Here is a 115,343-nt window from a genome sequence, read left to right on the forward strand (position 1 = left end):
GATCGGGACTGCAGTTTTTCGGCCTTGGCAGTTTGCGAGGACAAGGCAGTGGCAATCGGCGACGCCCGGGCCGGACGGTTCCAGCCCTGGCGTGTTTTCAACCTGACCCCGTAAGGGGCGACAAAGAGTTTTAGGAGAACACGATGTCGGTTACGCAAGAGCGCAAATCCGCGCTGATCAAAGACAATGCTCGTGGCAAGTCCGATACGGGCTCGCCGGAAGTCCAGGTGGCCATCCTGTCCGAACGGATTGCCAACCTCACCGAGCACTTCAAGACCCACAAGAAGGACAACCACTCCCGTCGCGGCCTTCTTAAAATGGTTTCCCAGCGCCGCCGCCTTCTCGACTACCTCAAGAAGAAAGACGAGAGCCGTTACCAGGCTCTGATCGAGAAGCTTGGTCTGCGCCGCTAATCCGCGACGCTATCCGTACGAAAGACGATATGTTCGATATTCAAAAAGAAACGATCGAGTGGGCGGGTCGCCCGCTCACGATCGAAACCGGGCGGGTCGCCCGGCAAGCAGACGGCGCGGTCATGGTGACCTATGGCGAGACCACGGTTCTCGCCACCGCCGTTGGCGTCAAGCAGGTCAAAGAGGGGGCTGACTTCTTCCCCCTGACCGTCAACTACCAGGAAAAGACCTTTGCCGCAGGCAAGATCCCCGGTGGTTACTTCAAGCGCGAAGGCCGTCCGACGGAAAAGGAGACGCTGACCTCGCGTCTCATCGACCGTCCGATCCGTCCGCTGTTCGCGCCGGGCTTCAAGAATGAAGTCCAGGTGATGATCACCGTCCTGTCCCATGACATGGAAAATGACCCGGATGTGGTCGGCATGGTTGGCGCGTCCGCCGCGCTGGTCCTGTCCGGTCTGCCCTTCATGGGTCCGATCGGTGCCGCTCGCGTTGGCTATATCGATGGCGAATACGTCATCAACCCGGCCGTCGACGAGATGGAAGACAGTGCCCTCGACCTCGTCGTCGCCGGCACGACCGATGCCGTGATGATGGTGGAATCGGAAGCCAAGGAGCTTTCCGAGGAAGTCATGCTGGGTGCTGTCGTGGCAGGCCATGAAGCCTTCCAGCCGGTCATCGAGATGATCATCAAGCTGGCCGAACGCGCCGCCAAGGAGCCGTGGGACTACACCCCGGCTGATTACTCGGCGGAAGAAGCCAAGGTTCGTGAACTGGTCGAAGCCGACCTAGCCGCGGCCTACACCATCACGGACAAGACCGAGCGCTACGCCGCTGTCGGCGCTGCCAAGACCAAGGCTGTTGAAGCCCTGGCCCTGACGGAAGAGCGTCCGGACGGTATCCCGGGTACGGTGCTGAAGGATGTCCTCAAATCGGTGGAAAGCTCCATCGTTCGTGGCGGCATCATCAAGACCGGCAAGCGTATCGATGGCCGTTCGCTCGATCAGGTTCGCCCGATCGTGTCGGAAGCCGGCATCCTGCCGCGTACGCACGGTTCGGCGCTGTTCACGCGCGGTGAAACCCAGGGCCTCGTTGTGGCCACGCTGGGCACCGGCGAAGACGAGCAGTTCATCGACGACCTGACCGGTACGTACAAAGAGAAATTCCTCCTGCATTATAATTTCCCGCCGTATTCGGTTGGTGAGACGTCTTTCCGTCTCGCTCCGGGGCGCCGGGAAATCGGACACGGCAAGCTGGCCTGGCGGGCCGTGCGCGCTGTGCTGCCGAAGCATGAGGATTTCCCCTACACGATCCGTCTCGTCTCCGAGATCACCGAGTCCAACGGCTCGTCCTCGATGGCGACGGTCTGTGGTTCCTCGCTGGCCCTGATGGATGCCGGTGTGCCGATCACCCGTCCGGTGTCCGGTATCGCCATGGGTCTGATCAAGGATCCGGAAGGCGTGGCTGTCCTGTCCGACATCCTGGGTGATGAAGATCACCTCGGTGACATGGACTTCAAAGTGGCCGGTACGTCTGAAGGCGTCACCTCGCTGCAGATGGACATCAAGATCGCCGGCATCACCAAGGACATCATGCAGACGGCCCTGGAACAAGCCAAGGGCGGCCGCATGCACATCCTGGAAGAGATGGGCAAGGCGCTGGGCGAAGCCCGCACCGAGCTGGGCGAGTTCGCTCCGCGCATCGAAACCATCCAGATCCCGACGGACAAGATCCGTGACGTGATCGGCTCTGGCGGCAAGGTGATCCGTGAGATCGTTGAAACCACCGGTGCCAAGGTCGACGTCAATGATGACGGCGTGATCAAGGTGTCCTCGTCGGACGCTGCCTCGATCAAGGCCGCCCTCGACTGGATCCACGGTCTGACGGCTGAGCCGGAAGAAGGCCAGATCTACAAGGGCAAGGTCGTCAAGGTCATGGACTTTGGTGCCTTCGTGAACTTCTTCGGCCCGAAGGACGGTCTCGTCCACGTGTCGCAGATGAAGAATGAGCGCGTGAAGCATCCGTCTGACGTCGTGGCCGAAGGCCAGGAAGTCTTCGTGAAGCTGCTCGGCTTTGATGATCGCGGCAAGGTCCGCCTGTCGATGAAAGTCGTCGACCAGGAGACCGGTGAAGAGATCACCAAGGAAGAGGCGGCTGAACAGGCTGAATAAGCCGGTTCACACGCTGAGAAATGAAGACCCCCGCGGACCTGGTCCGCGGGGGTTTTTCGTGCGCGGGCCGGGTGCTGTGTGGGTGTATCCGGGGATATTGTTCTGTCAGCATCTTGGCAGCAGACCCATGCAAAACGGTACTGTGTCATGGACTTTCGGATTAGATGATTGCTTAACCCTCACTGTGTAGCGACACATACAGACACACTCCTGACTCAGGTCTCCCCCCAAATGTCTGACCATAATCGATCCCCCGAAAACCAGTCCTTCCTGGATACGTCCTTCCTTCAGGGCGCCAATGCCGTCTATCTCGAGCAGATGGCCGCCGCCTATGCCAAGGACCCATCCTCGGTTCCCGCGAGCTGGAAATCCTTCTTCGACGCCATGGGCGATGCTGCTGGTGATGTCAGCCATGCCGCTCGCGGCCCGGCCTGGAAACGCGCCGACTGGCCGCGTCCGGCTAATGGCGAACTGGTTTCCGCGCTCGGCGATATCGGCCCGGATGAGGCCGCGATGGTCGACAAGGTGGCTGAGCATGCCGGTGCCCAGGCCGATCCGGCCGAAGTGCGCCGCGCGACCCAGAATTCGATCCGCGCCATCATGATGATCCGTGCCTACCGCATGCGGGGCCATCTGGCCGCAGACCTCGACCCGCTCGGTCTCACGGATTTCGGCTATCAGGCCGAGCTCGATCCGGCGACTTATGGCTTCACGGGGGCCGCGCTCGACGAAGAGATCTTCATCGACGGCTATCTGGGGCTGGAAACAGCCACGCCGCGGCAGATGCTCGATATTCTCAAGCGCACCTATTGTGGCCCGGTCGGTGTGGAATTCATGCACATCTCCAACCCGGAAGAAAAAGCCTGGCTGCAGGCGCGCTTTGAAGGGCCGGACAAGGACATTTCCTTCACGCCCGAGGGCAAGAAAGCGATCCTGTCCAAGCTGATCGAGTGCGAGCGCTTCGAGCAATTCCTGCACAAGCGCTATCCGGGCACGAAGCGTTTTGGTGCCGATGGCGGTGAAGCCATGGTTCCGGCGCTGGAGCAGATCATCAAGCGTGGCGGTGCGATGGGTGTCGAGGACATCATCATCGGCATGCCGCACCGCGGACGCCTGAACATTCTGGCGGCGGTGATGGGCAAGCCCTACCACCAGATTTTCCACGAATTCCAGGGCGGCAATACCCAGGGTGAGGACGAGTTCGGCTCCGGCGATGTGAAATACCATCTTGGTGCGTCGTCCGACCGTGAATTCGATGGCAACAAGGTTCACCTCTCCTTGACGGCCAACCCGTCCCACCTGGAAGCGGTTGACCCGGTCGTTCTGGGCAAGGCGCGCGCCAAGCAGGAAGACAATTGCCGCAAGCAGCCCGGTACGCCGCGTTCATCGGTTCTTCCGCTCTTGCTGCATGGTGATGCGGCTTTCGCTGGCCAGGGCATGGTGTCGGAATGTTTTGGCCTGTCGGGCCTGCGCGGTCACCGTACGGGCGGCGCCATCCACTTCATCGTGAACAATCAGATCGGCTTTACCACCGACCCGAAGGACAGCCGTTCCAGCCCGTATCCGTCCGATGTGGCCTTGATGGTGCAGGCACCGATCTTCCACGTGAATGGCGATGATCCGGAAGCGGTGACCCACGCCACGAAGATTGCGACGGAATACCGCCAGCTGTTCGGCAAGGACGTGGTGATCGACATGATCTGCTACCGCCGCTACGGCCACAATGAAGGCGATGACCCGACCTTCACCCAGCCGATCATGTACCGCATCATCAATGACATGCCGCCGGTCCGTAAGAAGTACCAGGAGCGTCTGATTGCTGAAGGCGTTCTGACGGCTGCCGAGGCGGAAGCGATCGAGAATGATTTCGACGTCTTCCTGGAAAACGAGTTCGAGGCCGGCAAGGCATTCGAACCGAAAAAGGCAGACTGGTTGGATGGCCGCTGGTCGGGTCTGGGTCTGCCGGAAGATGATGAGCGCCGCGGCGACACGTCGGCACCGATGGAAAGCCTGCGTGAAGTCGGTCTGGCGATGACGCAGATTCCCAATGATGTGAACATCCACCGGACGCTCAAGCGTGTGCTCAATGGGCGCCGGGACGCGATCGAAAAGGGTGAGGGCATTGATTGGGCGACGGCCGAGCACCTGGCATTTGGCACGCTGCTGACCGAGGGTTTCCCGGTCCGTCTTTCCGGTCAGGACTGCGGTCGCGGCACCTTCTCCCAGCGCCATTCCCACATTATCGACCAGGAAACGGCCGAACGGTACACGCCGCTGAATAATCTGTCGGCAGACCAGAAGAAGTATGAAGTCATCGACTCCATGCTGTCGGAAGAAGCGGTTCTGGGCTTTGAGTATGGCTATTCGCTGTCAGCGCCGAACACGCTGGTCATGTGGGAAGCCCAGTTCGGCGATTTCGTGAACGGCGCCCAGGTGATCATCGACCAGTTCATCTCCTCCGGTGAGCGCAAATGGCTGCGCATGTCGGGCCTGGTGATGCTGCTGCCGCATGGCTATGAAGGCCAGGGTCCGGAACACTCCTCCGCCCGCCCGGAGCGCTTCCTGCAATTGTGCGCCGAGGACAATATGCAGGTCGCCAACTGCTCCACGCCGGCGAGCTATTTCCATATCCTGCGCCGCCAGATCCACCGTAATTTCCGGTCGCCTCTGGTGATCATGACGCCGAAGAGCCTGCTGCGTCACAAGCGTTGCGTGTCCACGCTGGCCGCAATGGGGCCGGGATCCTCCTTCCACCGTCTGTTGTGGGATGATGCGGATGCCAAATTCCGTCCGGAAGGCGAAATCCAGCAGACCTCCATCTCGCTGCAGCCGGATGAGAAAATCCGCCGCGTCGTGCTGTGCACGGGCAAGGTCTATTACGACCTGCTGGAAACGCGGGAAGAGCGCGGGATTGATGATGTCTACCTGATGCGGGTCGAGCAGCTTTATCCCTTCCCGTACAAGGCGATGATGGCGGAACTGGCGCGATTCCCGAATGCGGAAATCGTCTGGTGCCAGGAAGAGCCGCGCAATATGGGCTATTGGACATTCGTCGAGCCCAATATCGAGTATGTTCTTGGAAAGATTGAAGGTATCGCTGAGCGGCCGCGTTATGTGGGCCGGGTGCCGACGGCATCGACGGCGACGGGTATTCTTTCCAAACACAAGCAGCAACAGGAAGCGCTGGTCGACGAAGCGTTGGCCTGACGCATCGCTCCAGTTCGAAGGACGAGAGCTAAATGACTGATATCATTGTTCCTCAGCTCGGTGAGAGTGTGACCGAAGCGACCGTTGGCAGCTGGCAGGTGAAGGCCGGTGATGCTGTTTCCAAGGATGATGTCCTGGTTGAGCTGGAAACGGACAAGGTGGCCGTTGAAGTTCGCGCGGAAGCCGATGGAACCATTGGCGATATCTTCGCCCAGGAAGGCGATACGGTGGAAATCGGCGCGAAACTGGCGACGCTTGAATCGGGGGGTGCAGCCCCGGTCAAGGCCAGCGAAGACACCGCGCAAATTAATGAAACACCGGCGAAGTCCGATAGCGCCCCGGCCGCCGGTGGCGCTGCCGTCGAGGCAACTGTCCCGCAAATGGGTGAGAGCGTGACGGAAGGCCAGATCGGTTCCTGGCTGGTCGCGGTGGGCGACACGGTGGAGATCGACCAGGCGCTGGTCGAGATCGAGACCGACAAGGTCGCCGTTGAAGTCCCCTCTCCGGTCGCCGGCGTTGTTGCCGAGCTGCTGGTGAGTGAGGGTGATACGGTCGCGCCGGGCGATGCCGTGGCGAAAATCACCGAGGGTGCCTCGGCTCCGGCTTCGGCACCCGCTGCAGCGCCAGCGTCTGCGCCGTCGGGCGACGCGAAGACCATGCCGTCCGCCCAGCGCGTGATCGAGGAAAACAAGCTGGATGCCGCATCGATTGCCGGCACGGGCAAGGATGGCCGAATCACCAAGGGCGACGCCCTGAAAGCCGCTGCCGCTCCGGCTCCGGCTCCGGCGTCTGCACCGGCACCGGCGGCTGCGCCGTCTGCTCCGGCTCCAGCCGCACCGTCCGCGCCGCGTGAAACCGGTCCGCGTGAAGAGCGGGTCCGCATGACGCGTCTGCGCCAGACGATCGCAAAACGCCTGAAGGATGCCCAGAACTCGGCCGCGATCCTGACGACCTATAATGAAGCGGACATGTCGGCGATCATGGCGGCCCGCAAGGCGCACCAGGAAAGCTTTGTCGCCAAGCACGGCGTGAAGCTGGGCTTCATGAGCTTTTTCATCAAGGCCTGCGTCAACGCCCTCAAGGACATCCCGGCCGTGAATGCCGAGATCGATGGCACGGATATCATCTACAAGAATTATTACGACATGGGCGTGGCTGTCGGCACGGACCGGGGTCTGGTGGTTCCGGTGGTGCGCGATGCCGACCAGATGTCGCTGGCCGAAATCGAGAAAGACATCATCCGCCTCGGCAAGAAGGCCCGTGATGGCAAGCTGTCCATAGAGGACATGCAGGGCGCGACCTTCACCATCTCGAATGGCGGTGTTTACGGATCCCTGATGTCCATGCCGATCCTGAATGCCCCGCAGTCGGGTATTCTGGGCATGCACAAGATCCAGGAGCGTCCGATGGCGGAAAACGGCCAGGTCGTTATCAAGCCGATGATGTATCTTGCCCTGTCCTATGATCACCGCATCGTGGACGGCAAGGAGGCCGTGACCTTCCTCGTGCGGGTGAAGGAAAACCTGGAAGACCCGCAGCGCATGCTGTTCGACCTCTAGTCTCGGCCTTGCCATGACACACAAAGGGCCGTCCCGACGGGGCGGCCCTTTTGCGTGCCAGCTGACGCGTCCCGGCAAATCTCTTTATGCGTCCCTTGTCTCGCGGACTGGGTTATCCCGATCCGTGGGGAGTGCGGTATGCGTGTGAGTGGAATAGCGTTGCGGGCGTTTCAGGGCCTGGTGGTATTGCGGGCTGCCTATGCCATCCTGTTGTGCACAGGCACGCTGATCTTCCGTTTCGGTCATGGAAATTATATCGCGATCGAGGAAACGCTCGGGCATGTCCTGATGGGGCTACCGCTCTGGTATTATCAGGTCTGGGCCGGCTTTGTTGGGCTCTACACCCTGTCAGCCCTGCTTCTTGTCCTGCGCATGCGATTGGCCCTGGCCTGCTATGTTGTCGCCTTTGCCACGGATTTCATCCTGTCGCTCCTCTGGTTCCAGCAGCCGGGCATGGACCGGGCCTATTACGGCAATGCCAATCTGGTCGAATGGACCCTGAACGCCATTGATCTGGGCGTGATCAGTCTGATGTTGCTGGCCGGCAGCTGGGTGTTTGCACGCCCGAAAAAGACGCATCACTAGGCCCAACGCGCCTGCACGGGTTGCTTCGCATCGCTGTCCGGATCGCGTTAGTCTTTTGACCCAGGAGAGGGAGGTTGGAAGAGTGCTGGATCGATGGGCGCGCTGGATCATTTTCGCCGGGGTTTCGATCTGGGCCGTAATCCAGCTCCGATACTTCTTTGATGCGGTTCTGATATTCGCGGGATACTCAGACCTGCGCGACCTGGACCGCAGCTATGTGGAAGTGATCGTCGGGCTCAACCCTCTGGAACTGACCCTGTCACTGCTCAATCCTCCACTCTACATGGCCGCCAGCATTTTGATTGGCCTGCGCCACCGGTTTTGCCTCCCGGTTTTCGGGGCCGCGCTACTGTGCGACTTGGGCGGTTGGCTGAGCTATTCGATGAGTTCGGCCTATGACCAGATTGAGCAATCGAATTTTGACTGGGTGATCAATACGGGTTTGCTGATCGCCCTGATGGGGCTGATCACCTTGCGTCAACGCGGCTATTTCGCCCCAAAACAGTCCTGATACACAACCGGATTGCGCCGGGTCCGTTCCGGTCTATGATCCGGGTCTTGGGCGAGTGTATCGGAAGGGCTGCCGTGGGCTGGCAGAATATCGTGCGCTGGATGGTTTTCGCCGGCGTGGCACTTTGGGCAGTCAATCAATTACGCATGGTCCTGCGCGTGTTTCTGGTGCTCACCGGACAAGCGGACGCCTATGGCATCGACCCCGATCATGTGATCGTCATCTCCCAGCTCAACCCGGTCGAGCTGACCGCGACGCTGGCCAGCCCCTTGGCTTACGCCCTGTCTGTGGTGCTCATTGCCTTTCGCCACCCCTTGTGTGTCATCGTTTATGTTATTGGTTTCGTTCTCGATATCGGGAGCTGGCTGAGCTATTCCATGCACGCCAATTATGACCAGCTCGCCCATGCTTCGGTGGACTGGCTGATCAATGCCGGACTGCTCATCGCGCTGCTGGGCTTGCTCGTCCTGCGCCAGACCGGGTATTTCGATCCCCGGCATGCGGTGTGATCCCGAAGCGTTTCCCTGCACTGAAATGAGCGCTAACACCCCCTTACTTTCAGGCCAATTCATAGGCATATAGGCCCTTGAAGCGTTCATCGGCGAAATGAGAGGCGACCCATGTCCGAGACCTATGATGTCGTGATCATCGGCGGCGGCCCTGGCGGCTATAATTGTGCAATCCGGGCCGGACAGCTGGGTCTCAAGGTCGCCTGCGTTGAAATGCGCGGCACGCTGGGCGGTACCTGCCTCAATGTGGGCTGTATTCCGTCCAAGGCGCTGCTGCACGCCTCGGAGCTTTATGAAGCTGCAGGAACGGAATTCGAGGCGCTGGGGATCCAGACCGGTGGTCTCTCCCTGGATCTCGACAAAATGCTCGCCCAGAAGGATGAAGCCGTTGACGGGCTGACCAAGGGGATCGAGTTCCTCTTCAAGAAGAACAAGGTCGATTACATCATCGGCAAGGGCCGGATTGCCGGCCAGGGTCAGGTGAAGGTCGAAACCAAGGACGGCCAGCAAACCCTGAACACCAAGCATATCGTGATCGCGACCGGGTCAGAGGTGACGCCTCTGCCGGGTGTCGAGATCGACGAAAAGCGCGTTGTGTCCTCCACGGGTGCTCTCTCTTTGGAAAAGGTCCCGGGCAAGCTGGTCCTCATCGGAGCCGGTGTCATCGGGCTGGAGCTCGGCTCCGTCTGGCGCCGACTGGGCGCAGAGGTCACCGTGGTCGAATATCTCGACCGTATCCTGCCGGGCATGGACAGTGAGCTGGCCAAGACGGCCCAGCGCACCTTTGCCAAACAGGGCATGGACTTCCATCTGTCGACCAAGGTCACGGGTGTGGACACGTCCGGCGATGTGCTCAAGCTTTCCATCGAGCCGGCCGCCGGTGGCGAAGCGCAAACGCTCGAGGCCGATACGGTCCTGGTCTGCATCGGCCGCCGCCCCTATACGGTCGGCCTGGGCCTGGAAACGGTCGGCATTGAAACCGATCAGCGCGGCTTCATTGCCAATGATCACTTCCGCACCTCGGCCGAGAATGTCTGGGTGATCGGTGACTGTACGCACGGTCCGATGCTGGCCCACAAGGCCGAGGATGAGGGCGTGGCTTGTGCCGAGCGCATTGCCGGCAAGGCCGGGCATGTGAATTACGGCGTCATTCCGGGCGTGGTCTACACCGCGCCGGAGATCGCCTCGGTCGGCAAGACGGAAGACGAGCTGAAAGCGGAAGGCCGCAAATACAAGAAGGGCAAATTCCCCTTCCAGGCCAATTCCCGCGCCCGCACCAATCACGCGACAGACGGGTTTGTGAAAATCCTGGCCGATGCGGAAACCGATGAAATTCTCGGGGCCCATCTGATCGGTGCCAATGTCGGCGAGATGATCAGCGAACTTTGCCTGGCCATGGAATTCCAGGCTGCTTCGGAAGATGTCGCGCGCACCTGCCATCCCCACCCGACGCTGACGGAAGCCATCCGCCAGGCGGCGATGGGTGTGGAAGGCTGGACCATGCAATCCTGACCCAGACTGGGTGTGATTGTCGTATTTCCGACGTCAAACCAGACTAACAGGGGCTTGATCCCATGGGGGTCAGGGCCCGGATTTTCGGGTTTTGAGATCAGTACGAACACTAGAAATTGAGGTCTTCCGGCCCGAATGGGGGCGGACAAGCCGGTGGGTTTGGGGCATAAAAGCCTGAACCGGGCATGTCTGTTGCGGGCCGGGTCACTCTAGGGGACATGGATCGTTCGAAGATGACCAAGCCGATCGAACTCGTGTCGTCGCGATTGCGACTGATCGCGCTGACGCCGGAACTCGCGGCGCTTCAGCTGACGGATCGTATGGCCTTTTTTGAGGCGCTGGGCGTGGAGCCGGAACCCTCCTGGCCGCCAGAATTGTTCGACCCGCAAACCATGGCCGACGAACTCGCGGCCCATCCCGATGATGCCGGCTGGTACAGCTGGGTCTACATCTCTCCCGTCATGCACCGCCTGCTTGGCTGCGGGGGCTTCAAGGGTGCGCCCGACGCCGACGGAAAGGTGGAGATCGGCTATTCGATGCTGACCTCCTACCGCGAACAGGGTCTGGCGACGGAAGGGGTGAACACCCTGACCAGTTGGGCCCATACCGATGAGCGTGTGAAACAGGTGGTTGCCCACACGCCCGTCGACCGTGCGGCCTCACACCGTGTCCTCGAAAAGGCGGGTTATGTTCAGACCGGAACCTTCCGGGATGACGCTGAAGGCACGGACATGATCGCCTGGTCTTACCGGCCCAGCCAGGCTGCGGCCTGATTCTTCACTTTTTGCCCGCGCGGGGATGGGCCTGGTCATAGACGGCCATCAGCCTCTGGGTCTCCACATCGGCATAGACTTGCGTGGTCGACAGGCTGGCATGGCCCAGCAATTCCTGGATGGCGCGCAAATCACCGCCATTGGCGAGAAGATGGGTGGCAAAGGCGTGCCGCAGGGCATGGGGAGTGGCATTGCGCGACAGGCCCAGCCGCGTTCTCAGATCCTGCATCAACGCCTGGACGCTGCGTGCCGCCAAAGCGCCGCCCCGAACGCTCCGGAACAGGGCATCATCGGGCTCAAATGCAAAAGGACAGAGGCGGAGATAGGCGTCGCAGGCTTCCCTGACCGCTGGCAGTACCGGGACCAGCCGGGTCTTGCCGCCCTTGCCCGTGATGCGAAGGCTGTCAGCCATGGGGTGATCGGACCGCGTCAGGCTCAAGGCTTCCGAGATCCGAAGGCCGCAGCCATAGAGCAGGATGAGGAGTGCGGCATCCCGCGCCTTGATCCAATCGGGGACGTCCCGTGCGCCGGTTTCCGCGATCAGGGCGCGAGCCGCGTCTTCACTGACTGGTTTGGGTTTGGACGGCGCATGTTTGGGGCTTTCCACCAGGGACAGGGCCGGAATTTCGATCTGCCAGCGGCGCTGGAGATAGCCGAACAGGGTGCGTACGGCCGACAATTCTCGGGCGAGAGAGCGTGGTGACAGGCCGTCACGGCGGCGATCGGCCATCCAGGCCCGGAAATCGCTGGCCTTCAGGCCGGGCAGGTCTGCCAGGGTGATAGTCTGTCCAAGATGGGCCGTCAGGAAAGCGGCGAACCCGTTCAGGTCACGGCGATAGGCGTCCAGCGTGCGATCTGCCAGACGGCGCTCGCCAGCCAGGTGTGCGTAGAAGGCGCCGAGGGCCTCGGAGAGGGCGGTCGTCAGTTCGCGTGCAGCCATTGGATGATCATGCGCTCGATCGCGCGGGCCAGGAAATTGAGCAATTCCGTGCCCTGCCCGGTCTGGAAGAGTTGGGCATCCCGCGCTGCCAGGGCCATCAGCCCGTCATGGCCCGCGAAATCGAGACGGACAATGGCTTCGCTTTTCACGCGCGCGCCCTGTTGTCCGTAAAGGGCATGGGCTGTTTCCGGGTCCACCGGGCCCAGCCGCTCCACCTTGTCGCCGAGGATTTCCGAGACGAAGCCCTCCGAGGCGCCCAGAATGCTTTCGCTCTTGCGCAGCGGGGCATGCCCCTCGATCAGCAGCCGGCAGACATCCACGCCCAGCGTGCCTGTGAGGCGGCTGGAAATTTTCCGGTCGAGCGCCGCCAGGCTGTCCACTTCCAGCAAGGCCAGCACCGCCATGTGAATCTGGGACTGGGTCGCCAGATTGGCCCGCGCTGTTTCTACAATGCCGGAGTTCAGCGCCTTGAGCTGGCGGACTTCTTCAAGAAGCTTGTCGCGGGCAGCCGTGCCGAGATCAACAACACCCTCATCCCCGCCGGTGCGGGCGAGCAGGGCCAGAAGTTCGGCATCCTCGCGGACGAAGTCCGGATGCGCGATCAGGAATGCGCGGACGTCGTCTGGATTGGGTGCGCTCATGCCTGTCTCTCCCGGTGTCGAATCACCCCTTTTGTCGCGCATTCGCGGCGCGCTTGGCAAATCCACAGGGCGGTTCTGCGCGCAGGCTTGGCGCATGGGGGCGGCGCTGGCTAAGTTTCGCCCCTGACCAGGACACCACCCGCCCATGACAGAGGCCGTGCGCCCCATCGCTGCCATCCTGTTTCCGCTGCCTCTGCCGGAAGCCTTCGACTATGTGATCCCGGAAGGTGTCGAGCTGGCGCCGGGCGATCATGTTCTGGCACCGCTGGGCAAGCGGTCGGCGCGTGGCGTGGTCTGGGCGATCAAGCCGGGCGACCCCGACCGCAAAAAACTCAAACCGGTTGAAGCGGCAACCGGTGGTCCGCCGCTGCCTGAGGGCACGCGGCGTTTCGTGGATTGGCTGGCGCGCTATCTGGTGCAGCCGCCGGGTATCATCCTGCGCTCTGTTCTGCGGTCCAATGATGCGCTCAAACCTTCGCCGGTCGAAACCGTTTACCGGATCGGTACGGGTGCGCCGGACCGGATGACGGAAGCCCGCCAACGGGTTCTCGATGCCGTCCAGGCGCTGGGGGAAGCGTCAGCTGCGGATATTGCACGCGAGGCCGGGGTGACGGCCTCTGTGGTGAAGGGGCTCGCCAAGTCCGGTGCCCTGACGGCGATCACACGGGATGTGGACCCGCCCTATGACCGGCCGGACCCGGAAATGGAGGGGGTGGAGCTGACCGCCATGCAGGCGGAGGCCTCCGGCGTGTTGCGGCGCCTGGTACGGGCCGGCGGTTTCCAGGCTGCCCTGCTGGACGGGGTGACGGGGTCGGGCAAGACCGAGGTCTATTTCGAGGCGGTCGCCGAGGTGCTGCGCCAGGACAAGGATGCGCAGCTCCTGATCATGCTGCCGGAAATCGCCCTGACCGAGGCGGTGCTGTCGCGCTTCAAGAAACGCTTCGGCTGTGAACCGGCGCTATGGCATTCCGCGGCCGGCCCGAAGAACCGCCGCCGGGCCTGGCGCGAAGTGGCCGAGGGGCGGGCGCGGATCGTGGTGGGTGCGCGCTCGGCGCTCTTCCTGCCTTTCCGTTCGCTGCGCATGATCGTGGTCGATGAGGAGCATGATCCCACCTACAAGCAGGATGAGGGGCTGGCCTATCAGGCGCGCGATCTGGCCCTGGTGCGGGCCAAGCTGGACGGGGCGGTCGTGGTGCTGGCTTCGGCAACCCCCTCTTTGGAGAGCCTCGCGAATGCGCAGGCGGGACGTTATGTCCATGTGCGACTGGCGGCGCGGCCCGGTACGGCCATCCTGCCGGAGATCGAGACGATTGATCTGCGTGAAAACCCGGCGGAGGCCGGCCACTGGATGTCGCCGCCCCTGGTGAGGGCGGTGGCGGAGACCTATGCGCGGGGCGAGCAGAGCCTGCTCTATCTCAACCGGCGCGGCTATGCGCCTCTGGTCCTGTGCCGGGCCTGCGGGCATCGCATGGTGTCGCCGGACACGCAGTCCTATCTCGTCGAGCACAAATATACCGGCCGGCTGGTTTGCCATGTGACGGGCTTTTCCATGCCCAAGCCGAAAACCTGTCCAGCGTGCGGGGCGGAGGACAGTCTGACCAGTGTCGGTCCGGGTGTGGAGCGTGTGGCCGAAGAGGCCAAGCGGCGCTTTCCGGATGCGCGGGTGGAGATCTATTCCTCCGACAGCCAGCGCGGGGCGGAGATCGTGGCGGCGATGGAAAAGGGCGAGATCGACATTCTGGTCGGCACGCAGATCGCCGCGAAGGGCCACAACTTCCCCAATCTGACCCTGGTGGGCGTGATCGATGCGGATCTGGGCCTGGCCGGTGGCGATCCGCGGGCCGGGGAGCGGACCTATCAGACCCTGGTCCAGGTGGCGGGCCGCGCTGGGCGGGCGGAGCGGCCGGGCCGGGCCCTGCTGCAGACCCACCAGCCGGAACATGACGCGATCCAGGCCCTGGTGGCGGGGGATCGCGATGCCTTCCTCGACATGGAATTCGCCGCCCGGGAAATGCTGGGCCTGCCGCCCTTCGGACGTCTTGCCGCGATCGGGCTGATGTCCCAGGACCCGGCCAATGTGGAAGCGGCGGCCAACGCCTGGGCTGCGGCGGCACCGGTGACGGATGGGGTGGAGATCTGGGGGCCGGCCGAACCGCCGCGTGCCATGGTCCGCGGCTGGCACCGCCGCCGCCTCCTCGTCCGAGCCGACAAGACGATCGACATCTCTGCCTATCTTCGAAGTTGGGCCAGCCGGGTGAAGACACCCAGCTCGGTTCGTGTTTCCATTGATGTCGAGCCCTATTCCTTCATCTGATCCGGACCGGACTGCTCATGCTTGAATTCCTGACCTCGCCGGAAGTGCTGATGTCGCTTCTGACCCTCACCTTCCTGGAGATCGTGCTGGGGATCGACAATGTGATCTTCGTGGCGCTGATGGCCGGGCGTCTGCCCGAGGATCAGCAGGCCAGGGCGCGGGCATTAGGGCTGGGTCTGGCGCTGGTATTCCGGGTGATCATGCTGTTCGGCCTGGTCTGGATTGCGCATCTGGAAGCGCCGGTCTTCACCGTGCTGGCGCATGATGTGTCCTGGCGCGACCTGATCCTAATGGGGGGCGGCCTTTTCCTGCTGGGCAAGGGCACGCTGGAAATCCACCACTCGGTTGAGGGCGAGGAGGATCATCAGGAGGGGCGCGTGGCGGCGACCTTCGGCATGGTCGTGGCCCAGATCGTGGCCATCGATATCGTCTTCTCGCTGGACAGCGTGATCACGGCGGTCGGGATGACGGACCATTTGCCGGTGATGATCGCGGCCGTGAGCATCGCCATGGCCATCATGTTGTGGGCCTCGTCCAGCGTGGCCGATTTCATCGCCCGGCACCCGACCACGAAAATGCTGGCCCTGTCCTTCCTGCTCCTGATCGGTGTGGCGCTGGTGGCTGACGGGATCGGCTTCCATATCCCGCGCGGATATCTCTACTTTGCCATCGCCTTCTCGCTTTTCGTGGAAGTGCTGAACATTTTGGCGAAGAAGGCGCGGCGTTCGGGGAAGGCGGGCTAGCCCCCGCTCCTTGCCCGTTCATAGAGTTCCGCAGGACGGAAGGCCTTGCCGCGTTCGCGTTTGCCAGTGGGGCGGACGAGACCGCGGTCGCGCATTTTCTTGCGGAAAGCGGGCTTTGAAAGGGTTTCCGCGAGAATGGTTTCGTGGATGTCTTGCAGGTCGCGCAGGGTGAACTGGGCGGGCAGGAGCTCAAAACCCACCCCGGAATAATCCAGCTTGCCGCGCAGGCGCTGGACTGTGGCGGCGATGATGCGGCCATGGTCGAAGGCCATGCGGAGCGGACTGTCCTTGAGGGTACGGATGGCAGCGGCGGGGCCTTCATCGTCCAGGCCGAGATACTGGACGACGCCCGCTTCCAGTGAATGGTGGGACTTCACGGCGCGCTGGAAGATTTCATGCGGTACCAGAGCGAAGTAGGCGACGGAGACGACGCGGCCGCGCGGATCGCGTTCCAGGGCGCTGAACGTCCTCAATTGCTCGAAAAAGGCGTCATCAATGCCGGTCTTGGTTCGCAGGATGCGATGGGCGCATTGGTCCAGAGTCTCATCGATGCGGAGAATGCTGCCAGGCAGGCCATGGGTCCCGCCAACCTTGCCGGTATCTTCGCGCTTCTGGAGCAGGGTCAGGATGAGGCCTTTCTCGATGGTCATGATGACGAGATCGACGGCGAGGGCGGGCTGGTCGTGGCGACGGATGTCGCGGGCGGTGGCGGGCATGGCGCTCTCCTTATGATACATTTGTTATTATCTAAAGTGTTATAAGTCAAATGTGCTTTAGTGGTTGGGGCGCCGGGACCGGGCGCTCCGGGATTGGTCCGTGCGCTGAATCCGTCCGCCTATCTGGCTTGCTGCCCGCTCCCCCCTGTGCTATCGCAGCGCCGAACCTTGAGGGGCGTGCGCCGCAGCACAAAATTCGGGTTTAACAAAGTCGTTGAATAACAAGCACTTGCATCGTCCCGATGAGCCCAGGTGCCGATCCAACTAGAGAGTGACGTCACGGTGAACACCGGTGCAGACGCCATGACAGCCCACGCAGCCGGTCGCTATGCGACCGCCCTGTTCGAGCTGGCCAAATCTTCGGGTGCCGCAGATGCGGTGGAGGCTGACCTTACGGCCTTCCGCGCGATGCTCGATTCCTCCCCCGAACTGGCCGGGGCGCTGGCTTCGCCGCTTCATGCCGCCGAGGACAAGATTTCTGTCCTGATGGCGCTGGCGGAGAAAGCCAAGTTCAATGAATTGACCACCAACACTTTCGGTGTTGCCGCGCGCAATGGTCGCGCCGGTGATCTGGGCAAGGTCGCGAGCGTCTTCGCTGCGCTGGCCGCTGCCGACCGCGGTGTGGTGACGGCGGATGTGCAGACAGCTGCCCCGCTGACCAAGAAACAGACCGAGGCCCTGGCGGCTTCGCTGAAGGGTGCCTTCGGGCGCGAAATCGAGGTCCGCACGGATGTGCGGCCTGAATTGATGGGCGGGCTGATCGTGAAGGTCGGCTCCCGCATGTTCGACTCCTCCCTCCGCACCAAGCTGGATGGGATGAAGACCGCGATGAAAGAGGCCTAGGTCCATGGACATCCGTGCCGCAGAAATCTCTGCGATCCTCAAGGATCAAATCAAGAATTACGGCTCCGAAGCGAAAGTTTCGGACGTTGGTAGCGTGCTGTCCGTCGGTGACGGTATCGCCCGTGTCTATGGCCTCGATGAGGTGAAGGCCGGTGAGCTCGTCGAGTTCCCGGGCGGCATCAAGGGCATGGCCCTGAACCTCGAGCGCGACAATGTCGGCTGCGTGATCTTCGGCGATGACCGGGGCATCAAGGAAGGCGACACCGTCAAGCGTCTGGGTTCCATCGTGGACACCTCCGTCGGCAAGGGCCTGCTGGGCCGCGTTGTTGACGGTCTGGGTGAGCCGATCGACGGCAAGGGTCCGCTGACCGACGTCGCCGAGCGCCGCCGCGTCGACGTGAAGGCCCCGGGCATCATCCCGCGGAAATCCGTGCACGAGCCGATGGCAACGGGCATCAAGGCGATCGACGCCATGATCCCGGTTGGCCGTGGCCAGCGCGAACTGATCATTGGTGACCGCCAGACCGGCAAGACCGCGATTGCGCTGGACACCATCCTGAACCAGAAGGCCATCAACGAAGGCGATGATGAGAGCGCCAAGCTCTACTGCATCTATGTCGCTGTCGGCCAGAAGCGCTCCACGGTCGCCCAGATCGTGAAGGTGCTGGAAGAAAACGGTGCCCTGGACTACACGATCGTCGTTGCGGCGACCGCGTCCGATCCGGCCCCGATGCAGTTCCTGGCGCCGTTCACCGCCTGCGCCATGGGCGAATACTTCCGCGATAACGGCATGCACGCCCTGATCGTGTATGATGATCTGTCCAAGCAGGCCGTCGCCTATCGCCAGATGTCCCTGCTGCTGCGTCGCCCGCCGGGCCGCGAAGCTTATCCGGGTGACGTGTTCTACCTGCACTCCCGTCTGCTGGAGCGCGCCGCCAAGCTGAACGACGACAATGGCAATGGTTCCCTGACGGCTCTGCCGGTCATCGAAACCCAGGCCAATGACGTGTCGGCCTACATCCCGACCAACGTGATCTCGATTACCGACGGTCAGATCTTCCTGGAAACCGACCTGTTCTACCAGGGCATCCGCCCGGCCGTGAACGTCGGCCTGTCCGTGTCGCGCGTGGGCTCTGCCGCCCAGACGAAAGCGATGAAGCAGGTTGCCGGCAAGATGAAGGGTGAACTGGCCCAGTACCGCGAAATGGCGGCCTTTGCCCAGTTCGGTTCCGACCTCGACGCCGCGACGCAAAAACTGCTGAGCCGTGGCCAGCGCCTGACCGAGCTTCTGAAGCAGCCGCAATTCTCGCCGCTGTCGATGGAAGAACAGGTCTGCGTGATCTATGCCGGTACGCGTGGTTATCTCGATGGCGTTCCGACCGCTGATGTCGGCCGTTTCGAAGCTGACCTGCTGCGTCACCTGCACGCCGAGCACGCCGCGCTTCTGACCTCGATCCGCGACGAAAAGAAACTGACCGACGACTCCGAAGGCAAGCTGAAGGCGGCCCTCGAAAAGTTCACCGAACACTTCGCGTGAACCTGATCGGGACCAACCGCCAAGGAGAGCCGAATGGCCAGCCTTAAGGATCTCAAAAACCGGATCGAAAGCGTCAAGTCGACGCAGAAGATCACCAAGGCGATGCAGATGGTTGCTGCCGCTAAACTGCGCCGTGCGCAGGAAGCGGCAGAGGCTGCCCGTCCCTATGCCCAGCGCATGGCGGCGGTGATGGCCAACCTCTCCACCGCCATGGCCGGCACCCCCGGAGCCTCGCCGCTCCTGGTGGGCACCGGCAAGACGGACACCTATCTGCTCGTCGTCATGACGGCAGACCGGGGCCTGTGCGGCGGCTTCAACACGAATATCGTGAAGAAGGCCCGCGAACGGATCACCACGCTCCAGGCCGAAGGCAAGGACGTGAAACTGATCTGTGTCGGCAAGAAGGGCGGCGACCAGCTCAAGCGCCAGTTCGCCAAACTGATTGTCGAGCGCATGGACCTGTCCGGCGAAAAGACGATTACCGGTGCCACCTCCGGCAAGGTCGGCGAGAAAATCCGCTTCATGTTCGAGAACGGCGAATTCGACGTTTGCGAACTGGTGTCTGCGGAATTCGAATCCGTGATCTCGCAGAAGCCGCGCGCTAAAGTCCTGATCCCGGCCAAGGATGCCATCGACGAAGGTGTCGAGCGTCCGGACCTGGCCGGTGCTGTCTATGAAGCGGAGCCGGATGAGGAAGTCATCCTGAACACGCTTCTGCCGCGTTATGCCGACACCGTCATTCTTTCAGCCCTGCTGGAAAATGTCGCTGGCGAGATGGGCGCGAAAATGGCTGCGATGGACAACGCCACGCGCAATGCCGGCGAACTCATCGACAAACTGAACCTTGTTTATAACCGCACGCGTCAGGCGCAGATCACCACGGAGTTGACTGAAATCATCTCCGGCGCCGAGGCCCTCTAGGCGAGAGGAAAGACCCGCTATGAGCACTCTTAAAGGCCGCATTGCCCAAGTCACGGGCGCTGTTGTGGACGTTGAATTCGAAGGCGGTCTGCCGGACATCCTCAACGCCCTGGAAACCACCAATGACGGCAAGACGCTCGTCCTCGAGGTTGCCCAGCACCTCGGCGAGAACACTGTCCGTACGATCGCCATGGACGCCACCGAAGGCCTCCAGCGCGGCACCGCGGTGACCGATACCGGTTCGCCGATCACGGTTCCGGTTGGCCCGGGCACGCTCGGCCGCATCATGTCGGTCACGGGTGAAGCCATCGACGAAGCCGGCGACGTGTCCTACACGCAGCGCGCTCCGATCCACCGTCCGGCCCCGTCCTTCGACGAGCAGGCCACGGCGGCTGAAATCCTGCCGACGGGTATCAAGGTCGTTGACCTGCTCTGCCCGTACGCCAAGGGCGGCAAGATCGGCCTGTTCGGCGGCGCCGGCGTCGGCAAGACGGTTCTGATCCAGGAGCTGATCAACAATATCGCCAAGATGTTCGGCGGCTACTCGGTCTTCGCCGGTGTGGGTGAGCGGACCCGTGAGGGTAACGACCTGTACTGGGAAATGATCGAATCCGGCGTGAACAAGGATCCGAAGGAAAACGACGGTTCCACCGAAGGTTCGCGTTGCGCCCTCGTCTTCGGCCAGATGAACGAGCCGCCGGGCGCGCGTGCCCGCGTCGCCCTGTCCGGTCTCGCCCAGGCGGAATATTTCCGCGACGAGGAAGGCAAGGACGTCCTGTTCTTCGTGGATAACATCTTCCGCTTCACGCAGGCCGGCGCCGAAGTGTCCGCCCTGCTGGGCCGTATCCCGTCCGCCGTGGGTTACCAGCCGACCCTGGCCACCGACATGGGTGCGCTGCAGGAACGCATCACCTCCACGACCAAGGGTTCGATCACCTCGGTGCAGGCCGTTTACGTGCCGGCCGATGACCTGACCGACCCGGCCCCGGCGACCACCTTCGCCCACCTGGATGCGACCACGGTTCTGAACCGTGCCATCTCGGAAAAGGGTATCTACCCGGCCGTGGACCCGCTGGACTCCACCTCGCGTATCCTGGAACCGCGCATCGTTGGCGAAGAGCACTACGCCACCGCCCGCCGCGTTCAGGAAATCCTTCAGCGCTACAAGGCCCTGCAGGACATCATCGCGATCCTGGGCATGGACGAGCTGTCTGAAGAAGACAAGCTGGTCGTGGCCCGCGCCCGTAAGGTCGAGCGCTTCCTGTCCCAGCCGTTCGACGTGGCTGAAATCTTCACCGGCTTCCCGGGCATCCAGGTGCCGGTCGCGGAAACCGTGAAGGGCTTCAAGGCGATCTGCGACGGTGAATACGACCACCTGCCGGAAGCGGCATTCTACATGGTCGGCACGATCGAAGATGCTGTGAAGAAGGCCGAGAAACTGGCCGCGGAAGCTGCGTAAGCAGCTTCCGGTCTAACCGGAGCACTGCCTGATGGCTGACAAACTCCATTTCGATCTCGTCTCTCCGGAGCGCCGCCTGTTCGCGGGCGATGTCGACCAGGTGGTCGTGCCGGGTGAAGAGGGTGATTTCGGCGTCCTGCCGAACCATGCCCCCTTCATGTCCGTCATCCGCCCGGGCGCGATTGCGGTCCTGAATGACGGTTCGACCGAGCGCACCTTCATCCATGGCGGTTTCGCCGAGGTGACGCCCGCCGGTCTGACCATCCTCGCCGAAGAAGCCATCGCGGTGGCGGATATCGACGCTGACAAGCTGGCCCAGGACCTGTCCGACGCCCGCGAAGATGTGGCGACGGCCAAGGACGAAGAAGAGCGCGAGCATGCTGAAGCCCTGGTCGCCAAGTATGAGGCGATGCAGGCGGTTCTCGCGAACTAGTCTTTTCGCGATAAATGACACAGAAGAGGCCGCTCCTTCGGGGGCGGCCTTTTTGTTTTCGGGTCAGGCTTTGGCGACGTGTTTGAACGCGTCCACCACCTGCTCATAGACCGCCCGTTTCCAGGGGATGATCAGGCCGGGGATTTCGGCCAGCTCGCCCCAGCGCCAGGCATCGAATTCGACCTCGGCATGGCTGGCGAGATCGATATCACACTCGCTGCCGTGAAAACGCAGGGCGAACCAGCGTTGTTTCTGGCCCAGATGACGCTTTTTGTGGAAGCGCGGGTCCTCGCGGACATCCGGTGGGTAGTCATAGGCGATCCAGCCGGGAATCTCGCCGATGATGTCGACGGCTTTGGCCGGGATGCCGGTTTCCTCTTCCAGCTCTCGAAGAGCGGCGGTACGGGCGTCCTCGCCGGCATCGATTCCGCCCTGTGGCAATTGCCAATTCCAGGGTCCAGGCGTGCCTTCGCGGCGTCCCAGCCAGACCTGGCCGTCCTGATTGAAGAGGGCGATGCCGACATTCGGCCGGTGGTGCGGATACGGGTCTTCACCCGTCATCAGTGGCCACTCGAGGCTGGGGCCGCATGATCATCATCGGCCGACCCAGCGCCATGCTGCGGGCCGACATTGGTGCGGACCGGCGCGCGATTGGGTTCGGCCTGGCGCGGTTCATGAGCACGGGCTTCTTCGGCCAGGCGCGCTTCAAGACGGCGACGGGCCATGACGGCGGAGGGCGGTGCCAATTGATAGCCGCGCAGGTCCAGACCGGCCGTCCAGTCGCGGACCTGGTCGACCGTGGCGGGATAGGCAAAGCCGGAACCGAGGGCTGCGCCGTTTTGGAGCGCGAGGGCCTCCAGGGCGAGCAGGCGCTCATCGATGGCGTCGGGGCTGAGATCCTCGTCCAGGATGCGGTCGGCAATGGCGTATTCCAGATCCGCGGACCGGGCAGCGCCCTCAATGGTCGAGCGGCGGCCGGCGCCATCATGCAGGAAGGCGACGCCGCGTTGTTCGAGCTGGCCAAACACGTCGCCCAGCGCACCCGGCGAAGCCGAGAAACGGGCGCCGAGATAATTGGTGACACCGAAATATCCGGTGGCACGGCTGAGCACCCAGGCCAGGCGGCGGGCATTTTCTTCAGCCGATCCGTCGGCCAGCAGGGTGTGCGGACCCGGATCATTATTGGGATAGTCGAAGGGCTCCATTGGCGCTTCGATCAGGACTTCGTGGCCAGCCGCGCGCGCACGGTTGATCCAGTCCTGCAGGTCGCGTGTGTAGGGCGCAAAGGAGAGCGCGACTTCCGGCGGCAGCTCATCAATGGCGGCTTGCGTCACGGCGGCGTTCAGACCCATTCCGCCGATCACGACGGCGATGGTCGGAGCGCCCGGATCGCCATGGAAGGGTCGGGCATAGGCGCGGGACGGACGGGTTCCGTCCGGCGCGATGCGCGGCAGGGGACCGCCGGGCCCGGGCTCGGTCAAACCGGCCATGGGCGCGCGGGCCAGCGCGTTTGGATTGGCGGCCGGAACGGGCGGTGTCGTTGCGGCGTGGCGCGCTTCGGCATCCGCCGGATCAGAGCCTTGGGCCGGTGCCGGGGCTTCAAACCCGTCATGGACGCCGTCCAGGGTGATTTCCTCTTCGGCTTCCGGCTCCAGGAAGCGGATGGGCGCGCCCGCGGTTTCATGGCCCGCCGTTTCGCCGTGACCGGCCTCGGCGGTGATTACCGGGGCCGGATCGAACCGGCCGCTCGCGGTTGGAAGCTGTGTATTGGGCTCGCCAAACAGGGCAATTCCACCGATGGCCAGAGCAAGCAGGCCCGCAGTGGCGATCCCGGCAATCAGCGGGGCGCGCACAGTCAGCAGGGGCTGGGCGTGTCGAAGAACGGCGGTCGGCATCGCGGCAAAGCCTGAACGGGTTGGCGTGTTGGTGTGTCCGAAGCGGACACACCCTCTCACCCCCCAGCATGCCGGAGTGCCTGAAAGAAACGGTTAACGCCGTTTGGTGATTTGTCGCCTTACTGCAGGGCGGCCTGCTGGCTTTCCATCATCGAGCGGAGGATCTCCTTGGCGCGGCTGAGCTGGTAGTCCTCATCCTCGGCCCAGTCGGCCGGCGGCTGTTCCACAGCGGCAATATCGGTTTCCTCACGATGGGCGCCGTTTTCATTCTCAAGGGCGCCGGGAAGATCGGCCTCCGACGAGATTTGCGGAGCGCTGTGTTCCGGATCTTCATCCTCCAGAGCCCAGGAGGAAATCTGGATGTCCGGAATGATGCCGGTTGCCTGGATGGAGCGGCCTGCCGGCGTGTAGTACCGGCCCGTTGTCAGGCGCAGGGCGCCGTCACGGCCGCCACGCAGCGGGATGATGGTCTGGACCGAACCCTTGCCGAAGCTCGTCATGCCGATCAGCTCGGCACGTTCGCGGTCCTGCAGGGCACCGGCGACAATCTCGGCCGCGCTCGCGGACCCTTCATTGATCAGCACCACGATCGGGGCGCCATTCAGGCGGTCACCCGGGCGCGCATTATAGCGTTGGGTTTCGCGCGGATCGCGGGTGCGGGTGGAAACCACTTCGCCACCGTCCAGGAAGACATCGGTGACGCCAATGGCCTGGTCCAGCAGACCGCCCGGATTATAGCGCATGTCGATGATCAGGCCCGGCAGTTCCGCGCCGTATTCGTTTTGCAGCTCGGTCAGGCCCTCATGCACCATTTCCGTCGTGCGTTCATTGAAGCCGGCAATGCGCATGTAAGGCACGCCGTCCTCGATGCGCGTGGCCACCGTGCGCAGCGGGATCGTGTCGCGCACCAGGGTGACGTCGAACGGATCATCGCCTTCGCGGGAAATCGTGATGGTGACCGGTTCTCCGACGGCACCGCGCATCATTTCGACGGCTTCATCCACCGAGACGCCGATAATGCTGTCGCCATCAACGGCAATGATGCGGTCATTGGTTCGCAGGCCGGCGCGTTCGGCCGGGGTTTCGCTGATCGGCGAGACCACGGTGATGAAATCATCGCGGCGGGTCACTTCCATGCCCAGACCGCCATACTCGCCGCGCGTCGAGACGCGCAGGTCTTCGTAACTGTCCGGACTGTGATAGGTCGAGTGCGGATCAAGCGAGGTCAGCATGCCTTCGATTGCGGCTTCGATCAGCTCGGCCTGGTCGGTATCGGACACATAGTCCGCCTCGATCCGGCTGAGGACATCCCCGAAGAGTTCCAGCTGGCGGAAGGTTTCCGTCCGGTCTTCCTGGCTACCCTCGGCAGACACCGCAATGGCCACGGCGCCGACAGCAAAGGCAACCATGGAAGCGAAGACATTGATACGCATGCGTACTCGCGTCCTTTGAGCGCGATAATCCTTAACCGGCCTCTGCGCCTGTCCGGATCCAAGGGGCCGGATCGATCGCATCACCGTCTCGTCGCAGTTCCAGATACAAATCTGGTGCCGGTTGAGACTGATCCGGCATGGCACCGACAGGTTCCCCTGCCAAAACGCTCTGGCCGACGGAGGCGTAGGTCACCGCCATGCCTGCCAGCACGATATAGTAGTCATCCCCGACATTCAGTATCAAGAGACCGCCGTACGTGTTGAACGGTCCCGCAAACTCCACGCGGGCATCGAAAGGTGAGACTACCTGCGCTCTAGGCCGTGTCCGAATGAAAATTCCGTCAGACCGTGTGCCATCTTCGGCCACATGCCCGAAACGCCGCGTGATCTCACCGCTGGCCGGTGATTGAAGTCGGCCCCGCGCATCAGCAAAGCGCAGTGTCTGCAAGGGTGCCGAGGGCGCCCGGGCCGCCACCATTTCCCGCGGGGGCCGCATACGCGGTGCCGGAATGGCGTCGGAGATTTCCAGCCGTCGCGGATTCAGATTGGGCTGGACCTCGGCCATGCGGGACAATTCCCCGATCAGGCTGCGAATGGACCGGGCCCGTTGACCTGCTGACCAGGCGACCTCGAGCAATTCCACCGCTTCATTGCGGCGGCGCGCCTCCAGCGCCCGGCGTTCTGCAATCAGGACTTCCAGCTCCAGGCGCTGGGCGGCAAGTGTGTCTTCCGTGGCGGCCAGGCGGGTCTGTTCCGATTCAATGTCGGCGCGGACAGCGCGCAAATGCTCCAGCTCGATCGCCAGCGCGTCGGCGCGTTCACGCAGGGCCGGGGCGACATCCGCCATCAGGCTGGCGGCGCGGGCCGCATCGGCGGCATCGCCGGGAGCGGCGAGAATGGCCGGCGGGGCCTGGCTTTCGATCCGCTGGATGGCGGCCAGAAGCGCAATTAGCGCTTCGCGGTCCTCGCTGAGGCGCGCCACGAGCACGCTTTCCTCGGCTTCCAGCTCGGACAGGCGCTGTTCGGTTTGCAGGGCGGCGTTTTCGCTGTCACCGACCCGCTGACCCAGATCGACGAGCTGGCGCTGCATGAGAGCAATCTCACGGGCCATGTCCTCGGCCTGGCGGCGAATGGCGGCGGCGCGTTCCTCAGCCTGTTGTTCTTCCTGTTCCAGTCGCGCGGCCTCTTCCGGATCCGGGGGCGGAGTCGGCTGGGTCTGGACCAGCAGGAGGGCAGCGAACAGGCTGAGCATGAAATCAGGCTAGTGCGGGGCCGGTTAACGCTCAATCACGATGATAGGGCGCGCCTGCCAAAATCGAGACGCCGCGATAGAGCTGTTCGGCCAGCATGACGCGGACGAGTTTGTGCGGCCATACGGCCGGCCCGAAGGCGAGCATGAGATCGGGTTGAGGCAGGACGCTGCGATCATGGCCGTCAGCCCCACCAATGCAGAAAACCGCCTCGCGGGCACCCTCATCGCGCCAGCGTTCCAGCTGGCTGGCGAGCTGGCGCGAGGACAGGGCCTTACCGCGTTCATCGAGCAGGACCAGCTTGGCACCCGGCTCCAGGGTCTGAGCGAGGGCGCGGCTTTCATCGCTGGATGTCTTGAGGGCGCGATTGTCGATCTCGGTCTCGCTGAGCGGGCCCAGGCCGATGGGACGGCCCGTGGCGGTACAGCGATCCATATAAGTGTCGACCAGCTCACGCTCGGGGCCGGACTTGATCCGGCTGAGCGCGGCGATACGCAGTTTCACAGGTCCGGTCCGGAAGCGGGCGTCAGGACGCCGTGGCTTCCGGTTCGACCGACCACATCTTTTCCAGATTGTAGAAAGTGCGGACTTCCGGGCGGAACAGGTGGACGATGACGTCACCGGCATCGATCAATACCCAGTCACAGGTCTGCATGCCTTCCACACGGGCCTTGCCGGACCCGTTTTCCTTGAGCTTGCGCACAAGATGATCGGCCAGCGCGTTGACGTGCCGGGCCGACCGCCCGGAGGCGACGATCATGATATCGGTGACGGATGATTTGCCGCGAAGATCAATCGCGACGATGTCTTCGGCCTTGTCGTCTTCCAGTGAATCGAGAACCAGGGCTTCCAGTTCTTCGACATGTGTATCATCACCGGTGACGCGAACGGCGGCGGCCGACTCCTGCTCCTTGCGGGGCGATAATTCCGTAGACAGGGCTGGTGTCCTCTCTGACATCCAAAACAATAAACAAGCTATAGCACGCTTTGCCGCATCCGACGAGACGTGTTCAGCGGCTTTGCCGCTGGGTGCGCCGAATATCGGATGAGGCGTGCGGATGAAGCCGTGCTGTCAGATAGGTCCAGGCCGGAGCCTCGAGCTCGGGCAGGATGGCGGCTTCGCTCTCGGGAATGCGGGAATGGGCGAAATAGCGGGCAGCCGGAGAGAGGCGGGCTCGTACGGCATCGGTGGGCCGTGCAATAACGGCGACCGGATAGGCGGCAAACACCCCTTGCCAATGGGCCCAGCGATGAATGCTGGCCAGATTGTCCGCTCCCATCAGCCAGACGAATTTCACGCCTGGCTTGTGCGTTTTAAAATGGTGAAGCAGATCGATGGTCCGTGTCGTCCCGATGCGGGCTTCGATATCCGAGACGACCATGCCCGGCTCTCGAGCCAGATCGGCCACCAGGCTCATCCGGCGTTCCAGATCACTGGCTCGGCGCGGCTTGAGCGGGTTCTGCGGCGAGACCAGCCACCAGACCCGGTCCAATTGCAGCCGGCGCATCGCGGTCCGGGCGGCGTGCAAATGCCCGGCATGGGGCGGGTCGAATGTCCCGCCGAGAAGGCCGACCCGCAGACCGGCCGACAGGGATTCCGAACGCAGGGCTGATGATACGAACTCAGTCATCCAGCACCAGATCGTCGACATGGATCAGGGCGCTGGCCCGGCGGTATCCCAACAGGGCCTCGATGTCCTCCGTGCGCGCACCCAGAATGCGGTGCGCGTCCTCGGCAGCATAGGCTGTGACGCCACGGCCGATGGTCTGCCCGGCAGCATCCAGAATGCGGATTGTGTCGCCTCGTTCGAACCGGCCTTCGACGGCGGTCATGCCGACGGGCAGCAGGGATTTCCCCGCGCGCAGGGCGCGGACCGCCCCGTCATCAATGCGCACGGCGGCATCCGCACTGACCGATCCGCAAATCCAGGCCTTGCGGGCGCTGGCTGCCGAGCGGGCCGGGTGGAACCAGGACCCGTGCGCGAAGTCTTCCAGGCTGAGGACGGGATTGGGTGCCAGGCCCAGGGCAATGGCGGTCGCACAGCCGGAGCGGCCGGCCAGTTCCGCGGCCAGGATCTTGGTGCGCATCCCGCCCGTGCCGACCGCCGCTTGGGCATTTTCACTGCCGGCCATGGCGTGGATGGCGGCATCAATGCGCGGAATATCGGCAATAAAGCGTGCGTCTGGATGGGTGCGCGGATCCTGCTCGTAGAGACCGTCGATATCGGACAGGAGAACCAGCAGGTCCGCGCCGATCAACTGGGCGACCCGGGCAGCCAGCCGGTCATTATCGCCATAGCGGATCTCGTCCGTGGCGATCGTGTCATTCTCGTTGACGATCGGGATGGCGCCCAGTTCCATCAAGGTTTGGAGCGTCGCCCGGGCGTTGAGCCAGGAGCGCCGGTTTTCGGTGACATCGAGGGTGAGCAAGGCCTGAGCCGTCGCCAGTCCATGGGGTAAGAAGGCCGTCTCCCAGGCTGCGGCCAGACGGGGTTGGCCCGCGGCGGCGGCGGCCTGTTTCTGTTCCAGACTCAGAACCGGCTGGTCCAGGCCCAGCCGCTGGCGGCCCAGCGCGACCGCGCCTGATGACACGAGGACAATATTCACGCCCTTCGCCCGCAAACCCGCAATATCCGCCGCAATCGCTGCCAGCACGTCCGGGCCGGCCTGCACCAGCGCCGAACCCGCCTTGATCACAATGGAGGTCAGCGAGGCGAGGGCGGGACGGGTCACGAGGGTGTCCAGCCGCCGTTTTCCTCGACCTCGGCGGCCGCTTTCTCTGCCGCCCGGTCTTCCAGCACGACATCCCAGGCTTCGCGGCACAAATCCTTGATCCCGTCACCGGACACGCCGGAAAGCAGGCGCACGGGCTTGCCGGATGCGGCTTCAAGGGCGGCTTTCTTTTCCGCGATGTCTTCCTCGGTCATCGCATCGGTCTTGTTGAGCGCAAGGATTTCGGTCTTCTCGTCCAAGCCTGCGCCATAGGCTTCAAGTTCGGTGCGCACCGTGCGGTAGGCGTCGGCCACATCTTCCTGCGTGCCATCGACCAGATGGATCAGCGAGGCGCAGCGTTCGACATGACCCAGGAAACGGTCACCGATTCCGGCGCCTTCATGGGCACCTTCGATCAGGCCGGGAATGTCGGCGACGATAAAGCGTGAGCCGGGACCCAGATCCACGACACCCAGATTGGGATAGAGCGTGGTGAAGGGATAGGCGGCGATCTTGGGATGGGCGCGCGACACGACCGAGAGGAAGGTCGACTTGCCCGCATTGGGCAGGCCAACCAGGCCGACATCGGCGATCAGTTTCAGGCGCAGCCAGATCCAGCGCTCCTCGCCGGGGAAGCCGGGTGTGGACTTGCGCGGAGCCTGGTTGGTGGAGGATTTGTAGCGGGAATTGCCCTTGCCGCCATCGCCGCCGCGCGCCAGCAGGACGCGCTGTCCGATCTCGGTCAGGTCAGCGAGGACTTCGCCCTTGTCCTCATCGAGGATTTGCGTGCCGGCCGGAACCAGCAGCACGACATCCTCACCGCCGGCTCCGGTGCGGTTCTTGCCCATGCCGTGATGACCGGTCTGGGCTTTGAAGTGCTGCTTGTAGCGATAGTCGATCAGCGTGTTCAGGCCTTCCACGGCCTCCACCCAGACATCACCGCCCTTGCCGCCATCGCCGCCATCGGGACCGCCATGTTCCACATAGGCCTCGCGCCGGAAGGAGACGCAGCCGCCTCCCCCGTTTCCGGAGCGAACATAGACTTTGGCCTGGTCGAGAAATTTCATAGTCGCGGTCTTTTCAAGTACGGGCGGTTGGGCCCTATTTCAGAGCCGACTGTCTATATAGACAAATATCGCGAATTTCAGCGGATTTCTGCGGTAATTCCGCAAGTCTGCCAGCGAATTTTGCGTGTCCATACACGCTTGAACTTGCGCGACCCGCCGGGCCGCCGTCAAATTTGCCGGTCCGGACACGAAAGCGGCGCGGTATGAACGCGAAACTGCTGGAATATGAAAATCGATCAGGCTCGGCTGAGCTTCGAGTGATGGATGCAGATCAATGACCAAACGGCCTTCCAAGAAAACAGGCATGCTGGAAGTGCGGGTGTCTCCGGAGGAGAAGACCGCCTTTCTGGACGCGTGCCGGAGGGCCGGGCGGTCGGCGAGCGCCGTCATTCGTGATGCGATGCGCGCCTATTCCCAGTTCGGGCCGATGGCGCGCCTGCCAGGGAGTCCGATCATGATTGCATCTGCTTTTTCCGGCGCCGCTCTTGGTGCCTGGGCCTTGATGGCCCTTGTTCAACCCGTTTCCACGACCGACACGCAGCCCCTTTTCGGGATGCAGGATTTTGTCCGCTTTGACGGCAATGCGGACCGGAGGCTGACCCGGTCTGAATACTTTGCCGCAGACGGATCTGCCCGATCCGTCCTGATGGCTGAAGGTTTCGGCGCGTCCTGGGGGGCGCTTTCAACCTCGGTGTTCCATGGCACCGGGCTGGACATCTACCGCTTCCGTCAGGCGCCCGAGACGATTTCCCAGGCTTGCTGGGATGCGGTTGAAGCGACCCGCCGGGCTATTCAGGTTCATACGTTTGACGGCTGGGACGAAAATGGTGACGGCTTGGTCAGCGCCCGGGAGTTCAGCGAAGTCCGCCGTGCCGGGCATGTCGCTATGTTTGAAACCATGGACCGTGACCAGGATGGCGTCGTGACGCGTGCGGATTATACGGTGCCGCAGACCCCGGCGATGACGGCCCGCATGATGGCTGTCTCCGAAGCTGCTGGCACCCGTCCCGTCCTGTCCGATACGGCCTGCCAGGCGGAACGCGCACTTGCGCCCGTCGAGCGCGTTTCGGATCCGGTGCGGGATACTGGGTCTGTTCTGGCGCAGCGCGCCCGGTCCGCCTCGCCGCAGGAACGGACATTCGTCCTCTTCGATCTGGACCTGAATGGCGCGATTACCTCGGAAGAGTTTCTTGGGGTCGTGGCCGGCTGGTAGGCATCAAACGGCTGACTTTTCAGTGCCCGGACACGATTTCTCTAGGCCCGGGCACGCTTTTTCTGGTGCAATCACGGGGTGTGGACACTCTAGGGGCACGCATGAGCCAGACCGATCCGAAACCCAAGCGTCCGTCAAAGAAGACGGAAGCCCTGGAAATCCGCCTGTCTCCGGAGGAGAAGTCGGCCTTTCTGGAGGCCTGCAAACGGGCGGGGCGGACGGCGAGTGCGGTTCTTCGCGATGCGATGCGCGCCTATTCCCAGTTCGGGCCGATGGCGCGCCTGCCAGGGAGTCCCATCATGATTGCATCCGCCTTTATCGGCGCTACAGCCGGCGCCTTCCTTCTGGTTCAACTGATCCAGCCCGCCGAAGCCGAGCCGGAAGACCGGCTTTACGGCATGCGCACCTTCAATGCCTATGCAGTGTCGGGTCTGTATGATCGCGAAATGCTCTGGGAAGAGTATTGGGAGCGGTCTGGTACGCTGCGGGATGTCCTCTACCAGCTTTCAGTGCGGGACAGTGGCGATCTGCCCTATCATGTCCGGGAAACGCTGGCCGGACGATCCGGGTCGATGTTCGGCGGGGTTTTCATCCCGGCAGACCTCGATTCAACCCGCTTCATGGAAGAGCCGGATCGCGTGAACGCGGAATGTTGGGATGTGCTGGAGGCGCATTGGCTGACGCAGCGGCGTTTCCAATTCAATGAATGGGATGCCGATGAAGACGGTATCGTGACCGCGTTGGAGTTCAGCCGGGCTCAGCTGGAAAGACACCAATTCGTCTTTGGCATGCAGGACAAGGATGGTGACGGGTTTATCACCCGCACCGACTTCGATCCGGACGTGATCGAGGCCTGGGCGCAAGCGCGGCAGGCTGCCCTGGAGGCCGCCCCGCCAGCCCCGCCCTCGCGGCGGCCCCGGCTGGATCAGGACCTGGTCGCCCAGGCGTGTGCGGCAGAGCGGGAGTGGGCCCAGCCCACTCCGCCACCATCACGGGAAGACTTTCTTCGAGAGCCTGAAGCCGGTGCAAGCCCGCCGCTCAATTCGGCAGCTGGGCATATCGCCGCCCACGATATCGACGGGAATGGTCGCGTCAGCTTTGACGAATACGTCGCCGCAGCTGGTGGCTAGGCCGCTCCGGCCCACTCCATCGCCAGGCAGCGTGTCTGGCCCATGCGGGCCATGGAGAAGTGTTCACCGGTTTCGCCGGTATAGGCGAAGCCGAGCTTCTCCAGCACGCGGCCGGAGGCGGGGTTGTCGTCGGCATGGGCGGCGGTGAGCCGGGTGGCGCCGAGGGTTTTCGTGCCCAGATCGACCAGGGCCTGGCCGATCTCGGTCGCGAACCCCTTGCCCCACCAGGGCTTGCCGATCCAATAACCGATCTCCCATTGCGAGGACGGGGTGCGTTTGAACACGCCACCGCCGCCAATCACCTCGCCGGCATGTTCCACGGTGAGCGACTGATTGCCCTGCGGCTTCCAGCTGGCGCGCGTCATCAGCACCCACATCTCCGCGCCCAGCGCGGGATAGGGGTGGGGAATGCGGGCCGTATTCTTGGCCACATCATAATCGCCGCAATACAGGGACACGGCCGGAGCATCTGCCATTTCCGGCAAGCGCAGCAGGCAACGTTCAGTCTCGATCCGGGGACCCATGGTCCGCTCCTTCGGGGAGAAGGCAAACAAAAAGGGGAGGCGGTGGTCCGTCTCCCCTTTTGCGCGTCTTGCGCTTCCGGACCCCGCTAGGCGGACAGTCCGGCTATGTCATGGACTGCCCTATTCGGCTGCGTCGGCAATCGGTTCAACCGATACGAATGCCTTGCCGCCAGATTTCTTGGCAAACTTCACGCGGCCTTCGGTAAGGGCGAAAAGGGTGTGATCCTTGCCCATGCCGACATTGGCGCCCGGGTTCACCTTGGTGCCGCGCTGACGCACGATGATATTGCCCGGAATGACTTCCTGGCCACCGAACTTCTTCACGCCAAGGCGGCGACCTGCGGAGTCGCGACCGTTACGGGATGAACCGCCTGCTTTTTTGTGAGCCATGAGTTAAGCCCTCCGATTACGACGCCAGCGCTTTCGCGGCGTTGATCCAGTCACCCTTCTCGGCCTTGGCCTTGAGACCGGTCACGGTCTCGGAGAGGGTCTCCATGTCAGCATCCGTCCACGCCGCGATCTGGGCGAAGGAGGTGATGCCGGCTTCGTTCAGCTTCGTCGCCAACGCCGGGCCAACGCCCGTCAGCTGGGTCAGGTCGTCATTGGCAGCGGCCTTCGGGGCGGCAGCCTTCTTCGGTGCAGCCGCCTTGGCTTCAGCCTTCGGAGCGGCAGCCTTCTTGGCCGGAGCCTTGGCAGCCGGCTTCGGGGCGTCTTCCGTCTTCGGCGCAGCCGTCGTCGACTTCAGCTTCGTCTTGGCCTTCTCGCCCGGCGCCACGATTTCCGCGATGCGCACGAGGGAGCCCCACTGACGGTGGCCCTTGGTGCGGCGGTAGTTCTGGCGGCGGCGCTTCTTGAAGACGATAACCTTCTTGGCGCGGTTTGTGTCGACCAGCTCACCGATCACCTGGGCGCCATCAACGACCGGAGCACCGACCGTGACGCCGGCGTCGGAGCCGAGCATGAGGACATCGCCGAGCGCCAGCGTATCGCCGGGTGCGCCGTCGAGCTTTTCAATCCGAATTTCGTCGCCAGCGGCTACGCGGTACTGCTTGCCGCCGGTCTTGATCACTGCAAACATGATCGTCCGATCCTTTTTTTCGATCCCGTCCAGCCCTTGTTTTACGGGTCTGGCGAGGTCCTTTTTCTTCACCCCGTATGCCCGGAGCGTTGTTCATCATTTATGGGCCCGCTACGGCTGGCCGAGCGAGCAGGAGCGGGCGTTATACGCATGCCCGCTCCAGAGTCAATCATTGTGATGCGTCAGACCGCCAGGCCTGACAGGCGATCAGCGGCCAGGGCCAGCGAATTCGCCCGGACGCACCGGGCCGCGATTGCCGGCACCGACGGCGTCGACACCTTCCTGGGTGCGACGGGCCTGCTCTTCCCAGTCCGCATTGGAGGCGCAGACGCGCTCGGACAGGCGCGAGCCCGTCACGCGGATCCGGCGGCAGGTATATTCCGTGCCTTCGGCGGTCACGCCCTCATCCGGCATGCCCGCATACTCATCATCGGTCGTGGCACAGGCCGATAGCAGGACAAGGCCTGCCAGGCTGATTGCAGCGGTCAAAAAAGTCGTCTTCATGGAATACTCCCACCTTGTCCGGACGGGACCATTTCGGTTTCTCCGCCGGATACCCCGTTTCATCTGCGATTGGTCCCGCAGGACGCAACCAAAGGCGGCGACCCTGCCCGACCGGCTCAATGTTGGCAATCTGCAATCGGGTCCGTGGGTGTACAGTGTTCAGCTCTTGATTTTGTCCGCTCGCTCAGTCAAAACCCCGCTTCCCGTGCGGAGAGGTGCCGGAGTGGTCGCCCGCACTGCCCCAGGCAGTGCTCCTCTCTTGAACTAGTTCGACCGCTAGTCCATCACGGGTCCCCGTGCGGAGAGGTGCCGGAGTGGTCGAACGGGGCGGTCTCGAAAACCGTTGTACCTTTACGGGTACCGAGGGTTCGAATCCCTCTCTCTCCGCCATTCAGACCTGCGGGTCTCGTCTCAATCCATGAACTGGAAAAATCAGCCCCAAGTGCCGGGGCTTGCTGAGCCGTGCGCGGAACCGAGACCTGACGGACTTAACCTCACACCCCCGAAATCATCGAAAGTCTCAACCCACCAAGTTCGGTGGTCCGGGTACTCGAATTCGCTTTCCCTGATCCGGGCGGATCAACAAGGATTTAACTTGCGATTCCGCTTCACCTGCCCGGAGTAGCGCCAAATGTTCACCGTTTCGGCGAGATGGAACTGGCCCCGCAACTGGCTCCCGCAATCGCCGATTGGGTGCTCGACGCGGTGGCTTCTATGGAGGGCTGAGCAAGTTTCGGGCACGTGAACCATTCTTCCCAATTGCCCCTCACAAGGTCCCGGCCAACCATCCGATTGAACTCAACGACTGTTTTGGCTTAGGCTTGACGTCGTCGTTGTGGTGGGGGAGGCCGCATGTCTGGCGCTCCGCTCGTCGAGACCTCGTATTTTGATACATCGGCTTTGAGCGTCGAGGACCGGTTTCGGACCTGGCGCGAGGCCATGGATGTCGTGTTCGAGGTCAATCCCTATGATGACCGGACGCGGGATCATTATTTTGCGCGGGTTGAAAGCTTCCTGCTGGACGATATCGCCATCAATCACTGCGCCCTGGGCGCCCAGACTTTCAAGCGCGACATCACCAGAATCGCACGGGATGGCGTCGACCATTACCAGCTGCATGTCTTCTTGAAGGGCTCGGTCGAAATGGTTTGCGGCGGCCGGGAGGTCTCGGCCGGGGTCGGCGATTTCGTCAATCTCGATCATTCCGAGACTTTCGCGTCGTCCACGACGGACTATGAAATCATCAATGTTTTCATTCCGCGCCGCCGCTTGGCCCCCCTACTTCGGGCGCCGGATTGCACCCATGGTCTCGTCTTTGATTCCCGAACTGGTTCGGGGCGACTGCTGCGCGACTATGTGCTGGCCTTGAACAAGGCGGTGGCGGAGATTTCGCTCGCCCAAGCGCCGCAAGCCGCAGAGGCCCTCGTGCAGCTCGCCGCGATGGCGCTGAACGGCGTCGCGCTCGACACGGCTGACCCGCCGGCGGTGGCGGACCATGCCCTGTTGCTGAATGCGCAGGTCTTCATCAAGAACAATCTTTCCCGGCCCGATCTCGGGCCGGAGAGTCTTGCTCTGGCGCTGGGCTTGTCCAGGGCACGCCTCTATCGCGTTTTCGCAGCCTGCGGAGGGGTGATGGAGTTTATCCGGGAAATGAGGTTGCGACGGGCCTTCACCGACCTCATCTCGCCCCGCCATTTGCACCGGCATATCGCGCAGATTGCGTATGACTGGGGTTTCAAGGATCCGGCGCATTTCTCGCGCCTGTTCAAGGCCCGGTTCGGTGTGTCGCCCCGTGATGCACGCGAGCAAGGCGCACGGGTCATGCGCGACTTTTCCCACCCGCAGGTACTGCCTGAAGGGGATACCAAATACGCCTACTGGATCGCCAATATCAGTTGATCGTCGGCGGTGGCCCGGGACACTTGTGTCCGGCGCATTGCGCGAATTGAGACGCACCTCCAAGAGCGCGAGACACTTGTCCAACTGGGTCGGCGTGCCCGAAAATCCTTGTTTAATCATACTCCTGCCCTAGAAATCTTACGTGATCTGGCGATGCTGAAGCACTCGCAAGGCCAGGCGCGACGCCCCCGAGCGGACCGATCAGATCCGCTGACGGGGTGGGGCTTTGCCCACAAAAGCGGGGGGTGAAATGGCGTGCAATCCGGGTAGACGGGCCAGGAGCGGGGGTTCCGGGGCAACAATTTTTCGTCGTGTTCGCGCCGCCTGGCCGTCGATGGCTTGCGCCGGCGTCGCCGCATCTCTTGCGTGGGGTGGTGATGCACAGGCGCAGGAAATGTCGGTGACGATCGGAGATATTTCGCTGTCGCGCGATGGTGCTTGTACGGCAAGTTCAAGCTCAGAGGTTGTTGTTAGCCACGCGTTCGATGCCGGCGAGTATTTGTCTGATGACACCGTTTATCTGGTGAGGATATACACGCGCGACTCCGGTGGAAGTGAACTGTCCAACGAAATCGTCTTTTTCTTCGTTTCCGATGGTGCTGTTTACGATGTCGACCACGCAGATGAATATGACCTCGCGGCCGCCACTTTTGTGAAGTCGACTGATATCGACTTCCCGAATGGTGATGGCGACTATGTCCAGGACATATATTTCAGCTATATCGTGTACGACTATAATGCTCGTCGCACTGTGACGGCAGAAACCGCGTTCGGGTCTCGTCTGATCGACCCCTCGCATTATGACAGCGATTGCCCGGGAACGCTGTCCAATCCGCCAACGCTGCTTAGTCTGGAGCAACAAACAGCAGCCGATCCATCGACCGATGCCGACAGCTTGGTCTGGCGCATCAGTTTTGATGAGGGGGTGAATTATTTCGGCGGTAGCGACCTGGTGGTGACCGGAACGACCGCCGCGGTCACGGAGATCACGCCGGTCTCCGGCGCTGGTGATGGTGTTTACGACATCACGGTTTCCGGCGGCGATCTGGCGGATCTGGAAGGATCGGTGACGATCGCCCTGTCCGACAGCACCGATATCGAGGATCTTGTCGGAAATCCGCTCGAAAACGACACGCCAACAGGGCTCCACGAGCCGACCTATACGGTGCGCAATGATTTCACCGCGCCGGAGGTCGTTGGCATCGAACGTCAAGATCCCGCGAGTGAAACGACCGACGCCGACAGTCTGACCTGGCGGGTCACCTTCAGCGAAGTGGTCACCTATCTGGGCGGCAGCGATTTTACGGTTAGTGGCACCAGCGCGGGTGTGACGGAGATCAATGCCCAGGGCGGCGGTGTTTATGATGTGACGGTGGCTGGCGGCAATCTGGCCTCTATCAACGCCACTGTTTCACTCGGCTTCGCGCCCGATCAGGATATCGAGGACCTTGTCGGCCTGGCTCTGACCGACACGACGCCCAGCGGCGCCAATGAGAACAGTTATACCGTCGCGAATGACACCACGGCGCCGACACTGATCTCCATCGCCCGTCAAGTGCCGGCAACGGAAACCACGGATGCAGACAGCCTGACCTGGCGGATCAGCTTCTCAGAAGCGGTGGAGTATCTGGGCGGCAGTGATTTCACGGTCAGTGGCACGACGGCGGGTGTCAGCGACGTCCAGGAAGTCAGCGACGGGGTCTATGATGTCACCGTTTCCGGCGGCGATCTGGCGGGCCTTGAAGGCGTCGTCACACTGTCGTTCGCGGGCGGTCAGGATATCGCCGACTTTTCCGGAAATGCCTTCGTCGACACCACCCCGTCCGGGGCGAATGAGAACAGCTATACGCTCGCCCAGGCCGCGACGCCGCCGAGAATTGCCAGGATTGATCTGGCATCGGGCACGGTCTCGCCAACGGATGCCGATACGGTCGCCTGGACCGTGACCTTCAGCGCGGACATGAACAGCGCCACGGTTGCCAACGCAGATTTCGTTGTTTCCGGCACCTCGGCGACCCATACGGTCAGCTCCGTGAGCGATAGCGTCTATGAGGTTTCGCTCGCGGGAGGTGACCTCGCGGATCTGAATGCCACCGTGACGCTCAGCCTCGCGCCCGGCGCGGATTTCGAAGATGCCGATGGTCTGGCGCTGGTGAACACCAGCGTGACCGGCACGAACAACAACACGATCGAGATCGCGAATGATGTGACAGCGCCCACCCTCGCGCAGATCACCGCCGTGAGCTCGCCGACTTCGGACAGTTCGCCAGATTATGTGTTCTCCACCGATGAGGTCGGCACCCTGTCAGTGGGAGGGAGTTGCGGGACCAGCAGTTCGACATCGATCGCCTCGACTGGAAACCAGACCATCACGCTGACCCAGACCGACAACAGTTCGCCCTTGTCGGACGGGACCTATTCAGACTGCACCGTCACCGTAACCGACGCCGCCGGCAACGCCTCCGATGCGCTGTCGTTGACGAGCTTCCGGGTCGATACGCTCGCTCCGACCGCCTCGGAAGTAACGGCGGTCTCCACCCCGACCAGCGACTCCACTCCGGATTATGTCTTCACCACCAACGAGACCGGCACGTTCTCAATGGGTGGCAGCTGCGGCACCAGCTCGTCCACGACGATCTCCGCGACAGGCAACCAGACCATCACACTGACCGATACCGACAACGGCTCGGCTCTTTCCGACGGCAACTACGCCGATTGTACCGTCACGGTCTCGGATGATGCCGGCAATGCGGCTTCGGCCTTCGCGGTGACAAGCTTCACCGTTGGCGGAGGCGCGCCTGGGGCGCCTGAAATCGCCATTTCGTCTTCCGAAGGCGGCGCTGTCGCCGATGACAATATTGATCTGCATGGAGCTGAGCCGGTTGGAACGGCGAAAACGGTCACCTACACCATCAGCAATTCGGGAACGGACACGCTGAACCTGATCAGTGCGTCGGCATCAAACACCTCGAATATCAGCGGCTCGGTGACGGTCGGTTCCTTCAGTTCTTCCACGGTCGCGCCCGGGGGCGGCACGGCCACCTTTACCGTCACCTATACGCCGGCCAGTGCCGGCGGGTTCTCTTTCGACCTCGACATTGTCAGCGATGATGCAGATGAGGCCAATTACGACATCCGGATCAGTGGTTCCGCGACCGAGGCTCCGGGCTTCTCGGCCGCCTTCTCGCCGGACTCCATCGCCGAGGGCGGCACGTCAACGCTGACTTTCACCATCGACAATGTGGGCAACAGTTTTGATGCCACTACGCTCGACTTCACAAACAGCCTGCCGTCCGGTGTATTTATCGCGACCCCGCCGAGCGCGGCGACCACCTGTACCGGCGGAACGCTGACGGCGACGGCCGGAAGCGGCACGATCAGCTATACCGGGGGCCGGGTGATGGCCGATTCCAGCTGTACGGTCAGTGCGGATGTGACAGCCCTTGCCAGCGGCAGTTATGCCAATACGAGTGGCGACCTCACATCATCACTGGGCAATAGCGGTTCGGCGTCTGACACGCTGACGGTTACAGATGCCACGGCCCCGACCTTGACGGCCTTTGCCCGCAATACGCCTGCAGGCGAAAACACCAATGCCGACACGCTGATCTTTGACATCACTTTTGATGAGAGCGTGAACGATGTCTCGGCCGATGATTTCGAAATCACGGGCACAACCGCGACCGGCGTGATTGCCGGGTCGGGCAGTAGCTACACCCTGACCGTATCCGGCGGGAATTTGGCCTCGCTGACCGGGACTGTGGGGCTCAACCTGGCATCGGGGCAGAACATCACGGACGCGACCGGCAATGCTCTGGGGTCCGGCGAACCGGCGACGGATGAGACGTATACCCTCTCCAGTCAGGCACCGGTCCTGGCCGTTTTGACGCGCCAATCCCCGATCGATGAAATCACCAATGCCGATACGCTGACCTGGGATTTTGCGTTCAGCTCAATCTCTGGCGGCTTCGATCTGGAGGCATCCAATTTCGTGCTGACCGGGACCACGGCGACACTGTCGGTGTCCCGCTACTCCACGGGCTTCACCGTGACCGCCAGTGGCGGTGATCTGGCCGATCTGGACGGCGAAGTCTTGATCAATTTGGTCGGCGGCGTCGAGGACGAGTACGGCAATGCGCTGGCCACGGGTACGCCGACCGGCGCGAATGAGCGCAGCTATACGGTGGACAATACGGCCCCGACCGTGTCGAGCATCGCTCTGTTTCCGGGAACGACAACGCCGACCAGTGCGGATGTCGTGTCCTGGGCTGTCACATTCAGCGAAAATCTCGACACGACCACCATTTCCGGCGCGGACTTTTCGGTGACCGGCACCACGGCGACACCGTCCGCCAGCCATGTCTCAGACGACAGTTACGAGATCTCACTGGCCAGTGGCGACATGGCGGATCTTAATGCGACAGTCGAACTGTCCCTCGCCAGTGGTGTCACCATCACCGACAAGGCCGGCAATGCGCTGGTCAACACCACGCCGACCGGAACGAACAACAACGCCATCCTCGTGCAGAACGATGTAGCCAATCCGGGCGTCACGATTTCCAGCGGGGCGTCGGACCCGGTGACAGGGGCTTTTTCCGTGACCTTCACCTTCACGGAGGATGTCACCGGTTTCGTGCTTGGCGATATCGTTGTGGGCAATGGTTCTGCGTCCAATTTCGCCGGATCAGGCGACGTTTATACGGCCGACATCTCGCCGGACGACGAAGGCACGGTCACCGTCGATGTTGCGGCTGATCTTGCAGAAGACGGGTCCGGGAATGGCAATACGGCCGCGACCCAATTCACCATCGAGGCGGATTTCTACGCGCCGGGCGTCACGCTGAGCACGTCGGACAGTGCAAGAACACCGGGTGACCCGTCTTCACCGGACTATGTCACGGCACCGTTCACCGTCGATGTCGAGTTCACCGAGGCCGTAACGGGCCTGACGGCCGGCAATTTTACGGTCTCCAACGGAACGGCCAGCAATCTGACCGGTTCCGGTGCGACCTATACGGTCAGCATCACGCCGGTGGCGGATGGCGATATCGACATTTCGCTCGCCTCGGGCGTCGCCCAGGATGCGGCCGGCTTCGACAATCTGGACAGCAATACGCTGTCCGTGACGTTTGACGGAACAGTGCCGACGGTCAGCCTGGATGCGCCGGATACGCCAACCAGTGGCATTACCACTGTCTCGCTGGTCTTCTCCGAGGAGGTTGTCGATCTGACAGCAGGCGACATCTCTGTCACCAATGGCACAGCCAGCAATCTGAGCCAGATCACGGGCACGTTCTACACGTTCCAGATCACACCCGATGCGGACGGCACGGTGATCGTGAACTTCCCGGCCGATGGCGTGCAGGACTCTGCCGGAAACGGGAATACGGCGGCCCCGCAAGTCAGCTATGAAAGCGATTCCGCTGGCCCGACTGTGATGATCTCGAACGGTGGCCTGTCGGCCATCTCCGGCAATTTCACGGCGACCTTCACCTTCTCCGAAGATGTGACGGGGTTCGACCAGTCCGACATCAGCGTCAGCGGTGGTGGTGTGTCCACTTTCTCCACGGTGAGCACGTCGGTCTACACGGCTCTGATCGTGCCCACCACGGACGGCACGGTGACGATTGATGTGCCGGCCGCGGCGGCACAGGACACGGCAGGCAATGACAGCCTGGCGGCATCGCAATTCTCGGTCGAGACTGACTATGATGTCCCCAACGTCAGGCTGAGCACGAGTGATGGCACCTCGCAGACAGTCAATTTGGTGACCAATGACTATGTCAGCGGCAGCTTCACGGTGGATGTAGTGTTCAGTGAGGCTGTGACCGGGCTGGAACTCTCGGATTTCGATCTTCTCGACGCGACCGCGAGTAATCTGAGCGGGTCCGGAACAACATATTCCGTCACGATCACGCCTGACGCGGATGGCGATGTCTATGTTTACCTTGCCGATGATGCGGCCGAAGATGCCGCCGGCAATGGCTCCGATAACAGCAACTCCCTTTATGTGATCAATGATGAAACCGGGCCGGCACCGGCGCTGAGCTATCCGCCTACCGGATTTGTGAGCGGACACAGTTTCGAACTCCAAATCCTGTGGGGGGAAGCCCCCCTCGGTTTCGAATTTTCCGACCTGATCTTGACCAATGCCATTCTGACCGATCTGCAAATGATCGAAGACAATGGTTCGGTTGTCGGCGCTCTGGCCACGCTGATACCCGACGGCCCTGGTACGCTGACGCTGATCCTGCCCGCCGGCAGCTTTACCGACGCGCTTGGCAATGCCAATACGGCGATGGACGAATATACGGTAGAGGTCGACACAGCCGCGCCGGAGGTCACGATCACCAGCTCGGCCGTGGAACCGGTGACCGGAGCTTTCTCCGTCACCTTCACCTTCACCGAAGATGTGACCGGTTTTGCCGTGGACGAGATCACGGTCGGCAATGGCACCGCCTCCAATCTCGAGGGCTCGGGTGATACTTTTACGGCTGACATCACGCCGTCTGCAGACGGCGCAGTCACCGTTGATCTGGACGACCGTGCCGTCGAGGATGCCGCAGGCAATGGAAATTCCGCGGCCACACAATTCTCGATCCAGAGTGATGTCAGCCTGCCTTCAGTGGTGATCTCGACGTCTGCGAGCGACCCGGTCTCGGGGGCTTTCACGGCAAGCTTTACTTTCTCGGAATCGGTCACGGGCTTTGATCTCTCCGACATATCGGTCGGCAATGGTTCTGCGTCCGGCCTGGCAGGCTCGAGTGACAGCTATACGGCCGATATCACGCCGACAGCCGAGGGTGTGGTGACGGTGGATGTCGCCGCTGATGTGGTTGTTGATGATGCCGGTAACAGCAATACCGCCGCGGCCCAATTCTCGATCGAAATTGACCAGACCGCGCCGACCGTGGCGCTGTCGACCGCGTCCAGTGAACCTGTTTCGGGCCGTTTTGAGTTGACCGTGACCTTCTCTGAAAATGTCACGGGACTGGATCTGGCGGACATCAGCGTGGGCAATGGTGCAGCTTCCAATCTCTCTGGATCGGGCGACAGTTACACCGTTGATATCACGCCGTCTTCCGATGGCGCGGTGACCGTGGATATTGCCGCAGATGCGGTCGAGGATGATGCCGGGAACGGCAATGCGGCGGCGAGCCAATTCTCCATCGAAACCGATGGGACGGCGCCCTCTGTGACCATTTCAACGGCGTCCAGTGATCCGGTTTCCGGCGCATTCGAGGTGGATTTTACCTTCTCGGAAAGTGTCACCGGATTTGATCTGGCGGACATCAGTGTCAGCAATGGTTCGGCCTCGAACCTGACAGGTTCGGGTGACACCTACACGGCGAGCATCACGCCCGACGCGGATGGAGCCGTGACCGTGGATGTGGCCGCTGATATGGCTGAAGACAATGCCGGAAATAGCAATGTCGCGGCGAGCCAGTTCTCCATCGAGAACGATCAGACCGCGCCAATGGTGACAATCTCGACGAGCTCGTCCGATCCGGTTTCCGGCGCGTTCTCGATCACCGTGGAATTCTCCGAAAGTGTCACTGGATTTGCGATCGCGGATATCAATGTCGGCAATGGGGCCGCGTCCAACCTAGCAGGAAGCGGCGATACCTATACGGCCGATATCACGCCCTCAGCGGATGGCGCGGTTACTGTGGATATTGCGGCAGACGTGGTTGAAGACGATGCTGGAAACGGCAATGCCGCGGCGACACAGTTCGCGATCGAGAGTGATGCGACGGCTCCGTCGGTCAGCCTCTTGACGGAGTCGAGTGATCCGGTCGCAGGCGCTTTTGTCGTCACCGTCACCTTCTCCGAGGAAGTCACCGGATTTGACCTGGCGGACATCACGGTCGGCAATGGGAGCGCGTCGGATCTGTCGGGGTCGGGCGACACCTATACCGCCACGATTACACCTGAAGCCGATGGAATCGTGACGGTGGATGTGGCGGCTGACGTGGCGGCAGACAGTGCCGGCAATGGCAATAGCGCGGCCGATACCCTGTCCATTGAGTCCGACGGCGCAGCTCCGGGCGTGACCCTGGCGGTTTCCGAGGCCGGCATCCTGGCGGGGCCCTTTACCGTGACCCTCACCTTCAGTGAGAGCGTTTCCGGTTTTGCGCTGGAGGACCTCGTCATCGACAATGGCGCGGCGTCGGACCTGGAGGGTGCGGGGGCTGTCTACACTGTGCTCATAACGCCTGAGGCGGATGGCGATGTGAGCATCGGCCTGGCGGCCGATCAGGCCGTCGATAGTGCCGGCAATGGCAATACCATCGCGGAGACCCTGGTCGTTGGGACCGATGCCACGGCCCCGGAACTGGAAATCACCGTGCCGGGCGCGGAGACCGAAGGCGCATTCGTGGCGCAATTCGTCTTCTCCGAGAGTGTGTCGGGCTTTGATGTGGCGGATATCCAGGTGACCAATGCGTCCGTTTCTGGTTTCGAAATCGTCGACGAGAGCCTCTACACCGCGACCATTACACCGGACACGCTGGGTGAGGTTTCGATCGTTGTGGCGGCGGATGTTGCCCAGGACGTGGCCGGCAATGGCAATAATGCGACCGAGGCTTCGATCGAGGCTGTTTCGCGGCCGATCGAGGTCTCCGTCGTTGTTTCCGAAGACGTTGTCGATGTCACGGATATCAGTGCTGACGCGACCATCACCAATCCGGGCAGCCAGGACATCCAGTTCCGGGTTGAGGTGGATGTGCCCTGGATCGCAGTCGATCCGGAATCCGGCACTATTCCCGCTTTGGGGGACCTCGAACTGACCATATCGGTCCTTGAATCTGCCAATGATCTGGCGCCAGGCGATTACACGGGCACCGTCACCGTGATCAACGAGACCAACGGCCAGGCCGCAGCCAAGGGGCCCAATGCTCGGTCCCGGGCGGAAGGTGACAGTATCGTGGTGGAGATCCCGCTGGCGGTCACGATCGAGGAGCGTTTCGGCACGATCCAGCTGGTGTCGACAACACCAGGCGGGGTTCAGCGCGACGAGACCTTTGTCTTCGCCTCTTCCCTGGCGGCGTTTGACGGGCTCGAACTGACGACCAGCCAAGGCTATGCGGCTTCGGCCATCGTCGAGACCCGGTTTGGCGCCTATGACGTCACGCAGACCCTGCCGGCGGGTTGGCGCCTGGACGATATTTCCTGCTCCGGCGACCTGGATGGCGGATCAAATATCGATCTGAGTACGGGGCGTGTGGACATCGATCTCGATCCAAACGAGTCCATCGTTTGTACCTTCAACAATACGCGCGATGAGGAAGCGGTCCGGCTGGCGACCATGCGGACCATCAACAACTTCATGGTTCGTCGCGCCGATCGCATCCTGTCTGGCGCGCCGGACCTCACCCAGCGCTTGCGCGACCGGACGGCATCATCGCCCGGCGGCTTCAGCGCGGACATCCAGGGCGGGCGCAGTGTCATGTCCATGCAGACCAATCTGGCCGGCATTCGCAATCACGTGAAGCAAAGCCTTCCGCAAATGCCGGGCGTGACACTGGACTCGGACGCTGCGGGCACGTCGTTTGATGTCTGGATGCGTGCGGACTTCAGCGCGCTGTCGGACACGCGTGACGGTGCGGACGTGTCGAGCGACTTCGGTCTGTTGCAGTTTGGCGTCGACTGGCAGCTGAATGAGGCATCCCTGGTCGGTCTCATCTTCCAGCGCGACTGGATGGATGAAGTGACAGCCGACATTGCCGAAGAGGCCGGAGCGATCCGGGGCGCGCGTATTGACGGCGCGGGCTGGATGGCAGGTCCCTACGCTGTCTGGGAAGTCGCCGATGGAACCTTTGTCGACGTGATGGCTCTTTGGGGGCAGTCCGACAACACGGTTGATCCGCTGGGTCTGTACGAAGACGAATTCGAGACGACCCGGATGATGTTGCGCGCCAACATCACGGGCGAGTGGCGCTCGGATAACTGGCGGATCCGGCCTTCAGCGTCTCTGGCGCATTTCGAGGAGACCCAGGATGCCTATGTCGACAGCCTGGGCATCGATATCCCCGAGCAGACTATTTCTGTCGGTCGCTTTGAGGCCGGACCGGAATTCGTCTACCGGTTCGAGCGGCACGACGGTACTTGGTGGGAGCCGGGTGTCAGTCTGAGCGGCGTCTGGGACTATGACCCGGCGGATCTGATGGATGAGCAGGGCAATTCGGTCTCGACGGGCGCCTTGCGGGCCCATGCCGGAATCACCCTGCGCGGGCGCTTGCCCGGCGGCGTGTTCCTGTCCGGCGAAGCCAGTTTCGACGGTCTCGGCGAGGGTGACTTCTCGGCCCGCAGCGGGCGTCTGCAAGTTAGCCTTCCCTTTTAGGGGCGGTAGACTCGCAAGGGTGCGAGGCAGCGGCTGCTGTCGACCAATGCGGATTGGTTTCGAATGACCAAACAGGGTCCTGGCGCAGGTAACAGGTTGGCGCCATTCCTGAGTACGAACCGACGTCGAGGAAAGCCGTTCAAGCGCCTTGCGCGAATGGCGTCAATTCGGGCCTGATGCAGGTTCAAATCCGGTGTTTCGAGACCGCTCCGTTTTTGTCGAACACCACCGCCATTTTCCTTCCAGTGTGATTGAAGCGGCGATCTGACACCGGGTCATAAAACCGCTTGCCCCGAATTGTCCTGTGTGGGACAAATGTCCGGACAGGACAAGACAATTGGTGTCCTGGCTTTACGGGGGATGTCATGGGCAAGATTTCCGATATTGCGGCTCGGGCCGGGGTTTCATCGAAAACCGTATCAAGGATCTTGAACGGGCATCCCAATATCAGTGAGAAAACCCGCCGCAAGGTAGAGGATGCGATCGCCGCGCTGGGCTATGAGCCGCGCGCTTCGGTCACGGCCCTCTCCGGTGCCGGAAATCGCGGGATCGGTGTTCTCTTCGGTGATCCGGATGCCGGGTACCAGGTGAGTGTATATCAGGCGTTGCTCGATGCCTGCCGGGATGCGGGCTATTTCCTGGCTGTTGAGGCCTTTGACGAGACCGACAAGGATTGGGGCGGACAGGTCAAGGCCTTCATCGAACGATCCGGTGTGCGACGCGTCATTCTGGTTCCGCCGCTCTGCGACTCCTTCGAAATCCAGAGCCTCCTCAAGGAGATGGGGGTCCATTTCGCCCTGATTTCTCCCTCCCGCCCGGTGTCTGGCGCTTACTCCATCGCCATGGATGACCGGTTGGCGGCCATGGAGATGACCCAGCATCTCATCGGCTTGGGTCATCGCCGAATTGGCTTTCTGAGCGGGCGTCCCGGTCACGTGGCCACGCTGCTGCGCCGGCAAGGGTTCGAAGAGGCGTTTGGTCTGGCCGGTTTGCCCCTGCCCGATGAAAGCCTGGTGCGTTCAGCCGATTTCACCTTTCATCCGGCCATGGAAGCCGCCCGGTCGCTGCTGACCTTGCCGGAGCCGCCGACTGCCATATTTGCGTCCAATGACGAAATGGCGGCCGCGGTCATCATGGTGGCGAACGACATGGGTCTGTCGATCCCGGGCGATCTCTCGGTGGCCGGTTTCGACGGGTCACAGATTTCGCAGACGATCTGGCCGGAACTGACGACGGTGAAACAGCCCTTCGAGGCGATGGCGAAACTGGCGCTCGATCTGGTCTCGCGATCGGACTCTGTGGCCGGACAAGCTGCTGGAATCCAGGTTTTGCCCCATGCATTGGTGGTCCGGGGCTCCACGGCGGCAAAAGACTGACCAGCCCAGTTATGGCAAGCAGATGCGGCGCAAGTCCGAAATCCAATTGTCCTAGAATTGTCCCAATAAACTTGGATAAACAAGACAAAAGTTGACACAACGGGACAATTTGTAGAGCATAAACGGACAAACCCGGTCAAAACCGGGATGTTCAGGGGAGAGAAAATGTCTACGAAACTACGCTCGCGCGTGCTCATGCTTGGCGCGTCGATCCTGGCCCTGTCCGCCGGGACAAGCGCGACTTTCGCGCAGGACGGCACAGACGACAGCGATGTCGATGTGATCACCGTCAGCGGTATCCGCCAGAGTCTGGCCGCATCCATGGACATCAAGCGTGATGGCCAGGGTGTGGTGGATGCCATTTCCGCCGTTGATATCGGCAATTTCCCGGATACGAACCTCGCGGAATCGCTCCAGCGCATCACCGGTGTCTCGATCGAGCGCAATAATGGTGAGGGCGCAACGGTCACGGTTCGCGGCTTTGGTCCGGAATTCAACCTGGTCACGCTCAACGGGCGGCAAATGCCGACCTCTTCGCTCGGCGATGGCGCCAGCCCGCCTTCCTCCCGCTCTTTCGATTTCGGCAATCTCGCCTCTGAAGGCATTGCGGGTGTCGAGGTGTACAAAACCTCCCGTGCCTCCGTGCCGACGGGCGGGATCGGCTCGGTTATCAATATCCGCACGACGCGCCCGCTTGAGGCGCCCGGCATGCGTTTCGTTGTCGGCGCCAAGGGCGTGATCGACTCGACCGAGCTTTACAGCGACAGCATCTCGCCGGAACTGTCCGGTATCTACTCCAACACGTTTGCCGATGACCGCGTGGGCATCGCCCTGTCGGGCAGTTATCAGGACCGTCAGTTCGGTCATGCCCAGGCCAATGTCGGTTGGCGTGATGGCTATCTGGGTTCGGAGAATAATTGGGGCTCGCTCGCCCAACCGGGTGATCCGCGCTATGCCAACATCACGAACCGTCCGGGTGACACGGATGTCTATGCCGTGCCCCAGAACGCTGAATACGCCCTGTCGGAAATCCAGCGGGAGCGTATCAATGGTCAGCTGACCCTGCAGTTCCGCCCGGTCGACACTGTCACCGCGACGATGGACTACACCTATTCGCGCAATGAATCCTCGGTGCGGACCGGCATGGTGGGCATCTGGTTCAACCATGGTGACACGTCCAGTGCCTGGACGGATGGACCGGTCGCCGGGCCGCTCTTCTATTCGGAAGACTTCGGTACTGCCTATTCCGACCTGTCCTATTCCGGAGCCCTGACCGAGAATGCCTCGATCAATCGCAGCCTGGGCTTCAATGTTGTCTGGGATGTGTCGGACCGCTTGTCCCTGGAGCTCGACTATCACGACTCCTCAGCGGAATCGAAGCCGACCAATCCTTACGGCACCAACATGTCTGTGGGCACGGCGGTTTTTGGTGTGGCCATGCAGGGGCTCGACTTCACCGAAGAGCTTCCGGTTCTCTACTATGATGCCGCACCCGGCATGGATCCCGCCGACGCATCGAACATTTTCGCCACGGGCAATGCCTTCCGGAATGCCTATCAGCGCAGCGATATCGAGCAGTTCCAGCTGCGCGGCAGCTATCAGCCGGATATCGACTTTGTCGAAAGTCTCGACTTCGGTGTGAGTGCGACCGAGAACCAGGTCCGCTCGGCCTATGGCTTCCTTCAGAATGACTGGTGGGGCGGTATTGGCCCGGCTTCCGACATTCCGGATGACATCTTTGTCCAGCGCTCCCTGCCGCAGCACTTTGACACGCTGTCGGGCAGTTCCAACCCCAACATGATCCAGAACTTCTACACCTTCGACTTCGAGCGCATGGTGGGTCTGATTGACGGGTTGTACGGCGCCTGTGGTGGTGCGGGCGATTGCCTGGCCGATTACACGACGGACCGCCGGATCAATGAGGAAAGCCTCGCGGCCTACATCCAGGCCGACATGGCCTTTGATGTCTTCCAGCGTCCGGCCCAGCTTGTGATGGGTCTGCGCTATGAAGAGACCAGCATCGACTCTTCTGCCCTCGTGCCGATCCCGATTGGCACACAATGGGTGTCGGACAATGAGTATGGCCTGATCTTTGACGGATCCCAGGACTTCACGACCCTGACCGGTGAGTATGATCATCTTCTGCCGGCCGTCGACTTCCGGGTCGATGTCCGAGACGATGTTGTCCTGCGGGCCTCCTACAGCCAGTCCATCACGCGTCCGTCCTATAATCTCATGCAGGGCGGCCAGACGGTGGATCAGCTCTTCCGTGTCGGTGGTGGTACCGGCAGCCAGGGTGACCCGGGTCTCCTGCCGTTCGAATCCGAGAATTTCGATCTCTCGGCCGAATGGTATTATGCGGACGACAGCTATTTCTCGATTGGCTATTTCCGCAAGAACGTCGAGAACTTCATCAGCTCCGATGTGGTCGATGTGACCGCCTTCAGCCTGCCTCACCCAGGTCAGGGTGATCGGGTCGCCGCCGCGATCGCTGCGCTGGGGCCGAACGCGTCCAGCACGGATATCCGCCAGTGGATCTTCGACAATGCGGACCCGTCCACATTCATGGTCACCGGCACCAACAGCCTCGGCTACACAACCGGCAGCATTTACGGTGTCGATGGGGCCGATCCCTTCGTGAATTTTGAAGTCACCGTTCCGGTGAACAGCGACGACACTGCCGAGCTGTATGGCTGGGAGATTGCACTTCAACACACGTTCGGGGATAGCGGTTTTGGCGTGATCGCCAACTACACGATCGTCGATGGCGATGTGGAGTATGACAACGCTCTGCCCTACAATGTCACACAGTTCACCCTGACGGGGCTGAGTGACAGTGCCAACCTGATCGGCTTCTACGACAAGGACGGTATCCAGGCCCGGATCGCCTATAACTGGCGTGATGAATACCTGGCCGGTAACGGGCCCAACCCGTTCTACCGCGAGGCCTATGGCCAGATCGACATGAATGCGAGCTATGAGGTTCGCGACGGTCTGACCCTCTTCGTGGAAGGCATCAATGTGACCGATGAATCCACGCGCGGTCATCGCCGCCATCCGAACACCGCCTTCTTCGCGGCCCAGGGTGGTGCACGCTACATGTTCGGTGCGCGTTTCACCTACTAGCACCGAAATCCGTGTCGTCTCCGGTGGTCCGGGGGTTTTGAGAAATCCCCGGACCATCTTCCGGACGACACAACCCGGTCTGTCTGCCCTGCCAATCTGCCCAATCCGACTGGTTCGGTGTGAAAAGACAGCCACAGGAGTTTGCAAGATGAGCCGGCACAGCCCCCTTTCCAGCGACAGCCACAAGACTTTGCGCGTCAGCCGCGCCCGCAGGGCCGAGCTCGGAGATGCCGAAATGTGTTGCTTGGCAGTCCCGGCGGAGTTCCGGGATGCGCAGGCTCACTACCCCATCGTGTTCCAGAAAGATCCGTCGAGGGACGGCATGAATGCCGTTGCCCTGTTCGGATTCACCCGGGGCGAGAACCTGTTTCTCAATGCCCGGGGTTGGGATGCGCGCTATGTCCCGCTGGCGATGGAGACCAAGCCCTTCCTCGTCGGGTTGGACCGTGAGGGCGGGGATTCCGCGCACGTTCACATCGACCTGGATCACCCCCGAGTGGATGCCGCGCAGGGAGAGCGCGTCTTTGATGATCAGGGTCAGCCAACGCCCTTCCTTCAGGCGATGACCGGCAAGCTGGGCCGTCTCCATGAAGGCTATCAGGCCAGCCGGGGCTTCTTTGAGGCCCTCGAGCGCCATGAACTGCTCGAGCCTTTTTCGCTGGAGATCACGCTGGAGGACGGCAGCCATAACCAGCTCGTCGGTTTCCAGACGATTGGCGAGGCGCGGCTGCAAGCCCTGGACGCCGCGGTCGTGGCCGAACTCCATGCGGCAGGACACCTGATGCCGATCTTCATGGTTGTGGCATCGCTGTCGAATTTCGCGGACCTCGTCCGCCGCAAGAATGAGAGCCTGGTCCATGCTTGATCAGGCGGCTGGCATCTTTGCTGACATGGAGCCCATCGTTTTGCGCGATGCCGGCGATCTGTCAGCGCTGGAGGCCGGCCTGGCCACGCGCGAACCCTTCGTGGTGCGCGGGCTGGCTGAACACTGGCCGCTGACCCAAGCCGCCAAGACGTCTTCCGCCGCCGCCCGGTCCTTCCTCTCGGAGCGGCAAATACAACGTCCCTTCGTTGTAACACTTGGGCCGGCCGAAATGGCCGGCCACATTTTCTACGACGAGAACATGGTGATGAATATCACCACGGAACGTATGCCCCTGGATGCCTGTCTCGACCGGATGGCCGAAGCCGAGGCGCAGTCGCCTTCGCCCACTGTCTATCTGGGCTCCATCGACATGCACACGCATTTCCAAGGACTGGCGGAAGAGCACAGTCTGGATCTGGGCCCGCGCAATCCGCTTGCCAGCATCTGGATCGGCACGCGGACGCGTGTCAGCGCGCACAATGATTTCCCGGACAATATCGCCTGTGTGGTTGGTGGCCGTCGCCGCTTTGTCCTCTTCCCGCCGGACCAGTTCCGCAATCTCTATCTCGGTCCGATCGACAATACGCCGGCTGGCCGTCCGGTCAGCCTGGTCGATTTCCACAATCCGGACTTTGAGCGGTTTCCGCGGTTTCGGGATGCGCTGCAAACTGCCCGGATCGCCGAGCTGGAGCCGGGGGATGCAATCTTCATCCCCTCCATGTGGTGGCACCATGTCGAGGCGCTGGATGCCTTCAACATCCTGGTGAATTTCTGGTGGCGCGACACACCCGCCCATCTGGGGCTTCCCCAGGACGCACTCAATCACGCCATAATGTCGATTCGGGACCTGCCGGCCGAGGATCGTGCGCTGTGGCGGGAGATGTTCGACCATTATGTCTTCGATGCGGATGACAGTGTCACGGCCCATATCCCGGAGCGTGGCCGCGGCATTCTCGGACCGATGACGCAGGAAATGGCGAGCCGGATCCGCACCTATATCCTGAGGATTTTCAGCCAATGACCCAAGCGAGCCAGAGCGCTGTACGGCGCGTTGTCATTGCCGGGGGTGGAACGGCGGGCTGGATGACGGCCGCCGCGATCGCCAAGACGATGGGGCCGACCGTCGACCTGACCCTGGTGGAGTCCGAGATGATCGGGACGGTTGGTGTGGGCGAAGCCACCATCCCGCCATTGCGGACTTTCAATCGCCTGCTGGACATTCCTGAAGACGAATTCATGCGGGAGACCAAGGCCACTTTCAAACTGGGCATCCAGTTCGAGGGCTGGACGGATGGTGCGGACAGCTACATCCACTCCTTCGGCACGACGGGGCGTGACCACTGGACCAGCGGTTTCCAGCATTTCTGGAAGCGGGGACAGATGGAAGGCCTGGCCGGCCCGTTGAGCGATTACTGCCTGGAATACAAGGCAGCGCTGGAGGGCAAGTTCGCCCGTCTCCCCAATGACGGGATGAATTACGCCTATCACCTGGATTCCTCGCTCTACGCCAAATATCTGCGGGCCTTTGCCGAGCGGCATGGCGCAGTCCGGGTCGAAGGGAAAATCCGGGAGGTCGTGCTGGATCCGCAAAGCGGCGACATCACGTCTCTGGCTCTGGACAATGGGCAAAGTCTCGAAGGCGACCTCTTTATCGATTGCACGGGATTCCGGGCTCTCCTGATCGAGGGGGCTTTGCATGCCGGCTATGATGACTGGACCCATCTCCTGCCCTGCGACCGGGCCATCGCCGTCCAGACACAATCGGTAAGACCCGCCGCTCCCTATACGCGATCCATCGCGCATGATTCCGGCTGGCAATGGCGGATCCCGCTGCAGCACCGGATGGGCAATGGCATCGTCTATTGCAGCCAACATCTGTCGGATGACGAAGCGCGGGAGCGCCTCCTGTCGACGGTGGAAGGCAAAACCCTGACCGAGCCCAACCAGCTGCGCTTCCGCACGGGCATGCGGCGTGAGCACTGGAAACGCAATTGTATCGCCGTCGGTCTGGCCAGCGGTTTCATGGAGCCGTTGGAGTCCACCAGCATCCACCTGATCCAGCGCTCCATCCTGCGTCTCTTGCGGATGTTCCCGGTTGCCGGTGTGATGGAATGCGACCGCCAGGCCTTCAACGAGCAGACGGTCGAGGACTTCATCACGATCCGCGACTTCCTTGTCCTGCACTACAATGTCACGGAACGCACCGACAGCGCCTTCTGGCGGCAATGCCAGCGTCTGCCCATTCCGGACAGTCTCGCCCATCGGATCGAGCTGTTTTCGCGGACCGGACGGATCCATTGCGCAGGTGACGAATTATTCCGGGAAAATTCCTGGCTCCAGGTCATGCTCGGCCAGGGATTGCTGCCGGAATTCTACCATCCGATCGTCGACAAAATGCCGCGCGACGAGCTGCAGCGTTTCCTGGACCAGATCCGCCAATCCGTCAGCCAGACCGTCGCCGGACTGCCCCTGCACGAGGATTATGTCAGCCAATATTGCGGTGCCGGGGAGACAGTCTGACGATGATCTCCTTCGCTGCCATTCTGGCCGGAGCCGTACAGGCTTCGCAGGGCGAACTTGGCCCGGAGTCCGGCTGGGAACTGGTCTGGCAGGACGAGTTCGAGGGCGAAAGCATCGACCCTGCGCGCTGGGGATATGACGTGGATTGCTGGGGTGGCGGCAATGCGGAACGCCAGTGCTACACGCCCTGGCCGGAGAATTCCGCGGTCCGGAACGGTCATCTAGAGATCACGGCGCGGCGGGAAATGGTCGAAGGGCCGGATCGTCCGGCGGACCAGCTGGCACCGGGTGAGGCGCCGGACATTGTCCGCCGCGACTACACCTCTGCCCGCCTCGTGACACGCGGCCGCGCCGCCTGGCGTTATGGCCGGATCGCCGTGCGCGCCGAACTGCCGCGCGGGCAGGGTGTCTGGCCGGCGATCTGGATGCTGCCGGAGGACAATGTCTATGGCGGCTGGGCCCTGTCCGGTGAAATCGACATCATGGAAGCCGTCAATCTGGGTACGCCCTGCGAGGCGTGCGAAAGCGGTGTCGAGGATCGGGTCCTGGGCACGCTGCACTATGGCGGGGCCTGGCCGGAGAATGTCCATTCGGGAAGCGCGGTCTCGGTGCCTGACGCGGCCCGCGGATTTCACGTCTACGAGATTGAATGGTCGCCGGCGGGGATCACCTGGCTGGTGGATGGTGAGGCCTATGCCCGCCAGACGCCGGCTGACTGGCATACGGACGCGCAGGTGGGCAGTGCCACGCCGGCCGCTCCCTTCGACCAGGCCTTTCATCTCGTTTTCAACATCGCCATCGGCGGTCACCTGGCCGAGGACAATAATCTCGGCGGCGTCTCCATTGACGGTTTTCCCAAGGTGATGCGGGTGGATTGGGTGCGGGTCTATGCCTGCCCCGACGGATTTACAGCAGAGGGAGCCTGCCCCGCGGCCGACTCCCGTGACAGTCAGTGAGGGCAGACCGGACCATGAAGATCTTGCACGCTTTTTCCCTTGTCGGCCTGGTGTCGGTTCTGGTGTCCGCTTGTGGAACCGAGACAGACAATGCTTCTGCGCCGGTTACGCCGGATGCGGGCGAAACGGTTTCAGCGGTCAATCCGGAAGTCTGGCCGGCCATCACATCGCCCTTCGCCGAAGACGCAGATCTGGAGGCGCGGGTAGCGGATCTGCTGTCGCGCATGACGCTGGAGGAGAAGGTCGGCCAGGTCATCCAGGCGGATATTGCCTCGGTAACGCCGGAAGAGGTGCGGGAATACAATCTGGGCTCGGTCCTCAATGGCGGCAATTCCGCTCCGGGCAATGACAATTACGGACCGCCCTCCGGCTGGGTCGAACTGGCTGATGCCTTCTGGGAGGCCTCGACGGACAGGTCGGATGGTGGTGTCGGTATCCCCGTCATGTGGGGCACGGACGCGGTCCACGGCCACAATAATATCGGCACGGCGACCATTTTTCCGCACAATATCGGCCTGGGTGCCGCCAATAATCCCGACCTGATCCGGCAGATTGGCGAGGTCACGGCACGGGAGATCCGCGTCACCGGTCAGGAATGGACATTCGCGCCGACCCTGGCCGTGGTCCGTGATGACCGCTGGGGCCGGACCTATGAGAGCTATTCGGAAGACCCGGCCATCGTGGCCGCCTATGCGACGGCGATGATGGAAGGCCTGCAGGGCGAGGTCGGGGATGCGGACTTTCTTCAGGGATCACATGTTCTGGCGACCGCGAAGCATTTCATCGGGGATGGCGGTACGCATCGTGGCGTTGACCAAGGTGATAACCGTTCCAGCGAAGAAGATCTGGCGCGCATCCATGGTGGTGGATATCCGCCGGCAATCGAGGCCGGTGCCCTCTCCGTGATGGCCAGCTTCAATTCCTGGCACGGAGAGAAGCTGCACGGTCATGAGGGCCTGCTGACGGATGTCCTGGTGGATCGCCTGGGCTTCACGGGTTTCGTCGTGGGTGACTGGAATGGTCATGGCCAGATTGAGGGTTGTACCGCGACCTCTTGTGCCCAGGCCTTCAATGCTGGTGTCGACATGTATATGGCGCCGGACAGCTGGCGTGACCTCTATGCTTCGCTTTTGGAACAGGTTCAGACCGGTGAGGTCTCCATGGAGCGCCTGGATGAGGCGGTCTCCCGGATTTTGCGGGTGAAAATCCGCATGGGCCTGCTGGACGAGGTCCGTCCGTCCGAGCGCCCGCTGACCGGCCAATTTGATCTGCTGGGCTCGCCGGAGCACCGGGCCGTGGCCCGTCAGGCCGTCCGGGAATCCCTGGTCCTGCTGCAGAACCGCAATGCCGTCCTGCCAATCGCCTCCAGCGCCCGTGTGCTCGTGGCTGGCGAGGCCGCTGACAGTATCGGCCAGCAATCCGGTGGCTGGACGATCAACTGGCAGGGCGAAGGCAATGAGAATTCCGATTTTGGCGACGGATCCAGCATTCTCGACGGTATCCGAGACGCTGTGGAAGCCGGCGGGGGTGAGGTGGTTTACCAGCCGGATGGAGCCGTGGACGGCGCGTTCGATGTGGCGGTCATTGTGTTTGGCGAGGCGCCCTATGCGGAATTCCAGGGTGATGTCCCGCATCTCGATTTTGCCGATGAAACCGGCCTGGACCTGCTGCGCAGTCTGTCGGCGCGTGGCATTCCGACTGTCGCAGTCTTTCTTTCCGGTCGCCCGATGTGGATGAATCCGGAACTCAACGCGGCGGATGCCTTCGTGGCGGCCTGGCTGCCCGGTTCCGAAGGCAGCGGTGTGGCCGATGTCCTTGTCGGTGATCAGTCGGGTGAGCCCCGCCATGACTTCACCGGCCGCTTGTCCTTTTCCTGGCCGGCGCGTCCGGACCAGTCGCCGCTCAATATCGGCGATGCGGACTACCAGCCGCTTTTCGCCATGGGATATGGCGGCAGCTACGCCAATCCGCCGGCTGATCTGGCAATGTTGGACGAGAGCCTGGCTGTGGGTGTCTCCATGTCGGGCGGCAGCACTTTGATCAATTCCGGCCGGGCGGCCACGGGCTATGCGCTGGTGTTGACCACGCCAGGTGCGGGCCCGGTGGATGTGTCGGGCCCGCGCACGCAGACCCGTGACGGGGTGCTGGCGGCCATCGCTGAGGACCGGTTCGCCCAGGAAGACACCAAACGTTTCGAGTGGAACGGTGGCGGAGCGGTCCGTCTTGAGCTGGCGAGCGAAGGTGTTCGGGATCTCAGTGCCCCGGGGCTGGCGTTCAACATCGTCTACGCTGTGCCTGTGGCTCCTGAAGGCGATGTCGCCTTTGTCATGGAGTGCGGTGAGACCTGCGAGGGCCGGCTGGATGTAACGGCGCCCTTGCGCGTTGCGGAAGGAAAAGGCTGGCGTGAAGCTGCGATCCCGCTCCACTGCTTTGCAGAGGCGGGTGCGGACCTCACCCAGATCACCCTGCCATTCCTGATCGAGACCGATGGACCGGCCTCGCTCTCCCTGTCGGATGTGCGTATCGTGGATGCGCCGCCTGGCGCCGGTTGCGACTTCTAGCAAGGCAGCGGGGCGATCGGGATGGACCTTGCGGTGGGAGGCGCGCGCTTGATCGGAACCGAAAGCAATGCGGTGTTCCGGCTGGCTGCGCTGGTTTCCCTGGGCGGGTTCGTCTTTGGCTATGACGCGGTGGTCATTTCCGGTGCAGCCCCCGCCGTGGTCGCCCAATTTGGCCTGAGCGACTGGCAAATGGGTTGGATCGTCAGCGCCCCCACGCTGACGGCCATGTTTGCCAGCCTCGCCGCCGGCTATCTGAGTGACCGGTTTGGACGCCGGACTATGCTGCGTCTGGCGGCCGCGCTTTATATTATCTCCTCCTGCCTGTCGGCGCTGGCCAGTGGCTTTCTGTCCCTGTCGATCGCCCGGGCCATTGGCGGGATCGCCTTTTCCTCGTTGGTGATTGCTCCAGTCTATCTGGCCGAAATTTCGCCGGCAGCGGCGCGTGGACGGGTCGTTTCCATGCACCAGCTGGCCATCGTCTTGGGCCTTTCGGCGGCCTATTTTGCCAATGTCTCTCTTCAGGGGCTCAGCGAGTCCGGGCAGGCCTGGGTGGCCTGGGCCGGGATCGACCGTGAAGCCTGGCGCTGGATGCTCGGAATCGAGCTGGTTCCGGCGATCACTTGGTTGCTCGCCCTGTCTTTGCTGGTTCCTGAAAGTCCGCGCTGGCTGGTCCAGAAAGGGCGCTCGGATGCGGCCCGCCGTGTCCTGTCGCGGCTCTATCCGGCCGATCGTGCCGATGAGATCATCAGCCGGGTCAGCGATGTGGCGACATCGACTGGAACGCGGCTCCGCAACAGCCTGGCCTGGTTGTCGTCCCCGCTTATGCGCAAGGCATTGCTGATGGGCCTGATTGTCGGGATCGCGCAGCAGATCACCGGCGTGAACGCCATCTATTTCTACGCACCGGTCGTGTTCGAGCAGACCGGGATCGGCGCCAATGCGGCCCTGTTCCAGGCTGCGCTGATCGGCTTGACCAATGTCGTGTTCACCATCGTGGCCATGAGCCTGGTCGACCGGATCGGCCGGAAGCCGCTCCTGCTTCTCGGCCTTGCCGGTGTCGGGCTGAGTACAACACTCGTTGCCCTGTCCTTCAGCTCGGCGACCTATCACCTGGATGCGGGCATTCTGGCCGGGGCCAGCGAGAGCCTTCGCGCGATCGATCTTTCGGCTCTGGATGACGTCTATTTCCAGTCCGATGTCGCGTTCAAGAACGCGCTGATCGGTGAGATGGGTGCCGAGCTTTACCGCACCCATCAGTCCGAATTGCTGCGTATCGGCATCGAGATGAATGCGGGCCTGATCCTGACGGGCATCCTGGTCTTCGTGGCCAGTTTTGCGGTTTCGCTGGGGCCCGTGACCTGGGTTTTCCTGTCCGAAATTTTCCCGAATGCCATTCGCGGCACGGCCATCGCACTGGTCGCTTTCGTCAATGGGCTTGTCAGTTTTTCCGTCCAGCTCGTCTTTCCGGCAGAGCTGGCCACGTTTGGCGCCTCCGTCACATTCCTGATGTACGGGGCCGCTGCGCTCTTCTTCTTTGTCCTTGTCGCCTTGCTCGTTCCGGAGACACGGGGCAAGAATCTCGAATCCATCAATGAGGGGTAACGCGCGAGCGCTCGAAGAAGGCCGCGCACCATAGGGGTAGGACCATGAACTTGACGACGATCGATCTTGTTATCGTTATCAGCTACGCGATTCTTCTGATCGTGGTTGCCAATCTGGTGAGCCGCGAGAAGGAGGGTCACAAGAAGGATGCCGAGGATTATTTCCTGGCCGGCAAGGCCCTGCCCTGGTGGGCGGTTGGCGCTTCACTGATTGCGGCGAACATCTCCGCAGAGCAGATCATCGGGCAATCCGCCCAGGGCTATGTCGTGGGCCTGGCCATTGCCGCCTATGAATGGCAGGCGGCCATCGTCCTGCTGATCGTGGCGAAGTATTTCCTGCCGATCTTCCTGAAGGCGGGTGTCTATACGATGCCGCAATTCCTCGATCTGCGTTTTGGCAGCGGGGTCAAGACGATCATGGCCGTGTTCTGGATCGCCCTGTACACCACGGTGAACCTGACCGCAGTCCTCTGGCTCGGTGGTCTGGCCATTTCGGCGGTGACCGGGCTGGCCGTCTGGCCGGCCATGGCCCTGTTGGCCGTGTTTGCCATCCTGTACTCGCTCTATGGCGGCCTCAAAGCCGTAGCGCTGACAGACATTATCCAGGTCGTGATCCTGATCGCGGGTGGTCTCCTGATCACGTATGTGGCCTTGAGCCTGGTCGGCCAGGGCGCCGGACCGATTGCCGGATTCGGCACGCTCATGGGCGAGATTCCGGGGCATTTCGACATGATCCTGCCCTCTGACCATCCCAGCTATGGCGATCTGCCGGGGATCTGGACCCTGCTCGGTGGTCTGTGGGTGCTCCACTTCTCCTATTGGGGCTTCAACCAGTACATCATCCAGCGCGCGCTGGGATCCAAGGACCTGGCCGAGGCCCAGAAGGGTCTCGCCTTCGCCGCCGGTCTGAAACTCCTGATCCCGGTGATCGTGGTCGTGCCGGGCATTGCCGCGCTCTATCTGGCGCAGAATGGCATTCTGGATGGGTCCTCGCTGGCTGACCGGGCTGACAGCACATATGGCGTGCTGATGACGCTGGTGCCGTCCGGTGCACGGGGCCTGGTATTCGCGGCCCTGGTTGCCGCCATCGTGTCCTCGCTGGCCTCGATGGTGAACTCGATTTCGACCATTTTCACGATGGATATCTACCGGGCCTTCATCAAGAAGGACGGTCAGACGGGCCATTATGTGACGGTCGGCCGGATCACGGCACTGACGGCCATGATTGCAGCGCTGCTGCTGGCCCAGCCCTTCCTGGGCGGGTTCGAAAGCGCCTTCCAGACGATCCAGGAATACACCGGCTTCATCGCGCCGGGTGTTGTGGCCATCTTCCTGTTGGGCTTCTTCTGGAAACGGGCCAATACGCAGGGGGCTTTCGCCCTGCTCATTTCCTCGGTCGGCCTGTCTTTCTTCTTCTGGCTGCTGGCCAACCCGTCTGCTCTGGGTGGGGCCGGCGGCGGGCTTCTGTCCGCCATCGGGCTGGAAGCGCTCGACATGCCGTTCGTGGTGCGGATCTGGATCGTCTTCCTGGCCTGTCTCGTGGTGGGCGTCGCGGTGTCCCTGATGACACCGGCTCCGGCGGAAGGACGGCCCGTGGAACTTTCCGGTCTGCGCTTCGCGACCAAGACCAGTTTCAACATTTCGGCCCTGGTGATCATCACCATTCTGGTCGGGATATATCTGGCCTTCTGGTAAAACTTCTGGTGCCAGGCGCGGAGTTCCCGTGCCTGGCACGTCATGCCTGACCCGGGCCGGCCTATGGCCAGGCCCTCGTCAGCCTTCCATCGTCTTCCAAATGGCCTTGGCGATCTTTGTGAAAGCCTCTTCCTGACCGGTCGGGATCACGTCATGGATGGCTTTTTCGTGCGCCTCGATCTCTGATTTTATTTGCGCCACCAGGGTTTCTCCGGCTGGGCTGAGGCGCAGGCCGTGGGACCGACCGTCAACCGGTTCGCGCTCGATCAGCTGACGGTCATCCAGCCGGGCGACCAGCGGCGCCATGTTGGCGCTGCGTATGGCCAGCATGCGTCCGACCTCGCTCTGGCGAATCCTCGGATTGGCTTCGATCACCAACAAGACCGATGCTTCGGTCGGCCGAAGTTCGAGCGTGGCAAATTGTTCGGCAAGCCGTGCCATGGACGCCGTTGAGGCGCGCCGGAGCATGTAGCCGAGATTGTTCTTGAACGGGTCCGCTTTCAAGCCTTGCGCTCCCACAGTGAGATATGGCATTAGAATAGAAAAAGCTATACGACATAGCAATTGGTCCGGAAGGGACTGGGAGGAAATAGGCAATGAAATTTCAACGCGTCAATCCAATTACGGGTGAAATTGCGAGTTCGGCCAAGGCGATGACGGTGGCGGAAGCCAACGAAGCCGTTGATCGGGCCGCCGCCGCTTTCCCCGCCTGGTCTGCAATGGGACCGAATGCGCGCCGCGCCATTCTCAACAAGGCAGCCGCTGCTCTGGAAGCCCGGGGCGATGATTTCGTCGCCGCCATGATGGGCGAAATCGGGGCCACTGAAGGCTGGGCCCGCTTCAATCTGATGCTGGCCGCCGGCATGGTCCGTGAGGCTGCAGCACTGACGACCCAGATCGAAGGTCAGGTCATTCCTTCGGACAAGCCGGGCAGCATGGCCATGGCCCTGCGTGAACCCGTTGGTGTTCTGCTGGGTATCGCGCCCTGGAACGCGCCGATCATTCTTGGCGTGCGTGCCGTCGCCGTACCACTGGCTTGCGGCAATGCCGTGGTGCTGAAAGCCTCGGAAACCTGCCCGCGAACCCATGAGCTGATCGTCGAGGCCTTTGCGGAATCCGGCATGCCGGAGGGTACTCTGAGTGTCGTGACCAATGCGCCGGACGACGCGGCCGAGATTGTCGGCGCCCTGATCGACCATCCGGCTATCCGCCGCATCAATTTCACCGGTTCGACCGCTGTGGGCCGCATCATCGCCAAGCGGGCCGCCGAACACCTCAAGCCGGTTCTCCTGGAATTGGGTGGCAAGGCCCCTTTCATCGTGTTGGAGGATGCTGACCTCGACGAGGCCGTGAAGGCTGCGGCTTTCGGTGCTTTCATGAACCAGGGCCAGATCTGCATGTCGACGGAGCGGATCATTGTCGTCGATTCAATCGCCGATGCGTTCTGTGAAAAGTTCGCGGCCAAGGCCAAGTCCATGCCGGCCGGTGATCCGCGGGAAGGCAATACGCCGCTGGGTGCGGTCGTGGATGCCAAGACCGTTGCCAAGGTGAATGCGCTCGTCAATGACGCCACCAGCAAGGGGGCACGCGTTATCGCCGGCAGTTCCGCGGACAGCGTGGTCATGCCCGCCACCGTGGTCGATGGTGTCACGGATGCCATGAATCTCTACCGGGATGAGAGCTTCGGTCCTGTCGTGGCTGTCATCCGTGCGAAAGATGAAGCGGACGCGATCCGTATTGCCAATGACAGCGAGTATGGCCTGTCTTCCGCTGTCTTTACGCGGGATGCGTCGCGCGGCCTGCTGGTCGCCCGTCAGATTCACTCCGGTATTTGCCATGTGAACGGACCAACCGTGCATGACGAACCGCAAATGCCCTTCGGGGGTGTGGGCGCTTCCGGTTATGGCCGGTTTGGCGGCAAGGCCGGCATTGATGCCTTCACCGAATTGCGTTGGGTCACGCTGCAGACCACGCCGGGTCATTTCCCGATCTGATTTCAAAGGACAAGAAGATGAGCAATCAAACCGCTGCTGCGCCGAACGGCGCCACCGAACGCGCCGAAGAAGACACGGTCGCCTACGAAGTCCGTGACGGAATCGCCTGGGTCAAATTCAACCGCCCCGAAAAGCGCAACTGCATGAGCCCCAAACTCAACCGCCAGATGATGCGGGTATTGGAGGCTCTGGAATTCCGCGACGATGTGGGCGTGCTCGTGCTCACCGGTGAGGGTTCAGCCTGGTCTGCGGGCATGGATCTCAAGGAATACTTCCGCGAGAACGAGGCCAAGGGCCTTGGTGCCGTGCGCCAGTCCCAGCGCGAATCCTATGGCTGGTGGCGCGCCCTTCGCTGGTATCAGAAACCGACCATTGCGATGATCAATGGCTGGTGCTTCGGCGGTGGCTATGGCCCGCTTTTCGCCTGCGACCTCGCCGTTGCCGATGAAACGGCACAATTCGGTCTGTCCGAAATCAATTGGGGTATTCTGCCCGGCGGTGGCGCGACCAAGATCGCCTCCGAACTCCTGCCCTTCCGCAAGGCCATGTATCACGCGATGATGGGTGAGAATATCGACGGCAAGACCGCCGCCGAATGGGGCCTCGTTAACGAAGCCGTCCCGGCCGACCAGCTGGAAGCCCGTGTCACCGAGATTGCCAAAGTGCTGCTGGAAAAGAACCCGGTTGCCCTGAAAGCCACCAAGGATGCGGTCCGCCGTGTTCGCGAAATGACCTATGACAATGCCGAGGATTTCCTCGTCCGGGCCCAGGAGGCCGCCAATTCCTTCGACAATGATGGTCGCAAGGAAGGCATCCGCCAGTTCATCGACGAAAAGTCCTACAAGCCCGGTCTGGGTGCCTACGACAAGTCACGTCAATAGCCGTCATGGGCGCCGCCGGAGACTTCATCGCGCTGCAGGCCCTGCGGCGGCCGGACAAGCTGGCCGCCGTCGACCTCGCTTCGGGTGCACGCTGGACCTATGCGGAACTGGATGATCTGACGGCGCGGCTGGCGGCCGGTCTGGCAGTCCGCGGCCTGAATTTGGGTGATCGCCTCGCCGTGCTGGCGAAAAACCGGGCCGAGTTGATCGCGCTCCAGCATGCCTGCGCCCGACTGGGAGCCGCCTATGTGCCGTTGAATTGGCGCCTGTCGCCAGCCGAGCTCGCGGCCCTTGTTGAGGACTGTGATCCCGCCCTGCTTCTGGGCGATGATCAGCTGGACAGTGCCGGTCTGTCAGGTGAAGCCCTTGAGGCCTTCCTGGTTGAGGCGCGCGGTCTTGCGCCTCATGCACACAGCAAAACGGATCCGGAGCGGATCTCGTTGATCCTCTACACGTCCGGCACATCCGGCATGCCCAAGGGCGCGATGCTGTCGGAAGCCAATCTGACGGAAACCGCGATCAATTTCTCCATTCTGGGGGAAGTGACGGATCGCAGCGTCTTCCTGTGTGATGCCCCCATGTTCCACATCATCGGGCTCGTCACGAATGTGCGCCCGACCCTGATGCGCGGCGGGACCTGCCTGGTGTCCGACGCTTTTGTTCCGGACCGGACGCTGGACCGGATGGCGGACCCCGAGCTCGGCGTGACCCATTATTTCTGTGTTCCGCAAATGGCCGCCGCCCTGCGCGAGCAGTCGAACTTTGACCCCGCTCACCTGCAAGGGCTGACGGGTGTGTTCACGGGTGGAGCGCCGCACCCGGCGCCCAATATCAATGCCTGGCTGGATGACGGGATCTGTATCGTGGACGGGTTCGGCATGAGCGAGACCGGCACAGTGTTCGGCATGCCGGTCGACAGGGAGCTGATCCGCAAGCGTGCCGGGTCCGCCGGGCAGGGTACGCCCCGTCTTCAAAGCCGGATTGTTGATGCAAACGGGCAGGATTGCCCGATCGGTGAGGCCGGAGAGCTTTGGTTGCGTGGCCCGGGTGTTTTCAAGGGCTATTGGCGCAGGCCGGAAGCCAATGAGGGCGCTTTCAGCGATGGCTGGTTCAAGACCGGTGACATCGCGATTTCCGATGCCGAAGGCTATCACTGGCTGGTTGATCGCAAGAAGGATATGTTCATCTCCGGTGGTGAGAACGTCTATCCCGCCGAGATCGAGGCTGCCTTGTGCGGCCATCCGGACGTTGCCGAGTGCGCAATTGTCGGCGTCGCGGACGAGCGTTGGGGTGAAGTGGGGCATGCTTTCATCGTGACCCGGTCGGGACATGATGCAACGGCCGAAGCGTTCATGGGCTGGCTTGACGGGCGACTCGCCCGTTACAAGCTGCCGCGACATGTCAGCTTTATCGACGCCTTGCCCCGCAATGGAGCCGGCAAGGTTTTGAAGCGTGAATTGCGGGACTATCCACTGCCGGAAATGGCCCGCCAGCGTTAGTTTGGTGTCGTGCTGCAGTGCAGCACAAGTTTTTCCAAAAGGCTATATACGATAGCAATCAATGGCTATACGTTATAGTGGTTACGACCAATTCAGTCGCATGGTCCGATAGAAGACTGGCGGCGCTAGGGAGGAAATAATGGTCCGACTCTTTGCACCGGTCCCGCGCGTCCTGCGGGCACCGGCCTTCAAGGCCGCGCTTCTTGCGACAGCCACTGTTTTCACTGCACCCGTTTATGCCCAACAAGCCCAATCCGGTGATGCCGGTGCCAGCGACGATGTGATTGTCGTGACGGCCCGCCGCCGCGAGGAAAGCCTTCAGGATGTGCCGGTGTCTGTCAGCGTTTCGACCGCTGCGGATCTGGAACGCCAGGGCATCACGGCGACAACCGAACTTACGAACATTGTCCCGAACCTGCAGTTTGCCACCTATGGCACGCTGACCGGTAACAACTCGGCCGCTCAGGTCTTCATCCGCGGCATTGGCCAGACGGACGCCACGCCGGGCGTGGATCCGGGTGTCGGTGTCTATATCGACGAGGTCTATATGGGCCGTTCTGTCGGTGGTGCCATGGATTTCCGCGACATCGCGTCCACGCAGGTCATTCGTGGTCCGCAAGGCACGCTGTTTGGCCGGAACACGATCGGTGGCGCCGTCCTGCTGACGACCAATCGTCCGGGCGCCGGCAATACGCTGCGCATTGGCGTCGGCGAGGACAGCCTGTTTGAAGGCTTTGTCGCTGTCGACCTGGTCGAGACCGACACGGTCGGCATCCGGGCTTCAGCTGGCGTGCGGTCCCGCGACGGTTATGTCATTCGCGAAGTGGATGGCGCTGATCTCGGTGATGACCGCTCCATGACCGGCCAGATTTCTCTGGAATGGGAGCCGAGCCCGGATGTGAACATCCTGGTCCGTCTTGACCATTCAGAAGAAGATGAAAACGGTTCGCCCTTCGTTTTCCTGGACATCAATGAGACTTCTGCCTTCCCGATGATCGCCAGCGCCTTCGCCGGCTGCCCGGGTTCGTCCTTCCCGCCGCCGGTTCCGGTTCCGAATGTGGATGATCCGCGCTGCGCCAATGACTTCCAGTATCGCGGCGAGTTCGTGAATGGCGGTGTTGGTGAGGTCTATTCCACCACTGAGAATGATGGCCTGGCCGTGGTCGCCAGCTGGGATGTCAGCGACTCCATCACGCTGAAATCCATCACGTCGGCCCGCAGCCTGGAATGGTCCGGTGCCCGCGATGCCGACAACACCCCGCTTCTGATCCTCTATACGAACTACGCGTCGGAAAGTGATCAGTTCTCGCAGGAGTTCCAGTTGCAGTATTCCGGCGAGCGCTGGAATGGCGTGGTGGGTGCCTATTATTTTGACGAGACCAGCAATGACCGTGTGATCGTCGAGCTGGGAACGCCGGGCACGTCCTACGACACCAACCGCGTTGAGCTCACCACGGAAGCCGTGGCCCTGTTTACCGAGTGGAGCTACGACATTTCCGATGCGTTCAGCGTGTCCGGTGGTCTTCGCTATACGGAAGAGGAAAAGGGCATCCAGGGTTCCTGGTTCAACGTGCCGGTTGCCGGCAGCACGGAACCGCCGATCCCGACCGCCCTGTGCCCGGTCGTGGGTGCACCGACCCCTGGCTGCCTCTTTGTGACCCGCGATCAGTACACCGAGTCCTTCGACTCCCTGACGGCGTCGGCCAATATTTCCTACCGCTTCAATGATGCGGTCATGGTCTATGGCAGCTTCGCCCAGGGCTTCAAGTCCGGCGGCTTCAACCAGCGCTATAATGCCCTGCTCCAAGCCGATGGCAGCCCGCTGGCCTTCGACGAAGAGACAGCTCAGTCGATCGAGATCGGTCTGAAGTATAATCCGAGCCGCTCGGTCCGACTGAACGCTGCGATCTTCTCCAACTCCTATGACGACATCCAGCTGACCTACCGGGTCGGTCCGGCACCGCTTCTGTTCAATGCCGGTGAGGCTACGATTAATGGTGCCGAGCTGGAACTCTTCTACACGCCGAATGACTCGCTCATCATTGATGCGAGCCTGGGCTATCTGGATGCTGAAATCGACACGGTCCGCAGTGTCCCGAACCTGGGATCCCAGACGCCCACGGCGACGACGGCACCGGGCGACCAACTGCCGCGTGCGCCTGAACTGGAAGCCCATTTCGGTGTTTCCTACATCGCGGATGTGGGTGAGAACTTCCAGCTGATCCCGCGGATCGATGTGACCTGGCGCGACTCCATCTTCTTCGATGCCGGCAATGATATCGGTGAAGATGCCGTTACGATCGTGAATGGCTCCCTCACCCTTGATCATCTGGGTCAGAACTGGCGTCTCAGCCTGCGTGGCGACAATCTGACGGACGAGACCTATCTGGTGTCTGGCACCACTTCGGCGTCGACAGCGACCGGCTATTCGGAAGGGATTTTCGCCCGTCCGCGCAGCTTCAGCCTCGTCTTTACCCAGGATTTCTAGTTACTCCCGACCCGTAAAGGTCGAATCTAAAGGCCCTCCGGATCAGGCAGTCCGGAGGGCCTCTTTTATGACCGGAACGAGCGGGGGAGGGGCGCGCCCGATCAGTCCGTGAACACAACCGTCTTGTTCTCGTTCAGTAGGATCCGGTCTTCCAGGTGATAGTGAACCGCCTGGGCGAGAACGCGGCGTTCGATGTCGCGACCCTTGCGAACCAGATCATCCGGCCTGTCGCTGTGGCTGATAGCCTCGACGTCCTGGACAATGATCGGGCCTTCATCGAGATCTTGCGTCACATAATGGGCCGTGGCTCCGATCATCTTGACGCCCCGGCGAAAGGCCTGGTGATAGGGTTTGGCGCCTTTGAAGCCCGGCAGGAAGCTGTGGTGGATATTGATGCACCGCCCTTCCAGATAGGCTGACATCTCGTCTGACAAAATCTGCATATAGCGCGCCAGCACGACCAGATCGGTTCCGGTCTCTTCGATCAGTTTGCGGATCGCGGCTTCCTGCTCAGCCTTGGTCTCGGGCGTGATCGGCAAGTGATGGTAAGGCGTATCGCCCAGCAGGGTGAGGTTCAGGGCCTCGGCCGGGTGATTGGATACAATTCCGACCACATCCATGTTCAGCTCACCAATGCGATGCCGGTAGAGCAGGTCGCCGAGACAATGGTCAAACTTGGAGACCATGAGCAGGACTTTCTTGCGGTCCGCCTTGCGGCGCAGGCGCAAGTCGACGTCTCCGATATCGGCCGTGGCTGACAGCGCGGTCTCGATCTGTCTGACCGGGTTCAGCTCATCGACTGTCTGGAACTCCAAGCGCATGAAAAAACGACCCGTTTCCGAGTCCTCGAACTGCCGGGCCGACATGATGTTGGCGCCGGATTCGTACAGGGCGGTACTCACGCAGGCGACAATGCCCGGCTTGTCATTGCAGGTCAGCGTCAGGACGAAAGTGTCGGACATGGGCCCGGTGCCTCCTTGAACATCGGAATGGAGCGAGCCGGCTGACCGGCTGCCCTAGCCTAGAGCTTTCTGTTCCTGTTTCTACATTGACTTTTCCCCGATTGTATACAAAAAATGGCCTCAACGATTGGATTGAGGCAAATTCGGCCTCTGAATGCATACAATGTCGGGAGGAGACTGACATGACGATGAAGTCGCTCGAGGATGTTCTCGCCAATGCCGGGAATACGGTGTCGCACCTGCGCAATTCCCAGATCGGTGCCTATGTCTATCCGGTGGTTCCCACCGAATTTTCCAATTGGCGGGATGAGCAGCGCGCCTGGCGCGAAACGGCCGTGCTGTTTGACCAGTCTCACCACATGGTGGACCTCTTCATCGAAGGTCCCGATGCGCTGAAACTCCTGTCAGATACGGCCATCAACTCGTTCAAGAATTTCCGCGTCAACACGGCCAAGCAATACGTGCCCTGTTCCTATGACGGCCACGTCATCGGCGATGGCATTCTTTTCTATCTGGCCGAGAACAGCTTCGTCTTTGTCGGCCGGGCGCCGTCGGCCAACTGGCTGATGTTCCACGCTGAGACCGGTGGCTATGACGTCCAGGTGCGCAAGGATGACCGGTCTCCGGGCGCCCCTATGGGCAAGGCCGTGACGCGCGAGCATTACCGCTATCAGATCCAGGGTCCGAACGCCCAGCAGGTGATCGAAAAGCTCACCGGCGAACCCATGCCGGACATCAAGTTCTTCAATATGGGCTATATCAATATCAAGGGCCGCCAGGTCCGCGCCTTGCGCCATGGCATGGCCGGCGCACCAGGTCTGGAAATCTGGGGCCCTTATGAAGAGGGTCCGGAAATCCGCGAAGCCATCCTCGAGGCGGGCCGTGATTTCGGTATCGTGGCGGTCGGGTCACGGACCTATGCGACCAACACGCTGGAATCGGGATGGATCCCGTCCCCGCTGCCGGCCGTCTATACCGGCGACAAGATGAAGGCCTATCGCGAATGGCTTCCGGCCAATGGCTATGAGGCAACCGGCTCGATCGGTGGCAGCTTCGTTTCCGCCAATATCGAGGACTATTACGTCACGCCGTTCGAACTGGGCTATGGGCCCTTCATCAAGTTCGACCATGATTTCATCGGCCGTGATGCGCTCGCCGCCATGGACCCGGCCACCCAACGCCGCAAGGTCACCCTGGCCTGGAATGGTGAGGACATGGCCAAGCTCTTCGCCTCCTATTTCACGGGTGAGGAGAACGGCAAATTCTTCGACCTTCCGCTGGCGAACTATGCCTCGTCCAATTATGACGCCGTCTCGTATGACGGGGAGCAGGTCGGTTTCTCGATGTTCACCGGCTACAGCTCGAATGAACGCTGTGCGCTCTCCCTGGCCACCGTCGATCCGCGCGTCGAGATCGGCCAGGAAGTCACCGTGATGTGGGGCGAGCCGGATGGCGGCACCCGTAAGACCACGGTCGAGCCGCACAAGCAGATGGCCATCCGCGCCATTGTCAGCCCGGCACCCTTCTCCCGCGTCGCGCGTGAGGAATACGCTCAGGGCTGGCGCACCGAGCTCGCCTGATCCTTGAAGGCCGGGCTTTCGGGCCCGGCCCTCCCTGCTGACTGACTGGCGGAGATCCGTACATGTTAGACCCTGTAATGAACCGGGGTCCGGCCGGCCCTTGCTTGGACGGACTGCTCAAGGACTTCACGGTTGAGGTGACCTCACGGGACACGGCCTCGCTGAAGGATATCGGTTCCCTGCTCGCACCGGGAAGCCGTGTTTTCATTGCCTCTCTGCCCAAGGAAAACCCCCAGCGGCAGACTGAAGCGGCCGTCCATCTGGCGCGCCAGGGTCTGGAGCCCGTGCCGCACATCGTGGCGCGGAACATCCCCGATCTGGGCGCCTTGGACCGCCATGTCGGACAGCTGGCACGTGAGGCCGGCGTAAAGCGCGTCCTGGTCCTGGCCGGAGACCGCGACGATCCGGAGGGGCAGTTCCTCTCGGCACTCGATCTCCTCAAAACCGGGTGTTTGCAGAATCATGGCGTAAAATTCGTCCACCTGTCAGCTTATCCCGAGGGGCATCCGCGCATTTCTGACGCCGATTTGGTTGCGGCGCGCCGCGACAAGCTGGATGTTGCGCTCAAGGCCGGATTTGACGTGGAACTCGTCAGCCAGTTTTGCTTCGACGCCAAGCCGATTGTGGACTATGCCGCCGGGATGCGCGCTGAAGGCTTGGACGTACCCTTGCGTGTGGGACTGGCGGGTCCCGCCAAGCGGTCCACCTTGATCAAATACGCCATGATCTGCGGCGTCGGTCCGTCCCTGCGCGCCCTGAAGGAGCGTGAGGATCTGGCCCGTAACGTCATGGCGGGCGAAACCCCGTCTGCGCTCGTTGATGCGCTTGAAGCGGCTGTCGCCGCCAGGCCCGAATTGGGCATTAGTGGCGTCCATTTCTTCACCTTCAGCTCGCTGAAGGAGACGGTGAAATGGCTCAACGAGGCGCGCGGCTAGCCGTCAGCTCCGGTTTCATCGGGGGCCGCCCCGGCTTCGAACAGGAAAGAGCCCGGGACCTTCTCGTACAGATCCATGCGCTTTTGCGCGGTGGCTAGATTGCGCCGCGCGAGACGCGCGTGCTCCCGGGCGAGGGCCTCGGCCCGGCCGCCTTCACCCTGAGCGATGGCTTCGACAATATCGGCATGCTGGTGCTGGCCGAATTTGAGGATGTCGGATTGTTCCGACTGGGCAAATCCGACAAAGACGAATGCATTCGGCGAGGCAAAGGGCAGCGCTTCCACATGCGCCAGGGAGCGCGACAGCATGGGGCTTTTGCTCAGTGCCAGAAGCTGGGAATGGAAGCGGCCGTTCAGCTCGGAATACTGTTCCAGAACCTCTTCCGACATGGGCTTGATGACAATGCTGTCCATCGCGGCGCACGTCGCCTGCAGCTCGGCGAGTTCCTCGGCGCTCGGCCGTCTTTCTGCAGCGAGCCGGGCTGCCGCACCTTCCAGCACACCCCGGATTTCAATCGCATCCAGGACGTCTTGCAGGGAAAACTCGCGTACGCGATAGCCGCCACCAGGCAGGCCCTGCAGGAAACCTTCGTGTTGAAGAATGGTCAGGGCCAGGCGGACCGGCGTACGGGAGATACCCAATCGTTCCACCACAGCCAGTTCGGACACGCGCTCGCCCGGCGCAAACTCTCCCGCCAGGATCATCTCGCGCAATTTGTAGAGGGCCTGGATTTGTTGTTTGGAACGCGGTGCGGGGCTCAAACGGACTACTCCTGATGTCGGCGAACACGCCAAACGGCAGGGAAAGCCCCCACCGTCCCAACAGGATAATTTCCTATCTGTCGATTGTATACAATCTCGCTCCGGCCGGAGCGCCTAGGCCGGTTCGAACTCTTCGGTGTCGATGGTTTTTTGCATGGCCGCGCCATAACGCGGGCCTGACACCGTCTTTTCATTGATCAGCGCATCCAGCCGCGCAATCACATCCTCTGTCAGGCTGATATCGCGGGCCGCAAAATTCTCGGCCAAGTGCGCCTGTGACGTTGTGCCCGGAATGGCGTGGACATGATTGCCGCGCGACAGCACCCAGGCCAAGGAGAGCTGGGCTGGTGCCATGCCCAACTCAGCCGCGACGGCATTGAACTGGTCCACAAGCGCCAGATTGGCCGGCCAGTGCTCCGCGTTGAAGCGTAGCTGGCCGCGGCGCAGATCGCCGGGGGCAAGGGTTTCCGGATCGCGAATCCCGTCTGCCAGAACACCGCGGGCAACCGGCGAGAAGGCGATGAAGGCCACACCCAGTTCGCGGCAGGCTTCCAGCACGGCGATCTCCGGATTCCGGGTCCACAGCGAGTATTCGGTCTGCATGGCCGCGATCGGGTGTTCGGCATGGGCGCGGCGCAGGGTTTTGGCTGACATTTCGGACAGGCCGATCGCGCCGATCTTGCCTTCCTTGATCAGCTCGGCCATCGCGCCGACCGACTCCTCGATCGGCGTCTCGAAATCCCGGCGATGCATGTAGTAGAGCTCGATATGGTCGGTCTGCAGCGCGCGCAATGAGGTGTCCACCGCCTCCCGGATCGTGTCCGGCTTGCAGTCGATCCGGCGCTTGTCGCCATCAATGATGATGCCGCATTTGGACGCGAGGAAGAATTCCTTCCGGCGATGCTTCAACGCCTTGCCGATCAGGACTTCATTCTTGCCCAGCCCATAAAGCCGGGCGGTATCGAGATGGTCATAGCCCAGGTCCAGCGCCTTGTTCAGCACGGCCGTGGCATCCGCCTCATTGGGCGGCGTGCCATAGGCGTGGGACAGGTTCATGCAGCCCAGGCCGATGGCTTGCAGGCTGCGTCCGGCGATGGATCTCGTCGTCATAGCGGCAATCCGATGTAGTTCTCTGCGATGCTTTCCCGCGCCGCGCGTGAATTCGCGATGTAGTCGAGTTCCGCGCGTTGCATCTCGCGTTCAAAGCTGGAGTGTTCCGGAAACTGATGCATCAGGCTGGTAAGATACCAGCTGAAGCGCTCGGACTTCCAGATGCGGGCCAGGGCGCGAGCGGAATATTTGTCCAGTGCGTCCTTGTCGCCCGACTTGAAGAAGGCGATCAGGGCGTCCGACAGGTAGATCACATCCGACGCGGCCAGGTTCAGCCCCTTGGCACCGGTTGGCGGCACGATATGGGCCGCATCACCCGCGAGGAAGAGCGATCCGTATTTCATCGGTTCGAACACGAAGGAGCGCAGCGGTGCGATGGATTTCTCGATCGAGGGGCCACGCGTGATCTTGCTGCCGGCATCCGGGCCAAGGCGAATGGCGAGCTCATCCCAGATCCGGTCATCGGACCAATCGTCCAGATTGGTGTCGAGCGGCGCCTGGATGTAATAGCGGCTGCGTGTCTGCGAGCGCATGGAAGCCAGGGCAAACCCGTTGGCGTGGTTGGCGTAGATCAGTTCGTCATCGCAGGGCGGCACATCGGCGAGAATGCCGAGCCAGCCGAACGGATAGACGCGCTCATGGCCGGTACCGGCCGAGGCCGGAATAGCCTTGCGGCTGGGGCCGTGGAAGCCGTCGCATCCGGCAATGAAGCGGGGGTTGAGCGTATGGCTTTCGCCGCCGCTGGAATAGGTGACGCTGGGCGAATCGCTGTCGACATTGTGCAAGGTGACGTCTTCGGCTTCCCAGACGATATTCAGTCCGCGCTGGGGAATGGCATCGATCAGGTCCTGCTGGACCTCGCTCTGGCCATAGACCATCACGCTGCTGCCGGTCAGTTCCGCCAGGTCGATGCGGATCAGGTTTTCGCCATCTGCCAGGTGGAAACCGTCATGGATCAGGCCCTCTGCCTTCATGCGGGCATCCAGGCCAAGCCTTTCGAGAAGCTCTGTCGTGGTCTTTTCCAGTACGCCGGCGCGGATACGTCCGAGGACGTAGTCCATTGAGCGTCGCTCCAGCACAACCGGTTCCAGTCCAGCCTGTTGCAGCAAATGGGCAAGCAGGAGGCCGGACGGACCGGCCCCGATGATGGCGACGTCACATTTCATCAGCGCATGCCTTCTTCCAACTGCCCGAGCACTTCGTAACAGGGCAGGACCTTGGCGACGGAGGAATTGGGTTCACGGCCTTCGCGGATCGCGGCAATGAATTCGCGGTCCTGCAGCTCGATGCCATTCATTGAGACATCGACTTTGGACACATCGATCGGCTCTTCCTTGCCTGTGACGAGATCGTCATAGCGGGCGATATACGTGCCGTTATCGCAGATATAGCGGAAGAAGGTGCCCAGCGGACCGTCATTGTTGAAGCTCAGCGAGAGCGTGCAAATTTTCCCGGTCTCGGTCTTCAGCTGGATCGACATGTCCATGGCGATCCCCAGTTCGGGGTGCTGCGGGCCCTCGACAGCCTGGGCGACCACGACTTTCTCGCCAGTCTGGTACTGGAACAGGTCGACCGTGTGCGCCGCATGGTGCCACAGCAGATGGTCGGTCCAGGACCGCGGCTCACCCTTGGCGTTGATATTCTTGCGGCGGAAAAAATAGGTCTGCACATCCATCTGCTGGATGGACAGTTCACCGGCCTTGATCTTGTTGTGCACGTATTGGTGGGACGGGTTGAAGCGGCGTGTGTGTCCGACCATGCAGACCAGGCCGGTTTCCTTCTGCTTGGCCATGACAGCCTGGGCGTCGGCCCAGCTGTCGGCCAGCGGAATCTCGACCTGGACATGCTTGCCGGCATCCATGCAGGCGATGGATTGTTCCGCGTGCATCTGGGTCGGCGTACACAGGATGGCAGCGTCGACCTCAGGGTCGGCCAGAGCCTCTTTCAGATCCGTGCCGACATTCTTGACGCCATGCTTTTCGGCCGTGGCCTTGGTGCGGTCATACTCTCGGCCGATCACCCAAGTGACTTCGACGTCATCGATTTTGGCTAGGCCATCCAGGTGTTTCTCACCGAAGGCGCCGGCGCCGACGAGTGCGATTTTCATGCTTCTTTCTCCAGGACAATGTGTCCGACAGCGGTATTTGAGGCGGGAACGTGGAAGTGGCGGTGAAGCTCCTTGATATTGGGGCCCAGGGCACCGCGCATGATCAGCCACATCACCATTTCAATGCCTTCCGACCCGGTTTCCCGCAGGTATTCGATGTGCGGGATGTGCCGCAGGCGTTCCGGGTCGGCGGTCAGGTCGTCGAGGAATTTCTGGTCCCATTCCGCGTTGATCAGGCCGGCCCGCGGGCCCTGCAGCTGGTGGCTCATGCCACCCGTGCCCCAGATCTGGACGTTGAGGTCTTCCTCGAAGCTCTCCACGGCGCGGGCGATGGCCTCGCCCAGCATCCAGCAACGGTTGCCGGAGGGGGGCGGATAGGTCACGACATTGACCGCCAGCGGGATCACCTTCACCGGCCAGGCTTCCGGTTGCCCATAGAGCAGGGACAATGGAACCGTCAGGCCGTGATCGACATCCATCTGATTGATGATGGTCATGTCGAACTCGTCGAGGATCAGGCTCTGGGCGATATGCCAGGCCATGTCGGCATGGTTCTTGACCGGCGGTACCGGCCGCGGTCCCCAGCCTTCATCAGCCGGCTGGAATTCGTCCGCACAGCCGATCGCGAAGGTCGGGATCAGGTTCATGTCGAAGGCCGAGGCGTGGTCGTTATAGACCAGGATGATCACGTCGGGCTTTTCCTCGGCGATCCACTTCTTCGACCATTCATAGCCTTCATAGATCGGCTTGAAATACGGGTCGTCCATCTTGCCCTGGTCGATTCCGACGCCGAGCAGCGGGACGTGGCTGGTGGCGACGCCTGCGGTAATTCTGGCCATCAGCGGCCCTCCTTGATCGAACGCAAACCTTCGGGAGACCGGCCGCCGGCCATCATCATGGCCTTGTAGTCCTCTTCGCTCATCCCGCTCATGGTCGAAACAGCCTGAACGAAGGAGAGACCATCGGTGGAGAAGATTTTCGCGAGGAAATAGATATTGCCGCCCAGATCCAGCAAGCGGTTGTAGTCGCGATCCAGGACAGCCTGTTTCTGCTCGTCCGTCATCGGCCAGTCTTCAAGATAGGCCGCTTCATCCGCGAGCCATTTCTTGCGGTTTTCCGCCTTCATCAGGCTCATGGCGAACTGGTTCAGCCAATAGCCCGCACGGGCCCGCTTGGTCGTGTAGACCCGGGTGCCGGGGATGTCGTCGAATTCGGCGAGGTATTCGTGGATATCCTGACTCACAGGCCGCGCTCCTTCAGTTGTGCATCCAGACGCGGATAGACGCGCCGGGCATTGCCTTCGAAAATGGCGTGCCGGGTCTCGGCCGACAGGCCAAGCGCTTCGACATAGCGTTTCGTGTCATCAAAATACTGGCCCGTGGTCGGGTCGATCCCGCGTACGGCGCCGACCATTTCCGATCCGAACAGGATGTTCTTGTGATCGATCACGTCGAACAGGAGGTCGATGCCGGGCTGGTGGTAGACGCAGGTGTCGAAATAGACATTGCGCATCACGTGTTCATCGAGCGGCGGTTTGGACAACATGTCCGCCAGACCGCGATACCGGCCCCAGTGATAGGGCACGCCGCCACCGCCGTGCGGGATGATCAGGCGCAAATCCGGGAAGTCCTTGAACAAATCGCCTTGCAGGAACTGCATGAAGGCGATCGTGTCAGCGGCAATGTAGAAGGCCCCGGTCGCATGCAGGCCCGGATTACAGGAGCCGGAGACATGGATCATGGCCGGTACGTCGAGTTCGCACATTTTCTCGAACATCGGGTACCAGTACTTGTCCGTCAGGGGCGGGTGCTTGAAATGACCGCCGCCGGGATCCGGATTGAGATTGCAGCCGACGAAGCCCAGCTCATTGACGCAACGCTCCAGTTCGGCAACCGATGCCTTGAGATCGGCTTCCGGGGATTGCGGCAATTGGCAAACCCCGATGAAGGTCTCAGGAAACAGATCGATCACGCGTTTGATCAGGTCATTGCAGCGGCGCGACCATTCCAGTGACACGGCCTGGTCGCCGACATGGTGGGCCATCGCCGAGGCGCGCGGCGAAAAAATCGTCATGTCAGCGCCACGCTCGCGAACCAGGCGCAGCTGGTTGGCCTCGACGCTTTCGCGGATCAGGTCATCCGGAATATCCGGATAGGGGGGCGGGGTCTCGCCCTTGGCAAAGGCCGATTTTTGGGCTTCGCGCCAGTCATTGTGGGGCGCCGGAGCCGTTGTGTAGTGGCCGTGGCAATCAATAATCAGGGTCATTCAGCGGCCGCCTTGTTTGAGGGGGCGATAAGATCGAGCTTGTCTTTCAGAGTGTCCGGCAGCTTGTCCGGACGCTGGTCGCCGAGCTGGCGTTGCCAATGTGCCGTTGCGGCAGCCAGTTGCGGGTCAATGGACATGGCAGTGAGCATTGAAGCGACCTGGTCCATTTCTGCCGCGCGCCGCTTGCCGTGAGTCAGCATGCGGTCAAGATTGTAATTGGCTTGGTCGGCCCATTCTTCTCCGAGCGAAGCGCGGATCTCGTCCAGAACACCGGCCTGCTGGGCGGCCAGGGCGCAGCAGGCGCTGATCGCCTCGCGGCCCTTGACCATGATCGAGCGGATCATCTTGATGGCGGAAGCCCGGCCGACTTCCGTGCCGACGCTACGAACGTCGGTGAAGCCGGCCGAGCGGAGGAGGGATACGGCGGGGTCAGCCTGTGGCCCACTGACAAGGAGTGGCGTTGAAAGGCGTTTGGGCAGGACGGGCGACATAACGGCGACGTCCACATAGTGTGCGCCGGTCTGTTCAATGCTGCGCGCGGCTGCCCGCTTAGTGTCGGGTGCAACCGAGTTGAAATCCAGATAGAGAGTGCCCTTGGCAAGGTTCTGGGCGGCATTGACCGCGGCAATCAGGGCCTGGTCTGCCGTGACCACGCTGATCACCGCTTGCTGGTCGGCAACCGCCTCGGCCAGGGTCTCACAACCCGCCACCTTGTGTGTCTCATAAGCAGCCTGCATGACGGAACGGGATGTCTCGTCCTCCGTCAGCCGGTCAAAGGCGCGGCTCTGTGCGGACCAGTCCGGCGCGCCGGTGAAAGCCCGTGCCGCCTCGCCAAATCCGATGAAGGCAATCTGTGCAGTCATGAATGTCTCGCTAGTGGGTTTGGTGAAGGGCCGCTAATCGGAAACGCGGCACATCCATAAGCCAATTCGAACTATCGTGTTTTCCAGCGGCCCGGTGCGACCTGTTTCAACGTGTCGATGAACCGGGATTCCAGGGCTGTCGGACGCCAGTCCTTGCGATGGGTGAGGCCGATGGTCCGGCTCATCCAATCCGGTCCGCTGCAGACCACGCGCAATCGGTTGGTCTCCAGTTCGACGCTGACCTGGTCGGGTGAAAGCAGGCTCAGATAGTCCGTCGACAACAGCATGTTGCGGATCGTGATCACGGAGCCGCATTCCACGGGGACGCGTGGCGGCGGCAGGCTGGCTTCCTGGAAATACCGTTCCAATTGCTCGCGCAGCGGCACGCCCAGGCCCGGCGCGGCCCAGGGATAAGGCGACAGGTCGGCAACGGAAATGGTGCGCGAGGTATGAAACACAGGGTGTGTGCTGCGTGCCATCACGACCGGCCTGTCCTCGAACAGGGGAAGCTGGGTGACGTCCGGTCCGGGCTCGGGTTCGCGAAGGGCGCCGAGCAGCATGTCCAGATCGCCGTCGCGCAGCGGTTCGATCAGTTCGGCATGGGAACCGTCCGTGATGGAAATTTCGACATCCGGGTCCCGGGCGTGGAAGGCGACTGCGGCATCCGGCAGGATGCGGGCCCGCGACAGGGGCATTGAACCCACGCGGATCTTGCCGCGGCTGAGGCCGCGCCGTGCTGCAAGGTCGATAAGGGCGGCCTCGATCTCGATCTGTGCGAGGCGCAGGGAGCGGGCGAGCAGGCGGCCCCTGCGGGTGATCTCAAGCCCCCGCCCGCGGCGCGCCACCAGAGAATGACCCAGCGAAAGTTCCAGATCGCTGACGGCACGATGCAGTGACGCCTTGGAGACCCCCAGCAGCGCCGCCGCCGGGCCATAGCCGCCGGCACTGGCCAGAGCGATGAAGGCCCGGGCCCGGGCATTGGTCAGATGGGGAGATTGCAGGCGCTCCAGTGCGGCGGCAACCCGTGGATAGATCAGGTCGGCAGCAGGGGTTGGCCGCATGCCAGTGGATTGCCGCTCGAAGAGGACTTCATCGAGCTGATTCTCCAGCCGGTTGATGGCTTGTGTCACGGCAGGCTGCGACAAATTAATGGCTGCGGCGGCGGCCGCGACCGTGCCAAGTTCACACGTGCGACCAAATGCACGCAGATGGCGAATGTTGAGGTCCCAGGGTTCCATTGTTCTCTGTCAGCTTGAACTTATAGCGTCCCCCCAGTTTGAATTTTGCTATGGCGAAGGCAAGCCCTACCGCTCTAACTCCGAGATTCAGGATCGAATTAATGACCGGTGTTGTCGTTCAGAATATCCAGCGTGCTGACCCCGAATTGGTGGATGCGCTCGGTGCATGTGGCGTCGCCACGGTGCATGAAGCGCAGGGCCGCAAAGGTTTGCTGGCCTCCTATATGCGTCCGATCTATTCCGGTGCGCGTGTCGGGGGATCGGCTGTGACCATTTCGTCGCCGCCGGGCGATAACTGGATGCTGCATGTGGCGATCGAGCAGCTGAAGGCCGGCGACATTCTCGTCCTCGCTCCGACGTCACCCTGCACGGACGGGTATTTCGGCGACCTTTTGGCCACGTCTGCCCAAGCGCGCGGCTGCCGGGGCTTGGTGATTGATGCGGGTGTCCGCGACGTTGCTGATCTCAAAGAGATGAATTTCCCTGTCTGGTCGCGCGCGATCTGCGCCCAGGGCACGGTCAAGAACACGTTGGGCTCCGTGAATGTGCCGGTGGTCTGCGCCGGCGCGGCCGTCAATCCGGGCGACATCATCGTGGCCGATGATGATGGTGTGTGCGTCGTTGCTCGCGAGGAAGCCGAAAACGTTCTTGAGAAGGCTAAGGCCCGCGAGGCCGCGGAGACCGAAAAGCGCGAACGGCTCGCCTCCGGGGAGCTGGGGCTCGACATCTACAAAATGCGGGACCGTCTCAAGGAGATGGGGCTGCGCTATGTCTGACGGAACGGCCTGCATGTGGATGCGCGGAGGCACCTCGAAAGGGGCGTTCTTCCTGCGCGGTGATCTGCCTGCCGAGGCCGAGGCGCGGAATGATTTTCTGTTGCGTATCATGGGGTCACCGGATGACCGCCAGATCGACGGGATGGGTGGGGCGGATCCGCTGACCAGCAAGGTAGCGGTCGTGTCTCCGTCGGAGCGTCCGGGCGTGGATGTCGACTATCTCTTCCTGCAGGTCTTCGTGGACCAGGCCCTCGTCTCTGACTCCCAGAATTGCGGAAACATGCTGGCAGGCGTGGGGCCGTTCGCGATTGAACGCGGACTGGTCCAGGCTGAAGACGGCGAAACCCGGGTCACCATCTACATGGAAAACAGCGGTCAGACGGCCGTGGTGAGGATCCAGACCCCGGACGGCCAGGTCAGTTATGCGGGCGATGCCCGGATCGATGGCGTTCCCGGCACCCATGCGCCGATCCCGATCGAATTTCGCGATACGGTCGGCTCGAGCTGCGGTGCCTTGCTGCCGACGCAACGGGCGCTGGACGAGATTGATGGTGTTGCTGTCACCCTGATCGATAATGGCATGCCCTGCGTCGTGATCGCTGCGGAGGATGTTGGCGTGACCGGTTATGAGGACCGCGAGACGTTGGATGCTGACACCGTCCTCAAGGCAAAGCTTGAATCCATCCGCCTGCAGGCTGGGCCGCTGATGAATCTCGGTGATGTCCGGGAAAAATCCGTTCCCAAGATGATGCTGGTCGCGGCACCTCGCGAGCATGGCGCGATCTGCGTGCGCAGCTTCATTCCCCACCGTGCCCATGCCTCGGTCGGCGTGCTGGGCGCTGTCACGGTGGCGACCGCTGCCCTGCTCGAGGATTCGGTGGCGCACCGCTTTGCAAACCTGCCCGCCGGGTCGCGCAAGCGGCTGGATATCGAACATCCGACCGGTGCGATCAGCTGTGATGTGGAGCTCGATGAATCCGGCGCTGTCGCCAGCGCGGCCCTCATCCGGACCGCCCGCAAACTCATGGATGGCGAGGTGTTCGCATGAGCCGGATCAAGAGCTGGACCGACACGCCGAGCAAGCCGCACTTTGTGCCGCCTGAAGGCGCCGTGGATTCACACTGCCACGTCTTCGGCCCGCAAGCGCTCTACCCGTTCAGCCCCAAGGCAAAATACATTCCCGAGGATGCGGGCGCCGAAGATCTCATCGTGCTGCGGGACCATCTGGGCCTGTCGCGCAATGTGATCGTCCAGGCCAGCTGTCATGGCTTTGACAATGCGGCCACGCTCGCCGCGATTGCGAGCTGTGGCCAGGACCGCGCCCGCGGCGTTGCTGTGGTCGATCCGGATATTTCCGATGCCGAACTCCAGGCCCTGCACGATGGCGGGATACGCGGTGTGCGATTCAATTTCCTCAAGCGCCTCGTGGACCATGCGCCCAAGGACAAATTCCTCGAAATTGCCAAACGCATCGCGCCGATGGGTTGGCATGTCGTGGTGTATTTCGAGGCGGATCTGCTGGAAGAGCTGACCCCCTTCCTGGAGGCCATCCCGACGACAGTGGTGATCGACCATCTGGGGCGGCCGGATATCGGCCAGGGACCTGACGGCGCTGACATCACGGCTTTCAAGGCGCTGATGGATGCGCACCCGACTTTCTGGACCAAGGTGTCAGGCGCCGAACGTCTCTCCCTTCAGGGTCCGCCTTTTGACGATTTCGTCGAAGTGATTGCTCCGATCGTGGCGCGCTATCCCGACCGGGTCCTTTGGGGCACGGACTGGCCGCACCCGAACATGCAGCACGATATCCCGGATGACGGCCGTCTGGTCGACATCCTCCCGCGACTGGCTCCGAGCGAGGACCTGGTCCGGAAGCTTCTGATCGACAATCCAATGCGGCTGTACTGGCCGGAGGAGGTTGCCGACTGAGCTGGGATCAAACGGGGCAATAGAGGGCTGCCCCCATTCTTTCCAAAACAATCCGGTCAAAGAGCTGGAGCTGAAAAACATCACATGAAACCCGGCAACAGGCCGGATCATGCTCAAGGGGAGTAAAAATGACTAGATTCCACAAGAAGTGGTTGCTCTGCGGAGCAGCCCTTGTCGGCGGCTTGTCCGTCACCAGCATGGCTGCGGCCCAGGATGAGAGCGCCAGCTCGGCCTCCACCGATGTCATCACCGTTACGGCGCGTCGCCGTGAGGAAAACCTGCAGGATACGCCGGTTTCCGTGACGGCCTTCACGGGCGACATGCTCGAGGAAGCCCAGATCTTCTCTACCGATGATATCGACCAGGTCACGCCGAACCTTCAATTCGCCAACAATGCACCGCTGGCCGGCAATAATGCCTCGTCGCAGATTTTCATCCGCGGTATCGGCCAGACCGACCCGACGGCAACCGTGGACCCGGGCGTCGGCATCTATATCGATGATGTCTATATGGGCCAGTCCGTGGGCGGCACGATGGATTTCCGCGATATCGCCGGTGTCCAGGTCCTGCGCGGTCCGCAGGGTACGCTGTTCGGCCGCAACACGATCGGTGGTGCGATCGTGTTGACCACGCGTGAGCCTGGCGATGAATTCGGTGGCAATGTCCGGGTTCGGACGGGCACCGACAATCTCATCGATGTGTTTGCCGGTGTGGATGTGCCGTTCAGCGACACGCTGACCTCGCGTTTCACCTATGGTGCCCGGCGCCAGGATGGTTATGTCACCCGCGCCTATACGGGCGAGGATCTGGGCGACACGAATAACTGGCTGGCCACGGCCCGTTTCGTCTGGGAGCCGACCAGCAATTTCTCCGCCCGTCTGTCGATGGACTATTCCCGCGCCGATGAAAACGGCTCGCCGCTGGTCTTTGCGGCGTCCAATGAAAGCGCGACCTTCCAGCGTGTGGCCTCGGCCGATGCCGGATGTCCGGGTTTTGGCGGGAACTGGCTGGCCCTGCCGTCCGTGCCGCTGATTGATGATCCGCGTTGCGCCAACGACTTCCAGGCCGCCGGCGAATTCGTCAATAACGGTACCTATGACTTGACCAGCCAGCTGCTGAACTACGGTGCCTCGCTCGTGCTCGAGTATGATGTGAATGACAACATCGTGCTGAAGTCGATCACGGCGGTCCGTACCTTGAACTGGCGCGGTATCCGCGATGCGGACAATACGCCGCTGACCATCCTGCACACCAATTATGACAGCCGTGGTGATGAATACAGCCAGGAATTCCAGATGCTGTATGAAGGCGACCGTCTCAATGGTGTGGTCGGTGCCTATTTCGGCGGCGACGAGACCAATGACCAGGTCCTCGTCCAGCTGAACACGCCGGCTCCGGGCGAACAGCTCGACAGTGACAATGTCATCGTCGACGATTCCACCTGGGCCGTGTTCACGCAGTGGACCTATGACTTCAACGAGGCGTTCCAGCTGACATTCGGCGGCCGCTACACCGAGGACACCAAGGGCTCCATCCCGGACCAGTTCAACTACAATAATCCCAGCGCCAAATACCTGCCGGTGCAGCTCTATGAAACCACCTTCACCGACTTCTCGCCGTCTGTGACCCTGCGCTATCGCCCGAATGAACAGGCCATGTTCTATGCGAGCTATTCCCAGGGCTTCAAAGGCGGTGGCTGGAACAGCCACTTCAACCGTCCGCAATCGCAGGCCGAACTGGATGCGTTCCATGCGTTCGACCAGGAAACGGCGGAAACCATCGAAGTCGGCTTCAAGCTGGACCTCGCCGACAATACGGTTCGCCTGAACGGTGCGATCTTCACGACGGACTATACCGATCTGCAGATCACCTATCGTGCCGGTGTTGCGCCCTACATCACCAATGCCGGCCAGGCCGGTGTTGACGGGTTCGAACTGGAAGGCACCTGGGTTCCGGCACCGGGTTGGGAGATCACGGGCGGTATCGGCTATCTGGATGCCAAGATCGAACAACTTGATCCGATTGCGGGTCTGGCAACCGGTGTCGCTGTGGGCAATGCCCTGCCCTACACACCGGAATGGCAGGGCAATATCGGCATCGCCCGGGACTGGGATTTCGATAATGGTTGGGGCGCCAGCGCCCGTGCCGGCATCTCCTACCAGTCCGAGACTTTCTTCGATGCCAACAATACCGTCGAGATTGCGCAAACGGATGCGGTCACCCTGGTGAACCTCACCTTTGCGATCGACAATCCGGACGGAGATCTGCGTTTCTTCGCGGGTCTGAACAATGTGACCGACGAGGTCTACCCGATCGCGGGTAACTCTTCCCTGGGCACAGGCAGCGGCTATGCCGAGATCGCCTATGACCGGGGCCGGACCTGGTATGTCGGCCTGGAGCGCGACTTCTAGTCGGGCCCCAGCACGAAGCAGGGACGCGTCCGGTGAGGCCTCGGCATCACCGGACGCGTGTCTCTTGAAAAAGACGATAAACTGCGAGGCCGGATACCGACCCGCCAAGCCAATGGAGAGGGCTTGAAATGAGCCAAAATCCGAAAGAACTGATCGAGAATTCCCGTATGGTCTTCCCGCAAATCATTGCGGTGGGCATGTGTGTGTTTCTGAACGCACTGGATGGGTTCGATGTCCTGTCGATCAGTTTTGCCTCACCCGGCATCGCGGCGGATTGGGGAATTGATCGTGGCGCGCTGGGCATTGTCCTGGCCATGGAATTGGTCGGCATGGCCATCGGTTCCATCATTATCGGCAATCTGGCCGACCGGATTGGGCGCCGCCCCGTTATCCTTGCCTGTCTCGTGATCATGGCGGCCGGCATGTTTGCGGCAGCCTTTGCGCATGACATGAACACGCTTCTCGCCTTCCGCTTCGGAACGGGTCTGGGGATTGGCGGCATGCTGGCCGCAACCAATGCCATGGTGGCGGAATTCTCCAACCTCAAGAATCGGTCGCTTTGCGTGACCATCATGGCCGCAGGCTATCCGATGGGCGCGATCGTCGGCGGGTCCATCGCTTCCATGCTTCTGACCGAATTCGACTGGCGCGCCATTTTCATTTTCGGCGGGGCCGTTACGGCACTCAGCATCCCGCTGGTGCTCATGCTGCTGCCGGAATCCGTCTATTTCCTGGAAGCGCGCCGTCCGAAACGGGCCCTGGAAAAAATCAACGCCGTGCTCAAGCGCATCGGGCGAGAAGCCGTCTCCGCCCTGCCGGACCTGTCAGAGGAAGACAAGCCGAAGGTTGGCGTGCGCACCCTGTTCGGCCCGCGTCTGGCCCAAATCACCTTGCTGCTGACACTCGCCTACTTCTTCCACATCATGACCTTCTATTTCATCCTGAAATGGATCCCGAAGATCGTGGTCGATATGGGGTTTGCCGCGCCGCTGGCCGGCGGGGTGCTGGTCTGGGCCAATGTGGGTGGCGCCATGGGGGCAGTGCTTCTGGGCATCCTGTCCCAGCGCTTTGGCGTGCGCGGTCTCGTTATCGGCGCCATGGTCCTGGGCGCTGTCATGGTGGTCGTGTTCGGTCGCGGGCAGGAAGACCTCCATCAGCTCTCCCTGATCGCTGCCCTCGCCGGTTTCTGCACCAATGCGGGTGTGGTCGGGCTCTATGCCCTCTTTGCCCAGGGCTTCCCGACGGAAGTGCGGGCCGGAGGCACCGGATTTGCCATTGGCGTTGGCCGTGGTGGCGCCGCGCTGGGGCCGATCATTGCGGGCTTCCTGTTCGAAGCCGGTGCGGGTATCCAGGTCGTGGCCATCATCATGGCCTCCGGTTCGGTCTTCGCTGCCCTGGCGCTCTTGTTTGTGCGCCTGCGCGGAACGAGTGCCGAGCCGGCTGCGGCTGACCCCGCCCCCTGAGTCCGGAAAACTCCGGGGTCAGAGGTGCGACCTCCGGTGACCCCAAAATAAGAGCGCAGGCCTTCTAGGAAGGCCTGCGCTTTTCTTTGCTGCGTTCTCCGGACAGGCTCAGGCTTTTTCCTTCACCTTGTGGATGCCCAGCATGTCGAACACAGCCTTCTCGTAGAAGGGCTCGCCAACACCACGCCGGATCTTGCCGACGAAATAGCTTTCGAAGGCGACCTTGGCCATGTGGACCCAGCCGCCATCGGCGGACCAGTTCACATTGCGGGGTGGGATTTGCGGCATGGCGACAAAGGCGACGCCGCCATCGCCGAAATCGGCCAGGCAGACCGCATTCCAGGTGGCCAGATTGTCGGCCGGTTTGCCGTCCAGGTCCGCGCGCAGATTGCGGGCTGTGGCGACCACCATGGACTCGATCATGAAACCGGTCTTCGGCACGCCGACCGGAACGGCGTAGTTTTCGACCGGCGGAATGGCGACGCAGACACCGATACCGAAGATATTCTTCCAGTTCGGATTGCGCTGGTGTTCGTCGACGAGGATGAAGCCGCGCGGATTGACCAGGCCTTCCACATCGCGGACCGCATCAATGCCCCGGAAGGCCGGCAGCATCATGGAATAGCCGAAGGGGAGTTCATGGGTCTTCTTGACCGAGCCGTCCTCTGCGACCTCCTCGACATGCATCACGCCGTCTTCAACCTTGGTGACGCGGGCCGACGTGATCCATTTGATGTGCCGGTTTCGCATCTCGCTTTCCAGCAGGCCCTTCGTATCGCCAACCCCGTCCAGTCCCAGATGGCCGACATAGGGTTCGGACGTGACGAAGGTCATCGGCACCTTGTCCCGGATCTTCCGCTTGCGCAGATCGGTCTCCAGGATCATCGCGAATTCATAGGCGGGGCCGAAACAGCTCGCGCCCTGGACCGCGCCGACAACAATCGGACCCGGATTCTCGACGAATTTCTGCCAGCTCTCATTGGAGTCGACCGCGTGATCGACATGGCAGATGGACTCGGTGAAACCGCCATGCGGGCCGAGGCCTTCGATTTCGTCAAAAGCGAGTTGGGGGCCGGTCGCGATGACGAGATAGTCATAGGTCAACCGCTCGCCATTATCGAGCTCGATGGCATTGTCTTCGGGAACGACCTTGGTGGCCGCAGCATGGACGAAGTCGATCCCCTTCTTTTTGAACATCGGGGCGAGTTCGACCTTGATCTGTTCCGGCTTGCGCCAGTCCACTGCCACCCAGGGGTTGGAGGGCGTGAAATGGAAGGTCGCGGAATCCGACACCACGGTGATGCGGTCTTCCTTGCGCAATTCCTTGCGCGCCTCCAGTGCCATGGGGACGCCGCCGAGACCGGCTCCGAGGACTACGATATGGGCCATTGAAACTTCCTCCCGTTTGTCCGGCGCGTCCTTGTGGCGGCCGTTTGAATTCAGGCCTTGCCCTCCAGGGCGTCTGCGGCCGTGCAGAATTGCGATTTCAGGTGATGCAGGATGCCGACGCAGCGCGGGTCCGCGATCGAGTAGTGGACTTGCAGCCCGTCCTTGCGCCCGGTGACCAGTTTTTCCGAACGCATTTTTGCCAGATGCTGGGACATGGCAGACTGGGACAGGTCGGCGACCTCGCACAGTTCGCCCACCGTCGCTTCGCCCATGGCGAGGCGGCACAGGATGAGCAGGCGTTTTTCATTGGCCAGCTGTTTGAGAAAACCGGCGGCTTCGCCTGCCTGGGATTGCAGATCCTGGATTTGCGGGTCGGGCGAGGTCAAACGCACCTCCTGAATTAGTTGACACTAATTTAGAGAAGACTATATTAGGTGTCAATCATATTGTTGAACACGGCAGGAGCCCCTCCAATGAGCCTTCGCGAACTTGATCCGAAAACCGTCCATGACGCCGTTCAGGCCGGAGAAGCCGTCATCATTGATGTGCGTGAGCCGCGCGAATTTGCAACCGAGCGCCTGCATGGCGCGTCCCTGCATCCGCTCTCGACCTTCGAGCCCAAATCCATTCCGGTCGACAAGACGCGCGATGTGATCCTGCAGTGTGGTTCCGGCAAGCGTTCCATGGACGCCCTGCAGCGCTGCGCCGCCGCCGGCGTCGACATCACCGCCCATCTCAAGGGTGGCCTCATGGCCTGGAAATCCGCTGGCCTTCCCACCGTTACGATCGACCCGGCGACGGGTCAGGTCATTGATCCGAAATAGGTGACATCATGGCGACCGGCCTCATTCTCAGCCTCGCACTGGCAGCGGCCAGCCTGCAGACTGCCGACACTCACACGGTCGAGCAGACGGAAATCCCCGACCGCAAGGCGGTGTTCGCAACGGTCGAGAGTATCGACACGATAACGGCGCGCGCCCGCATCGGCGGCACGATCGGCCAGTTGCAGGTCGATGAAGGGGATTCGGTTGAGGCCGGTGATGTCCTGGCTGTCGTCGTCGATGACCGTCTGGCGCCGCAGATTGCGGCGGCCAATGCCCAAGCCAATGCTTTCGCAGCCCAATTCTCCCAGGCCGAGATTGATCTGGAGCGCGCCGAGGACCTTCACGAGCGGGGCATCTACCCCCAGGCCCGGCTCGATCAGGCGCGGACGCAGGTGGATGTTGTCAGCGGCCAGCTGGCCGCCGCTCGCCGCTCGCGGGATGTCCTGGTCCAGCAATCGCGTGAGGGCGATGTGCTCGCACCGGCCAGCGGCCGTGTCCTGGCTGTGCCCGTCACCTCGGGCAGTGTGATCCTGCCGGGTGAAGCCGTCGCCACGATCGCATCGGACCTTTATCTCCTCCGCCTGCGCCTGCCGGAACGCCATGCCCGCACGATCTCCGAAGGGGATCCTGTGGAGATCGGCACGGCTGCCCTGGGTGGTGAAGTCGCGCCGACGGGCCGTATCCGCCAGGTCTATCCGCGTATCGAGGATGGCCGTGTCGTCGCCGATGCCGTCGTTGACGGGCTGGGTGACTTCTTCGTGGGTGAGCGCGTCCGTGTCTATGTCACCGTGGACGCTCGCGATGCGATTTTGATCCCGGCTGACTACATCTCCACCCGCTATGGTGTCGATTATGTGCGCCTGCAGCTGAGCAATGGCCATGATACGGAAATCGTGGTCCAGCGCGGTCTGGAGACATCGCAGGGTGTTGAAATCCTGAGCGGCCTGTCGGCCGGTGATGTCCTGGTGCGGCCATGAAGCTCGGTCTTTCCGGAAATCTCGCCCGCGCCTTCATCCGGTCGCCGCTGACGCCTCTCATCCTGATGGCCGCACTGGCCATGGGTTTCCTGGCGCTGATGGTGATCCCGCGCGAAGAAGAGCCGCAAATCTCCGTTCCGATGGTGGATGTCATTGTGCGGGCCGATGGCCTGCGCGCCACCGATGCCGTCGAACTGGTCACCGAACCGCTGGAAGCGATCATCCGCTCCATCAATGCGGTCGAGCACGTCTATTCCCAGACCGAGGATGACCAGGTCATGGTCACCGCGCGTTTCGATGTCGGCACGGATGCCGATGATGCGATCCTGCGCGTGCATGAACGCCTGCGCGCCAATATGGACCGGATGCCGATGGGCATTCCGGAACCGCTCGTCGTGGGCCGCGGGATCAATGATGTCGCGATCGTCGCGCTTACCCTGTCGCCCCCTCCGGACCTGGCCGAGCGGTGGGACGACAATGCGCTTTACAATATCGCCGAGGAATTGCGGGCTTCGCTGATGTCGGTCGACGATGTCGGCCTGACCTATATTACCGGTGGCCGTTCGGACCAGATCCGTGTCGAGCCCGATCCTGAGCGCCTGTCGCAATACGGTGTGACCCTGCAACAGCTGGCGGGCCGTATCGCGGAAGCCAATCGCGCCTTCCCGGCTGGCCGCGTGAGCGCGGCCGACCAGACGCAAAGTGTCGTGGCGGGTCAGACGCTCCAGGGCATGCCCGATATCGGCCTGCTCCTCCTGACCACACGCGATGGCCGTCCGGTCTATGTCCGAGATGTCGCGGATGTCGTGATCGGTCCGGAACCGGCTGACTCGCGTGCCTGGATGCTGACGCGCGACGGCCATGAAGGCGCCTGGACGCGTACGCCGGCCGTCACCCTCGCCATTGCCAAGCGCGAAGGCGCGAACGCCGTTGTGGTGTCCGAGCACATTGTTGAGCGGCTCGAGCTTCTGCGTGGCAGCCTGATCCCGGAAGGTGTCGATGTCACCGTCACCCGGAATTACGGCGAAACCGCGAACGAGAAGGCCAATGAGCTTCTCTTCCACCTCGCTCTGGCAACGGTTTCCATCGTCCTGCTCGTGACCTTTGTCATCGGCTGGCGCGAAGGCCTCGTCGTCTTCGTGGTCATCCCGACGACCATCCTCCTGACCCTGTTTGCTTCAAACCTGATGGGCTACACGATCAACCGGGTCTCGCTCTTCGCCCTGATCTTCTCGATCGGCATCTTGGTTGATGACGCCATTGTCGTGATTGAGAATATTGCCCGCCATTGGGGCATGAAAGACGAGCGTCCGCGCGTCCAGGCGGCTGTCGAGGCTGTGGCCGAAGTGGGTAATCCCACCATTGTGGCCACGCTCACCGTCGTGGCCGCGCTCCTGCCCATGCTCTTCGTGTCCGGCCTGATGGGCCCCTATATGGCGCCGATCCCGGTCAATGCATCGGCCGCGATGATCTTTTCCTTCTTTGTCGCCATGGTGCTGACGCCCTGGCTGATGCTGGTCATAGCCGGCCGCCGCAAAGGGGATGTCCACGGTCATGCCGAGGGTCATGAAGGCATTCTGGGCAAGGGATACCGGAAGGTCGCCGCCTGGGTGGTGCAGTCCCGCCGCAATGCCTGGATCCTGTTGCTCAGCGTGGGCGTGCTGACCCTGGCCTCCATGTCCCTGTTCGGCTTCCAGGCCGTGACGGTCAAACTCCTGCCTTTCGACAACAAGTCGGAATTCCAGGTCATTGTCGACCTCCCCGAAGGTGCCACGCTGGAGCGGACGGAACGCGTGCTGATGGCCGCGGCCGACCGCCTCGCCGAACTGCCCGAAGCGACCCATATCCAGGCCTATTCCGGTACCTCGGCCCCGTTCAATTTCAACGGCCTGGTGCGCCATTATTATCTGCGCAGCCGTCCGGAACAGGGCGACCTCCAGGTCAATCTGGAAGCCAAGCACCATCGCGACCGGTCTTCCCACGAGATTGCGCTGGAAGCGCGTGAGCTTCTGGCGGATTTGGATGTGCCGGCCGGCACCAGCATCCGCATTGCGGAAATTCCGCCCGGACCGCCGGTGATCGCCACATTGCTGGCCGAGATCTACGGTCCCGATGCCGAAACCCGCCGGGCGGTGGCCCGCGAAGTCCGCAGCGTCTTCAACGAGATCGACTATATCGTTGATACGGATGACAGTTTCGGCGAACCGCGCCCGCGTCTGCGCATTGCGATCGACCAGGACAGCCTGGAATATTTCGGCGTCCAGCAATCGGATGTCTATGACACGATCGCGGCCCTGATCGGCGGCATGCCGGTGGGCTATTCCCACCGAGGCGAAGGCCGCAATCCGATCGAGATTGCCGTCGCCCTGCCGCGCGAGGATCGCAATTGGACCGAACGTCTCGCCTCAACGCCGGTTCCTGCCAACACGCTGCCGGGCAACCGGACCGTTGTGGAACTGGGCGATGTGGTGTCCGTGACGGAAGAGCCGGGCTCCTATCCGATCTTCCGCCGCGACGGCCGCTCCCTGGAAATGGTGATGGGCGAACTGGCGGGGGCTTTCGAGGCCCCGATCTACGGCATGTTCGCCGTCCAGGACGCCATTGCGGCCCATGACTGGGGTGATCTGCCCCAGCCGCAGATCCGCATGTATGGCCAGCCGGACAGCGATGACGAAGTCACCCTGCTCTGGGATGGCGAATGGGAGATCACCTATGTGACCTTCCGTGACATGGGTGCCGCTTTCATGGTGGCCCTGTTGGGCATTTATGTCCTCGTTGTCGCCCAGTTCGGCTCCTTCCGGGTGCCGCTCATCATCCTAACGCCGATCCCGCTGACCTTCATCGGCATCATGCTGGGCCATTGGATGTTCGGCGCGGCCTTCACGGCGACATCCATGATCGGCTTCATTGCCCTGGCCGGCATCATTGTTCGGAACTCCATCCTCTTGGTGGACTTCATCCGGCACAGTGCCGGCAATGGCGAGCCCTTGCGGGAAACCCTGCTGAATGCCGGGGCGATCCGCTTCAAACCGATCCTGCTGACCGCTCTGGCGGCCATGATTGGTGCGGCGGTGATCCTGGGCGATCCGATCTTCCAGGGACTGGCGATCTCGCTCCTGTTCGGGCTGGCCTCGTCCACCCTGCTGACCGTGCTCGTCATCCCCGCCATCTACATCGTCTTCAAGGACGGTGACCAACCCTATCAACCCAAGACGCTGGCCAGCGAAGCTGAGACCAGTGGTTCCGAGCAAGGAGACCTCTCATGACCCTTGGACGCGCAGTAATGATGTTTGCCGGCTTCATGGCCCTGTTGTCAGCGGTCCTGGCCTGGCTTGTGAGCCCCTGGTTCCTGCTGCTGACCGGCTTTGTCAGCTTGAACCTGATGCAGACCAGCGTCACGGGCTTTTGCCCCGCCGCGATGATCTTCAAGGCGATGGGCCTGCACGAAGGCAGCTGCGACTTCCGCTAGCTTGTCAGGCCCGCTTGGGCCTCAGCACAGCCACCGCGAACAGCTGATCGGTGTCGGTGAGGAAATCGGCGATTTCCCAACCACCCCGGTCAGCGATCGCCGCGAAGCCCTCGCGGGTGTATTTGCGGCTGTTTTCGGTGTGAATGCTTTCGCCCTTGGCAAAGCGGATCGCCTGCCCCGCCACGGTTACGGTCTGCGCCCGCTCACTGACCAGATGCATCTCGATCCGGCTGAGCTGCGCATTCCAGCGGGCTTCATGGCGGAAGGCTGACAGGTCGAAATCCGCCCCGATCTCCCGGTTCATCCGGCGCAGGAGATTGAGGTTGAAGTCGGCTGTTACGCCGGCCTGATCATCATAGGCGTCCACCAGCGTCGCCGTGTCCTTGACCAGGTCCAGACCCAGGATCAGCGCCTCGATGCCCGGCCAGCGGCTCAGCCGGTCGAGCATGGCGGATGCTGTGTCATGCGGCAGATTGCCGATGGTCGAGCCGGGAAAGAACGCCGTCTTGGGTGCGTCGTCCAGGGCTTGCGGCAAGGTGATCTCACCGGTGAAGTCTGCCACGACTGGCCGGATCGGTGTGTCCGGATAGGCCTTTCGCAGATCTTCTGCCGTCTCTTCCAGAAAATCCGCCGAGATATCGACGGGAACATAGGCGCGCAGCCCGCTTGCCGCGTCCAGCAGGATGCGTGTCTTCACACTGGCCCCGCTGCCCAGTTCGACAAGGACTTGCCCGGGCTCCAGTACGGCGCTGAGGGCGTCGATCTGGTCCTTGAGGATCCCGGTCTCCGTCCGGGTCGGGTAGTATTCGGGCAATTGCGTGATCTGCTCGAAAATCGCACTGCCGTGCGTGTCATACAGCCATTTGCTGTCGAGCCATTTCGGCGAGGCTTGCAGCCCTTCCAGGGCCGACATCGCGAAGTCGCTATCGTGGATCATTGCGGTATCCAAGTCAGATATCCTTCGCCAGGCGCAGGCCCAGCATCTGCCAGCGTTGATGGGGGTAGAAGAAGGTGCGGTAGCTCGGCCGCATCTGCGCGCGTGGCGTGGCACAGGACCCGCCGCGCAGGACCATCTGGTTGATCATGAATTTCCCATTGTACTCGCCGATAGCGCCGGCGCTGGGCTTGAAGCCCGGATAGGGGGAGAAGGCGCTTTGCGTCCATTCCCAGACATCGCCCCAAGTGCCGTGTCCAGGCAGGGGGCGGAACTGGTTCCGGTCTGCGAAATTCCCCTCGATGGGTGTGTCGCGGAACGCGATTTCGTGTTCGGCTTCGGTTGGAAGCCGGGCGCCGGCCCAGCGGGCATGGGCATCGGCCTCGTAATAGCTGACATGGACCACCGGTGCGTCCAGCGCGACTGGTTGCGGGCCGCGCAGCGTGTAAGACCACCATTCCCCGTCCTGTTGCCACCAATAGAGCGGGCTGTCCCAGTTCTCGCGCTCGCGCACTGCCCAGCCGTCCATCAGCCAAAGCTCTGGCGTTTCATAGCCGCCATCTTCCATGAATTCGATCCAGTCGCGGTTTGTGACAGCGCGGTTGGCGATCTGGAAGGCGGGCTGGAACAGGCGGTGGCGGGGGCTTTCACAGTCAAAGGCAAACCCTGAACCGTCATGACCAATCCCGGTCAGGCCCTCGTCAAACCGTTGGAATTCGAGCGCAGGCGCTTCGGTCACGGGAAAGGGCTCAGGGTCCTTGTAGGCTGGCAGGAGCGGATTGAATGAGAGGCCGTGAAGCAGGTCGGTGACCAGGAGTTCCTGGTGCTGCATTTCGTGATGACAACCCAGTTCCGTCAAAGCGCAAATCTCGGGTCGACCGGTGGCCAACAGGTCAATCAGCGCGTCTTCGACATGGCGGCGATAATCGAGAACAGCGTCGAGCCCGGGGCGGGAAATCAGCCCGCGCCGGTCGCGCGCATGCCGCGGACCGGCCTGCACATAATAGGAATTGAACAGGACGGCGAAGCGCTCATCCGGTGAGGTGTAGCCGGGCAGGTTGGGCCGCAGGATGAATTCCTCGAAAAACCAGGTCGTGTGGGCCAGATGCCATTTGGCAGGGCTGGCATCCTCCATCGACTGGAGCATCATGTCCTCTGCGCTGAGAGGTTTCACGAGTTCCAGGGTTCGGGAACGGACGCTCGAAAAGAATTGGTTGACGTCCTGCGGGGCCAGGCTGTTGGGGCTGGCGGCCAGGCTCATGGATCATCCTCGGGGTCGCTGCCATGAGAAGGGTGATCCCCCATTCCAACGCGAAACGTTGCCGAGGGAAACCTTTCTCTCGAAAAAAGAGACAAGTGCCTGAATAGATGGCTTGCCACTGGCCGGTCGTCGACCTGAGATGGGCGCGTCCGGATTCAAATTCGTGTGAGGAGGGCGCGATGACCCAATCTGTCTTTTCCGGCTGCATGCCGGCCCTGATGACGCCCTGCAATGCGGCCGGCGAGCCGGATTTCGCGGCTCTGGTCAAAACCGGCCAGGATCTGATGGCTGCCGGCATGGATGCCGTCGTGTATTGCGGCTCCATGGGGGATTGGCCCCTGCTGACGGATGAGCAGCGCTGCGAAGGCGTGGATCGCCTGTGCGGGGCCGGCATTCCTGTCGTGGTCGGGACGGGTGCCCAGAACACGCAGCGCGCTGTTGCTATCGTCGAGCGGGCGGCCCAGGCCGGCGCGGCCGGGCTGATGGTGATCCCGCGGGTTCTGTCCCGGGGCATTTCACCCCAGGCGCAGCGAACCCATTTTGCCGCCGTACTGGGTGCGGCACCGGACCTGCCGGCGGTGATCTACAACTCGCCCTATTACGGGTTCGAGACCCGGGCGGACCTCTTCTTCGACCTGCGCAAGGATCATCCCAACCTGATCGGGTTCAAGGAGTTTGGCGGGGCTGACTCGCTGAGCTATGCGGCCGAACACATCACCAGCGGGGATGACGCGCTCACCCTCATGGTGGGCGTCGATACCCAGGTCTTCCATGGCTATGTGAATTGCGGCGCGACCGGCGCGATTACCGGTGTGGGCAATGCCCTGCCGCGTGAAGTGCTTCGCCTTGTCGAACTGTCGAAGCGGGCGGCCGCGGGCGATGCGCAGGCACGGCGTCTCGCCCTGGAATTGAGCGAGGCCATGATGGTTCTGGCCACCTTTGATGAAGGGCCGGACCTTGTCCTCCACTACAAGCGTCTCATGGTGCTCGAAGGTCATGCTGAATATCAGCACCAGCTCTACGCGACGGACGCGCTGACCCCGTCCCAGCTGGCCTTTGTGGATGCAAGCTGGAAGCGGTTCCGCGACTGGTGGGCCAGCTGGCCGGGCGCGACGGATTGAGGCCGTGCCATGCGGGTCATCGACAGCCATACGGGCGGCCAGCCGACGCGGGTGCTCATCGAGGGCGGTCCGGAGCTGGGCCGGGGGCCCCTGTCGGAACGTCTGCAGGTTTTCGCGGAGCGCTTTGATGATTATCGCCGGCGCTGTGTGTTGGAGCCGAAATGCTCAGACGCCATGGTGGGCGCACTGTTGTGCGAGCCGGAGCATGAGGGTGCCGCGGCAGGCGTGATCTTTTTCAACACGTCCGGATATCTGGGCATGTGCGGGCACGGCACGATTGGTCTGGGCGCGACCCTGGCCTGGCTGGGCCGTATGGCACCGGGTTGCCATGTTCTGGAGACGCCGGTCGGGCCAGTGGCGCTCGATCTGATCGATGCCAATACGGTTTGCTTCGAGAATATCGAAAGTGATTGCCTGTCACTTGATGTCACGCTGGATGTGCCGGGTCTGGGCCCGGTACGGGGTGATATCGCCTGGGGTGGAAACTGGTTCTTCCTGGTCGATGCGAAGCAGCTGGGTGAGGACGGGCTCGATCCGTCCCGGATTGAAATCCTGACCCGCAAGAGCTGGGCGGTCAGGCGGGCGCTGGCGGACCAGGGCTTCACCGGCCGCGAGGGTGCCGAGATCGACCATATCGAGGTGACCACAGCACAGGCAGGGGAAGGGGCGGATAGCCGCAATTTCGTACTCTGTCCCGGTGGTGCCTATGATCGCTCACCCTGCGGAACAGGGACCAGCGCCAAACTGGCCTGTCTCGCCGCACGCGGTCAGCTCGAGCCGGGCCGGGACTGGGTCCAGGAGAGCATTATCGGAAGCCGCTTCACTGCGCGTTATCGGCCGGGCCGCGCCGGCATTATTCCCAGTGTGACCGGCCAGGCGCATGTTTTCGCCGATACGCGCATCCTGACCGATGCGACGGATCCTTTCGGTCTGGGGATTCCGGAGGGCTAGGCATACCGAGTATCGCAAGTTTTGGCGATTTCACCATATGGTTTGGTTTTCGGGCAAACCCAATTTGCGGAAAGCGCTCAAGAGGCTTGCCAATTGAAGTCTGCGAAGCGCATCATCCCCGGCAAGAAAACATGCCGGGGAGACAGACCATGCCGCAGGCCATCGCCAACGGAATCACGATCGAGTACGACATTCACGGGCCAGACAATGGCGCGCCGCTCGTTCTGATCACAGGCCTCGGCTCGCAGATGACCCGCTGGCCGCCCAGCTTTCTCGACGCCCTGGCAGAGCGCGGGTTCCGGGTCGTTTACTTCGATAACCGGGATATGGGCCTGACCACGCATTTCACCGAGGCCGGCATTCCCGATTTCAAATCCGTAGTGACCACCAAGGCTGCCGGCGGGACGCCGGATGTGCCCTATCATCTGGACGATATGGCGGCCGATGTTGTGGGCCTGATGGATGCGTTGGGGATCGAGAAGGCGCATGTCGCCGGTGCCTCGATGGGTGGGATGATTGGCCAGCTTGTGGCGGCCGACCACGGTCATCGCGCCCTGTCGCTGACATCCATCATGTCGACCACGGGCAATCCGGACCTGCCGCGCTCCACGCCGGAAGCCCAGGCCATGCTGGCCACGCCAAGCCCCGATCCGAAGACCGATCGTGAAGCCTTTCTGGAACGGGCGGTTCAGTCCAGCCGTGTAATCGGTTCGCCCGCCTATCCGATTGATGCAGAGACCCTGAAGGCCCGCGCCGCGGCTGATGCGGACCGTTGTCACAACCCGGCCGGTTTTGCGCGTCAGTATGCAGCCATTCTCGCAGCCCCGGACCGCCGCGCAAAACTCGCGGGCGTTTCCTGCCCGGTCATGGTCGTGCACGGCGCCGATGATCCTCTGGTCACGGTTGAAGGTGGCAAGGACACGGCGGCCGCCATCCCGGGATCAACGCTGGAAATCATCGACGGCATGGGTCATGACCTGCCGCCGCAGGTCCATGACCGTGTTGCCTCGGCCATTGCCCGGGTCGCGGGTCTTTAGGCATTCGGCATGGCCTCGGCGGGCATGATGGCGCCGTGATGGCCAACCACGATCCGCGCCAGTTCGCCGCCCCGTCGGGCGGCTTCGTCGAGGCTGGCCCCTTCAATCAGTGCTGCCAGCACTCCGGCATTGAAACTGTCGCCGGCGCCGGTCGTGTCGACGACCGTGTCAGCCGGTGTGACGGGGAAAGCCTGCCCGGTCTCGCCATTTGAAACCCAGCCGCCCTTGGCGCCCTGTTTGGCGATGACGTGCCGGGCCCCGGCTTCATGCCAGCGGTCAATATGGGTTTGTGGGTCGGCGGCACCGAAGAGCAGGTCTTCATCATCCAACGACGGCAGGACGAGATCGATCTGCCGGGCCAGGGCCATGAAAAGCGTCCGGGCCTCGTCTGCGTCCGGCCAGCCGCGCGGGCGGAAATTGGGATCGAAAACGATCTGGCCGCCGCGGGCCCGCACAGCTGCCATGAGATCGAGCAGCCGACCGCGACCGGCAGCGTCGAGAATGGACAGGCTGATACCGGAGAAGTAGAGCCAGTCCGCTTTGCTGGCGGCGTCGATGGCAGCATCTGATTCCGGCAGGGCGAACATATCGCGTGCGGCGGATTCCCCTCGCCAATACTGGAAGCTGCGTTCGCCGCTGCTATCCGTTTCGATCGCATAAAGGCCCGGAATGCGGACCGGGTGACGCAGGACGAGGTCTGTCCTCACGCCTTCCGCCTGCCATTCATCGATCATGGCATCGGAATAGGGGTCCTGCCCCAATGCTGTGAAATAGGTGGGCTTGTGACCCAGCCGGCTCAGATAGATCGCCGTGTTCAGCGTGTCTCCGCCCTGCCGGAGCCTGAACATGGACCCGAGCGGCGTCGCTCCAGACTGGCCGGACAATTCCAGCATGGCTTCGCCGAGAATGACGATATGGGGTCCGGACATGGCGGGTGGCTCCAGAGATCAGGTCGGCGCGGACTTTAGGGCGGTTTCACGCTTGCGGTGAAGATCACTGTCAGTGATCACACGGGCAGTCTTCACTCCGGCCCGGTCCGTGGCATGCTGACTGCTTCTCTGGTGCCCAGCGGGCCCCCGCGTATTTGGTGATCCGATGACCCTTCCCCGTCTCTCTCCCGATTGTCTGGACACGCTGGATGCGTCGATCCGGCGCCCTGCCTATCATCGCTGCCAAGAGGCCGGGATCATTCATCTCGGCGTGGGTGCCTTTCATCGTGCCCACCAGGCTGTCTATTTCGATCAGTTGATGGCGCAGGGCGAGGCAGGTTGGCAGATCCGCGGTGCCTCCCTGCGGTCGGCGCGCGTGGCGCATCAGCTCAATCCCCAGGGCGGGCTCTACACAATGGTCCAGCGCGACGGGCCGGCGACGCAATTGCGGGTGATCGGTGCGCTGACCGATGTTCTGGTTGCCCCGAGCGATCCGGAGACCCTCATCGCGGCGCTGGCGGAACCCTCCGTGGCCCTGGTGACCCTGACGATCACGGAGAAAGGCTATCATCTGGATCCGGACACGGGCGAGCTGATGCTGACGGACGCGGCGATCAAGGCCGATCTGGAGCGTCCGTCCCGCCCGTCCACCGCGCCCGGCTTCCTGGTTGCCGGCCTCGCTGCACGCCGTGCCGCGGGACTTCCACCCTTCACCGTGCTGTCCTGTGACAATATCCCGGACAATGGCCTGCGGACGCGCGCCGCCGTTCTGGGTTTTGCCCGTCAGGTCAATCCGGACCTGGCCGACTGGATCGAAGCCAGCGTGGCCTTTCCCGGCTCCATGATTGACCGGATCGTGCCGGCCACGACAGCCGAGGATATAGACGCGCTTGAGGCGATGACTGGCTATCGCGATGAGGCCATGGTCAAGACGGAACCCTTCACCCAATGGGTGGTCGAGGACAATTTCTGCCATCGCCGGCCCGCTCTGGAGACAGTGGGCGTGCAGATGACGGATGATGTGGCCGCCTGGGAGCGCGCCAAACTGCGCCTTCTCAACGGATCGCACTCCGCGCTGGCCTATCTCGGTGCGCTGGCAGGCCATACCTATGTCCACGAGGCCATTGCCGACCCGGTCTTCGCCCGCTTTGTCGACCGGCTCTGGGATGAGGTTGAGCCGGTTCTGGATGGGCCAGCCGGTTTTGACGCCACAGCCTATCGGGCAGCGCTGAAGTCGCGCTATGCGAACTCCGCGCTCAATCACTCCCTCGTCCAGATTGCGATGGACGGGTCGCAGAAGCTCCCGCAACGCCTTCTTGCCAGCCTGCGGGCCCAGCGTGAGGCCGGTCTGCCAATGGCGGCAATATTGATGGCCGTGGCCGCCTGGATGCGCTGGCAGTCCGGTGTGGACGAGGCCGGCGAGACCTTCACTGTGGATGACCCGCTGGCGGCAGTAACGGCTGCCGCCCTCGAAAAGGCAGGGCCTGACCCGGACGAAAGGGCGGCCGCTCTCTTGTCGATCGAGGCGGTGTTCGGCCGGGACCTCAAGAACGACCCGGTCATCGCGAGCGCGCTGGGTCATGACCTGGCGGCGCTGATGAGCCGCGGCGCCCGTGCCTGTCTTTCGGACTTTGACGTCTAGCGCTATTGCGCCGGACGGATCAGTTCTGCCATGGCAGAGCGGGCTGCGTCCGGACCACCGGCGGCAATCGCGTCGAACAGGGGCCAATAGTCCTGCGACGGGTCCATCTGGCTCGCCAGGCTGTGCAGTCCGGCCATCACGGCATTCCCGGTTGCCGCCAGCAGGGCGGCGTGGAAGTCCTGAGCGGCCTGGCCGCGGTCTGCACTGCCCATCGCTCCGCGTTCCATCCGCATGAGGCTTTCCCGCATGGCCGTAAGATCGGCCGGTGACCGGCGCTGGGCCGCGAGCGCGGCCATTTCCGGTTCCAGGGTCAGTCTGAATTCATCGACTGCCCGCAACAGGTCGGGATCCGGTGTTCCGGACAGGCACCAGTCCAGCACATCCCGGTCCAGCAGCGACCAGCGCGAAGGCGGCAGAATGCGTGTGCCGGTGCGTGGCCGGGCCTCCACCAAACCCTTGGCTGACAGGGTGTGGATCGCTTCCCGCAGGGCGCTCCGGGACACTTCCAGCTGTCTGGAAAGCTCAATCTCGTTGGGGAGGGTTTCGCCGGGGCGGTAGCGGCCTGACGTTATGGCAGTGCCCAGCACCCGGACCAGCGCTTCCGGCCGTTTCAGGGTTTTGCCGCGCTGGACCTGCCCGTCCGGTGATGCAGAATTGCGGGGCTCCATGGCCATATCCTGTGGGGTGAGCGCTTTGCGGCCCGTGATCGCGGTCTAGCTGATCCGCTGTTGGCCTGTCCACCGAAGCCGGCGCTTCAACTGGTCGGCGGGCTGGATTTGTGCTTTATGTTAGGGGTAACATTGCTGCAGACTTCGAGGGCTGCCCGGAACTGGGCGCCGGGGGATGGGGAAGGCATGACCGACGCGCCAACTTATCTGGTCGCCGATATTGGCGGCACGAATGCGCGCTTTGCGATTGCGCGCGGTTCCGTGGCTGACGGGTTCGAACTGCACCATATCCGGCATCTCAAGAATGAGGATTTCGACCAGCTTCGCGATGCGGCCCTGGCCTATCTGGAAACCTGCCGTGCCGAGCCGCCCCGCCGCGCCTGTTTTGCGGTGGCCTCACCCATCACGCCCGGCCGGATCCAGCTGACCAATGCGGCCTGGAGTTTCACGCCGTCCGATCTGGCCGGCACGCTGGGGCTGGAACACATTCTGCCCGTCAATGATTTCGCAGCCCAGGCGCGGGGTGCGCCGCTGACCCCATCAGCGGACCTTGTCCTGATCAATGAGGGGACGGAGCGTCCTGAGGCGCCCCGGGCCGTGCTGGGGCCGGGAACCGGGCTGGGTCTGGGCTTGCTGGTGCCGGATGGTGATCGCCTGCGGGTAATCGCGACCGAGGGCGGGCATGCCGGTTTCGCGCCGCGGACCGCGCTGGAGGTGGAGGTCTTCAAGGATCTCGCGCGCGAGTATGAATTCGTGTCCTGGGAGCGGCTGCTGTCCGGACGAGGCCTGCTCAACCTGCATCGCTCGATCTGCCGGATCGAGGGTGTGGAATGGACAGGTGACCGCCCGGAGACGATCACCCGGACCGCCTTGAAGGATCCGGACTCCCTGGCGGCGCGCGTGGTGGATCTGTTCTGCTGCCTGCTCGGTGGCTATGCCGGCGATGTCGCCGTGCTGACCGGTGCGCGCGGCGGGGTCTATCTGGGGGGCGGCATTCTGCCCAAGATCCGCCCCCTGCTGGAAAAGAGCGCCTTTCTCGACCGCTTCATCGACCGGGAGCCGATGTCCGGCTACACCCGGGACATTCCCATCCGCCTGATCTGTAGCGATGGCGCTGCCCTGCGCGGCGCTGCGGCGCTGGCTGAACAAGGATATCAATAGCATGGCTGTAAGCATGAAAGAGCTGGTCGATGCGGCCAGCGTGATCCCGGTACTCACCGTCGGTGAAGTCGCCCATGCTGCGCCGCTGGCCAGCGCGCTGAAAGCCGGTGGCCTGCGCGTGATCGAGATGACCTGGCGAACAGAGGCCGCGCTCGATGTTCTCAAGGCAATGAAAGCCGCCGAGCCGGACCTGATTGTCGGCATGGGCACGATCCGTTCACCGGAACAGGCCCAGGCCAGTATTGATGCCGGAGCGGACTTCCTGGTTTCGCCGGGCCTGTCGCCCAGCCTGTCCGATTTCCTGCCCGATTGCGGCATCCCGGTCCTGCCGGGTGTGGCAACGGCGGGCGAAGCCATGTCGGCGATAGAGGCCGGTTTTGAAGTGCTCAAATTCTTCCCGGCGGAACAGGCCGGCGGACTGCCCTATCTGAAATCCCTGCATGGCCCACTGCCGGACATCCGCTTTTGCCCGACCGGATCGATCACGCCGGAAAAAGCGCCAGACTATCTGGCGCTGCCCAATGTCGTCTGTGTCGGTGGGTCCTGGATCGCGACCAAGGCGATGGTCGAGGCGGGCGACTGGGCCACGATCAAGGCCAATGCCCGGCGTGCCGCCGCCATGGGCTGATCCCGAATTGGCGAACCATGTTTTCGGGATCGCCATACCGGATTAATTTGACAGGGCCTTGCAGGCATACCCAGTATTGGAAACGCGCCAATAAACAAAACCAGCGCGCCGATACCGGGAGGACAGCTTGCAGACAGATACGAACGTGGCGCCCAAGGCGCCGCGCCTGAAACAGTCGACCATTTTCCTGCACGGATCGCTGGCCCTGCCGCTGGCCGTTTATGGCTACCCGCTCGCCATCTGGCTGCCCGCCCATTATGCCGGGCATCTCGGCCTGTCCCTGTCTGTGATCGGCCTCATCATCATGCTGGCCCGGTTCACCGATGTGATCACCGACCCGCTGATGGGCGAAATCTCCGACAGGGGACGTACGCCCATCGGGCGCCGCAAACCCTATATCCTGCTCGGCGCCCCCTGTTTGATGGTCTCGACCTGGTTTCTCTTCGTGCCCCCGGAGGGCGCCGGACTGGTCTATTTCCTGATCTGGCTGACCCTGTTTTTTGCCAGCGCGACGATGATCCAGATTCCCTTCCGGGCCTGGGGTGCTGAACTCTCTTCGGATTATCACACGCGGACCCAGGTGACCGCGGCGCGCGAGTTCTATTATCTGGGTGGCCTTCTCCTGGCGGCCGCCGTGCCCATGGTGATCGAGATTCTCGCCGATGGCGGCGCGGTCAGCCAGATTTTCTCCTCCATGTGGCGGGACATAACCGGGGCCTTCACAGGCGGCATCATGGAACGCACGCCGTCCAACCGGGCCGCTCTGACCGGACCGGTCATGATGGGACTGGCGGTGACCATCGCCATCCTCGTTCCCCTGCTGAGCCTTCTGATCGTGACGAGTGTTTCCGAGCCGCCGCCGGCACGCCGTGAACGGGTGCCGATGATCGAAGGGTTCAAGCACCTTTGGCGCAATGGACCGATGCGTCGCATCCTGATCATCGCCTTCCTGGTGATTGCGGGGGAAAGCCTGCGCAATGCGGTCTCGCTCTTCTTCATCCGCGATATCATCGGTATTCCAACAATCGGCGCGGCCTATTTCCTCTATTTCATCTCCGGTATCGCCGCGATCCCCTTCTGGCTCTGGCTGGGACGCAAGATGGGCAAGCACAAGGCTTTCATGGTGACGCTGGGCTTTGTCAGCGTTGTAAGCGCCTGCAACCTCCTGCTTGGCCATGGCGATTATCTCGCCTTCTTCTGCCTTTTCCTGCTGAAAGGCTTCGCGTTCGGCGGTCTGCAATTTCTGCCACTGGCGATGCTGGCCGATGTTGTCGATATCGACAGCGCCCGCTCTGGCGGCCGCCGTGCGGGCACCTATTTCGCAGTGCTGGGCTTGGCCGAAAAACTGGCTGTCGCGATCTTCACCGGTCTGGCCCTGAACATTGTGGGTCTGCTGGGTTATCACGCCTCAGCGGGCGTGGACGGGTCCACCGACACCGGCGTTCTCTCGCTTCGCTTGGTCTACTGCCTGGGTCCGATCGTGCTCTACGGGCTCGCGGCACCGCTGATCTGGTCTTATCCGCTGACACCTGTGCGTCACGCCCGGCTGAATGAACGCCTGGAGCGCCGCAATGCGCGGATGACGGCGCCGGGTCAGGATGAAGCCGGACATCCGGTGACATGATGCCACGGGTTGAGAATTAATCGCAGACTGGAAAGACGGATTTTCTGTCCTACTTCGTGCAAGCACAGTACCGACGCTATAGAAACGCCCTGTTTCTGCGTGCTGGGAGGCTTGTTTGACGCTGCGATTGTCCAATCTTGGTGTGGCCCTGAGCTGCGCTTGTGCGCTGGCCGTATCGGCTTGCGGTTCCGATGAAACAGCGGCCCGCTCCGGTGCCTCTGCCGGTCAGGAACGCATTCGTGTCGTCACCCAGTCGGTCCGTTTTGAGCGCGAGCGAACCGATGTGGAATCCGTCGGCACGGCGCGCGCCCGGGCGACGGCCCAGATTTATCCGGAAACCGGTGGCGTCGTCACGGCGGTCCCTTTCTCCGCCGGGCAGCATGTGGAAGCTGGGGATCTCCTGCTCCAGCTGGAAGACCGTGAAGAACGCCTAGCCGTGAATCTCGCCCGTGTGGCGGTGCAGGAAGCGGAGCAATTGCTGGCCCGCTACCGTCGGATCGAGGATACGGGAGCGGTTTCCGCCAGTCAGATCGATGAGGCCCGGACCGCGCTCGACTCGGCCCGGATCGAGTTGGAACAGGCCGAGATCGCGCTTGAGGAACGGGCCGTCCGCGCACCCTTCGCCGGCAATGTCGGGCTGACGGATATCGACCCGGGTTCCCGCGTCACGGCCAGCACCGCCATTACCCAGATCGATGATCGCAGCGTGCTCTATGTCGATTTCGAAGCGGCGGAACAAGTGTTCGGCTATCTGGCGGTTGGCGACAGCATCACGGTCGCGCCCTTTGCCAATCCCGATGCGGTGGTGGAAGCCGAGGTCGTGGCTGTGGACAGCCATATCAATCCCACGCGCCGGACCTTCACCGTTCGCGCCTTGCTGGACAATGCCAGCGACGGTCTGCGTCCGGGCATGAGTTTCCGGGTCAATTTCACGATTTTCGGTCAGTCCTATCCCCGTGTGCCGGAGTCGGCGATCATCTGGGGGGCTTCCGGCTCCTATATTTGGTCCGTCGAGGACGAGCAGGCCGTACGCGTGCCGGTCAATATCGTCTCCCGCCTGGACGGCCATGTCCTGGTGCGGGGCGAGATTTCAGCCGATGCCCGCATCATCACAGAGGGCGTTCAGAAGGTTCGCGAGGGCAGTCTGATCGATGACTTGGCCGCTGACCGCTCGTCGGTTGTCACGGGTGGTGGGCCGATCGCTGCGGATGAGACGCGATGAGCCTGGAACGCAATGACCTTCCTGCCCTCGCGGTAAAACGGCCGGTCCTTGTGGCCGTGCTCAACCTGCTGATCATTATCGGCGGACTGGCCGCCCTGTTCGGGGTTGAAGTCCGAGAGCTTCCGGATGTCGATCGGCCGGTTGTTTCGGTGACGGCCCAATTCCCCGGCGCGGCGCCGGAGACCGTGGATGCTGAAGTCACGGCCATTCTGGAAGGTGCGGTGGCCCGCGTTTCCGGCGTGCGTGAGATCGACGCCCAGAGCGAGGAAAACGGATCCCGTGTCCGTATCGAGTTCAATCCGGGCGTAGATTTGGACTCCGCGGCCGCCGATGTCCGCGAGGCTGTCAGCCGGGTCACTCGGGACCTGCCCGATCGCGTCGAACAGATCCGCGTCGTGAAGGCTGACGACAATGCCCAGCCCATTGTCCGTCTCGCCGTCATGTCCGACACGCTGGACGAGGAAAGCCTGACGGCCCTGGTCGAGAACGACATCGTTCCGGAGTTTCTCTCCATCGAAGGCGTCGCCAGTGTCGATCTGTCCGGCGACCGCCAGCGCCTCCTGCGCGTGGTCATGGACCCGCTCCGCCTGAGCCGTTTCGGCCTGACGGTCGGTGACGTTGCCGACGCCCTGGCCCAGGCGCCCTTCGACGTGCCGGTGGGCAGTTTCCGGTCCGATGAGCAGCAATTGATCGTGCGGGCCGAAGCCACGGCGGCAACGCCGGAGCGTGTGAAAGAGGTGATCGTCAGCGGCACCACCCGCGTGGGTGATGTGGCCGACGCCTATTTCGCGCCCGCTGACGCCAGCAGTTTCGTGCGGCTGGATGGTCAGTCCATCATTGCCCTCGGCATCGTCCGGCAGGCGCAGTCCAACACGATGTCGATCTCGCAGGGCGTGGGGGATGTGGTCGACCGGCTGAATGCCCGCTTTGACGAAGTCACCATCCGCACCACGTCCGATGATGCCGTATTCATCGAGGGCTCGGTGCGAGAGGTCCTGACCAGCCTGGTGATCACCATCATCATCGTGGTCGCAACCATTTGGCTCTTTTTCGCCCGCTTCCGCGCTTCGCTCATTCCCTCGACCGCCATCCCGGCCGCCCTGATCGGGGCGCTCGCCGGGATCTGGGTGCTCGGTTTCTCGATCAATCTGCTGACACTGCTCGCTCTGGTCCTGGCCACAGGGCTGATCGTCGATGACGCCATCGTCGTGATCGAGAATATCCAGCGTTTGCAGAAGAAAGGGCTGGGCCGCCGCGCCGCCGCCGTTCTGGGGACGCGTCAGGTCTTCTTCGCGGTCGTGGCCACGACTGCGGTCCTGGTCTCGGTCTTTGTGCCGATCTCCTTCCTGCCGTCGACAGCAGGCCGCCTGTTCCGGGAGTTCGGTTTCGTCCTGGCCCTGGCCGTGGTGATTTCCTCCTTCGTGGCCCTGTCCATCGTGCCGGCCCTGGCGGCCCGGCTCTGGCTGCGCAGTGAAGGTTCGGCGCCGGGTTTGCTGGAGCGGATCGGCCTGTCGGTTTCGGCGGTTTATGCGCGCATCCTGGGCTGGACGCTCAATCATCCCTGGCTGTCTGCCGGCGTGATGGCCCTGGCGGCCCTGGGCGCTGTTGCCGCCTACATGTCGCTGGAGCAGGAGCTTGTTCCACAGGAGGATCGCGGGCGGATCTATGTCTTTGCGACCGGACCGGACGGGGTTGGTCTGGAATTCATGGAGCGACAGGCCGACTATGTTGAAGCCATCCTCCAGCCCTATCTCGACAATGGCGAGATCACCTCGCTGGAGACCATTATCGGCCGCTGGGACCCGAACCGGATTTCCGTGACAGCGACGCTCGCCGACTGGTCTGAGCGGGATCGCAGCCAGCAGGACATCATCAATGAACTGCGCCGCCCCCTGTCGGACATTCCGGGCGTGCGCGCCTCGGTTTTCGGACGTGGCAGTCTGGATGTGCGGGGTCGCAGCCGCGGTGGAATCCAGATTGCGCTGACCGGCCGGGACTATTCCGAGATCTATGAGGCTGCGCTCCTGATGGAGCGGGAGATCGACACGAATTCGCGCATGTTCGCCAATCCGTCCATCTCCTACCAGCCGACGCAGCCGCAATTGTCCATCCAGATCGACCGTCGCCGGGCGGCTGATCTCGGTGTGCCACTGAGTGAGCTGTCCATGACCCTGCGCGTGATGGTGGGCGGGGATGAGCTGGTCGATCTCAATGTCGGCGACCAGTCGATCCCGATCTTCCTTGAGTCGACCAATGACGCGATCGATGACCCGTCGGATCTACAGAACCTCTATGTCCGTTCGACCTCGGGCGAGCTGATCCCGATCTCCACACTGACCACGATTGTCGAGGAAGGCGTGGCCGCCGAGCTGAACCGGACCGAACAGCGACGCTCCATCGAGCTGGAAGCGGATATCGCGGCCGGGGTCGCCCTGGCGGATGCTGTGGCGGAAATGAACCGTCTGGCTGACGAACTCCTGCCGCCGGGGATCGAGATCATCATGCAGGGTGAGGCGCGTACGCTGAACGAAACCTCGCGTGACATGACGATCACCTATCTCTTTGCACTGGTCATCGTCTTCCTCGTACTGGCCGCCCAGTTCGAAAGCGTGACCAGCCCGGTTGTCGTCATGCTGACCGTGCCCTTTGGTCTGGCTGCAGCGGTCTATGCGCTTTTCCTGACGGGCGTGTCGCTGAACATCTTCTCCCAGATTGGCCTCGTCATGCTGATCGGTCTGATGGCGAAGAACGGGATTTTGGTGGTCGAATTCGCCGACCAGCTTCGCGCGGAAGGTAAGTCGGTGCGCCAGGCCATCGAGGAGGCCGCCATCATCCGCCTGCGCCCGATCACCATGACGCTGATCTCAACCATCCTTGGCGCCTTGCCGCTTATCCTGTCGTCCGGCGCAGGTGCAGAGGCGCGGGCTTCGATCGGCTGGACCGTGTTCGGCGGACTGGCCCTGTCCGGTCTCTTCACCCTCTTCCTGACACCGGTCATCTATCTGGGCATTGCCCGTTTCGGCAAACCGCGTTCGGTCAATCTGGCCGAGCTCGAGGCAGAGCTGGAACGTGCTGAAGCCGACCCCGAAACCGGTCATCCGGCGGAATGAGTGTGATGCGCAGCCTGTTTGTCCTTGCCCCCGTTTTCGCTGTGTCGGCCTGTGTGGTCGGGCCGGATCATGTCCCGCCCCAGCCGGACCTGCCGCCTGCCTATTCTGCGCCAGCGCCCGAAATCGACGCATCGCCGGAGCTCTGGTGGCGGGGTTTCGAAGACGCCACGCTGGATGACCTGATCGCTCAGGCCCTGGACGGCAATATCGACCTGGCCATAGCCCGTGAGCGTCTCGCCGAGGCGGACGCGGTGCTGGAAGCCGCGCGGGCAGGCCTGCGCCCCAGTCTGGATGCTCAAGCGGACGGCACCGGATCGACGGTTCTGACGGGCAGCGGAACTGCCGGCACCAGCGCTTCGTCAGGCCTCGTTTTCGGCTTCGTGCCGGACCTTTTCGGCGGCCAGCGCCGTCGCATTGAACAGGCTCAGGCGCAGCGGGATGCGTTGGACTTTGACCGTGCCGATATCGAGCGGACCACGGTCGCGGCGATAGCCGGGCGTTATATCGACTGGCAGCGCAGCCGGGCCCGGCTCGACCTGCTGGACACCTCCCTGGCCCTGCAACAACAGACGCTCGATATCGTTGAACGCCGCGCCGAAGCCGGTCTGTCCGCTGATCTGGATGTCCAGCGTGCTGCAGCCGATCTGGCCTCCACACGGGCGCAGAAGGGCAATCTGGATATTGCCCTCGCCGAAGCCCGGCATGATCTGGCCATTCTGACCGGCCAGGCCCCGACGGGCTGGGACGGGCTGCAGGACGTGCCGGTCTACATCCCCGATTTCGCGGGCGGACCGGAAGCCGGAGTGCCGGCCGATATTGTCCGTCAGCGCGCCGACCTTCAGGCCGCTGAGCGGGAGCTGGCCGCCGCCAGCGCCGCGATTGGTGTGGCTGAGGCCGAACTCTATCCCGCCCTGTCCATTCCCGGCCGGATCACGGGTGATCTGGGCTCGGCCGACCGCATTGTCAGCAATGTCGTGGCCCAATTGGGGCTCGCCCTTTCCGTGCCGCTGATGGATGGCGGAGAGCGCCGCGCAGATGTTCGCGCCGCCGAAGCCCGTGCCCGCCAGGCTGCGCTGACCTATCAGGCCCTGTTGATCGATGCGCTGGGCGAGGTGGAAACCGCACTGGTCAGTATTGATGCGATCGAGGCGCGGTCGGTGGAGCTCCAGCGCGCGGTGACGGCGTCGGAACAGGCCTTCGACCAGCTCAACGCGCTCTACCGTGAAGGCCTGGCCAGTTTCATCGACATTCTGGATGCCCAGCGCACCCTGATTTCCAGCCGTCAGTCGCAGCTGGAAAGCCGGGCGGATCACGCCCAGGCCATCATCGATCTCTATCGGTCGCTGGGCGCGCCGGTCACTCCCTGACTCACTCCCGGCCCGGGTCCAGCGATGCCGACTTGATCAGCGCGATGAGTGTCTCGCCGGTCGCCAGCTCTAGGTCCTCAGCGGCCGACCGGGTGATGCGCGCCATCAGGACCTGGCCGTCCAGGTCTAGGGACAGATCGCAATAGGCGCTCCCGGCCACATCCCGTATCGCGGCAAGGCGGACCGGGATCTGGTTGCGGATGGACAAACCCTCCAGCCGGGTCCGGGCAATCGCGACATCGCGGGTGTGGATGAGAAGGCGCAGCGGCGCGCCTTCCGGAATATCCGACAGGCCCGGCAGTTCGATCTGGGCCTGTCCCAGCGAAACGCGACTGAGTTGACGTGTTTTGTCGTGCGCGCTGAGCCGGCCTGTCACCAGGACGCATGGATCCGGGGCGTTGCTGTCCTGTTGGGCAAACCAGTCATTGACCGGCATCAGCGTGCCGGTCCGGCCTGACAGGATCGGCAGGGCATGGTCGGCAAGCTGGGCCGTCTCCGAGAGGCTGTGGCTGACATGCAGGGCCGGCAGTTCATGATGGTCCAGCAACGCTCTCAGCCCTGGAAGCAAGCGGTTGCGACGGGCCGCGTCCAGTGCGGAGAAAGCCTCGTCCAGGATCAGCAGGCGGGGCCGGGACGCCAGCGCCCGCCCCAAGGCCACGCGTTGGCGTTCGCCGCCGGACAGCGAACGCACGGACTGGCCGAGAAGTCCGTCCAGATCCAGCAGGTCTATGATCTCCGGCTGTGACGGGCCCGGCTGGTCCGGCGCGGCGCGCCGGGCGGCATAGGCCAGATTGCCAGCGACATCGAGATGGCTGAAAAGCCGCGTGTCCTGGAACACCATGCCGATCCGGCGCGTGTATACCGGTCGCGTCCGATGTCCGGACATCCAGACCTCATCACCCAGCCGGACCTCTCCGCTCACATTCCGGTCCAGGCCGGCCAGGGCGCGCAAGAGGGATGTCTTGCCCGCTCCGCTTGGCCCGCTGATCGAGGTGACGCCCGACAAGGGGATCCGCCCCTCTGCCAAGAGCCGGAAATTTCCGCGTTGGGCGGTGAGGTTGAAGTCCAGCACACGATCAGCCATGGCCGGGCATCCGGCGGTTCAGCAGATAAACCAGGCTCAGGACGAGCAGGGAGAGCAGGACAAGTCCGGCGGCCAGTGCATGGGCCTCGTCATAGCGCAGCGCTTCGACATGGTCATAGAGCGCGATCGACAGGGTGCGAGTCCGTCCCGGGATATTGCCGCCCACCATCAGCACGACACCGAATTCGCCGATCGTGTGGATGAAGGTGAGAATGCCGGCCGTCAGAGAGCCCCGAACCGAGAGTGGCAGGACCAGGCTGAAGAATCGGTCCAGCGGAGAAGCGCCCAGGCTGGCCGCGGTCTCCAGCTGATCGCGTCCGACCCGTTCGAACGAGGACTGCAGAGGCTGCACCATGAAGGGCAGGGAATACAGGATGGAGGCAATGACCAGTCCGGCAAAGGAAAAGGTGAGGGTCTCGCCGGTCAGCCTGACCCAGAAATGTCCGATTGGCGCGTTCGGGTTCAGCAGGATCAGCAGATAGAAGCCGATCACTGTCGGCGGCAGGACGAGAGGAAGCGCAGTGATTGCTTCGATCACCGGTTTCAGCCGGTTGCGCGTGGTGGCCAGCCACCAGGCCAGGGGTGTGCCCAGCAGAAAGAGGAGCAGCGTCGTAACGCAGGCCAGGGCGAGGGTCAGGATGATGGCCGATCCGGTCGCGCTCATTCCCCGTCACCATAGCCGTGGTTGTGCAGAACCTGCGCCGCGGCAGGGCTGGTCAGGAAATCCATCCAGGCCTCCGCCGCCGGATTGCCGGACCCGCGCGTCAGCAGGACGGCATCCTGCCGGATGGGGTCATGCCAGCCGGAGGGTATGGGGTGGGCGGCAGCGGGGCGAACCAGGTCAAGCTGGGATCGTGCGATGAAGGCCAGGTCGGCATTGCCGGTACTGAAGGTCACCAGTGTCTGGGCAATGTTCTGACCCCGGATCATCTGGTGGGGCGGCAAGTCCGTGTCCAGACGTGTGAGGACCTGTTCCGCGGCCCGGCCATAGGGGGCCAGATCTGCATTGGCCAGCGCCAGCCGAGTGACATCCCTCGCCTCCAGCCGGGCGAGCGGGTCATCGCTGCCCTGCCGCGACGAGACCAGGACAAGCCGGCCGATCGCATATGTGCGCAGGCTGTCGGCCTCAGCGAAACCGTCATCAACGAGCGCGGCCGGCCGGGCCTGGTCCGCAGCCAGGAAGACATCGAAAGGGGCGCCGTGGCGGATCTGGGCATAGAGCGCGCCAGTGGAGCCGGTGGCCAGGCGGACGGTGTGACCCGTCTTGCTCTCGAACCGTTCTGCCAAGGCTTCAGCCGGACGGGCGAAATTGGCCGCCACGGCAATGAGGACCTCATCGCAGGCACCACGCGCCGCGCCGCCCAGACAAAGGGCCATCGCAAGGATCAGGCTGGCGAGTGGTTTCATGCCGGGCAGATGAGCCCAGCCCTCCATCCGGTGCAAGTCCCGACTTCGTGCGCGGATTGTGAAGGATCAGGCGGCGAGCCGGTCTTGCAGGGCACGCGCCGTCATCGGCGGGCCATAATACCAGCCCTGGAGATAGTCGAAGCCCAGCAGGCACAGCATGGAGGCCTGGGTTTCGGTCTCGACACCTTCGGCCACCATGTCGAGATTCATGGCATCGCCGAGCAGGGCGAGCGCCTGCATCATCTTGTTCGGGCCATCGCCCTTGCCGATCGCCGACACGAAGGTGCGGTCCACCTTGATTTTCGAGAAGGGCAGCATGTGCAGATAGCCCATGGAGGCGAAACCGGTGCCGAAATCATCGAGATTCACGCGGAAACCGGCTTCGTGGAATTCCATCAGACGCTGTTTGGCCTGTTCAAAATCATCCACCAGCACGGTTTCCGTCAATTCCAGCTCGACCTGGCTGGCGGACATGCCGGCCGCTGCCAGGGTTTCTAGATAGCGCGCACACAATTCCGGATCATGCAGCTGAACCGGTGAGAGATTGATCGAGACCGAGTAGTCGGCATTGGGGCCGATATCGGTACAAACGCTGTCGACGACGAAATCGCCCAGCTTGCGGATCAGGCTGGAGCGTTCCGCGACCTTGATGAAAACATCCGGCGGTACCGCGCCGCGCGTGGGATGTTCCCAGCGCAAAAGGGCTTCCACCGAGGCAATGGAACCGTCGGAGGCGCGCACGATGGGCTGGTAGACAACGCGGAATTCGCGACGTTCCAGGCCGGCTTCGATGTCCGCTTCCATCGTGCGGTGCTCGGCCTGTTCCAGGCCCAGGCTCGCATCATAGCAGAGCGGATGGTCGAGCTGGTCGGCCTTGGCACGATACATCGCCAGGTCGGCGTCATGGATGAGTTCGGGGAAACCCTTCACGGCATCCGGCCGCGACCAGGCAATGCCAATGGCGGCGCCGATCTCGAACTGGCGGCCGTTGAATTCGAACCGGTCTGACAGGCTGTCGGTCAGGGCCCGGGCGATCGGCAGGGCCTGGCTGGCATGGGCTTGGCCGATCAGGGCACAGGCAAATTCATCGCCGCCGACCCGGGCCACATGGACACCATCGGGAAGGGCCGCGCGGAATTTCCGGGCCACGCCCTGGATAACGGAGTCACCGGCGCGGTGGCCCGCCTTGTCATTGACCGATTTGAACCCGTTGAGATCGATATAGATGACCGCCGCAGCGCCTTCCGCAGCAGCCTGGCTGGCGGCCTCGCTTTCGGTAAACTGGGTGAAGCCAAGCCTGTTCGGCAGGCCGCTGAGACTGTCTGTCGTGGCGGCGCGAACGGCGCGCTTCTCATTGCGCTCGGCGCGCCGTGCGAGAGAGCGGGCCTTGTGGACGATGACCTGGGCGGCAATGAAGAAAGCCGCGATGTAGAAAACCAGCGGCAGGAAGGTGAAACGCAGCGTGTCCATGCCCGGGCGCGACGGCGTCCAGGTCAGGGCCACGGCGGAATGCCCCAAATGGTCGACGGCCTCCATGATCGGGCCTTCAAACCCGTCCGGCTCGGTCACGATGGCAATGTCCGATACCAGAAAGCGCGATGCCATGTCGGTGGCGAAGGCCTGGTCAATCCGTGTGCCGATGATCAGGACCGGATCATTCATCGGATCGGTTGCAGAGCGGTCATCATACTCACCGACAACGGTCGCCGACGCGATATAGGCATACCCATTGAGGTAGAGCATGT

General features: G+C 62.3%; 93 protein-coding genes and 1 tRNA gene (2 of these 94 running past the window's edge). 56 read left to right on the top strand and 38 right to left on the bottom strand.

From position 1 onward, the window contains the following. The 10 genes from truB to I0K07_RS03020 form a co-directional block, all read left to right on the top strand. On the top strand, positions 1-114 hold the end of the coding sequence (gene truB, locus I0K07_RS02975; RefSeq protein WP_203291179.1) for a tRNA pseudouridine(55) synthase TruB. The gene continues 843 nt to the left of window position 1, outside the view; the window shows 114 of its 957 coding nt (coding positions 844-957); its start codon lies beyond the left edge, outside the window; its stop codon occupies positions 112-114. Positions 115-143: 29 nt separating this feature from the next. Further along, entirely contained in the window at positions 144-413 is a 270-nt protein-coding gene (gene rpsO / locus I0K07_RS02980; RefSeq protein ID WP_203291180.1) for a 30S ribosomal protein S15, read from the top strand. A 29-nt stretch (positions 414-442) separates the two neighbouring features. Beyond that, positions 443-2,581, top strand: coding sequence for a polyribonucleotide nucleotidyltransferase (gene pnp / locus I0K07_RS02985; RefSeq protein WP_203291181.1), 2,139 nt, complete (start codon positions 443-445; stop codon positions 2,579-2,581). Positions 2,582-2,812: 231 nt separating this feature from the next. Beyond that, entirely contained in the window at positions 2,813-5,788 is a 2,976-nt protein-coding gene (locus tag I0K07_RS02990) for a 2-oxoglutarate dehydrogenase E1 component (RefSeq protein ID WP_203291182.1), read from the top strand. Between the two features lie 32 nt (positions 5,789-5,820). Next, the gene (odhB, locus tag I0K07_RS02995; protein WP_203291183.1) at positions 5,821-7,347 is read left to right on the top strand and encodes a 2-oxoglutarate dehydrogenase complex dihydrolipoyllysine-residue succinyltransferase; all 1,527 of its coding nucleotides are present in this window, start codon (positions 5,821-5,823) and stop codon (positions 7,345-7,347) included. Between the two features lie 138 nt (positions 7,348-7,485). Next, entirely contained in the window at positions 7,486-7,932 is a 447-nt protein-coding gene (locus I0K07_RS03000) for a hypothetical protein (RefSeq protein ID WP_203291184.1), read from the top strand. A gap of 82 nt (positions 7,933-8,014) precedes the next feature. Beyond that, a complete protein-coding gene (locus I0K07_RS03005) occupies positions 8,015-8,443 on the top strand; it encodes a hypothetical protein (RefSeq protein ID WP_203291185.1) in 429 nt (142 codons plus the stop codon). 74 nt (positions 8,444-8,517) lie between these two features. After that, positions 8,518-8,952 carry a hypothetical protein gene (locus I0K07_RS03010; protein WP_203291186.1) on the top strand — a complete coding sequence of 145 codons (435 nt, stop codon included), beginning with the start codon at positions 8,518-8,520 and terminating at the stop codon, positions 8,950-8,952. Positions 8,953-9,063: 111 nt separating this feature from the next. After that, on the top strand, positions 9,064-10,464 hold the full coding sequence (gene lpdA, locus I0K07_RS03015) for a dihydrolipoyl dehydrogenase (protein ID WP_203291187.1): 1,401 nt from the start codon (positions 9,064-9,066) through the stop codon (positions 10,462-10,464). A 218-nt stretch (positions 10,465-10,682) separates the two neighbouring features. Beyond that, positions 10,683-11,237 carry a GNAT family N-acetyltransferase gene (locus tag I0K07_RS03020; RefSeq protein WP_203291188.1) on the top strand — a complete coding sequence of 185 codons (555 nt, stop codon included), beginning with the start codon at positions 10,683-10,685 and terminating at the stop codon, positions 11,235-11,237. 4 nt (positions 11,238-11,241) lie between these two features. Here I0K07_RS03020 and I0K07_RS03025 read toward each other — a convergent pair whose 3' ends face one another. Further along, complete coding sequence (locus tag I0K07_RS03025; protein WP_203291189.1) at positions 11,242-12,177, bottom strand: tyrosine recombinase XerC; 936 nt, start codon at positions 12,175-12,177, stop codon at positions 11,242-11,244. After that, complete coding sequence (locus I0K07_RS03030; RefSeq protein WP_203291190.1) at positions 12,159-12,818, bottom strand: DUF484 family protein; 660 nt, start codon at positions 12,816-12,818, stop codon at positions 12,159-12,161. Before I0K07_RS03030 ends, I0K07_RS03025 begins: the two co-directional genes overlap by 19 nt. Positions 12,819-12,963: 145 nt before the next feature. Here I0K07_RS03030 and I0K07_RS03035 point away from each other — a divergent pair, with 145 nt between their 5' ends. Continuing rightward, complete coding sequence (locus I0K07_RS03035; protein ID WP_203291191.1) at positions 12,964-15,132, top strand: primosomal protein N'; 2,169 nt, start codon at positions 12,964-12,966, stop codon at positions 15,130-15,132. Between the two features lie 17 nt (positions 15,133-15,149). Beyond that, positions 15,150-15,875, top strand: coding sequence for a TerC family protein (locus tag I0K07_RS03040; protein WP_203291192.1), 726 nt, complete (start codon positions 15,150-15,152; stop codon positions 15,873-15,875). On the opposite strand, the gene I0K07_RS03045 is transcribed toward I0K07_RS03040, so the two are convergent. Continuing rightward, the gene (locus I0K07_RS03045) at positions 15,872-16,591 is read right to left on the bottom strand and encodes an NUDIX hydrolase (protein WP_203291193.1); all 720 of its coding nucleotides are present in this window, start codon (positions 16,589-16,591) and stop codon (positions 15,872-15,874) included. The two genes, I0K07_RS03040 and I0K07_RS03045, sit on opposite strands and share 4 nt — an antisense overlap. A gap of 252 nt (positions 16,592-16,843) precedes the next feature. On the opposite strand from I0K07_RS03045, the gene I0K07_RS03050 reads away from it, so the two are divergent. The 5 genes from I0K07_RS03050 to I0K07_RS03070 are packed head-to-tail and all read left to right on the top strand — an operon-like array spanning position 16,844 to position 21,784. Then, the gene (locus I0K07_RS03050) at positions 16,844-17,434 is read left to right on the top strand and encodes a F0F1 ATP synthase subunit delta (protein WP_338041013.1); all 591 of its coding nucleotides are present in this window, start codon (positions 16,844-16,846) and stop codon (positions 17,432-17,434) included. 4 nt (positions 17,435-17,438) lie between these two features. Continuing rightward, entirely contained in the window at positions 17,439-18,971 is a 1,533-nt protein-coding gene (gene atpA, locus I0K07_RS03055) for a F0F1 ATP synthase subunit alpha (RefSeq protein ID WP_203291194.1), read from the top strand. A 33-nt stretch (positions 18,972-19,004) separates the two neighbouring features. Beyond that, positions 19,005-19,892, top strand: a complete 888-nt coding sequence (locus tag I0K07_RS03060; protein WP_203291195.1) for a F0F1 ATP synthase subunit gamma — start codon at positions 19,005-19,007, stop codon at positions 19,890-19,892. A gap of 19 nt (positions 19,893-19,911) precedes the next feature. Then, positions 19,912-21,351: a F0F1 ATP synthase subunit beta gene (gene atpD, locus I0K07_RS03065; RefSeq protein ID WP_203291196.1), complete on the top strand. Its 1,440-nt coding sequence runs from the start codon at positions 19,912-19,914 to the stop codon at positions 21,349-21,351. A gap of 31 nt (positions 21,352-21,382) precedes the next feature. Then, on the top strand, positions 21,383-21,784 hold the full coding sequence (locus I0K07_RS03070; protein ID WP_203291197.1) for a F0F1 ATP synthase subunit epsilon: 402 nt from the start codon (positions 21,383-21,385) through the stop codon (positions 21,782-21,784). A gap of 63 nt (positions 21,785-21,847) precedes the next feature. Here the strand turns inward: I0K07_RS03070 and I0K07_RS03075 are convergent, their stop codons facing one another. The 10 genes from I0K07_RS03075 to I0K07_RS03120 form a co-directional block, all read right to left on the bottom strand. Continuing rightward, the gene (locus I0K07_RS03075) at positions 21,848-22,345 is read right to left on the bottom strand and encodes an RNA pyrophosphohydrolase (protein ID WP_238934388.1); all 498 of its coding nucleotides are present in this window, start codon (positions 22,343-22,345) and stop codon (positions 21,848-21,850) included. Beyond that, positions 22,345-23,679, bottom strand: a complete 1,335-nt coding sequence (locus tag I0K07_RS03080) for a divergent polysaccharide deacetylase family protein (protein ID WP_203291198.1) — start codon at positions 23,677-23,679, stop codon at positions 22,345-22,347. The genes I0K07_RS03075 and I0K07_RS03080 overlap by 1 nt, the downstream gene beginning before the upstream one ends. A gap of 119 nt (positions 23,680-23,798) precedes the next feature. Further along, positions 23,799-25,112 (bottom strand): S41 family peptidase, encoded by a 1,314-nt coding sequence (locus tag I0K07_RS03085; RefSeq protein WP_203291199.1) that lies wholly within the window; start codon positions 25,110-25,112, stop codon positions 23,799-23,801. Between the two features lie 31 nt (positions 25,113-25,143). Next, entirely contained in the window at positions 25,144-26,364 is a 1,221-nt protein-coding gene (locus I0K07_RS03090; RefSeq protein WP_203291200.1) for a murein hydrolase activator EnvC family protein, read from the bottom strand. A gap of 31 nt (positions 26,365-26,395) precedes the next feature. Beyond that, positions 26,396-26,866 (bottom strand): 23S rRNA (pseudouridine(1915)-N(3))-methyltransferase RlmH, encoded by a 471-nt coding sequence (gene rlmH, locus I0K07_RS03095; protein ID WP_203291201.1) that lies wholly within the window; start codon positions 26,864-26,866, stop codon positions 26,396-26,398. A 22-nt stretch (positions 26,867-26,888) separates the two neighbouring features. Next, complete coding sequence (rsfS, locus tag I0K07_RS03100) at positions 26,889-27,320, bottom strand: ribosome silencing factor (protein ID WP_203291211.1); 432 nt, start codon at positions 27,318-27,320, stop codon at positions 26,889-26,891. A gap of 52 nt (positions 27,321-27,372) precedes the next feature. After that, complete coding sequence (locus tag I0K07_RS03105; RefSeq protein ID WP_420828476.1) at positions 27,373-27,942, bottom strand: nicotinate-nucleotide adenylyltransferase; 570 nt, start codon at positions 27,940-27,942, stop codon at positions 27,373-27,375. 43 nt (positions 27,943-27,985) lie between these two features. Further along, the gene (gene proB, locus I0K07_RS03110) at positions 27,986-29,095 is read right to left on the bottom strand and encodes a glutamate 5-kinase (protein ID WP_338041014.1); all 1,110 of its coding nucleotides are present in this window, start codon (positions 29,093-29,095) and stop codon (positions 27,986-27,988) included. Continuing rightward, positions 29,092-30,141: a GTPase ObgE gene (obgE, locus tag I0K07_RS03115; RefSeq protein WP_203291214.1), complete on the bottom strand. Its 1,050-nt coding sequence runs from the start codon at positions 30,139-30,141 to the stop codon at positions 29,092-29,094. The genes proB and obgE overlap by 4 nt, the downstream gene beginning before the upstream one ends. Before the next feature lie 39 nt (positions 30,142-30,180). After that, positions 30,181-30,531: a hypothetical protein gene (locus tag I0K07_RS03120; protein WP_203291216.1), complete on the bottom strand. Its 351-nt coding sequence runs from the start codon at positions 30,529-30,531 to the stop codon at positions 30,181-30,183. Between the two features lie 64 nt (positions 30,532-30,595). Here I0K07_RS03120 and I0K07_RS03125 point away from each other — a divergent pair, with 64 nt between their 5' ends. Together I0K07_RS03125 and I0K07_RS03130 are read left to right on the top strand one after the other, a co-directional pair. Next, entirely contained in the window at positions 30,596-31,354 is a 759-nt protein-coding gene (locus I0K07_RS03125; protein WP_203291217.1) for an EF-hand domain-containing protein, read from the top strand. A 101-nt stretch (positions 31,355-31,455) separates the two neighbouring features. Next, the gene (locus I0K07_RS03130) at positions 31,456-32,484 is read left to right on the top strand and encodes an EF-hand domain-containing protein (RefSeq protein WP_203291219.1); all 1,029 of its coding nucleotides are present in this window, start codon (positions 31,456-31,458) and stop codon (positions 32,482-32,484) included. Here I0K07_RS03130 and I0K07_RS03135 read toward each other — a convergent pair. The 4 genes from I0K07_RS03135 to I0K07_RS03150 all read right to left on the bottom strand — a co-directional run bounded on the left by I0K07_RS03135 (position 32,481) and on the right by I0K07_RS03150 (position 34,590). Further along, positions 32,481-33,008, bottom strand: a complete 528-nt coding sequence (locus I0K07_RS03135; RefSeq protein ID WP_203291221.1) for a GNAT family N-acetyltransferase — start codon at positions 33,006-33,008, stop codon at positions 32,481-32,483. The two genes, I0K07_RS03130 and I0K07_RS03135, sit on opposite strands and share 4 nt — an antisense overlap. 120 nt (positions 33,009-33,128) lie before the next feature. Next, positions 33,129-33,398, bottom strand: a complete 270-nt coding sequence (gene rpmA / locus I0K07_RS03140; protein WP_203291223.1) for a 50S ribosomal protein L27 — start codon at positions 33,396-33,398, stop codon at positions 33,129-33,131. Between the two features lie 16 nt (positions 33,399-33,414). Beyond that, positions 33,415-34,086: a 50S ribosomal protein L21 gene (locus tag I0K07_RS03145; RefSeq protein WP_203291224.1), complete on the bottom strand. Its 672-nt coding sequence runs from the start codon at positions 34,084-34,086 to the stop codon at positions 33,415-33,417. Between the two features lie 207 nt (positions 34,087-34,293). After that, entirely contained in the window at positions 34,294-34,590 is a 297-nt protein-coding gene (locus I0K07_RS03150) for a hypothetical protein (protein WP_203291226.1), read from the bottom strand. 300 nt (positions 34,591-34,890) lie between these two features. On the opposite strand from I0K07_RS03150, the gene I0K07_RS03155 reads away from it, so the two are divergent. The 12 genes from I0K07_RS03155 to I0K07_RS03210 all read left to right on the top strand — a co-directional run bounded on the left by I0K07_RS03155 (position 34,891) and on the right by I0K07_RS03210 (position 61,531). After that, a tRNA-Ser gene (locus tag I0K07_RS03155) sits at positions 34,891-34,980 on the top strand. Between the two features lie 462 nt (positions 34,981-35,442). Continuing rightward, positions 35,443-36,489 carry an AraC-like ligand-binding domain-containing protein gene (locus tag I0K07_RS03160; protein ID WP_203291228.1) on the top strand — a complete coding sequence of 349 codons (1,047 nt, stop codon included), beginning with the start codon at positions 35,443-35,445 and terminating at the stop codon, positions 36,487-36,489. Between the two features lie 400 nt (positions 36,490-36,889). Continuing rightward, on the top strand, positions 36,890-46,831 hold the full coding sequence (locus I0K07_RS16020; protein ID WP_203291229.1) for an Ig-like domain-containing protein: 9,942 nt from the start codon (positions 36,890-36,892) through the stop codon (positions 46,829-46,831). Between the two features lie 365 nt (positions 46,832-47,196). Next, positions 47,197-48,207, top strand: a complete 1,011-nt coding sequence (locus I0K07_RS03170; RefSeq protein ID WP_203291231.1) for a LacI family DNA-binding transcriptional regulator — start codon at positions 47,197-47,199, stop codon at positions 48,205-48,207. 165 nt (positions 48,208-48,372) lie between these two features. After that, complete coding sequence (locus tag I0K07_RS03175) at positions 48,373-51,333, top strand: TonB-dependent receptor (protein ID WP_203291232.1); 2,961 nt, start codon at positions 48,373-48,375, stop codon at positions 51,331-51,333. Between the two features lie 148 nt (positions 51,334-51,481). Continuing rightward, positions 51,482-52,198, top strand: coding sequence for a SapC family protein (locus tag I0K07_RS03180; RefSeq protein ID WP_203291234.1), 717 nt, complete (start codon positions 51,482-51,484; stop codon positions 52,196-52,198). Further along, positions 52,191-53,219, top strand: coding sequence for a cupin-like domain-containing protein (locus I0K07_RS03185; RefSeq protein ID WP_203291236.1), 1,029 nt, complete (start codon positions 52,191-52,193; stop codon positions 53,217-53,219). The genes I0K07_RS03180 and I0K07_RS03185 overlap by 8 nt, the downstream gene beginning before the upstream one ends. Next, positions 53,216-54,718, top strand: a complete 1,503-nt coding sequence (locus I0K07_RS03190) for a tryptophan halogenase family protein (RefSeq protein WP_203291238.1) — start codon at positions 53,216-53,218, stop codon at positions 54,716-54,718. Before I0K07_RS03185 ends, I0K07_RS03190 begins: the two co-directional genes overlap by 4 nt. 2 nt (positions 54,719-54,720) lie before the next feature. Continuing rightward, on the top strand, positions 54,721-55,674 hold the full coding sequence (locus tag I0K07_RS03195; protein ID WP_203291240.1) for a glycoside hydrolase family 16 protein: 954 nt from the start codon (positions 54,721-54,723) through the stop codon (positions 55,672-55,674). Positions 55,675-55,688: 14 nt separating this feature from the next. Continuing rightward, positions 55,689-58,235: a glycoside hydrolase family 3 protein gene (locus tag I0K07_RS03200; protein WP_203291241.1), complete on the top strand. Its 2,547-nt coding sequence runs from the start codon at positions 55,689-55,691 to the stop codon at positions 58,233-58,235. 48 nt (positions 58,236-58,283) lie between these two features. Then, entirely contained in the window at positions 58,284-59,837 is a 1,554-nt protein-coding gene (locus I0K07_RS03205) for an MFS transporter (protein ID WP_203291243.1), read from the top strand. Between the two features lie 44 nt (positions 59,838-59,881). After that, the gene (locus I0K07_RS03210; RefSeq protein WP_203291245.1) at positions 59,882-61,531 is read left to right on the top strand and encodes a sodium/sugar symporter; all 1,650 of its coding nucleotides are present in this window, start codon (positions 59,882-59,884) and stop codon (positions 61,529-61,531) included. 78 nt (positions 61,532-61,609) lie between these two features. On the opposite strand, the gene I0K07_RS03215 is transcribed toward I0K07_RS03210, so the two are convergent. Continuing rightward, on the bottom strand, positions 61,610-62,035 hold the full coding sequence (locus I0K07_RS03215; RefSeq protein ID WP_203291247.1) for a MarR family winged helix-turn-helix transcriptional regulator: 426 nt from the start codon (positions 62,033-62,035) through the stop codon (positions 61,610-61,612). A 92-nt stretch (positions 62,036-62,127) separates the two neighbouring features. On the opposite strand from I0K07_RS03215, the gene I0K07_RS03220 reads away from it, so the two are divergent. The 4 genes from I0K07_RS03220 (at position 62,128) to I0K07_RS03235 (ending at position 68,393) form a co-directional block, all read left to right on the top strand. After that, positions 62,128-63,525 (top strand): aldehyde dehydrogenase, encoded by a 1,398-nt coding sequence (locus I0K07_RS03220; protein ID WP_203291248.1) that lies wholly within the window; start codon positions 62,128-62,130, stop codon positions 63,523-63,525. A 17-nt stretch (positions 63,526-63,542) separates the two neighbouring features. Next, complete coding sequence (locus tag I0K07_RS03225) at positions 63,543-64,406, top strand: p-hydroxycinnamoyl CoA hydratase/lyase (protein ID WP_203291250.1); 864 nt, start codon at positions 63,543-63,545, stop codon at positions 64,404-64,406. Positions 64,407-64,411: 5 nt separating this feature from the next. After that, on the top strand, positions 64,412-65,905 hold the full coding sequence (locus I0K07_RS03230) for an AMP-binding protein (RefSeq protein ID WP_203291252.1): 1,494 nt from the start codon (positions 64,412-64,414) through the stop codon (positions 65,903-65,905). 139 nt (positions 65,906-66,044) lie between these two features. After that, a complete protein-coding gene (locus I0K07_RS03235) occupies positions 66,045-68,393 on the top strand; it encodes a TonB-dependent receptor (RefSeq protein WP_203291253.1) in 2,349 nt (782 codons plus the stop codon). A gap of 101 nt (positions 68,394-68,494) precedes the next feature. Here the strand turns inward: I0K07_RS03235 and purU are convergent, their stop codons facing one another. Beyond that, the gene (gene purU, locus I0K07_RS03240) at positions 68,495-69,355 is read right to left on the bottom strand and encodes a formyltetrahydrofolate deformylase (protein WP_203291254.1); all 861 of its coding nucleotides are present in this window, start codon (positions 69,353-69,355) and stop codon (positions 68,495-68,497) included. A gap of 182 nt (positions 69,356-69,537) precedes the next feature. Here purU and ligM point away from each other — a divergent pair, with 182 nt between their 5' ends. After that, complete coding sequence (gene ligM, locus I0K07_RS03245) at positions 69,538-70,935, top strand: vanillate/3-O-methylgallate O-demethylase (RefSeq protein WP_203291255.1); 1,398 nt, start codon at positions 69,538-69,540, stop codon at positions 70,933-70,935. 62 nt (positions 70,936-70,997) lie between these two features. Further along, complete coding sequence (locus tag I0K07_RS03250; protein ID WP_203291256.1) at positions 70,998-71,870, top strand: methylenetetrahydrofolate reductase; 873 nt, start codon at positions 70,998-71,000, stop codon at positions 71,868-71,870. Here the strand turns inward: I0K07_RS03250 and I0K07_RS03255 are convergent. From I0K07_RS03255 to I0K07_RS03295, 9 genes are all read right to left on the bottom strand, one after another. Further along, positions 71,867-72,631, bottom strand: coding sequence for a GntR family transcriptional regulator (locus tag I0K07_RS03255; protein ID WP_203291257.1), 765 nt, complete (start codon positions 72,629-72,631; stop codon positions 71,867-71,869). The two genes, I0K07_RS03250 and I0K07_RS03255, sit on opposite strands and share 4 nt — an antisense overlap. Positions 72,632-72,745: 114 nt before the next feature. Continuing rightward, positions 72,746-73,741, bottom strand: coding sequence for an aldo/keto reductase (locus I0K07_RS03260; protein WP_203291258.1), 996 nt, complete (start codon positions 73,739-73,741; stop codon positions 72,746-72,748). Then, entirely contained in the window at positions 73,738-74,907 is a 1,170-nt protein-coding gene (pobA, locus tag I0K07_RS03265) for a 4-hydroxybenzoate 3-monooxygenase (protein ID WP_203291265.1), read from the bottom strand. The genes I0K07_RS03260 and pobA overlap by 4 nt, the downstream gene beginning before the upstream one ends. Continuing rightward, on the bottom strand, positions 74,907-75,848 hold the full coding sequence (locus tag I0K07_RS03270; RefSeq protein ID WP_203291267.1) for a Gfo/Idh/MocA family oxidoreductase: 942 nt from the start codon (positions 75,846-75,848) through the stop codon (positions 74,907-74,909). The genes pobA and I0K07_RS03270 overlap by 1 nt, the downstream gene beginning before the upstream one ends. Next, complete coding sequence (locus I0K07_RS03275) at positions 75,845-76,687, bottom strand: class III extradiol dioxygenase subunit beta (protein WP_203291269.1); 843 nt, start codon at positions 76,685-76,687, stop codon at positions 75,845-75,847. The genes I0K07_RS03270 and I0K07_RS03275 overlap by 4 nt, the downstream gene beginning before the upstream one ends. Next, on the bottom strand, positions 76,687-77,091 hold the full coding sequence (gene ligA, locus I0K07_RS03280) for a protocatechuate 4,5-dioxygenase subunit alpha (protein WP_203291271.1): 405 nt from the start codon (positions 77,089-77,091) through the stop codon (positions 76,687-76,689). Before ligA ends, I0K07_RS03275 begins: the two co-directional genes overlap by 1 nt. After that, positions 77,088-78,113 (bottom strand): amidohydrolase family protein, encoded by a 1,026-nt coding sequence (locus tag I0K07_RS03285; RefSeq protein ID WP_238934389.1) that lies wholly within the window; start codon positions 78,111-78,113, stop codon positions 77,088-77,090. Before I0K07_RS03285 ends, ligA begins: the two co-directional genes overlap by 4 nt. Further along, positions 78,110-78,976 (bottom strand): DUF1932 domain-containing protein, encoded by an 867-nt coding sequence (locus I0K07_RS03290; RefSeq protein WP_203291273.1) that lies wholly within the window; start codon positions 78,974-78,976, stop codon positions 78,110-78,112. The genes I0K07_RS03285 and I0K07_RS03290 overlap by 4 nt, the downstream gene beginning before the upstream one ends. A 71-nt stretch (positions 78,977-79,047) precedes the next feature. Continuing rightward, a complete protein-coding gene (locus I0K07_RS03295; protein WP_203291275.1) occupies positions 79,048-80,214 on the bottom strand; it encodes a LysR family transcriptional regulator in 1,167 nt (388 codons plus the stop codon). Between the two features lie 101 nt (positions 80,215-80,315). Between I0K07_RS03295 and ligK the strand changes: the two genes are divergently transcribed. The 5 genes from ligK to I0K07_RS03320 all read left to right on the top strand — a co-directional run bounded on the left by ligK (position 80,316) and on the right by I0K07_RS03320 (position 86,793). Beyond that, complete coding sequence (gene ligK, locus I0K07_RS03300; RefSeq protein ID WP_203291277.1) at positions 80,316-80,990, top strand: 4-carboxy-4-hydroxy-2-oxoadipate aldolase/oxaloacetate decarboxylase; 675 nt, start codon at positions 80,316-80,318, stop codon at positions 80,988-80,990. Next, entirely contained in the window at positions 80,983-82,038 is a 1,056-nt protein-coding gene (locus tag I0K07_RS03305) for a 4-oxalomesaconate tautomerase (RefSeq protein WP_203291279.1), read from the top strand. The genes ligK and I0K07_RS03305 overlap by 8 nt, the downstream gene beginning before the upstream one ends. After that, on the top strand, positions 82,035-82,919 hold the full coding sequence (locus I0K07_RS03310) for an amidohydrolase family protein (protein WP_203291281.1): 885 nt from the start codon (positions 82,035-82,037) through the stop codon (positions 82,917-82,919). Before I0K07_RS03305 ends, I0K07_RS03310 begins: the two co-directional genes overlap by 4 nt. 128 nt (positions 82,920-83,047) lie before the next feature. Next, positions 83,048-85,330, top strand: coding sequence for a TonB-dependent receptor (locus tag I0K07_RS03315; RefSeq protein WP_203291283.1), 2,283 nt, complete (start codon positions 83,048-83,050; stop codon positions 85,328-85,330). 128 nt (positions 85,331-85,458) lie between these two features. Then, complete coding sequence (locus I0K07_RS03320) at positions 85,459-86,793, top strand: MFS transporter (RefSeq protein WP_203291285.1); 1,335 nt, start codon at positions 85,459-85,461, stop codon at positions 86,791-86,793. Between the two features lie 108 nt (positions 86,794-86,901). Here the strand turns inward: I0K07_RS03320 and I0K07_RS03325 are convergent, their stop codons facing one another. Next, complete coding sequence (locus I0K07_RS03325; RefSeq protein ID WP_203291287.1) at positions 86,902-88,182, bottom strand: NAD(P)/FAD-dependent oxidoreductase; 1,281 nt, start codon at positions 88,180-88,182, stop codon at positions 86,902-86,904. 50 nt (positions 88,183-88,232) lie between these two features. Beyond that, positions 88,233-88,574, bottom strand: a complete 342-nt coding sequence (locus I0K07_RS03330) for an ArsR/SmtB family transcription factor (protein WP_420828473.1) — start codon at positions 88,572-88,574, stop codon at positions 88,233-88,235. 81 nt (positions 88,575-88,655) lie between these two features. Here I0K07_RS03330 and I0K07_RS03335 point away from each other — a divergent pair, with 81 nt between their 5' ends. From I0K07_RS03335 to I0K07_RS03350, 4 genes are read left to right on the top strand one after another with little or no spacing between them, the layout of a single operon-like run. Then, positions 88,656-89,006: a rhodanese-like domain-containing protein gene (locus I0K07_RS03335; protein ID WP_203291290.1), complete on the top strand. Its 351-nt coding sequence runs from the start codon at positions 88,656-88,658 to the stop codon at positions 89,004-89,006. Between the two features lie 8 nt (positions 89,007-89,014). Continuing rightward, on the top strand, positions 89,015-89,983 hold the full coding sequence (locus tag I0K07_RS03340; RefSeq protein WP_203291292.1) for an efflux RND transporter periplasmic adaptor subunit: 969 nt from the start codon (positions 89,015-89,017) through the stop codon (positions 89,981-89,983). Further along, positions 89,980-93,249 carry an efflux RND transporter permease subunit gene (locus I0K07_RS03345; protein WP_203291294.1) on the top strand — a complete coding sequence of 1,090 codons (3,270 nt, stop codon included), beginning with the start codon at positions 89,980-89,982 and terminating at the stop codon, positions 93,247-93,249. Before I0K07_RS03340 ends, I0K07_RS03345 begins: the two co-directional genes overlap by 4 nt. Beyond that, the gene (locus I0K07_RS03350; protein WP_203291296.1) at positions 93,246-93,452 is read left to right on the top strand and encodes a YgaP family membrane protein; all 207 of its coding nucleotides are present in this window, start codon (positions 93,246-93,248) and stop codon (positions 93,450-93,452) included. Before I0K07_RS03345 ends, I0K07_RS03350 begins: the two co-directional genes overlap by 4 nt. A gap of 4 nt (positions 93,453-93,456) precedes the next feature. Here I0K07_RS03350 and egtD read toward each other — a convergent pair whose 3' ends face one another. Together egtD and egtB are read right to left on the bottom strand one after the other, a co-directional pair. Then, complete coding sequence (egtD, locus tag I0K07_RS03355; RefSeq protein WP_203291298.1) at positions 93,457-94,389, bottom strand: L-histidine N(alpha)-methyltransferase; 933 nt, start codon at positions 94,387-94,389, stop codon at positions 93,457-93,459. Positions 94,390-94,402: 13 nt separating this feature from the next. Next, positions 94,403-95,647 (bottom strand): ergothioneine biosynthesis protein EgtB, encoded by a 1,245-nt coding sequence (gene egtB / locus I0K07_RS03360; RefSeq protein ID WP_203291300.1) that lies wholly within the window; start codon positions 95,645-95,647, stop codon positions 94,403-94,405. Positions 95,648-95,826: 179 nt separating this feature from the next. On the opposite strand from egtB, the gene I0K07_RS03365 reads away from it, so the two are divergent. The 3 genes from I0K07_RS03365 (at position 95,827) to I0K07_RS03375 (ending at position 98,756) form a co-directional block, all read left to right on the top strand. Further along, complete coding sequence (locus tag I0K07_RS03365) at positions 95,827-96,768, top strand: dihydrodipicolinate synthase family protein (protein WP_203291302.1); 942 nt, start codon at positions 95,827-95,829, stop codon at positions 96,766-96,768. 9 nt (positions 96,769-96,777) lie between these two features. After that, entirely contained in the window at positions 96,778-97,719 is a 942-nt protein-coding gene (locus tag I0K07_RS03370) for a proline racemase family protein (RefSeq protein WP_203291304.1), read from the top strand. A gap of 149 nt (positions 97,720-97,868) precedes the next feature. Next, positions 97,869-98,756, top strand: coding sequence for an alpha/beta fold hydrolase (locus I0K07_RS03375; protein ID WP_203291306.1), 888 nt, complete (start codon positions 97,869-97,871; stop codon positions 98,754-98,756). On the opposite strand, the gene I0K07_RS03380 is transcribed toward I0K07_RS03375, so the two are convergent. Beyond that, on the bottom strand, positions 98,753-99,685 hold the full coding sequence (locus tag I0K07_RS03380; protein ID WP_203291308.1) for a sugar kinase: 933 nt from the start codon (positions 99,683-99,685) through the stop codon (positions 98,753-98,755). The genes I0K07_RS03375 and I0K07_RS03380 overlap by 4 nt on opposite strands. A 166-nt stretch (positions 99,686-99,851) precedes the next feature. On the opposite strand from I0K07_RS03380, the gene I0K07_RS03385 reads away from it, so the two are divergent. Beyond that, entirely contained in the window at positions 99,852-101,327 is a 1,476-nt protein-coding gene (locus I0K07_RS03385; RefSeq protein ID WP_203291310.1) for a mannitol dehydrogenase family protein, read from the top strand. A 2-nt stretch (positions 101,328-101,329) separates the two neighbouring features. Here the strand turns inward: I0K07_RS03385 and I0K07_RS03390 are convergent, their stop codons facing one another. After that, on the bottom strand, positions 101,330-101,995 hold the full coding sequence (locus I0K07_RS03390; protein WP_203291312.1) for a FadR/GntR family transcriptional regulator: 666 nt from the start codon (positions 101,993-101,995) through the stop codon (positions 101,330-101,332). Between the two features lie 186 nt (positions 101,996-102,181). Here I0K07_RS03390 and glk point away from each other — a divergent pair, with 186 nt between their 5' ends. The 6 genes from glk to I0K07_RS03420 all read left to right on the top strand — a co-directional run bounded on the left by glk (position 102,182) and on the right by I0K07_RS03420 (position 111,107). Continuing rightward, positions 102,182-103,156, top strand: coding sequence for a glucokinase (gene glk, locus I0K07_RS03395; protein WP_203291314.1), 975 nt, complete (start codon positions 102,182-102,184; stop codon positions 103,154-103,156). A gap of 1 nt (position 103,157) precedes the next feature. Continuing rightward, entirely contained in the window at positions 103,158-103,784 is a 627-nt protein-coding gene (gene eda / locus I0K07_RS03400) for a bifunctional 4-hydroxy-2-oxoglutarate aldolase/2-dehydro-3-deoxy-phosphogluconate aldolase (protein ID WP_203291317.1), read from the top strand. 127 nt (positions 103,785-103,911) lie between these two features. Then, on the top strand, positions 103,912-105,408 hold the full coding sequence (locus I0K07_RS03405; protein ID WP_203291319.1) for an MFS transporter: 1,497 nt from the start codon (positions 103,912-103,914) through the stop codon (positions 105,406-105,408). A 115-nt stretch (positions 105,409-105,523) separates the two neighbouring features. Continuing rightward, complete coding sequence (locus tag I0K07_RS03410) at positions 105,524-106,630, top strand: efflux RND transporter periplasmic adaptor subunit (RefSeq protein ID WP_203291321.1); 1,107 nt, start codon at positions 105,524-105,526, stop codon at positions 106,628-106,630. Then, positions 106,627-109,740, top strand: a complete 3,114-nt coding sequence (locus I0K07_RS03415; RefSeq protein ID WP_203291323.1) for an efflux RND transporter permease subunit — start codon at positions 106,627-106,629, stop codon at positions 109,738-109,740. Before I0K07_RS03410 ends, I0K07_RS03415 begins: the two co-directional genes overlap by 4 nt. A 5-nt stretch (positions 109,741-109,745) precedes the next feature. After that, positions 109,746-111,107, top strand: a complete 1,362-nt coding sequence (locus I0K07_RS03420) for an efflux transporter outer membrane subunit (RefSeq protein WP_238934482.1) — start codon at positions 109,746-109,748, stop codon at positions 111,105-111,107. 1 nt (position 111,108) lies between these two features. On the opposite strand, the gene modC is transcribed toward I0K07_RS03420, so the two are convergent. The 4 genes in view from modC to I0K07_RS03440 are tightly spaced (at most 39 nt apart) and all read right to left on the bottom strand, a layout consistent with a single transcriptional unit that may run on beyond the window. Next, positions 111,109-112,191 (bottom strand): molybdenum ABC transporter ATP-binding protein, encoded by a 1,083-nt coding sequence (gene modC, locus I0K07_RS03425; protein ID WP_203291327.1) that lies wholly within the window; start codon positions 112,189-112,191, stop codon positions 111,109-111,111. Beyond that, positions 112,184-112,855: a molybdate ABC transporter permease subunit gene (modB, locus tag I0K07_RS03430; protein ID WP_203291329.1), complete on the bottom strand. Its 672-nt coding sequence runs from the start codon at positions 112,853-112,855 to the stop codon at positions 112,184-112,186. The genes modC and modB overlap by 8 nt, the downstream gene beginning before the upstream one ends. After that, a complete protein-coding gene (gene modA, locus I0K07_RS03435; RefSeq protein WP_203291331.1) occupies positions 112,852-113,625 on the bottom strand; it encodes a molybdate ABC transporter substrate-binding protein in 774 nt (257 codons plus the stop codon). The genes modB and modA overlap by 4 nt, the downstream gene beginning before the upstream one ends. Positions 113,626-113,664: 39 nt before the next feature. Beyond that, positions 113,665-115,343 carry the 3' portion of a putative bifunctional diguanylate cyclase/phosphodiesterase gene (locus I0K07_RS03440; protein WP_203291333.1) on the bottom strand. The gene runs 451 nt beyond the window's last position, so only the last 1,679 of its 2,130 coding nucleotides appear in the window; its start codon lies beyond the right edge, outside the window; it ends in the stop codon at positions 113,665-113,667.

Origin of the sequence: Maricaulis parjimensis, from assembly GCF_016817355.1 — a bacterium.
GTDB lineage: Bacteria > Pseudomonadota > Alphaproteobacteria > Caulobacterales > Maricaulaceae > Maricaulis > Maricaulis parjimensis.

Excerpts from the sequence above, each read along its gene's own strand:
- rpsO (WP_203291180.1), top strand. The coding sequence starts at position 144 with ATGTCGGTTACGCAAGAGCGCAAATCCGCGCTGATCAAAGACAATGCT.
- pnp (WP_203291181.1), top strand. The coding sequence starts at position 443 with ATGTTCGATATTCAAAAAGAAACGATCGAGTGGGCGGGTCGCCCGCTC.
- I0K07_RS02990 (WP_203291182.1), top strand. The coding sequence starts at position 2,813 with ATGTCTGACCATAATCGATCCCCCGAAAACCAGTCCTTCCTGGATACG.
- odhB (WP_203291183.1), top strand. The coding sequence starts at position 5,821 with ATGACTGATATCATTGTTCCTCAGCTCGGTGAGAGTGTGACCGAAGCG.
- I0K07_RS03000 (WP_203291184.1), top strand. The coding sequence starts at position 7,486 with ATGCGTGTGAGTGGAATAGCGTTGCGGGCGTTTCAGGGCCTGGTGGTA.
- lpdA (WP_203291187.1), top strand. The coding sequence starts at position 9,064 with ATGTCCGAGACCTATGATGTCGTGATCATCGGCGGCGGCCCTGGCGGC.
- I0K07_RS03020 (WP_203291188.1), top strand. The coding sequence starts at position 10,683 with ATGGATCGTTCGAAGATGACCAAGCCGATCGAACTCGTGTCGTCGCGA.
- I0K07_RS03025 (WP_203291189.1), bottom strand. The coding sequence starts at position 12,177 with ATGGCTGCACGCGAACTGACGACCGCCCTCTCCGAGGCCCTCGGCGCC.
- I0K07_RS03030 (WP_203291190.1), bottom strand. The coding sequence starts at position 12,818 with ATGAGCGCACCCAATCCAGACGACGTCCGCGCATTCCTGATCGCGCAT.
- I0K07_RS03035 (WP_203291191.1), top strand. The coding sequence starts at position 12,964 with ATGACAGAGGCCGTGCGCCCCATCGCTGCCATCCTGTTTCCGCTGCCT.
- I0K07_RS03040 (WP_203291192.1), top strand. The coding sequence starts at position 15,150 with ATGCTTGAATTCCTGACCTCGCCGGAAGTGCTGATGTCGCTTCTGACC.
- I0K07_RS03045 (WP_203291193.1), bottom strand. The coding sequence starts at position 16,591 with ATGCCCGCCACCGCCCGCGACATCCGTCGCCACGACCAGCCCGCCCTC.
- atpA (WP_203291194.1), top strand. The coding sequence starts at position 17,439 with ATGGACATCCGTGCCGCAGAAATCTCTGCGATCCTCAAGGATCAAATC.
- I0K07_RS03060 (WP_203291195.1), top strand. The coding sequence starts at position 19,005 with ATGGCCAGCCTTAAGGATCTCAAAAACCGGATCGAAAGCGTCAAGTCG.
- atpD (WP_203291196.1), top strand. The coding sequence starts at position 19,912 with ATGAGCACTCTTAAAGGCCGCATTGCCCAAGTCACGGGCGCTGTTGTG.
- I0K07_RS03070 (WP_203291197.1), top strand. The coding sequence starts at position 21,383 with ATGGCTGACAAACTCCATTTCGATCTCGTCTCTCCGGAGCGCCGCCTG.
- I0K07_RS03075 (WP_238934388.1), bottom strand. The coding sequence starts at position 22,345 with ATGACGGGTGAAGACCCGTATCCGCACCACCGGCCGAATGTCGGCATC.
- I0K07_RS03080 (WP_203291198.1), bottom strand. The coding sequence starts at position 23,679 with ATGCCGACCGCCGTTCTTCGACACGCCCAGCCCCTGCTGACTGTGCGC.
- I0K07_RS03085 (WP_203291199.1), bottom strand. The coding sequence starts at position 25,112 with ATGCGTATCAATGTCTTCGCTTCCATGGTTGCCTTTGCTGTCGGCGCC.
- I0K07_RS03090 (WP_203291200.1), bottom strand. The coding sequence starts at position 26,364 with ATGCTCAGCCTGTTCGCTGCCCTCCTGCTGGTCCAGACCCAGCCGACT.
- rsfS (WP_203291211.1), bottom strand. The coding sequence starts at position 27,320 with ATGTCAGAGAGGACACCAGCCCTGTCTACGGAATTATCGCCCCGCAAG.
- obgE (WP_203291214.1), bottom strand. The coding sequence starts at position 30,141 with ATGAAATTTCTCGACCAGGCCAAAGTCTATGTTCGCTCCGGAAACGGG.
- I0K07_RS03120 (WP_203291216.1), bottom strand. The coding sequence starts at position 30,531 with ATGACGGCGCTCGCCGACCGCCCGGCCCTCCGGCACGCGTCCAGAAAG.
- I0K07_RS03125 (WP_203291217.1), top strand. The coding sequence starts at position 30,596 with ATGATTGCATCTGCTTTTTCCGGCGCCGCTCTTGGTGCCTGGGCCTTG.
- I0K07_RS03130 (WP_203291219.1), top strand. The coding sequence starts at position 31,456 with ATGAGCCAGACCGATCCGAAACCCAAGCGTCCGTCAAAGAAGACGGAA.
- I0K07_RS03135 (WP_203291221.1), bottom strand. The coding sequence starts at position 33,008 with ATGGGTCCCCGGATCGAGACTGAACGTTGCCTGCTGCGCTTGCCGGAA.
- rpmA (WP_203291223.1), bottom strand. The coding sequence starts at position 33,398 with ATGGCTCACAAAAAAGCAGGCGGTTCATCCCGTAACGGTCGCGACTCC.
- I0K07_RS03145 (WP_203291224.1), bottom strand. The coding sequence starts at position 34,086 with ATGTTTGCAGTGATCAAGACCGGCGGCAAGCAGTACCGCGTAGCCGCT.
- I0K07_RS03150 (WP_203291226.1), bottom strand. The coding sequence starts at position 34,590 with ATGAAGACGACTTTTTTGACCGCTGCAATCAGCCTGGCAGGCCTTGTC.
- I0K07_RS03160 (WP_203291228.1), top strand. The coding sequence starts at position 35,443 with ATGTCTGGCGCTCCGCTCGTCGAGACCTCGTATTTTGATACATCGGCT.
- I0K07_RS03170 (WP_203291231.1), top strand. The coding sequence starts at position 47,197 with ATGGGCAAGATTTCCGATATTGCGGCTCGGGCCGGGGTTTCATCGAAA.
- I0K07_RS03175 (WP_203291232.1), top strand. The coding sequence starts at position 48,373 with ATGTCTACGAAACTACGCTCGCGCGTGCTCATGCTTGGCGCGTCGATC.
- I0K07_RS03180 (WP_203291234.1), top strand. The coding sequence starts at position 51,482 with ATGAGCCGGCACAGCCCCCTTTCCAGCGACAGCCACAAGACTTTGCGC.
- I0K07_RS03185 (WP_203291236.1), top strand. The coding sequence starts at position 52,191 with ATGCTTGATCAGGCGGCTGGCATCTTTGCTGACATGGAGCCCATCGTT.
- I0K07_RS03190 (WP_203291238.1), top strand. The coding sequence starts at position 53,216 with ATGACCCAAGCGAGCCAGAGCGCTGTACGGCGCGTTGTCATTGCCGGG.
- I0K07_RS03195 (WP_203291240.1), top strand. The coding sequence starts at position 54,721 with ATGATCTCCTTCGCTGCCATTCTGGCCGGAGCCGTACAGGCTTCGCAG.
- I0K07_RS03200 (WP_203291241.1), top strand. The coding sequence starts at position 55,689 with ATGAAGATCTTGCACGCTTTTTCCCTTGTCGGCCTGGTGTCGGTTCTG.
- I0K07_RS03210 (WP_203291245.1), top strand. The coding sequence starts at position 59,882 with ATGAACTTGACGACGATCGATCTTGTTATCGTTATCAGCTACGCGATT.
- I0K07_RS03220 (WP_203291248.1), top strand. The coding sequence starts at position 62,128 with ATGAAATTTCAACGCGTCAATCCAATTACGGGTGAAATTGCGAGTTCG.
- I0K07_RS03225 (WP_203291250.1), top strand. The coding sequence starts at position 63,543 with ATGAGCAATCAAACCGCTGCTGCGCCGAACGGCGCCACCGAACGCGCC.
- I0K07_RS03230 (WP_203291252.1), top strand. The coding sequence starts at position 64,412 with ATGGGCGCCGCCGGAGACTTCATCGCGCTGCAGGCCCTGCGGCGGCCG.
- I0K07_RS03235 (WP_203291253.1), top strand. The coding sequence starts at position 66,045 with ATGGTCCGACTCTTTGCACCGGTCCCGCGCGTCCTGCGGGCACCGGCC.
- purU (WP_203291254.1), bottom strand. The coding sequence starts at position 69,355 with ATGTCCGACACTTTCGTCCTGACGCTGACCTGCAATGACAAGCCGGGC.
- ligM (WP_203291255.1), top strand. The coding sequence starts at position 69,538 with ATGACGATGAAGTCGCTCGAGGATGTTCTCGCCAATGCCGGGAATACG.
- I0K07_RS03250 (WP_203291256.1), top strand. The coding sequence starts at position 70,998 with ATGTTAGACCCTGTAATGAACCGGGGTCCGGCCGGCCCTTGCTTGGAC.
- I0K07_RS03260 (WP_203291258.1), bottom strand. The coding sequence starts at position 73,741 with ATGACGACGAGATCCATCGCCGGACGCAGCCTGCAAGCCATCGGCCTG.
- pobA (WP_203291265.1), bottom strand. The coding sequence starts at position 74,907 with ATGAAATGTGACGTCGCCATCATCGGGGCCGGTCCGTCCGGCCTCCTG.
- I0K07_RS03270 (WP_203291267.1), bottom strand. The coding sequence starts at position 75,848 with ATGAAAATCGCACTCGTCGGCGCCGGCGCCTTCGGTGAGAAACACCTG.
- I0K07_RS03275 (WP_203291269.1), bottom strand. The coding sequence starts at position 76,687 with ATGGCCAGAATTACCGCAGGCGTCGCCACCAGCCACGTCCCGCTGCTC.
- I0K07_RS03285 (WP_238934389.1), bottom strand. The coding sequence starts at position 78,113 with ATGACCCTGATTATTGATTGCCACGGCCACTACACAACGGCTCCGGCG.
- I0K07_RS03290 (WP_203291273.1), bottom strand. The coding sequence starts at position 78,976 with ATGACTGCACAGATTGCCTTCATCGGATTTGGCGAGGCGGCACGGGCT.
- I0K07_RS03295 (WP_203291275.1), bottom strand. The coding sequence starts at position 80,214 with ATGGAACCCTGGGACCTCAACATTCGCCATCTGCGTGCATTTGGTCGC.
- ligK (WP_203291277.1), top strand. The coding sequence starts at position 80,316 with ATGACCGGTGTTGTCGTTCAGAATATCCAGCGTGCTGACCCCGAATTG.
- I0K07_RS03305 (WP_203291279.1), top strand. The coding sequence starts at position 80,983 with ATGTCTGACGGAACGGCCTGCATGTGGATGCGCGGAGGCACCTCGAAA.
- I0K07_RS03310 (WP_203291281.1), top strand. The coding sequence starts at position 82,035 with ATGAGCCGGATCAAGAGCTGGACCGACACGCCGAGCAAGCCGCACTTT.
- I0K07_RS03315 (WP_203291283.1), top strand. The coding sequence starts at position 83,048 with ATGACTAGATTCCACAAGAAGTGGTTGCTCTGCGGAGCAGCCCTTGTC.
- I0K07_RS03320 (WP_203291285.1), top strand. The coding sequence starts at position 85,459 with ATGAGCCAAAATCCGAAAGAACTGATCGAGAATTCCCGTATGGTCTTC.
- I0K07_RS03325 (WP_203291287.1), bottom strand. The coding sequence starts at position 88,182 with ATGGCCCATATCGTAGTCCTCGGAGCCGGTCTCGGCGGCGTCCCCATG.
- I0K07_RS03335 (WP_203291290.1), top strand. The coding sequence starts at position 88,656 with ATGAGCCTTCGCGAACTTGATCCGAAAACCGTCCATGACGCCGTTCAG.
- I0K07_RS03340 (WP_203291292.1), top strand. The coding sequence starts at position 89,015 with ATGGCGACCGGCCTCATTCTCAGCCTCGCACTGGCAGCGGCCAGCCTG.
- I0K07_RS03345 (WP_203291294.1), top strand. The coding sequence starts at position 89,980 with ATGAAGCTCGGTCTTTCCGGAAATCTCGCCCGCGCCTTCATCCGGTCG.
- I0K07_RS03350 (WP_203291296.1), top strand. The coding sequence starts at position 93,246 with ATGACCCTTGGACGCGCAGTAATGATGTTTGCCGGCTTCATGGCCCTG.
- egtD (WP_203291298.1), bottom strand. The coding sequence starts at position 94,389 with ATGATCCACGATAGCGACTTCGCGATGTCGGCCCTGGAAGGGCTGCAA.
- egtB (WP_203291300.1), bottom strand. The coding sequence starts at position 95,647 with ATGAGCCTGGCCGCCAGCCCCAACAGCCTGGCCCCGCAGGACGTCAAC.
- I0K07_RS03365 (WP_203291302.1), top strand. The coding sequence starts at position 95,827 with ATGACCCAATCTGTCTTTTCCGGCTGCATGCCGGCCCTGATGACGCCC.
- I0K07_RS03370 (WP_203291304.1), top strand. The coding sequence starts at position 96,778 with ATGCGGGTCATCGACAGCCATACGGGCGGCCAGCCGACGCGGGTGCTC.
- I0K07_RS03375 (WP_203291306.1), top strand. The coding sequence starts at position 97,869 with ATGCCGCAGGCCATCGCCAACGGAATCACGATCGAGTACGACATTCAC.
- I0K07_RS03380 (WP_203291308.1), bottom strand. The coding sequence starts at position 99,685 with ATGTCCGGACCCCATATCGTCATTCTCGGCGAAGCCATGCTGGAATTG.
- I0K07_RS03385 (WP_203291310.1), top strand. The coding sequence starts at position 99,852 with ATGACCCTTCCCCGTCTCTCTCCCGATTGTCTGGACACGCTGGATGCG.
- I0K07_RS03390 (WP_203291312.1), bottom strand. The coding sequence starts at position 101,995 with ATGGAGCCCCGCAATTCTGCATCACCGGACGGGCAGGTCCAGCGCGGC.
- glk (WP_203291314.1), top strand. The coding sequence starts at position 102,182 with ATGACCGACGCGCCAACTTATCTGGTCGCCGATATTGGCGGCACGAAT.
- eda (WP_203291317.1), top strand. The coding sequence starts at position 103,158 with ATGGCTGTAAGCATGAAAGAGCTGGTCGATGCGGCCAGCGTGATCCCG.
- I0K07_RS03415 (WP_203291323.1), top strand. The coding sequence starts at position 106,627 with ATGAGCCTGGAACGCAATGACCTTCCTGCCCTCGCGGTAAAACGGCCG.
- I0K07_RS03420 (WP_238934482.1), top strand. The coding sequence starts at position 109,746 with ATGCGCAGCCTGTTTGTCCTTGCCCCCGTTTTCGCTGTGTCGGCCTGT.
- modC (WP_203291327.1), bottom strand. The coding sequence starts at position 112,191 with ATGGCTGATCGTGTGCTGGACTTCAACCTCACCGCCCAACGCGGAAAT.
- modB (WP_203291329.1), bottom strand. The coding sequence starts at position 112,855 with ATGAGCGCGACCGGATCGGCCATCATCCTGACCCTCGCCCTGGCCTGC.
- modA (WP_203291331.1), bottom strand. The coding sequence starts at position 113,625 with ATGGAGGGCTGGGCTCATCTGCCCGGCATGAAACCACTCGCCAGCCTG.